This is a genomic window from Actinoplanes sp. NPDC051513, from assembly GCF_044454685.1.
In the GTDB taxonomy this organism is placed as follows: domain Bacteria; phylum Actinomycetota; class Actinomycetes; order Mycobacteriales; family Micromonosporaceae; genus Actinoplanes.
Genome location: NZ_JBITDW010000003.1, coordinates 692,136 through 803,912, shown reverse-complemented (window position 1 = coordinate 803,912; position 111,777 = coordinate 692,136). Strand labels below are relative to the sequence as shown.

Sequence of the window (111,777 nt, the reverse complement as noted above, 5' to 3'; positions counted from 1 at the left end):
CAGACAAAGTAACTTTCGGTGATGCTTCCATCTCGATCAGTACGGGGCAGTGTCCGGCTTGGGCCGGTTTTTTAGACTTGTCGGTATGTGCCCCATCTCGCGCATCATCTCACCATCATCGATGTCCAGCGCAACAGGCACGTGGGGCTGGCCTCGGCGGTTGGCTCCCCGTCGGCCTCCGGTACGCCGGTCTCTCGATCGATCCTGAACGTTGTAACACTCTGTGACAGCTGATTGGCTACGTAGAGGTGATCCCCGAGCAGGGTCATGTGCCGCGGCCAGTCACCGCCGGTAGGCACCTCGGCGACCGGGGTAGCCCGCTCGCCGTCCCACGCGAACGCCGAGACGGTGTTCGGCCCGCGGTTCGCCACGTAGATGAAGCGCCCGTCCCGGCCGCAGGTGATCTCGGAGGGGAAGTTCGGGCCGTCCTCGACGCTGGCCGCCACCTCGCCGGCCAGCTCGAGCGAGCCGTCGGCGGCCGGGCGGTACCAGGTCAGGTTCGCCGCCAGCTCGCCGACCAGCAGCAGCGTGCCGTCCGGGGCGAGGCGCAGGTGGCGCGGCCCGGTGCCGGGCTTGGCGGTGATGGCGGGCGGCAGCATGGTCAGCCGGCCGCTCACCGGGTCGAGCCGGCACCGCCACACCCGGTCGGCGCCCAGGTCGGCGACGAGCACGCTGCCCCGGTCGGCGATCACCATGTGCGCGTGCGGCCCTCGCTGACGCTCGGCGTCGGGCCCGCCGCCCTCGAGGTCGAGCAGGTCGGACCGCTCCCCCGGAGCGCCTTCCGGGTCGAGCGGGTGCACGGCCACCGACCCGCTCGAGTAGTTGGCGGCCAGCAGGAACCGCCCGTCCGGGGTGACCGAGAGGTGCGCCGGCTCGGAGCCGCCGGTTGGCTGGACCGCGAGCGGGGTGAGCTCGCCGTCGTCGGCGACGGTGAACGCGCTGACCGTGCCGTCGGACTCGAGCTCGTTGACCGCGTAGAGAATCGGCAGCGTCGGGTGCTGCGCGAGGAAGGAGGGCGAGGGGGTGCGCGCCGCCACACCGAGGCGGGTCAGCACGCCCGAGGCCGGATCGCGCCGCAGCAGGGCGATGCCCTCGCCCTCACCGCCTTTGTCACCCGTGTAGCCACCGACATAGACCAGCTCACCGTTCGCACCCATGCCCAAATCCCATCACATCCGGGGCGCGCGGTGGTGGCCGCTTTGCTACCAGGGGGTTCGCATCAGGTGACCGGCGGCGCGGCGGCAGGCCGGCGGCAGCGGGAGCGGGTGGCGGGCCGTCACGACGTCGGCCGCGTCGGGGCTTTCGCCTCGCAGGTCACGGGTCACCGTGCCGGACAGCCGCGGATAGCGATCGCTCAGATCAAGAGCGGTGATGACGTACGCGAGGGGCACGTCCACGCCGTCCGCGTCGGTGCCCATGGCCCTCAGCAGGGTCGCGGCGTGCGCGGTGCCGACCTCGGCGAGGTCGGTGGTCAGGCGCACCGGGCCGGCGGTAAGGACCGCGTACGGGAAGGAGATCAGCCGGCCATCGGACCGCCACAGATGAAACTGCCGCGCGGAGCGGCTGCTGTGCAGGCGCCAATGGACGCCGGCGTCCACCCCGGCCAGCCAGAGCGGCCAGCGCTTGCAGTGGTACGCCTCGACGGCGCTCGCCCAGGCGCTCGCGCATTCCAGGTCGGCGAGGCAGCGGACGTGGCACGGCCCGGGAAGCGCTCCCGAGCCGGGGGCCACCATCCAGGGCAGAACGGTCCAGTCGTGTCCGGCCAGACCCAACACCAGCCGGTCGCACAGTGTGCACCGGCTCGCCGTGTCGTGGATCAAGGTGGTTCCCGTCTTCGGACATGCTGGGGCGGCCGCGCAGACCCCCGTAGACCTGCGCGACCGCCGGTTGATCAGCCAGCCAGCATCTCGTAGATGACGCTCGTGGCCTTCTGCTGCTCACCCGCGGCCGGCGCGGCCGGGGTGGCGGTCGTGCCGAAGCCGTCGTACTTGACCGAGTACGTCTTCGCCTTGGTCTTGCCGGCCGCCGGGATCTTGGCGACCAGGCTGGTCAGGTTGCCGTCGGCGTCGACGGCCGCCTCGAACGGCACCTTCTTGGCCTTCTCGCCCATCGCCTTGAGGGTCTTCTCGTCGACGATCTCGGCCTCGGTCGCCTGGGTCAGGTCGGTCGTGCCGGCGAAGTGGCCGGGGCTGGTCTCCTTGATCCCGGACGCCTTCTGCACGAGCAGCTTCGTGTAGCCGGGATCGAGCGACCCGTCGTACCCGATGATGTCCTTGTCCTTGACCTTCGACCCGTCGAGGAGTTGCCAGTTCTTCGGAATCTTGGGGAGGCCGGGAATGATCGCCGGCTTGAAGGCCATCTTCACCCAGGTCTGCTCCCCGATCATGCGGGTCGTCATGGTGAGCGTGAAGCCGGCGTCCGGCTCGGTCTGGACCGCCTTGATCTCGGCGGCCTTCTTCGGCGCGTCCAGCACACCGGAGGTCGGCACCTCGGCGCCCTTCACGTCGAAGTGGTAGGCGCCGTCCTCGTCATCGGGGACGGCGTCGACGAGCACGATCTGCGGGTCGAGGGGCTTGGTCGACGTCGGCGCCGCGCCGGGGGCGTCGGCCGTGTCCGACAGGGCCCCGCAGCCGGCGGTGGAGAGGGCCAGGATGGCAGCGAGTCCAGCAAGCTGTGCCTTACGTGCGGTCATCGTCATCGTCTTTCTCAGGTGGGGTTCGGATCGTGCCTGAAGTGGCTGTCGCCACCGACGGATCGAAGACTGCGGACCTCCGCCGCCGTCGCGCTGCGGTTATGCTGCTGCCCGCTGCCGTTTCGCTGCGGTTCCAGATAAGTGCTGCTCAGGGGGTGTCTGGTGGCGGTCGACGACCGCTTGCGGTTCGAGGTCCTCGGGGAGGTCCGAGCATTCCGCGGAGGTCTTCCGGTCGATCTCGGCCCGGCGAAGCAACGTGCGGTCCTCGCCGTCCTGCTGTTGCAGGCCGGTCGCCCGGTGCCGACCCACCAGATCGTCGACGCGGTGTGGGGCGACGACCCTCCGGAGAACGGCGCCAACGTCGTGCAGAAGTACGTGGCCGGTCTGCGCCGCGCCCTCGACCCCGACCGGGCGCCACGCACGCCGGGGGAGTTGCTCGCGCTCACCGGCAGCGGGTACGTGCTGCGCACCACCGACGCCGTGGTCGACGCCGACCAGTTCCAGGCGGCGGTCAAGCGGGCCGCGGCCGAGCGCGCCGCGAACCGCCCGCTCGAGGCGGCGAGCACGTTGCGCGGCGCGATGGGGCTCTGGCGCGGCGACGCGCTGGCCGGGCTCGGCGGCTCGGTCTTCGAGGCGGCGCGCATCCGGCTGGCCGACGCGCGGGCCTCGGCGTGGGAGACGTGGGCCGAGATCGGGCTGGCGCAGGGACGCGCGGCAATGATCATCCCGGAGCTGACCCGGCTCGCCGCCGAGTTCCCGCTGCGCGAGGGGCTCCGGGCGCAGCTGATGCTCGCGCTGCACCAGGCCGGGCGGCAGGCCGAGGCGCTGGCGGTGTTCCGCGACGCCCGGGAGTACTTCCTCGACGAGTTCGGCGCCGAGCCGGGCGAGCGGATGCAGGAGGCCCACCGCAAGATCCTGCGGAGCGAGCCGGCGCCGCCGCCCGACCCGGTGATTCCCGCGCAGCCAGGTCCCGCTCAGATCTCACCCGCGGCGCCGCCGCCGGTCCTTGCGCCGGTCCTGGCGCCGGGTACGGCGCCGGGCCTGCCGCCCGCCTATTGGCGGCCGTCGAACCAGCGTGCCTCGGTGGCGGAGGTGCTGTTCGCGGCGGTCGTGCCGCTGGCGACCTGCACGATGGGCAGCTGGATCTACTTCCTCTACACGGCCGTCCGCCGCCGCGACCGGGCCCAGTTCATCACCGCGGCCGTCTACTTCCTGCTGCTCGTGTTCGGCGTCGTCATGTTCCTGATCGACCCGAGCGGCCTGGACGAGGAGGCGACGGGCGCCGAGACGCTCGGGGTCTTCATCGTGCTCCCGCTCGCCATCGGCGCGGCCATCCACGGCGCGGTGGTGGCCGTGCGCACCGGCGACTACGAGCGGGCCAGGACGCTGCGCGAGCAGGCCCGGCAGTTCGCGGTGTTCGACCCGGGCCGGGCCATCGAGGTCGGCATCGGGCGGCCCGACATCCTGAGCCGGCCCTTCGACGACGGCGGGCTGGTCGACCTCAACCACCTGGGCGCGTACGAACTGGCCCAGGCCCTCAAGATGCCGTTGGCCCAGGCGCAGCAGATCGCGGCCGACCGGGCCCTCCGCGGGCCGTTCGCCCAGCCCGGCGAGCTGATCAGCCGCGGGCTGGTGAGCGAGCGGGTGGTGCGGCGCAACGCCTACCGGCTGATCTGCATCCCGCCCGCCGCGCAGCGGGAACCGGCGCTCGGTTCCGCGAATGGCCCGGTCGGCTCCGCCGACGGCTCAGCGGGAGCCGGCGGCCAGTAGCTGACGCCGGGCGACGTACTCCACCAGTTCGATCAGGACGTTGCGGGCGCCCAGCGGCTCGCGCGCGTCGAACAGCACCACCGGGACGCCGGGGTCGAGGTCGAGCGCCCGGCCCACCGCGTCGGCGGCGAAGCGCTGCTCGGTCTCGAAGCAGTTGACCGCCACCACGAACGGGGTGCCGCGCTGCTCGAAATAGTCGATCGACGGGAAGCAGTCGGCGAGCCGGCGGGTGTCGGCGAGCACCACGGCGCCGAGCGCGCCCTGGGAGAGCTCGTCCCAGAGGAACCAGAAGCGGTCCTGGCCGGGCGTGCCGAACAGGTAGAGCTGAAGGTCCTCGGTGATCGTGATGCGGCCGAAGTCCATCGTCACGGTCGTGGTGGTCTTGCCCTCCACACCGTCCACCTCGTCGGCGCCCTCGACGCCGGTGAGGATCTCCTCGGTCTGCAGCGGGCGGATCTCGCTGACCGCGCCGACCATCGTGGTCTTGCCGGCGCCGAAGCCGCCCGCTATCAGGATCTTGAGCGCGACCGGGATGCGCGACGACGCGCCGTTGCGGTCAGAGCGCACGGAGTCCATTGACAACCGCCTTGAGTACGTCGACGTCGTGCGACCTGGAAGCCGCCGGGGGTTCGTACATCGAGATGAGACCTGCCGAGCGTAGATCACCGAGCAAAACCCGGACCACACCGATGGACAGGTCGAGGCTGGAGGCGAGCTCCACCACGGGGATCGGCTCCCGCGCGGTCGCGACGATCGCGTGGTGCTCCGGCTGGAGGCGGCCAGCCGGTTGCGCCTCGGCGGTGGTCGCCACGACGAACGCCATCATGTCGAACTCACCGCCCGTCGGGGCCACTCGGCCCTGCGTCATCGTGTAGGGACGGACGACCGGACCGGCGTCGTGGTCGAGCCAGTCGTGCGCGACGCCCATCGGGTCAGCCGGCATCGGAAGGAGTCACCGCGGGGCGTTCCGGGGCGCTCATGGTCTGGCCCACCCGGGTGACAAGCATTGCCATCTCGTACGCGATCAGGCCCAGGTCGGCGTCGCTGGCGGCGAGGACCGCCAGGCAGGCGCCCGCGCCGGCGGCGGTGACGAAGAGGAAGGCCGATTCCATCTCGACCACCGTCTGCCGCACCGGGCCGGCTTTGAAGTGCCGGCTCGCCCCCTTGGCCAGACTCTGGAAGCCGGCCGCCATGGCCGACAGGTGTTCCGCGTCCTCCCGCTTGAGCCCGGCCGAGGCGCCCATCATCAGCCCGTCGGCCGAGAGCACCACGGCCTGGCGCGCGGTGGGCACCCGCTCGACGAGATCGTCGAGCAGCCACGTGAGGTTCGCGCTCTGCTTGGTCGTCTGGGTCACTATGCGTCCTTTTCCGGCCTGGTGTTCTTCGTGCCCGTGGGCTCGGCCCCGTTGTCGGCGACCGCGTTCTCTCCCGTCGTGTTGTCGGCGACCGCCACGATCGCCGGAAAGCTGACGGTAGCCGCATCGGCGAAGGATGCGCCCCCGGGTGATCCCCCGTTGCCGTTTTTCTCCGGCTTCGGGTGATCTTCAGATGGAGAGCCGTTGCGCTGCTTCGGGATGCCGAGCCGGGCCGCGTCGATGCGGCCGCGGGTGGTGCCGGACTGAAGCGCGCTCATGATGCTGCGCACCTGCTCGGGCGAGCGTAGCGGGATCGTCGGCTCGTCGGGCAACGTGCCCGCGGGGCGGCGCAGCTGGGGCGCCAGGTTGGCCTGACGGACCCGCTTGGGAAGACCGTCCTCGGTGGTCTGCTCCGCGGCGGGCACCGGGGCCGACGCGGCGAAGGTGGTCTCCACCGTCGGGAGCTCTTCTGGCGGGAGCTCTGCCGGCGGGAGCTCTACCGGCGGGAGCTCTGCCGGCGCGGGCTCTGCCGGCGCGGGCTGGGCCGGCGCGGGCTGGGCCGGCGCGGGCTGGGCCGGCGGGAGCTCTACCGGCACGGGCTCCGCCGGGGCGACGGACAGGGCCCGCGTGATCTCCGCCGTGGGAAGGGCCCGCGTGGGCTCCGCGGTCGCGAGGTCGATCGGGCGGCGTACGCGCCGGCGCTGCACCAGGCCGTCCGCGTTGAGTCCGCCCGCAACCGAGGACGGCGCCGGGCCGCGGAGGGCCGGCAACTCCTCTTCTTCGGCCCCGGCCTTGCCTGCCCCGGCCTTGCCTGCCCCGGCCTTGCCTGCCCCGGCCTTGCCTGCCCCGGCCTTGCCTGCCCCGGCCTTGCCTGCCCCGGCCTTGCCTGCCTCAGTTTCGGCTTCCTCCGCTTCGGCCGACGTCGTGATCTCGATCTCGGGATGAATGAGGGTGACCGGGCGGCCGGTGACCGTGATCTCGCGCAGCTTCTCGGCGCCCTGCCATTGCAGCGACCCGAGCGAGCGCCGGTCCTCGGTACCGGAGCCGACCAGCGGGCGCTCCCAGACCCCGTCCGGCGAGGACCCGCCGGGCAACGCGGCCTGATCGGGCCCGGCGACCACCAGCTCGCCCGGGATCAGCACGATCGCGGTGACGCCGGCGTACGCGGACTGGCGCAGCGAGACCCGGATGCCGTGCCGGTTGGCGAGCTGGGCGACCACGAACAGGCCGAGGCGGGCGCTGTCGGCCGGGTCGAAGTCGGGCGGCTCGACCAGGCGGCGGTTGGCCAGGTCGATCGCCTCGTGGGTCATACCGAGGCCGCGGTCCTCGATCTCGATCGCGTACCCGTTGGGCAGCACCTGGCCGGCGACCTGCACCCGGGTGTGCGGCGGGGAGAACGAGGTCGCGTTCTCGAGGAGCTCGGCGAGCAGGTGGATCACGTCGCCGACCGCGCGGCCGAGGATCGCCGAGGACTCGATCGCCCGGATGTCGATGCGCTTGTAGTCCTCGACCTCGCTGATCGCGCCGCGGATCACGTCGATCACCGGGACCGGGTTGCGCCAGCCGCGGCCGGGCGCGGCGCCGGCGAGGATCACCAGGTCTTCCGCGTGGCGGCGCATACGGGTGGCGAGGTGGTCGACGCGGTAGAGGTCTTCGAGCTCCTGCGGCTCGGTCTCGCGGCGCTCCATGCGGTCGAGCAGGGCGAGCTGGCGGTGCAGCAACGTCTGGCTGCGCCGGGCGATGTTGAGGAACACCTCGTTGAGGCCGCGCCGGACGTTGGCCTCCTCGACCGCCGACTGCACGGCCGTGCGCTGCACGTCGTTGAACGCGTGACCGAGCTGCCCGATCTCGTCCCGGCCGTACCGCAGCGGCGGCGTCTCGACCTCGACGTCCACCTTCTCGCCGCGCTGCAGGCGGCGGACCACGTTGGGCAGTCGCTCGGTGGCCATCTCGAGGGCCTCGGCGCGCAGGCGGCGCAGCCGGCCGACCATCGAGCGGCCCACCTTGACCGAGATGGCGACCGAGACGGCGAACGCGATCAGGCCGAGGATCGCGGCGAGGGCCAGGCGCAGCAGGATCGTGACGGCCAGCGACTGGCCGCGGTCGGCGAGGCCGTCGATCGCGACGTTCTCGAAGTCGCGCAGCTGCTGGGCGGACTGGGTGTAGGGCGCGTGCCAGCTGTCGGCGCCGACCGGGGAGATCTGCCCGGACCGGCTCTGCGAGATCAGCCGGTTCATCATGCCGTCGATCTGTACGAACGCCGGAGCGGCGATGAGCTGCTGGTACGCCGCGCGGTTCTCGGCGGGCATCTCGTCGACGCCGGTGGCGAGCAGGAAGCGAGCCGTGCCGATGTCCTGCACCATCGCCGAGCGCATGTCGTCGGTGAACTTGCCGGCGACCGTGACGCCGGCCAGCAGCGAGTCGACGCGGCTCAGGTATTCCTGGCCGCGGCCCAGCGTGGCCAGCGCACGGACCTGCCGGTCGATCTCGTCGTCGGGGAAGGTGGCGGTGGCCGCGAACATGTCGAAGCCGGACGAGACCATGCTGTTGTAGATGTTCTGCGCGCCGATCGGGTCGAGCTCGCGCTGGTCGATGTGCGCGCGCTGCGACGGCAGCACGTTGAGCTCGGTGAAGAACTGGTTGATCCGGCTGCGGAGGTTGTCGCTGGCCGAGCGCCATGCGTCCCCGCCGCGGGCCGCCTTGCGGAAGTCGTCAATGGCGCGGTCGGTGGCCGCGCGCTGCTCGGTGAGCAGGCCAAGGGTCGCGCTCGTGTCCGACAGGTACTGCACCGAGAGGCGGCGCTCGCGCTGGAGCTCGCCGACCACGACCTCGCCCGGGTTGCCCACGTTGTCGGCGAGCGTGCGCGCCGAAAGCAGGCTGAGCGCCGGGCCGGCGGTCAGCGCGGTCGCGAACAGCCACACCGCGAGCAGGGCCGCGAGCGGCACCGTGACCATGGTGATGATCTTCGAACGGATCGACCAGTTGCGGGTTCTCATCAGGCTCCCCCCGGAGACGGCCGCCGCCTTGCCGGCGCGGGCCGTCACCGTCCGCGTACGCCTCACGGAGAATACGTAAAACCTTCAACCGGAGCCACCATCCGACCGTACGATATATGCCCGGTCTGTCCTGATTGACCCTGGGGATTGGCATGTGGGAGAGCGCGCTCCCGCAGTCGACCTTGCGACAGACCCCAGGCGGGTGGCTTTTGGACCGTTGACGGCGAAGGGGATTGACGACCGGCACTGAGTGGGAATACGGGGGGTGAAGAAGGAGGAGGCCGATGTCCCCCGTTATCACCATCGTCCTGATCATCGTCGTCCTGGTGGTCATCGCCGCGATCGTGTACGGCGTGCAGGCTGGGCGGCGCAAGAAGCTGCAGAGCACTTTCGGGCCCGAGTACGACCGCGCGGTGGCCGACACCGGGAACCGTACCGAGGCCGAGAAGGAACTGCGCGAGCGCGAGAAGCGGCACGCGGACCTGGAGCTCAAGGAGCTGCCGCCCGAATCCCAGCAGCGGTACCGCGCCGCCTGGGAAGAGGTGCAGATCCAGTTCGTGGACAATCCGTCCGAGGCCGTCGGCACCGCCGACGAGCTGGTCACCAGCCTGATCGCCGAGCGCGGTTACCCCACCGGCGAGTACGACGAGCGGCTCGCCGATCTCTCCGTCGAGCACGCCAGCACGCTCCAGCACTACCGCGACGCGCACGAGATCAGCGAGCGCAATACGGCCGGGTCGGCCACCACTGAGGACCTGCGCCAGGCGCTCGTGCACTACCGGGCCCTCTTCACGGATCTGCTGGGCATCGACGCGGTGCCGACGCCCCCGTCGACGACTCCTGGTACTACTACTTCCAGTCCCGACGATGAGCCGGCGCCCGCTCCCCGCCGGGACGCCGACACCGACGCCGCCACCGACAACCGCCGCTGAGGGAGCCATCGACCATGAAGTTCTTCTCCAACGATGCCAAAGAAAACGCCGACGAACCCGAGTACGGCCGTGAGCAGCACGGCGATGTGGTGACCTCCGATCCGGTCGCGGTGCCGCAGCAGCGGGCCGGGTCGCCGTGGAGCGACGCCCCGGGCAGCTCCGAGGCGAGCTCCGACTCCACCGACACTCCCCGGTTCGCGGACGCCGATTCCCGGTCCACGGACACCGACTCCCCGTCCACCGACACCGACTCGCAGACCGCCAACGCCGACTCGCAGACCATCGACGCCGAAGCCGGCAGCCCGGACGACGAGCTTGCCGAGCAGGAGCGGCGGGACGGCACCGAGGAGGAACCGGCGGCGCGGCGCGACGAGAACGGCACCGTGACGACGTACGGGCCGGACGGAACGGTGACCGAGCACGACGCGGACGACGACGTCGATCTGGACCTCGAGTCCGGCTCGGCCCGCGCGGACGAGGACTCCGACGACGCGGCCATCAAGGACGAGGGCACCTTCGACAGCCCGCAGGCCGTCGAGCCGGCGACCGGGGAGACCCTGTCCGACGAGTCGGACAAGTCGGATGACGACGAGCCGGTGGCGGTGACCGAGGCCGAGGAAGAGACCGCCCGGGACCGGGCCGAGGCCGAGGCGGAAGCCGAGGAGACCGTCGAGGAGGAACGGGCCGACGAGCGGAAGGCCGAGATCGACGGCGAGCCCGTGGCCATCGTGCCCGAGCCGGTCCCCGTCGGCGCCGCCGCCTCGACCCCCGGCAGCTCCCCCGCCTCGGCTCTCGACCGGCTCTTCACCGACGGCGACTCGTTCGCCGAGCGGTTCCGCGACATCCAGCTGCGCTTCGTGGACAGCCCCAAGGAGGCGACCGCGGACGCCGCCACCCTGGTCGGCGAGGCGGTCGACAGGCTGACGGACGCGCTGAAGGCGCAGAAGGAAGCCCTGGGCGGCGACTCGGACGACACCGAGCAGTTGCGGGTCCAGCTGCGCAGCTACCGCGACCTGCTCAACCGCCTGTCGGCACTCTGATCTCTCGCGTCTTCGAGGGGGAGCCGGTCCTCGGCTCCCCCTTCGTCGTGTCCGGCGGTTGGCAGCTGGTCGAATCGTGAAGCAGGGCCTAACGTGCGGGCATGCGTGCCGGCCGTCTCGTATCCCTCCTTCTGCTGCTGCAGACGCGGGGGCGGATGACGGCACGCGAGCTGGCCGACGAGCTCGAGGTATCGATCCGCACCGTGTACCGCGACGTGGAGTCGCTCGGCTCGGCCGGGGTGCCGATCTACGCCGACCGCGGGCCGGCCGGCGGGTACCAGCTGCTCGACGGCTATCGCACCCGGCTCACCGGGATGACCGGCGACGAGGCGGGCACGCTGTTCCTCGCCGGGATGCCGGGGCCGGCGGCCGAGCTGGGGCTCGGGTCGGTGCTGGCGGCGGCCGAGCTCAAGCTGCGCGCGTCACTGCCGGGCGAGCTGGCAGATCGCGCCGATCGGGTACGGGAACGCTTCCACCTCGACGCTCCCGGCTGGTTCCGCGGAGACGAGCCGACGCCGCACCTGTCCACGGTGGCCGAGGCGGTGTGGAGCTCCCGGCTGCTGGAGATCCGCTACCGGCGGTGGAAGGCGCCCCGCGAGGTGACCCGCACGCTGAGCCCGCTGGGCGTGGTGCTCAAGGCCGGGCGGTGGTACCTGGTGGCCAAAGGGCGGGAGCGCACGACGGGCTACCGGGTGTCGAACATCCTCGAGGCCGAGGTGCTGGACGCGCCGGCGGAGCGGCCCGGGGGCTTCGACCTGGCGGCGTTCTGGCGGGAGTGGGCCGAGCGGTACGAGAGCAGCGTCTACCGGATGACGGCGACCGTACGGATGACCGAGGCGGCGCTGCGGATGATGGCATTCGTCTTCCCGCCGGAGATGTCGCGGACGGCCCGCGAGCTGGCCGGCGAGCCCGGCGAGGACGGCTGGCTGATCACCACGGTCCCCATCGAGTCGATCAAGCAGGGCCACATCGAGCTGCTGAAACTCGGCGCCGAGGCCGAGGTCCTGGAGCCGCCCGAGCTGCGCGAGCGCCTGGCCGAGACAGCCCGGGCCATGGCGCGGACATATCTGTCCACCGACGCCCTGACCGGCCCGGCCTGAGCGCCGGCTGCGCCCGGCCCGGCCTGAGCACCGCCAGGTGAAGGCTGCACCCCGCCCGGCCTGAGCACCGCCAGGTGAAGGCTGCACCCCCGGCCTGAGCACCGCCAGGTGAAGGCCGCGCCCCACCCGGCCTGAGCACCGCCAGGTGAAGGCCGCACCCCGCCCGGCCTGAGCACCGCCCAGGTGAGGGCAGCGCCCGGCCCGGCGCCGGGTATGGGCGCCGACCCCTCAGTTGCCCGCGTGGTTGCCGACCGGGCCACCGGCGGCGATCCCGCCGGTGCCGGACTGACGGTTGCCGGCGCCGGCCGGGGCGCCCGTGCTGGTCTCGGTGGGCGGGTCGGGCGGCAGGGTCGGCTCGGTGGTCTCACCGGTCGGCGGGGTGGTGGCGGGCCCGGTGGTCGACTCGGTGGGCGGAGTGGACGGCTCGCCGGTGTCGCTCGACGTGGGGGACGCGCTGGGCGACTCGGTCGTGGCGGTGGGCGAGGTCGTCGTGGTGGCGGACGGCGTGGGCGACGCCGAGGCGGTCAGCCGCAGGACCTTGGCGCGCGGCGTGGCCCGGACGGTCGGATCGCCGCCGAGCGGGCTGTCGCCGGCCCCCGCGCCGCCGACCAACTGCTCCGGCCCGGCCGTGCGCTCGCCGACGACCGCCGGCGGAGCCGCCGGCGTGACCTCGACCGCTCCGATCCGTACCCCCAGCCACATGGCCGGACCCAGTCCGACCGCGACGATCGCCCCGAAGAGCGCCGCAGGCCCCCGATCCATGAGTGACCTCCCCCGTATAAGGCGATCATCCGACCACGCCCCCGCACTTCACTACCCATTTCGGGAAACGCCAAGCGAACAACCACTGAGGCTATTGTGACCCAAGGTGATCAGCCGGTTGCTCATTCGTCGTGGATGAGACGCACTGCTTCCGGTCACGGATTCGCAGGTCACGAAGTTCACCGCCGGTCGTGCCGGTTTCCGCGGAGTCTGCATGGATGTCGGGTTTGGGCCCGCTTCGGCCACGCCGCGCGGACCCGTGGGACGGGCGGGTCAGCGGGTGCTGGTGAGGAACGACACCGCGTCGTCGAGAGCCGTCCAGCCGCCGGGAAGCTCGTCCGAGTCGAGGGCCGTGCGGACGCTCAGCGTGCCGCCCCCGCGCAGGCTCATCTCCCACGATCGCCGGCCGTTGCGGCTCGCCGACGCCCCCGCCACATCGGCGAACGGAACGAACCGGCTGCCATCGAGCCAGGCGGCCATCTCGCCACCCGAGGCCTGACCACCCGCGCCACCCGTGCCCAGACCACCCGCGCCACCAGCGCCCAGACCACCTTCGCCACCCGTGGCCTGACCACCTTCGCCACCCGTGGCCTGACCACCCGCGCCACCCGTGGCTTGATCACCCGCGTTGCCCGACGCCAGACCACCCGCGTTGCCCGAGACCTGATCGCCCGCGTCGGCCGACGCCCGGTCTTCGAGCGGTTGCCGGGCCGATGGCACGCCGCCCGAGAAACCCGCGCCCGAGGCATCCGCGCCCGAGGCCGCGGCGCCGGGCAGGCCGCCGCCACGCAGAGCTGCGGGGGTGCCGCCGCGTTCGGCCGCCGGGGTGCCGCCGTGCTGGGCCGCCCGGGTGCCGCCGCGCTGGGCCACCGGGGAGCCGCCGCGCTCGGCCGCCGGGATGCCGCCGCGCTCGGCCGCCGGGATGCCGCCGCGCTCGGCCGTTGAGGTGGCGCCCCTCAGGGACGCTGGGGTGCCGTCGGCCAGGACGCCGTCGGCGGCGAGACGGGTCAGGCGGCGTTTCGCCTCGGCGGTGCGCGAGCGGGGCAGGCCGGGCACCAGGAACAGGCCGGTCTCGACCACCAGCAGGTCGGTGCGCACGCCGTCGACCAGCACATTCACCACCCCACCGATCACCGGCACCCGGGCCGGCGCGCGGCCCGCGGCGGCGGGGCCGGCCGCGGTGAGGTCGATGCCCGCGGCGGCGAGGCGCTCGCAGGCCTCGCCGACCGTGGCCGGGTCGGAGGCGAGCCCGGCCGGACCGACCAGGTCGAGGTGGGCGCCGTCGATGGCGACGAGCTCGGCCGTGCCCGCCCAGCTGTGCCGCCAGCGGGCCGCCCCGCCGTGCAGCGCGGCCAGCGCCAGCAGCAGGGCGATCAGGTCGGTGATGCGGCCCGCCACCTCGTGGGCGGGCAGGTCGTCGAAGACCGTCTCGGCGGCCTTGCGGAGGCGGCCGTCGGCGGCGAGGTCGAGCACGTCGGCCGCGCCGGTGACCGGCGAGCCGGCGACACGGGAGATCGCCCGCAGCGACGCGTCGGCCTCGCGTTCCATCTCGCCGGCCCGGGCCGCGTCGAAGAACTCGTCCCAGGTCAGCACCGTGCGCCCGGCCGGCGGGAACGCCACCGCCTGCAGCGCGCGGCCGAGGGCCGGCAGGTCGGGCACCAGATCGGCGGCGGCCGGCCGGAACCCGGTCTCGGGCCCCTCGTCGGTCAGCGCCACCAGGGCAGCGGCCCGCTCGGCGAACGGCGGGTGGGGATCACACTCCCCCGGCGGCTCGGGCTCGCGGGCGCGCAGCAGGGCCATGTCGTCGGGCCGGGCGGCCAGCACCCGCAGGAAGCCGCCGAACACGTCGTCGGGCACGTGGCCGGCCTGCCAGCCGGGGCTGAGGTATTCGGCGTGGAACAGCTGCTGCATGCCCTCGAGCGCGGGGGCGTCGCGCAGCACCTCGGCGGCGGGCCGCCCGCCGGCGAACCCGGCCGCGACCCGATCGGCGGCCAGTTCCTGCTCGCGGGCGAAGGGGGCGTCGACCCGGCGATACCAGGCCGCGTAGGCGCGGAGCAGCGGGCCGGCCGGGCTGCGCCGCGGGATGCGCGGCACGATGCGGGACAGCGCGACCCGGCCGCGATGCGCCATCGGGGCGAAGCGGCCGAGCTGGGGCGTGCCGTGGGCGAGCTCGTGCGCCACCGCGGCACGGAGGCGCGGCTCGTCCCAGGCCAGCAGCAGCGGCAGGCCGAGGAACAGCTCGCGCCGGCCGCCGCGCAGGCCGGTCAGGCGTACCCGCTCGGCGAGCGTGACGAGCGCGCCGGCGACCACGGTCACCGCGTCGGGCGGGCGCACGCCGGCCGCGGCCGCGGCGGCGTCGATCATCTGCCAGAGCGCGGGGGCATCTTGCCTGGTCACGGGCACACCGGCCGGGGAAGGGCGGGGCAGCCGGAGGGCACGGATCGTCGCCCACCAGAGCAGGCCGGCGGTGGCGATCACGAGCGGGACGGCGATGCGGACGGCGGCCGAGCCGGGCAGCACCGACAGCACCAGCGCCACGACGAGCAGCGCCGCGACCACCTGGAACCAGGCGACCAGCAGGAAGCCGGCGAAGCTGGCGGCAGAGAGCGCAGCGCGGTTGCCGTGGCGCACCCGAACCTCCGGACCCGAGGGGAACAGGACGGGCACAGCCTAGAGCGGGCCACCGACAGAAAACCCAGACGCCGAGTCCGGCGGCGGCAAGAATTAAGGAAGTCTTGTTCCGGCGGCGCCGGGCAGTCACGGGAGGGAATACGGATGGCCATGGATCGGCTCGACCAGACCCTCGCCATCCCGATCAAGGGTTACGCCTGGTTGCCCGACCTGCGACGGCGCAGCTACGGGCAGCCGGTGGCGATGCGCGCGTTCGGACGGCGCGCGGTCGCGATCGGCGGCCCGACCGCGGCGAGGTTCTTCTACGACGACGGCAACCTCGAGCGGCAGACGGCGATCCCCCAGCCGGTGATCGACACGCTGTTCGGGCGGGGCGCGGTGCACACGCTCGACGGCCACGAGCACGAGCTGCGCAAGGCGCTGTTCGTGGCGCTGCTGATGGGCGACGGCGTCGAGACGCTGGCCAAGCTCGTCGGCATGGCGTTCGACGAGGCGGCCGATCGGTGGCGGGGCGCCGGGGAGATCTCGCTCTTCCACGAGACGGCCCTGGTCATCACCGACGCGGTGGCCCGCTGGTGCGGCGTACCGGACAACGGCGTACGGGAAAATGAGCGCGACCCACACGGCCTGGCCTTGGACCTCGTCGCCATGGTCGATGGATTCGCGACGGCCGGCCCACGCCATGCGTGGGCCAGGCTGGCGCGACGGCGGCAGGAGCATCGGCTGTCCCGGCTGATCGACGAGGTACGGCGGGAGGAGCCGTCCCCGACCGCGGTGTCCGCGATCGCCCACCACACGGCCGACAGCCACCCGATGGACGCCCGCACCGCCGCCGTCGAGCTCATCAACGTCATCCGCCCGGCGACGGCCGTGACCTGGCTGGTGGCCTTCGCCGCGCACGCCATGGAGCGCCGGCCCGGCATCCGGCCCAAGATCGCCGACTCCGACGAGTACGCGACCGCGTTCACCCACGAGGTGCGCCGGTTCTATCCGTTCACCCCGTTCCTCGGCGGACGGGCCGTACGTGACCTGTTCTTCCAGCGGGTCGACATCCCGCGTGGCACGCTGGTCCTGCTCGACGTGTACGGGCAGCACCACGACCCGCGGGTGTGGCCGGAGCCCTACGAGTTCCGGCCGGAGCGGTTCCTGCGGCGGCCGATCGGCGAGTTCGAGCTGATCCCACAGGGCGGCGGCGACCCGCGCACCGGGCACCGCTGCCCGGGCGAGCAGATCACCATCGCGGTGCTCGGCACGCTCGCGCAGCGGCTGGCCCGGCTCGAGTACTACCTGCCGCCGCAGGACCTGACGATCGACCTCGCACGGATTCCGGCGCGGGTGCGCGGCGGGCCGCGGATCGTCGTCCCCTAACTCCAATCGATCTCCGGGGAGCGGTGGTAGTTGATGCCCTGGGCGGTCCAGCGCGGGCCGAACGCGCCGATCCGGCGGCGGAACGAGCGCCAGTCGCGGTCGGCGCGCGGGGTCCAGCCGATCTCGGCGATCGCCGCGAGTCGCGGGAACGCGAGGAACTGCACGTCCGCGAGCGAGCGCAGGGTCTCGGACCAGAGCGGCGCCTCCACGCCGAGCAGCGACTCCTCGCCGACGCCGGGCAGCCGGTCGGCCGGATCCCAGTCGTACGAGCGCTCGACGCCGACCACGCCGGCCCAGTCGAGGCCGAGCGGCGTGTCCTTGTCGTACTTCATGTCGAGGTAGCTGCGGTCGGCCGGCGACATGATCACCTGATGGCCGGCGAGGGCCGCGCGGGCCACGCCGTCGTCGGCCGGCTCGATCCGCCAGTACTGCGGGATCGCGGTCGGCGGCAGCTCGACGGCGGCGATCTCGTGCCAGCCGATCGCGCGCTTGCCGTACTTGCCGGCCAGCGGCAGCACCCGCCGCAGGAACGTGCGGTAGTCCTCGGGCGGCGTCGAGAACGCCTCGTCGCCGCCGATGTGCAAGTACGGGCCGGGAGTGAGCGCGGCGACCTCGCGGATGACGTCCTCGACAAACGCGTACGTCTCCTCCTTGCCGGCCACCAGCGAGCTGTAGCCGACCTCGGCATCGGTGCGCGGCCCGACCGGCTGCCCGTCGGCGGTGAGCTCGGGATAGGCGACCTGCACGGCGTTCACGTGCCCGGGCATGTCTATCTCGGGAACGATCGTGACGTAGCGCGCGGCCGCATAGGCGACCAGGTCGGCGTACTCGGCAGCGGTGAGAAAGCCCGGTCCCGCGCCGTCCACGCCGGTGCCGGGACCGGCGCCGATCTCGGTGAGGAGCGGCCAGCCGGGGATCTCGAGGCGCCAGCCCTGGTCGTCCGTGAGGTGCAGATGCAGATGGTTGATCTTGAACTGGGCGATCGCGTCGATGTAGGACTTGATGTCGGCCGAGCCGAAGAAGTGCCGGGCGACGTCGAGCATCGTGCCGCGGTAGGCGAAGCGGGGCTCGTCCTCGATCCGGCCGCCGGGCAGGATGATCTCGTCTTCCGGCCCCTCCGGCAGCAGCTGCCGCAGCGTTTGCAACGCCGCGAAGAGACCTTGGTCACTGGGGGCGCGGAGGGTCACGCTTTCCGGCGTGATGTCCAATCCGTACGCCTCGGGAGGCTTGCCGTTCTTGTCGTACCCCTCGAGGAGGATCCGGAACGAGCCGCCGCTCTTGATGGAGACCGAGCGACCCGTGGTGCGCCGCAGCAGTTCGGCCAACTGCTCGGCGATGTCCGCGGCCTCCGGGGCGGCGCTCACGGACAGATCGGACGAGATGCGGAAATTGGCGGCCGGATCGGGCCGCACCGAGACCGGAAGGGGGATCACATCGCCGAGTTGCCTGGTGAGTGCCTGCACGCGAGAAACCTTAAACTGTCTTTCCATGTCGATCACGACCCGTCGCGCCGATCTTTCCGATGCCGACCTGCTGCATGAGCTGGCGGCTCGTACGTTCGGGCTTGCGTGCCCGCCCGGAACACTGCAGCCCGACATCGACGCGTTCATCGCGCGGCACCTTTCCCGGGAGAGCTTCCGGCAGTACCTGGCCGATCCGCGGCGGATCCTGCTGATCGCCGAGGACGACGGGGTGGCGCTGGGCTACACGATGCTGATCGAGGGCCCGATCGCCGACCCGGACGTGGCGGCTGTGGTCGACTCGGGGACGAGCATCGAGCTGAGCAAGTTCTACGTGTTGTCCGACCGGCACGGGTCGGGCGTGGCGGCCAGGCTGATGGCGGACACGCTGGCCGAGGCGGCGGAGACCGGGGCGAAGTTCTGCTGGCTGGGGGTCAACCAGCACAACGTGCGGGCCGCGAAGTTCTACGCGAAGCACGGGTTCGAGGTGGTCGGGGTCAAGCGCTTCCTGGTCGGCGACGTCTGGCACGACGACCACGTACGGGTGCGGGCCCTTCTCCAGGTCGCCGGCACTTCGGTTCTCTAGGTCGCCGGCACCTCGGTGGCGGAGATCGGCACCCAGGTGAGGTACTTGCCGGTGCGGGCGTCGCCGGAAGATTGGCCGCGCAGGCGGCGGGTGACCCACGGCATGACGTGTTCGCGGTAGTAGCGGGCCTCGGCCAGGACCCGGCGCGGCTCGTCGGGGCCGGGGTCGACGACGTGCGCCTCGATGGGGTGGCCGAGCGCGGTGAGCACCAGGCCGCCGACCCGGCGGTGGCCGGCCGCGTTGAGGTGCAGGCGGTCGGCCGACCAGTACCCGGCGCGGCGGATCTCGCGGTCGTGGAAGACGTCGACGAACGTGAGGTCGAAGCGGTCGGCGAACGGCCGGATGGCCTCGGTGAGGACCTCGCCGCGGCGGCGCATCATGCTGCCGAACGGCAGCCGCTCGGACGGGTCGGCGCCGCTGAGCAGCAGCACGCGCACGCCCGCCTCGGCGCACCGGCGCAGCGCCCGCTCGGTGAGCCCGACCAGGCGCGACATGTCGCTGCCCGGCCGCATCATGTCGTTGCCGCCGCCGTTCAACGACAGCAGGGTCGGCAGCGGGTCCAGCGCCAGGGCCGCGTCCAGTTGCTCGGTCACGATCGGCTCGAGCAGGCGACCGCGGATGGCGAGGTTCGCGTACTGGATGGTCTGCTTCTCGGCCGCCGCCAAGCCGGCGGCGACGAGATCGGCCCAGCCACGCTGCGACCCGTCCGGCAACGTGTCGCCGAGGCCTTCCGTGAAGCTGTCCCCGATCGCCACGTACCGCGTCACTGAGGTTCCTTCCTCGCTCCGGCCTGCCCTGGGGTTCGGCCTGTCCCGCGCGAGATTACCGAACGGCGCCGTTCGGGAAGGCCGGGTCGTGACCGATGTCGCCCGGTGGCGCGAACCACGCGGCGTCGCCGGGCCGGAGGGCCAGCTCGATGCGGTGGCGGGTCGTCTCCGAGATCGGCGGCAGGGCGTCCAGCCCGAACCAGCCCACACTCAGCGACTCGTCGTCGTTGACCCGCGCCTCACCGCCGACCGCCCGGCAGCGGAACGAGATGTCCACGAACTCGCACTCGTCCCCGTTCGGATACGTATACGGCACCTGGGTGAAAACGCTGGTCAGCCGCTCGGCGACGGCGTGTACGGCGGTCTCCTCGTACACCTCACGGACCGCCGTCTCGGCCGGCTGCTCGCCCGGGTCCATCACCCCGGAGATCAGCGACCACTCGTGGTTGTCGGAGCGCTGGGCCAGTAGCAGACGGCTCCGATCGTCGAAGACGACCGCACTGACCCCGGGCAGCAGCAGGCACCGCCGGCCGAGGTCCGCGCGAAGGCTCTTGAGGTACGGGGATATCGGCATATCGGACAAGATAGCCCGATCAGTCGATCAGCGGACGGATCTCCTCGGCGATCGAGCGGACGAACGCCACCGGGTCGGAGTCGTCGGGGGTCGGCTGGAGGATCAGGCTGGTGGCGCCGGCCTCGACGAACTCGCGCAGGCCGGCCGCCATCTCCTCGGGGGTGCCGGAGACGCCGGGGTGGTCAGTGCCCCACTGCTGTTGCTGCGCCAGCAGGCGGTCGGCGGCGCCGGGGCCGAACGCGGCGGGGACGAAGACGACCATCTCGTGCCCGTGCCCGTGCCCGTGCCCGTGCCCCGGCTCGTGCTCGCGCTCGGGCGAGATGTCGGCGTGGATGTGGCCGAGGGCCGCGACCACGCCGGACGGGGAGGTGCCGCCGGTGAGGATCGTGCCGTCGCCGACCTCGCCACCGAGCGCCAGAGTCTTGGGACCGGTCGAGCCGACGTACAGGGGCGGAACCGTGGTCGGCGGCCAGTCCAGCTTGACGGCGTCGAGATTCACGTAGCGGCCCTTGGTGGTGACCTCCTCGCCGCTGAGCAGGGCGCGCAGCGCGGTCGCGTACTCACGGAGAAGGGTGAGCGGCGACGCCGCGCGATTGCCGACCTGGCCCATCCACTCCTGCACGCCGTGGCCGATGCCCGGCAGTGCGCGGCCGCCGGAGAGGCGGCTCAGGGTCGCGATCTCCATGGCGGCAAGCGCGACGTTGCGGAACGGCACCGGCATGATGCCGATGCCGACCTTCAGGTTTTCGGTCCAGGCCAGCGCGGCCGCGGCCGCGGAGACGCCGCCGTTCAGGAAACAGTCCTCCCATAGCCAAAGCTCCTCGAGACCGGCCTCGTCGGCGGCGCGGGCGATGGCGCGCAGGTTCTCGGGCGGATTCTGCGGCAGCGAGATGGCACCGATGATCGTCATGACTGCCCACTCTGCCATTCACGGCGGGCATCGCGGGGGCAGTGTTCGCCGCGGGGCGCTACTCGCCGCGGACGCGCTAGTTGCCGCGGGCGCGCTAGTTGCCGCCGACGCGCCATTCGTTGCGGGCTCGCATCAGGGCGAAGCCGAGCAGGTTGAGGCCGCGCCACCGCGCGGGGTCGGTGGCGCGCTCGTCGGTGGCGGCCAGGCCGATGCCCCAGACCCGGTCGGTCGGGCTCGCCTCGACCAGCACCCGGTCGCCCGTGCCGACGAGCCAGGCGCGCAGGTCGTCGTGCCGGCCGAACTTGTGGCGACTCGCGTCGGTGACGATCTCGAAGCGGTGCTCGGACCAGGTCTGGTCGTCGAAGTTGGCCATGCTGCCGTCTCGCTGGGGGCGGTGGCCCCAGAAGAGCAGGAACTTGGGGGTTGCCGGGAGGGCAAGAAGGTCCGCCACCGAAGCGGGAGGCGTGGTCACGGCGTCGATTCTGCCGAGGGCACCGGGCGGCCGCACTCCGGTTTTTCAGGCCGTCATGATATCCAGTAATTCTTATATAAGTGGCGGCTTCTACGCTGCCGGAAAATGTCAGAGGGCGCCGATAGCTTTCTCCTCACGGATCGGCGCCACGGGGGCGCCGATCCGCCCAAAGACCGGTTCGGGAGACGCCGGCCAGGGACGTCGCGGACTGGGGAGATGTGGTCAGGCGGCGCCGCGCAGCAGGGTCTCGCCGGTGGCGCGGACGCGGTCGCGCAGCTCGGGCGGGGATTCGATCGTGAAGGGGACGCCCATCACGCCGAGGACCATGATCGGCCAGGAGAGGTCGTCCACATTCATCCGGAGGCGACAGGCGGGCGCAGCCGCCTCGGCGGTGGCGGCCTCGGGAGGCGCGGAGGCCGGCTCCGGCGCGGGAGGCTCGGAGGCCGGTGCAGCGCCCGCGGGAAGTGCCGGCGCGGTGGCCGGTGCGGGGGCGGTGGCCGGTGCGGGGGCGGTGGCCGGTGCGGGGGCGGTGGCCGGTGCGGGGGCGGTGGCCGGTGCGGGGGCGGTGGCCGGTGCGGGGGTGAGCGCGGCGGTGGCGTCGGCGTGGAGGGGCTCGACCGTGCCCCAGTGGCCTACGACGGCCTGGACCTGGGCGGGTGGCGCCTGGAGCACGACCGAGACGTCGTGGCGGGTGGGGATGGCGGCTATTCGGGAGCGGAGCCAGCCGACCGGGTCGCCGCCGGGGATGTCGCGTGGGCGGAAGCGGGCGCCGGTGGCCGTGGGGGCGGAGAGGCGGTCCAGGCGGAAGCTGCGCCAGTCGGCGCGGTCCAGGTCCCAGGCGATCAGGTACCAGCGGCGGCCCAGCGAGACCAGGCGGTGGGGCTCTACGTGGCGGTCGGAGGCGTCGCGCTCGCGGGGGGCGTAGGTGAAACGCAGGCGCTCCTCGCTCCGGCAGGCGAGGGCGACGGTGGTCAGCGCGGTGGCGTCCAGCGCCGGGCCGCCGCCGAAGACGCCGGGGGTGGTGACGGCGCGCAGGGCGTCGATGCGCTTACGCAGTCGGGGCGGGAGGAGCTGGATGACCTTGGCGAGGGCGCGCACCGAGGTCTCCTCGAAGCCGGTGACCGCGCCGGCCGCGGCCGTGCGCAGGCCCACGGCGATAGCCACGGCCTCGTCATCGTCGAGCAGCAGCGGGGGCACGGCGGCGCCTGCTTGTAACTGGTAGCCGCCGGCGGCGCCGCGGTTGGCGTCCACCGGGTAGCCGAGGTCGCGCAGGCGGTCGACGTCGCGGCGGAGGGTGCGCGGGCTCACCTCCAGGCGATCCGCCAGCTCCGCGCCGGGCCAGTAGCGATGTGTCTGGAGGAGGGAGAGCAGCCGCAGCATCCGAGCACTCGTGTTCGCCATGAATCCAGACTCCGCCGTATTGAGGTCAGAAACTGTCCGCAACGAACCCTAGCGTCGTAGACATGATTGAGACACGAGGACTGACCAAGCACTTCAAGGACGTGCGGGCCGTCGACGGCATCGATCTCAAGGTGGCGCGGGGCGAGCTCGTGGCGCTGCTCGGCCCGAACGGGGCCGGCAAGTCGACCACGCTGCGGATGCTGACCACGCTGATCCCGCCCACCTCCGGCACCGCGAGCGTGGCCGGCTTCGACGTGGTCCGCCAGCAGCGGCAAGTGCGGCAGCGGATCGGCTACATCGGGCAGGGCAACGGCGCCGGGCACAGCCAGCGCGGACGCGACGAACTGATCAGCCAGGGCCGCGCGTACGGCATGAGCGTGCGCGCCGCCCGGCAGCGGGCCGCCGAGCTGATCGACTCGCTCGGGCTGGCCGAGGTCGCCGACCGGACCGTGGCGACCCTCTCCGGCGGGCAGCGGCGGCGGCTCGACATCGCGATGGGCCTGATCCACGCGCCCGACCTGCTCTTCCTCGACGAGCCGTCCACCGGTCTGGACCCGCAGAACCGGGCCAACCTGCAGGAGCACATCCTCCGGCTGCGCGCCGAGCACGGCACGACGATCGTGCTGACCACCCACTATCTCGACGAGGCCGACTCGATGGCCGAGCGGGTGATCGTCGTCGACCACGGGCGGATCATCGCGGACGACTCGCCGGCGCGACTCAAGGCCGAGCACGTCGGGGACACCATCCTGCTCGGGTTCGACTCCGCCGGCGCGGCGTCGCGGGCGGCTGCCGTGCTGCGTGGTCGCGATCTGGTCGCGTACGGGAAAGAAGTGAAGATCCGCACGCAGAGTGGGCCGCGGCAGGTGCCCGGGATGCTCGAGGATCTGCGCTCCGCCGGTGTGCCGGCGGACTCGATCGAGGTCATCCGACCGACGCTCGACGACGTGTTTTTGCAGCTCACCGGCCGTAGCCTGCGCGAGGGCGGCGCGGGCGAGCCGATCAAGGAACTCGTGGAGGTCTGAAATGTTCACCGATACCGTGACCGTGTTCAGCCGCGAGCTGCGGCCGACTCTGCGCAACCCGTTCACGATCATCATCTCTATGGTGCAGCCACTGGTGTTCCTGGCGCTGTTCGCGCCGCTGCTGCCCGGCACCGACTCGCTGCGCTGGTTCGTGCCCGGCATCGTCGTCATGTCGTGCCTGTTCGCGGCGTCGATGACCGGGTCCAACCTGCTCTTCGAGATCCAGACCGGCTCGCACGAGCGGATGCTGGTCACCCCGCTGTCGCGCCCGGCCCTGCTGATCGGCCGCGCGCTCAAGGAGATCGTCCCGATGATCGCGCAGGCCGCCGTGATCGTGGTCGTCTGCCTGCCGTTCGGTTACCGGCTCGACGTCGGCGGCGCGCTGATCGGGCTGTTCATCCTGGCCGGGTTCTGCGTCGGCATCGGCGCGCTCTCCTACACGCTCGCGCTCGCCTCGAAGCATCAGGAATGGTTGTTCTGGACCGTGCAGCAAACGCTGCTCTTCCCGATTCTGCTGCTCGCGGGCGTGCTGCTGCCGCTCGACGGCGGCCCCGGCTGGCTGCGCGCGCTCGCCGCGTGGAACCCGCTGCGCTACGTGGTGGACGCCGAGCGGGCGCTGTTCACCGGAGACATCTGGGCCTCGACCGCGCTGGCCGGGCTCGCCGCGGCCGCGATCGTGGCGGCGCTCGGCCTGTTCATCGGCGTGCATGCGATGCGACGTTCCGCCTGACCGATACCGTCGGTCCGGCAACGTTCACGTGCGGACAGGGGTCGACGGATGTTCGGGTTGCGTAAGCGCGGGGCGGCGCCGGTCTCGGAGCGTCTTCCGCGGGCGATCGGGCGGATCATCGAGGGCCTCGCGCCGCGCCCCGACCGACAAGCCCCGCAGCAACGCCGGCACAACCCCGACGCCGTCGTCGACTGCGCGATCTACGCGGCCGGCGTGCGACGGCCCGGCGCCGTCCACTACACGGAGGCGGCCCGGGTCGCCCGGCGCCGCCGCGGCACGTACGTCTGGCTGGGCCTGCACGAGCCCGACCGGGCGACGATGCGCTCGATCGCCGAGGCCTTCGACCTGCACGAGCTGCTCGTCGAGCAAAGCGTCGAGGGCGGCCACCGCCCGGCGCTGGAGAGCATCGGCGACGTGACCCGCCTCGTGCTGCGCACCGCCCGCTACGTCGAGCACGAGGAGCTCACCGCCACCTCGGAGGTCGTCGACACCGGCGACGTCACGGTGCTGATCGGCCAGTGGTTCGTGATCAGCATCCGGCACGGCGCGGCCGGCGCCCTCTGGCAGGTGCGCCGCGACCTCGAGCAACGCCAGCCGGTGCTGCGGCAGGGCCCGTGGGCGGTGGCCTACGCGATCGGCAGCCGCTTGGTCGACGACTATCTGAACGTCGCCGCGGCCGTGGAGCGCGACCTGGAGCGCCTCGAGGAGGAGACGTTCTTGGCGCAGATCTCCCCCGAGATCGCCCACTTCTACCAGCTGAAACGCGAGATGGTGGAGTTCAAGCGGGCCGTGCTGCCGCTGCAGGAGCCGCTCGACACACTCCTCGAGCAGGCCGGGCCGCCCGCCGGCTTACGCCCCTACTTCGTCGACGTGCGCGGCCGCCTGGCCAGGGCAGTCGACCGGGTGGCCGGCTTCGACGACCTGCTCAACTCGATCCTGCAGGCGCGGCTGGCCCAGGTCTCGGTCGGCCAGAACAACGACATGCGCATGATCGCCGCCTGGGCCGCGATCGCCGCTGTCCCCACGGTCATCGCCGGGGTCTACGGCATGAACTTCACCTGGATGCCGTTCCTGGACGCGCACTACGGCTTCTACGGAGTGGTCGGCCTGATAGTCGTGATCTGCGCCGGCCTTTACTGGCGGTTCAAGCGCGCGGGCTGGCTGTGACCGGATCAACTTCCCCCACAGCAACAAAGATCACCCGAACGGCCACGCCCGGCCGCCACCCGCTGCCACGTCCACTCCGGACAGCAGCCCCCGGGTCGCCCGCTCTCCCGTAGCCCGCCATATCACCAGATCATTAGCTTTGTTTACATCGACGCCCGCACGTCGACACGAGGACCTGCGCCCGGCCGGTACTGCCCCCCAGCCGGCCGGGCGCATCCCTTTATATGTTCGGCGAACAGGGTTCGCCGTGTACGAACAGCAGCGGCACACGTTGTCCGCTCGCGTCGCGCGGCCCGTTGTCGCCGGGACCCCCCGAAGACACTAGAAGCCGCTCCGAGCGAATGCGCCAATTCCGCCAATTCCGCGAGGTTTTCCGGCCGGCGCCACGGGCCAACGGGCGGGCGGACCAGCACCGCCCGTTGGCCCCTTCACCTCTCCCGTGGAGCTCGCCCCCGCAACAAGGACGACGCCCTCCGGGACCGCGATCAGTGGTTGCTGTGGGAGTTGCCCCCGCCGTTTCCCTGACCATTGCCGTTCCCCTGGCCGCTGCCCTGCCCGTTGCCGCTGCCCTGGCCATTGCCGTTGCCCTGACCGCTGCCCTGGCCCTGCCCGTTGCCGCTGCCCTGGTCCTGCCCGTTGCCGCTGCCCTGGCCCTGCCCGTTGCCGCTGCCCTGGCCCTGCCCGTTGCCGCTGCCCTGGCCCTGCCCGTTGCCGCTGCCCTGGCCCTGCCCGTTGCCGCTGCCGCTGCCGCTGCCGCTGCCCTGACCGTTACCGCTGCCCTGGCCCTGACCATTGCCGTTGCCGCTGCCCTGGCCTTGCCCGTTGTCGCTGCCCTGGCCATTGCCGTTGCCCTGGCCCTGGCCGTTGCCCTGGCCCTGCCCGTTGCCGCTGCCCTGGCCCTGGCCGTTGCCGCTGCCCTGGCCCTGCCCGTTACCGTTGCCGCTGCCCTGGCCATTGCCGCTGCCCTGGCCCTGCCCGTTGCCATTGCCGCTGCCCTGACCGTTCCCGTTGCCCTGGCCGTGACCGTTCCCAGGGCCGTGGCCGTTGCCGTGACCGCCCGGCCCACCCAGGCCGCCCGGGCCGCCGGGGATGCCGTGGCCCGGCCAGGTCGGGTTGCGGAGGATGGGGAGGGCCAGCGTGAACGCCCGGTGCTCGGTGCGGGCCTTGAAGCCGCAGCTGTCGTAGGAGATGACCGCGCGGAGCTTGGCGATGCCGCCACGCGCGAAGTCGGCCCGCACCTCGATGGGGGTGGCGTCCGCGCGGCCCGGGCGGAGGGTGTCGTTGCGGAAGAACGTCGCGTAGTTGCGACGGCCGAGGTAGTCGACGTCGACGTCGCGGCCACCGAGGACACGAACCTCGACGTCGCAGATCCGGCGGTCGGTACGCCAGCTGATGTTGACCCAGCTGTCGGTGTATGCGCGCACCGGACGCAACACACTGGAGACCGGCTGCGGGCCACGAGCGGCGGCCGCGGCGGGCGCGGCCGTGGTCAACGCGGCCATTCCGACGGTCGCGGTGGCCATGGCGACCATCGCGCCGATACGCCGACTGTTGTTCATCGATTCCTCCGGAGGCTGTTCTGGCACTCGCCGCATGGACGTCGCGACGGGCAAACCGGACACTATGGGCAATCAGCCGCCGGGGGTGGCTTTTACGCCGTGTTTCGGACTTATCTACTCTTTCCTGTACAAAATGCTTAGTGGTGGCTCGGCCGAAAAGATGATGTTGGAAGACTCGCAGGCAGGACGGCCGGCACGCCAACGAAACAGCAATCGCGGCGCGCGCCGATCGGCCACGATGGAAGGCGTACGCCAGAAGGGAGAAGGCATGTCGCTCAGCGGTGCCCACAAGGCGGCGTTCCGCCGGGAGGTGACGTTGGAGGGCCAGGTCTTCGCGATCCGCGACACGGACGGATTCCCGGCGCCCGCCGACGACGAAGGCCGGCGCGCGGTGCCCTTCTGGTCGAAGCCCACCCGCGCCCAGTTGGTCGTCAAACACGTCACCGCGTACAGCGGATTCGAGGTCGTGCCGATCTCGATCGAGGACTGGCTCTCGCACTGGATGGTGGGTTTGGAGCACGACAACCTGCTCGTCGGGGTCAACTGGTCGGGGGCACGCGCCACCGGTTACGACCTCACGCCGGGCCAGGTGCTGCGCTGGTTCGCCGAGCTCGAATCGAAGGCCACGACCGACGAGCGAATTCATACGGCCCAGCGGTAGTTGGAATCGAGACCTGCCCCTATGCTTGCGGCACTGCAAATAAAGGGGGACGTCGTGCGGAGCCTGCAGATCCTCGTCGTCGACGACGACGATGCGGACGCCCTCATGATCGAGGAGGCGCTCGCGACGGCCGAGACGCAGGCCACGGTCGATCGGGTGACCGACGGCCGCGAGGCACTCGACTACCTGCGGCGCGAGGGGCCGTACGCCGAAGCGCGGCGCCCCGACCTGATTCTGCTGGACCTCAACATGCCGCGGATGGATGGGCGCGAGACCCTCGCCGCCATCAAGACGGACGACCGGCTCAAGGCGATTCCGGTGGTCATCCTGACCACCTCGGGCGCGGCGCCGGACATCGTGGCGAGTTACCAGCAGCGGGCCAACGCGTACGTCACGAAGCCCTTCGGCCTCGACGACTTCGAGTCGACCGTGCGCCAGATCGACCGCTTCTACCGCGAAGTGGCGAGCCTGCCCGACGTACGGTCCTGACGATGAGGGTTATTCAGGGCGGTGGAGACCAAGCCGCTGACGTGCGGCGAGGTGGGGCTCAAGGTGGGCCCTGAATAACCCTCAATTCCGTGTACCGGCTTTGCCCGCGGGGTAACCCCCGGGCATGACCGACAAGGAACCTCCCGAGGACCTCGGCGCGCCGGTGTCTTACCTCGTGCTCGCGGACGGCACGCTCGTCTATGACCGCTCGGGCAACCGGGTCGGCGAAGTCGAGCACGTGCTCGCCGACGAAGGCGCCGACGTCTTCCACGGGCTGCTGGTCAAGACGGCCGCGGGCCACCGTTTCGCCCGCGCGAGCCTGGTCGATGGCCTCTACGAGCACGGCGTGATCATCGCGGCGCCGGCCGCCGACCTTCCCGAGCCGAGCGCGGACCCCTCGGCCCGCCTCGCGGAGGAGGACGAGAGCCTGGGCCACAGCCTCAAGAAGGCGTGGGACTGGCTGGTGCAGCCGCGCTGATTCCCGCATCGGGGCCTCCTCGTGACGGTGTGGCCGGCACGAGGAAGCTTGGTGTCTTCCCCATGGGGAGAGTCAAGCGGTCAGCGGGAGCGGTCAGCGGGAGCGGTCCCGGTAGGTCCACGAGCCGCCACCGAGGGCGGAGGCGCCGCGCGACGGCTGCTGCTGCTCGGCCATCGGAGCGGCCGCCTGGCGCGGGATGGTTCCGGTGTGGCCGCTCTCGCGGCGAGCGGCCAGGTAGGCCGCCGCGGCGCGGTCCTCCTCGGTGGGCGCGGCCATCAGGGCGTACGCGAGGCCGAGGATGCCGAAGACCACGGACGCGCCGATCGGAACGATCAGGCTGGTCGCGGTGGCGCCGGAGAGCGTGCCCGGCGCGTCGGTGCGCACCGACATGGCCGACATGCCCGTGAAGTGCATGGCGTTGACGGCGATGCCCATGACCAGGGCCGAGACGAAGATGGCGAGCGGCTTGTGCACCGTGACCGCCAGCCAGAGCGCGACCGAGGCGGCCACCACGGCGATGCCGATGGACATGCCGACCCGGGTGGCCGAGTAGGAGATCTCGCCGTTGAGGTGCATCGCGGCCATGCCGGTGTAGTGCATCGCGGCGACGCCGAGCCCGGCGAAGACGCCTCCGGCCACGATCCGGAAGTTCTGCGCCTTGCTGCCGAACAACGCGATCACAAGGCCGAGCGCGACGGCGACGACGGCCAGGATGGCGCTGGCCGCGGTGATGCCCACGTCGTACCGGATCGGCGTGCCGGTGACGCTGAAGCCCATCATCGCGACGAAGTGCATGCTCCAGATCGCGGTGCCGCCGATCGCGACCGCCGCGAGGATCAGCCACCAGACGCGCTCACCGTTCGAGCGGGCCGACCGGAACCGGGCCGCCAGCGTGAGACCGAGCAGCGACCCCAACACGGACAGTGTGTAACTGATCGTGGGAGTGATCCACCCATGATCGAAGTGATGGATCTGCGCCATTGCCGGTCCCTTCCTCAAGCCCGAGTCCGCGCTGCATATTGCCTGCTTGATCGCCACCTTGTGAAGGATTGTGACGCAGGTTGCGTCACGTTCCGGCTACAGATGTCGAAACAACGCACGAAGCTCTCCTAGGCGGCAAACCCGCAGCTCACGTTGGGCATTGATCTTTTCGCTCGAGATCAACCCACAGTTCGAAGGCCGCTGGCCGCGCACACGCCGGACATGTCGGAAGCGGCGGCACCAACCGCCGCAATCCTGTCCGGTTCCTCCGCTTTACCCTTCGCCGCGATCGCCGCCCGATACGCGTCCCCGAGCCGGGACGCCGCATCGGTGAGCGGAGCATCGGCGGTGATGCTCGCCGCGACGATCTCGTCGACCACCCCGGGCGTCATGAACGAACCCGCGTCGACGGCGGCGGCCAGACGGGCGCAGGCGAGCGATCGCGGCGGGTCGCCGACCACCGCGGAGGTCGTCGAGGGGACCACGCTCGGTGACGCTATGGCCGACCCCACGGAGGCCGGCGCGGGCCCCACGGAAGCCGACACGGGCCGCCCGGCCCGCTCCCCACCGCCACCGCACCCGGCGAGCAGACAGCAGGCGAGGACAAGCGCGAGTCGCATATGTCCAGATTAGGCATGCTCACGACGTACGATATGAAAAAAGCGCGGCCGTCACCGACCGCGCCCTTTCCGCCAAGCGTTACCCGTTACTTGAGATAGCTGAGCTTCTTCCACTGGGCGTAGCTGACGTTGAAGTCGGTCCAGCCGTTGCCCTGCTTCAACTTCTCTTCGGTGCCGCTGACCGTGATGGGGTCGCCCATCATCGTGCGGCCGAACAACCAGGCGCCCATCGCCTCGGAGACGTTGACACAGCCGTGCGAGACGTTGACGCGGCCCTGCTTGCCCTCTGACCAGGGCGCGGCGTGGATGAACTGGCCGCTCCAGGTGATGCGCTGGGCGAAGTCGATCGGGGTCTTGTAGCCATTGACCGGGTCGGTGTCGGTGGTGTCGAAGACGGTGTGCCTGGCCTTCTCCATCACGATCATCGTGCCGCTCGACGACGGCGTGCTCGCCTTGCCGAGGCTCACCGGGAGCGTCTTGATGACCTTGCCGTTCTGCTTGACCGTCATCTGCTTGGTCTTGTTGGAGACCGTCATGACGAACGAACGGCCGATCTTGACGTCGACCGTGAGGTCGGTTTTGCCGTAGTAGCCGCTGCCCAGCGGGAGGCCGCCCAGCCGCACGTTGGCGAAGACCTTGGAGTTGGCCTTCCAGAACACCTTGGGCCGGTAGTGCACCTCGGTCGGGCTGATCCAGCCCCAGGAGCCTTCCTGCGCCGGCGTCGCGGTCACGGTCATGCGGCGCTCGACGTCGTCGCGGTAGCTCGCCGGGATCGCGCGGCTGAACTTGATGATCAGCGGCATGCCGACGCCGACGGTCTGACCGTCGGCCAGGAAGCTGGTCACCCGGACGATCTTCGACGGCTTGGCCATCGTGGTGAACGCGCTGGTGGTCGAGCCGCCCTTGCCCTCGGAGGCGGTGCCGTTGACGGTCACCGTGTACTTCGTGCCGTAGGCGAGGGCCTTCTCGGGGCGCCAGACCTTGTCGTCCTTGTCGAGGGTGCCCTCGACCTCTTCGCCCTTGGCGTCGGTCACGGTGACCGTGGTGTTCTCGGGGTCTTCGCTCGTGTACTTGACCTCGGTCACGGCGGTCACGTTCGTCGCCTCGGCCGCGGGCGAGACGACCGCGACGGTGCTCAGCGTCGGCGTCGGGGACGGCGTGGCGGCGTCAGCACCGGTGCCGCCGTCGGCGGCCTGGCTCTCGCCGCCGCCCTGCCAGGTCGGCGACTTGTCGCCGTGACCGCAGCCCGAGCTGAGCAGGACGGTGCCTGCGATCAGCGCGACCGCGGCTATCCGCCACGGCCGGCGAACTCGACTGATGTTCATGGTCCCCTCACGGCGTCGTTCGTCCCCGGCGCCCAATATTGCTCTATGAAAGCCGGGAGACCAATCCCGGATTCGTGCCGCGGACGAACCGTCGCACAGGCCATAGCGGCAAAGTCGCCCGATTCGGGCGGTCTAGCAGCTGGTCGTCCACTTTCGCGTCGCAAGAGCCGGGGGGCTTCGCGTTTCCCTACCCATCAGACGCACCCGGCCCACTCCCTCGTTGCTTTTTCACTTCAAAGACTCGGGTACGGGTAGAGCACTGCCCTTCACGAACTCGTCCCAACTCACGTTCCAGGGCGTCCAGCCGTCCCCGTAGTCAGCCTTGACCCCCGTGCCCTTCACCGTCACCGGGTCACCGATCAGCGTCTTGTCGAACAGCCAGCGCGCGTTCGACGGGGAGACGTTGATACAGCCGTGCGAGACGTTGGTGTGCCCCTGCGAACCCACCGACCAGGGCGCCGAGTGGATGTACTGACCGCTCCAGGTGATGCGCTGCGCGAACTCGATCTCGGTGCGGTAGCCCCTGGCGCCATCGGTGTCGGTGGTGTCGAAGACGGTCTGCGGCAACTTGTCCATCACCACGAGCGTGCCGCTCACCGAGGGCTTGCTCGGCCGGCCCAGGCTCACCGGCGCCGTCCTGACCACCTTGCCGCCCTGGGTGACCGTCATCTTCTTGGTCTTGTTGTCGACGGTCATCTCGAGATCGCGGCCGATCTTGGCAGTCGCTGCGCGGTCCCGGTCGCCGTAGCGGCCCCCGCCGGTCGGCACGCCGCCCACCGCGATCCGCACGGTCAGCGTGGTGCCCGGCTGCCAGTACTCCTTGGCGCGGTAATACGCCTGGTTGCCGGACGACGTCCACGACCAGACGCCCGGCTGCGCCGGGGAGGTCTGCACGAACATGCGCTTCTCGACGGCGGCACGGTCGGCCTTCTTGATACCCGGGTTGAACTCGGCCACGACCGGCATGGCGACGCCGTACGTGTGGTCGTCGAACAGGTAGAGGCCGGTGCCGGTCTTGCGGGCTGGCGCGCCTATCGTGGTGAAGTTGGTCGTGACGGTCTTGGTGAGGCCGCTGTCGGAAGTGGCCACGACGCTCGCCGCGTACGTCTGCTTGGTCTTGAGGGTCTTGCCCGGCACCCAGCTGGAACCGTCATCGCGCAGCGTGCCCGCGACGGCCTTGCCGGCACTGTCGGTCAGCGTGACCGACGTGACCTTGGCGCCCGAGACCTTGAAACCGATCTCGGCGCTGACCGGCACGTCTTTCTTGCCGGCGGCGGGGGTGATGGAGAGCTCGATCGGGACGGCGGCGGCCTCTGTCGTGGGAGCGCCGCTGGGCGCCGCGCTCGCGCTCGCGCTGATGCCCTCCTTGAAGGAGGCGGCAGCCGGCTTCTTGTCACCACAACCGGACAGCGCGAGAGGCGCGATCACCACCGCCACCACTGCCGTCACCAGCGAGCGCCGCATGCCGACCATCCCTTGGATCACGTTCTGAAGTTTGCGGGCACATCCTGCCCCATGAATGCAAGGGTCCGGGACCACCCTGAGGTTGATTCACGCTGTGAAGGTCATGTGAGGTGGGCCGATTTCAAGGATCATGGGGGTGCGTGCTAACGTTTCCGTCGTTGCCGGTGAGCGCCGCTAGCTCAACTGGCAGAGCAGCGGACTCTTAATCCGCGGGTTGTAGGTTCGAGTCCTACGCGGCGCACCATGCTTGACCTGGGCATCCTTTGATAATTTGAAGGGTGTCCATGATCATTTTGGGGCTTTGGGAGCACGTTGGGAGCAGTTCCAGTCCCGCACTGCCGTCAGCCGGCCCTTCGAGGCACCATCTTTGCGGCCTTCTCGGCGGCTTCTTTTGCCAGCCGCGGAGACACGCTGGTGTAGGTGTCGCGCGTGAGGACGCTGGTGGAGTGACCCAGCAGTTCTTGGACGACTTTGATGTCGACCTCCGCCTCGAGAGCGCGGGTGGCGGCGCCGTGCCGCAGATCATGAAGCCGGATCGGGGGGCAGGCCGAGAGCAGCGACGAGCTGGTTGAAGTACCGCGCCACACTTCGAGCACGTTGTTGGTGACGTCGTCCAGGCCGATGGTGCGATCGCCGGCCTCGCTCTTGGGTTTGCCTGCTTCGACCTTCCATCCGAGCTGGACGAGTTGCTCGCTGACCTTGAGGGAGGAGGCGACCTTGTTGAGGTCGACCCAGCGTGCACCGCACGTCTCACCACGCCGGGTTCCCCGGTAGGCGATCAGGTGGTACAGCGGATAGAGGCGGTCGTTCTCGATGCCGTCGAGGAATTGCCCGGTCCGCTCTGGCGTCCAGACCATTACAGGAGACGGACGTTCCGCGCCGTCGAGCCTGTCGAGCTGCGCCTCCAGCCGTGCGATCAGAGAGTGATCACGACGTTCCCGTGCCGCGTCAAGGTCGAGGGCGACAACGTCACGCTCTCGCCGGTTCTCTTTCCAAGCCGCCACGTGCTCGTCGGTCCACCTCACCGCCCTCGGCCCGGCGGCGCCGGCCAGCGATGAGTGAGGTCGCGCGAACGAGCGGGTTGGGCGCCGCGACGAGCGATGCGTACCGGCGGTGCCGGCCGTCGTGCGCTGCGCTGCTGGGGCGGCGGCCCGGCCCACTCGAACGAAAACGCGATCGTGATGTCACGCGGGCCGTTGAGCGGCTTCCCGGACGTCACGCGGGTTGCCGGGCCGGCTGTGCGCTGGTTGCATCTCACGGATCGCAATGGCGCCGAAGGCCACGACCAGCGCCACGTTGACCAGGACGGCGAGCCAGGCGATGTTGGCGATGTGGGCGACCGGCCAGGCGACCGCGGCGACGGCGAGTGTCACGGTCCGCCACGGCGGCGCGATCCGGCGCAGGGCCCACGCGGCCAGCAGAATCGACAGCGGGAAGAGCAGGCCCAGCGGCTTGATCAGCACGGCCGCACCGGACGCGTCGACCAGGTCGGTGTCGCCGAGCGAGACATGGATGGTGTTGAAGCCGTATCCGACGTTGCCGGCTGTACCGAGCACGGCGACAACCAGCAGGACCGCGGCCATGACCCGGTCGCTCCAGGTCACGAGGCGGAGGAAGACGAAGGCGTACGCGGTGGCGCCCAGGACGTGAGTGAAACCGGCCGCCCCATCGTCCCACCCGCGGGCCGCGTAAAGGCAGTCGACGAGCAGGTAGACCAGTGGGGCGAAGATCAGCGATGCGGTGAGCAAGCGGTCGACGGGTGATCCCGGTTGCGTTGTCATGGTGCTGACGAAATCGCATCGCGCCCGGGACAGCATCGGGGCGGACCCGGCGGTTTCGCAGGGTTAACCCTGGTCACACCGGCGGCCGGTGCTGGCACGATACGTGCATGAGGCGAAGCGCGGCGATCGGCGCTCTGGTCGCCGTGCTCGTTGCGGGCGGCTTCGCCCTCGGACTGCACGTCGCCAACCTCCACAACGGGCTGATCGCGGCGTCGTTCACCGCGGTCGGGCTGTTCGTCGTCCGCCGCAGGCCCGGCAATCGCGAAGGATGGTTGTTCGTCGCGACCGGCGCCGGGCACGCGGTCATGTTCGCCGGGCGCCAGTACGCCCTGCACCCCGGGCTGCTGCCCGGCGCGACGTGGATCGGCTGGCTGGGCGTGTGGCCGTTGCCGATCATGCTGGTTGTCATCGGCGTCACCGTGATGTGTTTCCCGACCGGCCGGCTGCCGTCGCCCGGCTGGCGTCCGGTGGTCGCCGCCCTCGCCGCGGTCGCCGTCGTGCTAGCCGGAGTTTCGGCGCTGTGGCCGGTCGAGGCCGCCCGGACGGGACTCTCGCCCCCGTTCGACCTGCCCGGTGCCGGGCCGGCCGCAGCCGCCTACCGGGTCGCGCGGCCGATCGCCTACCTGCTGTTCCAGCTGATCCCCGCAGCCTGCGTCGTGGTTCGGCTGGGGCGGGCGCGCGGCGACGAGGCGCGGCAGCTGCGATGGTTCGTGTACGCGGTAGCCGTGTCCGCCGCGGTCATGGTGCTCGGGCTGACGGTGCTCCGGACGCCGGTGCCCGGCACGCTGACCGTGCCACTGGTTGCCGTGGCCGCCGGGGCGGCGATCCTCAAGTACCGGCTCTACGACATCGACCCGGTCATCAACAAGTCGCTGGTGTGGACGGCGATGGCGGCGCTCGTGGCGGTCGGGTACGTCGCTGTCGTGACGGGCGCGGGCTCGCTGGTACGCGGGCACGGAACCCTGCTGCCGTTACTGGCCACGGCGATCGTGGCGGTCGTGTTCGAGCCGCTGCGCAGCCGGGTGCAACGGCTGGCAGACCGGCTCGTCTACGGACACCGGGCCAGCCCGTACGAGGCGTTGTCGCGGCTGTCGGACCATCTGGCCGGCCCGGCGGGTGGACTGCTCGCCGGCATCTGCGCCACGGCGGCCGACGGGGTCGGCGCTCGCGAGGTCGTGCTCTACTCGGGACCAGCCGATGAGCTCCGCACCGAGGCGATATGGCCGGCCTCGGCGGTGCCCCCGTCACGCGACGACCTGGACGCCGTACCGATCATGCATGACGGACGGGTGCGCGGTGCGCTCGCCGTACGGAAAGCGCCTGGTGAAAGCCTGACCACCGCGGAGCGGAAGCTGATCGCCGACCTGGCCGCGCAGGCCGGTCTGGTCCTCGAACTCCGGGCGACCGCGAAGCGCCTGATCGCCGCCGGTGATGCCGCACGCCGGCGCCTGGAACGCGACCTGCACGACGGGGCACAGCAGCGGCTGGTAACGGTGGCGATGGAGCTCGGGGCCGTGGTGCAGCTGGCGTCCGCCGCCGGATCCACCGGTGTGGCCGCGCGGGCGGACATAGTCCGGATGCAACTGCTCGAAGCCACGGCTGAGCTGCGTGAGATGGCCCGCGGCCTGCATCCGGCTGTGCTGACTCAGGACGGCCTGGAAGCCGCGCTGGAGTTCTTGGCTGATCGCTCGGCGGTGCCCGTCCGGCTCAGCGTGGCCGTCGACCGCCGGCTCGCTGCGGAGATCGAGGCTACGGCCTATTTCCTGGTGAGTGAGGGGCTGACGAACGCCGCCAAGCACGCCGGCGCCCGGCATGCCGCTGTCCGGGCTGAGCTCACCGCCACGGGACTGGCCGTCGAGGTGGCCGACGACGGGACCGGTGGAGCGGTGGTGCAGCCCGGCGCCGGCCTCGAGGGGCTTGCCGACCGGTTGGCCGCATTGGACGCACGGCTGACCGTGACGAGCGGCCCGTCCGGTACGCGCCTGGCGACGGTGATCCCGTGCGGGTGATGCTGGCCGACGACGCGGTGCTGTTCCGCGAGGGCATGGCCCGGATCCTGACCGACGCCGGTTTCACGGTCACCGGCCGGACCGGCGATGGCCCGTCCCTGCTCGCGCTGGTGCGGGCCGACCCGCCGGATGTCGCGGTGCTCGATCTGCGTATGCCGCCCGGGTACGCGGCTGAGGGCCTCGAGACGGCCGCGGCGGTCCGCGCCCTAGTCCCGGGCGTCGGCCTCATGATCCTTTCCCAATACGTCGAGGTCCACCACGCGCTACGGCTGATGACCGAGTTCGAGGGCGGGGTCGGCTACCTGCTCAAGGACCGGGTGTCGGACCTGACCTTGTTCGGATCACAGATCCGGTCGGTGGCGCGCGGGGATACCGTCATCGACCCCGAGCTCGTCACCCGGCTGGTCGCCAGGCGCCGTGAGCGGGATCCGTTGCGGGAATTGACCGGCCGGGAGCGAGCCGTGCTGCGGCTGATGGCGCAAGGCCGGTCCAACGTCGCGGTGGCCGGCGAGCTGCATCTCGCGGTGAAGACGGTCGAGGCGCACGTGACGTCGATCTTCACGAAGCTCGGCTTGGTCGCGGACGAGCGCGAGCACCGGCGGGTTCTCGCCGTGCTGACCTTTCTTCGCGGTGGGACTCTAGGGTGAGGGACAGACCGCAGCGACGCGTCCGTCCGCTGAGCCTCCAACCGATCGCCTACCCGCCGCAGGGCAACGTGGTCGGCGCGTACGAGACACCGGACGGAGGCTGGCGGGTCGAGGCGTGCAGCGTGGTCGCGACCAGTTCTTCCGGCTTCTGCACGGCGACAACGTGGTGGACGGGTTGTTCATCGCCACGGTGCGACGTGCTCCTCAGAGCCGAAGGCGCGTTGGTCGAGGAGTACGATCGGCTCGTTTCACGCTATGGAAGAGCAGCGCAGGGCTTCTATCGCCCGCACCTCAACATCGTCTACATTGCGGCTTAACGGTGTCAGCGAGGGTGTCGCAGTTCGTCAGCGGCATCATTCGACCTGGATCGGCATCCTCGCTCATTTGCAGAGCCAATCAGCGATGACAACGATTTCCTGACCCAGGACAATGGATACGCAGCGCCGGAAGCGGATTATCAGCGACTGTCTATCCAGCTGGTGAACTGGGCGCGCAGAATGAACAGCCGCCAATATACCTTCTGGGATTTCGGGCAGCGGCTCCGGGTACTTCACGAAGGGCACCGACCTATCCGGATGGACCGCCGAGGAGATCAACGCCGTCGCCCACACACTCAACAGCCGACCCCGGAAAACTCTCGGCTGGAGGACACCCGCCGAAGCCCTCGACGAACATCTACGATCTCTTCAACAGGCTGATGTTGTGACGACCGATTGAATCCAGGCAGTTCGCGTCCTAGGCCTTCACCGAACGCGCCCGCGCGTCCGGGCTGGTGCCGTCGATGGGCACGATCGGGGACTGTTTCGACAACGGGATGATGGAATCGTTCTGGGGTCGAATGCAGACCGAGCTACTCGATCGCAAGAAGTGGAAAGACCCGCATCGAACTGGCCAACGCGATCTTCGACTACCTCGAGATCTTCCGCGACCGGCAACGCCGCCACAGCTCCCTCGGCGTGCTCACGCCCAACGAATATGAAGGGCTCCACACCACCCTGTCAGTCGCATAGAACCAGCTGAAGGACACCGCCAAGCGGGCCGGGATCAGCTACACCGGGCTGCTGCGCCACTTCCCCCGCAAGGAGGAGCTGCTGGTCGCGCTGCTGGAGGCACGGGCGCTGCAGAGCACCGCGCTGCTGGAGTCGGCGGGCGCGCTCGACCCGCGCGGGCGGCCGCCGTGACCGCAGTCGCGCCGAAGCCGCGGGAGGTAACTGGCTGGATCATCCGGCCCACGGCCGAACGCACCGACCGCGTACACGCCGATCCAGCCCGCATCCTCGAGCGGTGTGACAGCCTGCGCACCGTCGACCGTCAAACTGATCACGTGGTTCCGGCCCCATCGGGACCACTTCCTGAAATATCGGTAGGTGCTGAGCGTGGAGGACTGGGCGGAGATCAGGCGGCTGCGGCGGTCGGAAGGGATGGGGATCCAGGCCATAGCCCGGCGGTTGCGGATGTCGCGGAACACGGTGAACAACGCCCTCGCGAGAACCCTGTTACGGGCGGCGCCTCGCCTCGCCAAGACCACCCCGATCCGCACGGAGGTCGAGCACCGCGACCTGGCGACATGCTGGTGGCTGCACAGCGTTCACGATGACCACCATCGGCCGTAGGCGTGAAGGCCGGCCGGACGACTGCCTTCGAGAGGGCGGCGGCCCAGGCGGCGCGTCGGAACGACAGGAATGCGGTTTCCTGTCGTCAGACCTTCCTGTCGCCGGTGGCGAGTTGCCAGCGGCGTCGATCGGGCTACGCCCGGTCAGCAGTCACGAGATGGTCACCACACGAAGCACGGCAGATTCTGCGGGCGCACAGGCCCGCGGGCCGAGCTATTGGACACGAAGTCCGGCCATGGTGACCTGGACGAGGCGCCGGACGGCGTCAGGAGAGGGCAGGGTGGCGGCGGCGTTGAGCGCGTGCAGGCAGAAGCCAGCCAGTTCGTCGGGGGTGACGTCGCCGCGCAGGTGGCCTCCTTCTGCACCGTCGGCGATCAGCTCACGGACCAGATCGTGGAGTTGCCGCTGCGCGTGGGCCAGGTGCTCGTCTTGGTGCAGGAACGTAACGAAGCCCAGGTCCTGATGTCCGCGGGTCTGGTGGGAGATGAGGGCGTACGCCTGCAAGACGGCCGCCAGCCGCTGGTATGGATCGCTTACCTGGTCGCGGAGCTCAGCCAGATGTTGCAGGTGGCCGGTGATCTGCAGGGCATGCCAGGCGTGCAGGATCGCCTCGATATCCGGGAAGTACTTGTACAGCGTCGCCCGGCCGATTCCGGCCTGTTCGGCGATCTGCGACATCGTCACCGACCGTAGGCCGTGCTGCGAAACCAGTGCCGCGGTCGTGTCCAGGATCGCCTGGCGCACGTGGTGGCGGTGCCCCTCGATCGTTTCGTCCCACAACTTCGGCACCCACCAAACTCTACACGGTGACCACCCATGACACAGTTGCCCTTGACCGTAGACAGATGTCTCGATAAATTGCAGTCGCTGGCGACCACGTAGAGGGGACGAAGTGGTGGAAGACCTGGCAGGCCACACCGGCCCGGCGACGCCCGACGGGCTGTACGCAAGCCCGCCGCCGTGGGACATCGGTCGACCTCAGCCGGCTTTTCTCACTCTGGCCGAGGCCGGACGCCTTCGGGGACGGGTACTGGATGTCGGCTGCGGTACCGGCGAACACGCCCTGCTGGCCGCCCAACTCGGCCTGCAGGCCACCGGTGTCGACCTGGCGGGCAACGCCCTGCGGACCGCCGAGCACAAAGCCGGCGACCGGGGGCTGCACGCGCGATTCCTGCAATTCGACGCGCTGAAGCTGGCCGAACTGGGCGAATCGTTCGACACGATCCTGGACTGCGGGCTGTTCCACATTCTTGCTGGTGAACAGCGGGCGGCGTATGTCACGAGCCTGCACTCGGCGCTGTCACCAGGCGGGCAGTACTACCTACTCGGGTTCAGCGATCAACATCATGGCCCCTTCGGGCGGCACCGGCTGACCCGCCAGGACATCACCGCCGCCTTCGCGGACCGATGGCGGCTGGACACGATCGAACCGGCGAGCATCGACATCACCGCCGCGCCGTACGCCGTCGCGGCCTGGTTCGCCGCTGCCACCCGAATCTGACCTCGACACCAAGGACTGCCATGTTGACCTGCGAAACCACGATCGATATCGACCGTCCCAGCCGCTACCTGACGCAACTGTGCCGCCACGCCACCGCGATGGGCGCCACCGGCGGCGGGCACCGGCCCCGGAACCACGCCACCGGCGCCGCGCTTGCCCGCGGCGAGTTGCAGATCCGGGCGGACTGCTCCGACACCGACGGCACCATCACCATCAGCCCGCTGGGAAAGGCCACCCTGCACGCGGCCGGAAACAGCCTAACCGTGCGCGTGAACGCAACCGACCTGGAAGCGTTACAGCAGATCCAGGCCATCCTCGCCCAAGACCTGCAACGGTTCGGGCGGCGCGACCAACTGACGGTGACCTGGCCACCACCCCAAACCACCGACACCGACGTAGCCGGCGCCATCACGCAAGGCCCCGCGAGCACCTCACCCGATCCCGGCACCGAGACGCGGACCCGCCGCCGCACCACCATCCTGGCCGCTGTCCTGATCGCAGCGGCTGTTGCCGTCCATCTCGGCCTGGGCGCGGCGCTACTGCCCAACTCGCGGTGGACCAACCTATCCATCGACATCGTCCTGGCCATCGTCGTCGGGAAGATCCTGCTGTTAACGGTGGGCCGCCGGGCACTGCGCCACACGCACTTCCGACAACTGCACGGGCACCTTCAGGCAAGGGGCAGCCAGCATCGCGGACCCGCCACCACCCCCGACGACCCCAGCCTCCCGCCGCACGACCCACACACCGACGGGCCGGCCACCCAGACCAGCCCTCAATGACGAGCGTCGAGGTTCCCGGCGCCCGACTGCACTACGACATCCGCGGCAGCGGTCCACTGATCGTCCTGATCCCCGGCGCCGGCGGTGACGGCCGCGTGTTCAATGCCCCTCACCGACCACCTCACCGCCCGCTACACCACCTACGACCGGCGCGGCTTCTCCCGCAAGCCCCCTGCACGGCCCGCAGGACGACCAGCACCGCCTGGACACCGACGCCGACGACGCCATGCGCCTGATCGAACACACCGGACACCCCACCGCGAACGTCCTGGGCAGCAGCTCGAGAGCCATGGTCATCCTGCACCCTGTCATCCGGCACGCACGGAAGGTGGCCAGTGTCGTGGCCCACGAACCAACCGCGAATGATCGAGATGACCCGCCGGCTCGTCCGCGAGGAAGGCATCCTCGTCGGCGCCTCCACCGGCACCGCCGTGGTCGCAGCCCGGCCCTGCCGACGGTCGGCGTACACGAGGCGGCCGCGGACGCCCTGGCCAGCACACCGGCAGACGCCACCTGGCTCGCTGGCCTCACCGAGGGCCGGATCACCGGCGTGCTCCGCCGCGCCGCCCTGACCTGATCGTCCTCAGCCTGCCGTCAGGCCCTCCATCGTGTACGACAACAAGCGGCCGATCAGATCGGGCGAACCGCCGGACCGCTCACCGGCCCACGCCACACCGGCCGCCAACGCGAGCAGCTCGCCGGCGGTGACGTCGTCGCGCACCTCGCCCGCCTCCTGGGCGCGGCTGAGCAACCGGCCGCCCGCCTCGTGCATCGCCACGCAGGAGGTGTGCAGCTGCGAGCCTTCGTCGTGCAGCGCGGCCATCACCGATTCCGGCAGGCCCCGGTAGGCGGTCGAGCCGATGGCGAGCCGGGTGAGCCATGTCAGGAGCGCTTCCCGCGCGCCGTCGGCGGCCAGCAGTGCCTCGGCTTGCTCGCGCAACTCGTCGAAGTTGCTGCTCAGCAACGCGGCCAGCAACGCGTCGCGGTTCGGGAAGTGCCGGTAGAGGGTGCCGATCCCGACACCGGCCCGGCGCGCGACATCCCGCAACGACGCCTCGGTGCCGTACTCCGCGAACGCGGACCGGGCTTCGTCCAGCAGCAGGGCGTAGTTGCGACGGGCATCCGCCCGGGATTCGGCAGGCACACCAAGAGCCTCTCATTGACAATCGGAGCACCGCTCCGCCACTATCGGAGCAGTGCTCCGCCGTCAAGCGTAGCCCTCTCCGAGGAGATCCCCATGAGTCGAACCATTGTCGTCACCGGCGCCACCGGCAACCAGGGCGGCGCCACGGCCCGCAGCCTTCTGCGCGACGGCTGGCACGTCCGCGCCCTGGTACGGGACCTGGCGGCGCCGGCCGCACGCGCTCTGCACGAGGCCGGCGCCGAGCTCGTCCAGCGCGACATGACCGACCGCGACGGCATGACCTCCGCCATGCGGGACGCGTACGGCGTGTTCAGCATCCAGCCGGCCAACGGCGCCCCGCATTTCGACGGCGGCGAGGTGCGCATGGGTATCAACGTCGCCGAGGCAGCACGGACCGCCGGCGTCGGCCACCTCGTCTACGCCTCGGTGGGCGGCGCCGACCGCGACAGCGGCATCTCGCATTGGAACACGAAGTGGGAGATCGAGCAGCACATCGCGAAGCTGGACCTACCGGTCACCGTTCTGCGACCGGTGATGTTCATGGAGAACCACGCGGACGCCCATTACGGCGTCACCGGCGAGTTCTCGGTGCTCAGGATGGTGGCGCCGGGCACGCGCGTCCAGATGATTGCCGCCGCCGACATCGGCGAGTTCGCCGCTCTGGCCTTCGCCGATCCCGACCGCTACCTCGGCCGCGCCCTGGAACTCGCCGGCGACGAACTCACCCGCGAGGAAGCGGTGACCGCCATCGAACGGGCCACCGGCCACGAAATCCAGCTACCGCCGATCCCCCGCGAGGCTCTGGAGAAAATGGGTGCCAACCTCGACGATCTGGACCGGGCGAAGAACTTCGGTGGCTGGCACGCCGACATCCCGGCCCTCCGCGCCCTGCATCCCGGCCTGCTCACCTTTCCCGCCTGGCTGGAGCGTGACGGCAGGATCCGATTCGAGCGGTTGTTCGCCGCTCAGAGCTAGTGAGGGCGGCCCTCGCGCAGCTCCCGCCCGAGCGACGACACCACCGCCTTGAGGCTGCCATCGTGGGCGGCGGCAACCCGTAGCTGGCGCCGAAAGCTCGCGCTGCCGACAAAGCTATCCCGCAGGTTCTCCAGCTCCAGCGCGCAGCCGAGCGACTCGGCGGTCGGCTCGAGAACGGCAGCAGCGCCTCAAGATCCGGCGGGGCAACGCGGCGATTCACGGCGGGTCGTGCTGCCCGGCGGCGGGACGCCACCGGGCAGCATCTCATTTCCGCAGTGTCGCGAGGGCATCCGACCAGGCGACCACCTGATCGAGTGTGTCGGTCAGCGCCGCGACCTGGCGGGCTTCCGGTACCAGGGTCTGGAAGTTCTCGAAGTCCGTGTAGAACGACAACGCGACCTGCGAGCGTACGGTCGCCAGCTGCAACTCGGCCGCGATCAGCCGGAGATGTTCGACCGCGCGGGCCCCGCCGACGACGCCGTAGCTGACGAACCCGGCCGCCTTGTTGTTCCACTCGGCGTAGAGATAGTCGATCGCGTTCTTCAGCACGCCCGAGGTCGAGTGGTTGTACTCCGGGGTGACGAACACGAACCCGTCGAACCCGTCGATGGCCTGCGACCAGGCCTTGGTGTGCTCGTTGGCGTATTGGCCGCCCGACGCCGGGATCGGCTCGTCGAGGTGCGGAAGCGGGTAGTCGGCGAGGTCGACGATCTCGAAATCGGCGTCCCCGCGCGGTACGGCCTGGGCCAGCACCCAGTCCGCGACCCTTCGGCCGTACCGGCCCGGCCGGACACTGCCGACGATGACAGCGATTTTGGTCATGGTCATACTCCTTCAGGATCGGGACGGCGTCCCTCGCCTCCGAGAGCGACCCGTCCGATCCCTTGATTCCCTATCGGCAATGCGCACTATGGAATGCGGTACGCACCAAAACGTGCGTGTGGCGAAGGAGCCCGGAATGACCAACACGTGCGCCGACGACGCCCTGCGAGCGGTGTTGCGCGGCCTGCTCACCACCATCGGCGACAAATGGACCCTGGTGGTCATCGCCGCCCTCGTCGAGAAGGAGCAGCGGTTCACCACGATCCAGCGGCGCATCGACGGCATCTCGCACCGCCTGCTCACCAAGACCCTGCGCGACCTGGAACGCGACGGCCTGGTCTCGCGCAACGTCTACGCCGAGGTGCCGCCCCGGGTCGAGTACGCGCTCACCCCGCTCGGCCGCAGCCTGCTCGGGCCGATCGACGGGCTCATCCGCTGGGTCGACGACAACGGCCGCGCCGTTCTGACGAACCGCGGCGAGTAGGTCAGCGGATCGACGGTTTGCCGGTGACCAGGAAAACGACGTGGTGGCCGACGTCCACGGCGTGGTCCGCGTACCGGTAATAGCAGCGGCCGAGCAGGGCACCGTCGACGGTGCCCTCAACCCCCAGCGGCCGCTCCGGGCTGAGCATGACCGTGAACAGCTGGCGGTGCAGCTGGTCCGTCGCTCGTCGTCGCGTTCCAGCCGGGCCGCCACATCGATCTCGGCGTCGCGCTCGGTCACCTGCCGGGCCAGCGTATGGTCGGCGGCGATCAGCGCGAGGCTGGCCTGCCGCATGGCCTCACGCACGGAGCCAATCGGTGACAAGCCCGGCGAGCGGGTCCAGGCTCTCGTAGAAGGCGTGGACGGCGCGCCGCTGGTCTTCGCCGACCTCGACACCCTGCCCGATAACGGGTTCCCCGAACTGGCCGGCGTTGTCGACGGCGTCCGGCTGCGGGCCTCGGTCGCCGACCTCCCCCGCATCGCCGCCTCGGCCGGGCCGCTGCCACCGGTAGGCCCGACGCTGCGCGAGACGCTCGGGCTGCCCCGGCCCGCCAACCGGTTCGCTACCACCCGATAGGAGAGCCATGCTGCACCTGGGAGTTTTCTTCACCGGCGTCGGGCCGCAGCTCATCTGGACCGCCGACGACTTCGCCTCGCACACCGGCACACCGATCTGGTCGACCTGACCGCCGCGCCGACCGCCCAGCCCAGCCCGCAGGGCCGTCCGGTGATCTTCCAGGCCGGCGACTCCCCCGGCGGACGCGACCTGGCCGCCCGCCACGCCGACGTGGTCTTCTCGGCCAACACCGATTACGACAAGGCCGTCGCGTACGCCGCCGACCTGCGCGAGCGGCTCGCCGCGTACGGCCGCTCCCCCGATTCGCTGCGCATCCTGCCGGAAGCTTCGGTGGTGCTCGGCGACACCCCGGCCGAGGCGGCCGAGAAGGCCGCGTGGATCCAGCGCGAACAGACCACCGGGCCGCGCGCCATCGCCTACCTCGAGCAGTTCTGGGGCAAGGATCTCTCCGGGTACGACCCGGACCGTCCGCTGCCGGACATCGAGCCCGCAGAGGGCGCGCTCGACCCGTCCCGCGGCACGATCCCGATCGAGTTCCGCACCGGCAAGCTGGAACGCATCGCCAGCTGGAGGCGGCTGGCCGCCGAGCGTGGCTGGTCGATCCGCGAGCTGGTGACCGAAGTCAACCCGCGGCACAACTCGTTCGTCGGCACGCCCGGCCAGGTCGCCGACGAGTGGGCTCGCTACGACCAGAACCGGGTGGTGGACGGCTTCAACATCCTGCCGCAGCGGCTGCCCGGCACGATCGAGGACATCGTCGACAAGCTGGTGCCAGAACTGCAGGAACGCGGCCTCTAACCGAGTACACCGGCCGCACCCTGCGCGAACACCTGGATCTGCGATAGGTTCGCTCAGTCGTCGCCACCGTGCAGCCGGCGGTAGCGGCTGCCGTCGAAGACCAGCGGCGCGACCTGCCTTACAGGTCCGCCGCCGAAGACATCGCTTGGACCAGCCGAAACGCCTCACCACCGAGACGGTCTACGCGATCACCAACCTGCGTGTGCACGAGGCCAAACCGGCGCGGCTCGCGGCCGCCGCGCGTTCACCGACGAGCGGGAGGCACGGCTGGCCTCGTTCCGGTGGCTGCACCGCTACAACACCGTCCGGCGCCATTCCCGGCTCGGACAGCAATCCCCGAACGCCTACGAGAACAGCATCCGAACGGCACCAGCTACGCTGGCCCAAGCCGCATAAACCCCGTGTCCAAGATCCGGGGGTAAGCCCCGATACCTTCCGGTTCGGAATTCACGGGAGTTGGGCCACCATTTCGTGTCCACCGGACAGTTCCATCCGCACCGCGCTGATCTGATCGACGGGAATGGTGATGGTGTTACCGGTGCCGCAGTATCGTTTGGCGACCACGCACTGCCCCATGTCCCATTGCCGGCCGTCTTTTGCAGTCAGCCGAGCTTGGTAGGTCCCTGGTGCCGGCGCATTCGTGATGGTGACGTAGATCCATGACGGGCGGCCTTGATACGCATACAGGTGCCCGACGACTTCGGTTCCATTCGTGACCGGTGCGGCGCGAAGGTAGCTGCCGTCACCGATCGCCAGTGTCCGGCGGTACTCGTCGGCCAGGTGCCGGTTGGGCGAGGTGCGCCACCATGTCAGGCCCGCCGCAACCACGGCGGCAAGCAAGACCGCGGCGACCTGTATCGCGGCCCGGCGCCACACCGGCCTGCGGCGGTGAACGGTTGCCGCCGGCGCGGGCGGAGCCAGCCGAGCCAGCACAGCTGCCTCGAAGCTGGCCGGCGGCTCGCGCTCGGGAATCAACGGCAGTAATTCGTCCGCGGTGCGGGCCAGCTCGGACAGCTCGCCCCGGCATCGCGTGCAGCCGGCCAGGTGGCGCAACACCCGGGCACGGTCGGTGCCGGAAACCGCGCCGGTGGCCACCTCCGGCAACAGGTCGGCCACCTCCGCGCAGGCATCCCGGTCAACCATGGTCCACCCCCAACTGATCGCGTAGCCTCGCCAACCCGGCGCGGATGCGGGTCTTTGCGGTACCGAGCGGGATTTGATCGTGAGCCGCGATCTCCGCGGCGGTCAGCCCGTAGAAGACCGACATCACCACCGCGGTCGCCTGGTCGCGAGGCAGCTGCCGCAGCGCGCGCCGGACCCGAATCGCGTCCGCCACCCGGTCGTCCTCGGCATCCCCATCCGCGTCGCCGGCCGTGGACAACACCGCGACCAGCGCATCCGGTTCCACCGGCACGTCACGGCGCAGCCGTAACACATCCACCGCTGCGTTGCGGGCGATGGTGAGCAGCCAGGTGGCCACCCGCGCGCGCCGCGGATCGTACGTGCCGCCATGGCGCCAGGCACGGACGAACGTTTCCTGAGCGATCTCCTCCGCCTGCGCGGGCACGCCGACGACGACCAACGCCATCCCGTAGACACGCGCCTGGAACCGGCGCACGAACGCGGCAGCGGCCTCCGGGTCGCCCGCCACCAAACCGGCGAGCAACGCATCGTCGGACAGGCTCATACCAAGTACTACGGTGCCGAGCGCCCACGGGATTGCGGCGGCCGCAATCTCATCGCCGCCACGATCCCGTAGAACCGGTATGCGTAACAAATTGATCGCGGTTGTGTCCGCAATCCTCTTCATGGCTGCCGGCTGCAGCGCAGGCAGCGCGTCAGGCACAGGCGGAGGTGATAGCGGCCCAAGCCTGAAGATCGTCGAACCGGCCGACGGCGCCTCCGTCGGCGCCTCGTTCACGGTACGGGTGGAGGCCAGCGAGTCCCTCGGTACCCAAGCTTCCGGCAAACACCACATCCACGTGTGGTTCGACGACAACGCCAACGACTACCAGGTGGTGGAGGCCGACCACGTGCAGGTCGAGTCCGGCCGGCTCCCCCCAGGCCAGCACGTGATCCACGCCTCCCTCCGCAACGCCAACCACTCCGCGGCCGGCGCCGAGGCGCAGGAGACGATCGCGGTGACCAGCCCCGGCGCACCGGCGCCGGCGGCCTCGTCGAACCCGCCCGACGACGGAGGCGGCTATGGCTACTGACCCCGAGACCGACACCGGCACCGGGCGCTATGTCGAGCGCAACAACCGCCGGACCCGGTGGTTCCACGCAGGGACCTACCTACTCGTGCTGCTGCTCCTCGCAACCGGCTGGTGGCTGCTCGCCGGCCGCGAGGGACAGCCCAGCCCGCTCGCGAGAATCACCGGCCAGGCCGACACAAGCCTGCACCAGTACGCCGGCTGGGCATTGCTGGGCCTGGCCGCCCTCGGCGCTGCCCTCGGCCGTCGGGCGGTGCGCACCCTGCTCACCGACTCAGTCCGGCTCGGCCGCCGCGACATGCGCTGGTTCGCCCGCTGGCCAGTCGCCGTGTTCACCGGCCGCTTCCCGCGTCACGACGGGCACTTCGACCCGGGACAACGCATCATGAACCTCGCCGTGCTGGTCCTGCTGCTGATCCTGGCCGGCACCGGCGTGTGGCTGACCCAGATCGACGGCGGAGCCACCTTCGTCTGGCTCGACCAGGTGCACAAGTGGGCCACGTACGCGATCACCCCGATTCTGCTCGGCCACATCCTCGTCGCCTCCGGCGTGCTGCCCGGCTACCGCGGTGCATGGCGTGCAATGCACCTCGGCGGCCGGCTCCCCGCCCACGTCGCCCGCCGGCTGTGGCCCGGCTGGCTGGACCGTAACGAGGGACCCCGCAAATGATCACACCGCCGCCTTGCCCGTACGAAATCTCCGTCCCGGCCTACCTGCTCGCGGCCCTCGAGCCATCGGAATGGCGCGAGGTGCACCGCCACGTGCAAATCTGTCCCACATGCCAGTCAGAAATCGCCGACCTGGCCAAACTGCTAGGGCTCCTGACCCGGCTACGGTTCGACGTCCGGAACATACTCGAAACCCCACCATTGGGTATCCGCCAGCGACCGGCTCCACCAAATTGAGTAGCGGACGGGTCCGCGGCCCCTGACAACCGCCGCCGATTCGCAGGCACTAGCGGTGGTGATCGCCTCGGCGATCATGCCCGCCGCGCCGGGCGAAGCCAGCGTTACCCCGCGCGCAAGCCTCGTGGCGGGATCACTGGCCCCGACAGCAGTGTGTGGACAGCACCGCGACTAGCGGGTTGTAGCCACGCAGCCAGACGTTGTAGCCGCCGAGCTTGATTTGACCGAACGATCAACAGCATGGCGGCGACCTGGGCTGGACGCTGTGGCCACGCGCACATGCCGGCATCCACCAGTTACGTCGGCGGCCGGCGAGGACCGGTGATCGCAGAGCTGGACGCCCCTTTCCGCACGCGCGCCATTTCCGGCTACGCGGCGAGCTCGTCTGTCGAGGCAGCTGCGGCTGCGGGAGCTGAAGATCCCGCACCCCCTACGTGTTGGCCTCGATTCCCCGTAACAGATTTGGGTTGAGGTTTGATCTTCGTTGAGGGGATCAGCGTGGTGGGAACGTGAAGCGGAGTTTGCGGTCGTCCCACCACGGGATCGGGATTTCCAGTTCGTCGAAGCCGGCGTCGATGAGGACTCGGTGGTAGCTGCGCAGATTCAGGGCGCAGGTGACGGTGCCGGTGGTGATGTGCAAGGTGCCCATCGCGTCGAGGAAGTGCCGCCAGATCTTGTCCGGGGTGGCCGTGTCGTAGCGAGGCAGGCGTCTGGCCAGGAGCCGGTAGAGGTTGCCGGCGATGACGGTCAGGGTGGTGTCCAGGTCGACGTTCAGGGGTAGGCCGCAGGACAGGGCGTCGAGGTGGGTGGCGGTAGCGGCCGGGGCGTTCGATGCGCACGGTGCGCCAGTCGCAGGCGGGCAGCGCGGCCAGCCGGGCGAGTTCGGCTTTGCCTCGCATGCGCAGGGTGAGCCAGGTGATGCCCTGACCGGTCAGTTCGTCGAGCACCGTATAGGTGGTCCGTTGGGAGTCGAAGACCAGCAGCCCGGGGTGGGCGCCGGTGGCCTGGTGCCAGTAATCGGCGAAGGCGAGGATCTCGCGGGACTGTTGGGCTTTGGTGATGTCGGCGTTGGCGTAGACCATCTCGGCCGAGGCGTGGTCCTGGGCGAAGAAGGTCAGCACGGCCCGGGTGCGCTGTGAGCGTTTGCGCACGTAGTGGCTTTCCAGGATCGCGTTGGTGCCGTGGTGGCGGATGGCGTGGAAGTCCACGTTGAACCCGGCGGTCCGCTGGCCAGGCCGAAGGGGCCGCAGCGCGGCGATGAATCCGGACATCAGGCGCTGATTCGAGGCACAGTGCACCCAGTAGGAGTAGGTGCCAGGTGGGTGGCCTTCGGCAGCGTGGTCAGGCCGAGGGTGAACGCCAGGCCCTGGTCGTCGGTCAGCGCGTCGATGTGGTGGGCCCGGGGCGGCGGGCGCATTTGGCCAGCAGCAGTGTTCCGATCGAGTGCCAGGCCGACAGGCTGCTCGTGGCCGGGTAGCCGCAGGAGTCGATCAGGTGGTGGAGGTTGAGGTCGACGATGCCGGGGTCAGCAGGAGCAGACCTGCGTGGTCGCAGGGAAGATCAGTGCCCTGCTCGGGCCAGCTCGCCAGCGGTGCGGCCTGGATGGTTTCCAGGCGGTGGGACTGCCTCGGCTGGTGTCGTCACGGTGCGGCAGGCGGGGCAGGCCCTCGGCCTCGAGGATCCGCCAGACGCTCTGCGCGGAGATCGGGGTGCCCGCGGCGGCCAGCGCTGCGGGTGTTCGGTTGGCTGCTGGCCGGATCATGTCTCGAGCAGGTCCGGGGCGAAGATTTTCTCGATCGTCCAGCGGCGGGTGGACAGGCCCTGCTCGTGGTGGTAGCGCAGGTAGGTGTCCAGAGCCTTGTGGTTGGCGGATACCCCGTAGGGCCACCAGTCGTGCGGCAGCAGCCGGTCGTTGCGGTCGAAAAGTGCGTTTGTCCACGGCAGCATGTGGTGCACCTGGTAGAGCCGGCGGCTGTCACAGTATTGCTGGGCGGCGGCGTCCTTGGCCTGGAGAAACGCGCGGTACACGGCGCGATCGAGCCCGGGGTTGGCCGCGAGCACGTCACGTGGCGCGGCGATGACGTGCATCATGGGGAAGATCCCGGTGCGCCGGTAGTAGTCGCGCTCGATTGGTTCGTGGTCGGGGAACAGCCGGCGGATGGCCGGCGAGCCGTCGAGGACAGGCTGCGGGACGTTGGCGGTGAACAACGCGTCGATCTCGCCCGTTTCCAGCATGCCGCTGAGTGTCTTGCCGGCCGGTACGGCGGTCACCTCGACGTTGTCCGGGTGCGGATGCGTGGTGAACTCGAATGGTGGCATGGGGTGGTCGAGACCGCCGATCACCCAGCGGTCCTGCTCGGGCCGGAACCCGTACTCGTCCATCAGGATGCCCTTGGCCCACACGCCGGAGTCTTGCCCGTAGATGCCGAACTCACCGATGCTCCGGCCGGTCAGGTCGCTCGGCTGGGTGATGCCGCTGTCGGCGTGGACGAAGACACACGAGTGTCGGAATACCCGGTTCGGGAACGCCGGAATCGCGACGAACGACGCGTCGATGTCCAAGGTGCGTAGGTAAAACGTCAGCCCGAACTCGCACACGTCCACGTCACCTCGAAGCAGAGCCTGGAAGATCTCCGGCAGCGTCGCTGCCGTCGATACGTGTACCGAACGGACTCCGTTGACGGTGACCGAGCCGTCGAACAAGGCCCGAGTGGTGTCGTACTCGCCGGCGGCGATACGCAGATCGAGGTCGTTCACGTCGCCAGCGTCACCCGATCCGACCATGGCCGCAACCCGGGCCGCAGCCGACGCCATCACCACCAGCGAGAGGTGTCTACGGCCTACAGCCCGGCCCCGGCCGTTACCCGCCCGCCCAGGCGGGTAACCCCACCAACGATCCCCATCTCCGTCGCGAAGGAAGATGTGATGACCACGACCACCTCTGCGGACGTCGACCTGGCAACCATCGCGCAGCTCGCCGCCCAGCTACGGGTCGACTCCATTCGCTCGTCCACCAGCGTCGGCTCCGGGCACCCCACCTCCAGCATGTCCGCCGCTGACCTGCTCGCCGTGCTCGTTACCCGGCACCTGCGCTACGACTGGGACAACCCGCACGACGCCCGCAACGACCACTTGATCTACTCCAAAGGGCACGCATCCCCGCTGGTGTACTCGGTGTTCAGGGCCGTCGGCGTGATCTCCGACGAGGAGCTGATGACCGGCTACCGCCGCTTCGGCCAGCGGCTGCAAGGCCACCCCACCCCGGTGCTGCCGTGGGTCGACGTGGCCACCGGTTCCCTCGGCCAGGGACTGCCCGACGGTGTCGGCGTGGCCCTGGCCGGCAAATACCTCGACAAGAAGCCCTACCACGTCTGGGTGCTCTGCGGTGACAGCGAGTTCGCGGAGGGCTCGATCTGGGAAGCCCTGGACAAGGCGTCCTACTATCAGCTGTCCAACCTGGTCGCGATCGTCGACGTCAACCGGCTCGGACAGCGCGGCGAGACCGAACTCGGCTGGAACCTCGACGCATACAAGGCCCGCGCCGAAGCCTTCGGCGCCCGTGTGCTGACCGTCGACGGCCACGACCTCACGGCGATCGACCACGCCTTCACCGCCGCCGCGCAAAGCGACGACAAGCCCACCGTGATCCTGGCCAAGACCGTCAAGGGCAAGGGCTTCTCGGAGGTTGAGGACAGCCCCGACTGGCACGGCAAGCCCCTCCCGCCCGACATGGCCGAACGCGCGATCGCCGGGCTCGGCGGCGAACGCCATCTCACCCTGCGCGGACTACTCCCGCACGACGGCGGCGACGGCCACCGCGCCGCACCGGCCGACGACCGGGCGGCACAGCCGCACACCACCCAGACTGTTGCGCCGGCGACTCCAGCCACCTACGAGGTAGGTGCGAAGGTCGCCACCCGCAAAGCCTACGGCGACGCCTTGGTCGTCCTCGGCGCCCGCGACCCGAAAGTGGTTGCCCTCGACGGCGAGGTCAGCAACTCCACCTACGCGTCCGAATTCGCCAAGGCGTACCCCGACCGCTACTTCGAAATGTTCATCGCCGAACAGCAGATGGTCGCCGCCGCCACCGGCCTGGCCGTACGCGGCTACCGCCCGTACGCCTCCACCTTCGCTGCGTTCCTCACCCGCGCCTACGATTTCATCCGCATGGGCGCCATCAGCGGCGTCGGCCTACGCCTAGTCGGCTCCCACGCCGGCATCGAGATCGGCGCTGACGGCCCCTCACAGATGGCCCTTGAAGATCTCGCTATGATCCGAGCCGTGCACGGCTCCACCGTGCTCTACCCCGCCGATGCCACCTGCACCGTCGCCCTCACCAGCGCCATGGCCACCACGCCCGGCATCAGCTATCTCCGCACCACCCGCGGCAGCTACCCCGTCCTCTACCCCGACGGCGAAACCTTCGCCATCGGCAGCTCCAAAACCCTCCGCGAAACCGACCACGACCAGGTCACGCTCATCGGCGCCGGTGTCACCCTGCACGCCGCACTAGCCGCCGCCGACACCCTCGCCCACCAAGGCATCACCGCCCGCGTCATCGACGCCTACTCCATCAAACCCATCGACAGCACCACACTCGCCGCCGCGGCCGACGCCACCGCAGGACGGATCGTCATCGCCGAAGACCACCACCCTGAAGGCGGCCTCGGCTCCGCCGTCATCGACAGCCTCACCACCGACGGCATCACCGGGCTGCACATCACCCACCTCGCCGTCCGCGACATGCCCGGCTCCGGAACCGGCGACGAACTCCTCGCCTGGGCCGGCATCGACGCCAACCACATCACCACAGCCGCAAAGAACCTACTCACCAACCGGTAACAATCTTTCGAGCAACGGATCAGAGAACAAGGCGACAGCACGTGCCGACCGAGCCCGGCACACGGCTTTATCAGGACCCGACGCGCCGAGGGCATTTGGTACGTCGACGAGTACGCGGACTGCTTCAACGCCTTGCTGAACGGGCGAAATCCCACCTTCGACAACTCTTCTGACGCGATCCATCGAATCTGGCAGGCGTATCAGGCTTCATGTTGCCGATGATGGCTGGTTCAGGGTCCATCGTGTGATGTTGGCTGGTCAGCCAACCGCCGCCGTTCGCCGCGACGTGCCACCGCGTGGCCGCGCAATACGGCACGCACTGTGGAAGCGCGATGAGGCCATCGGACCACTACTGCATCCGGGCTCGGCTGAGCTCGCCGCAGCGTGCCGGCTCAGGACGTCGGGCACCGAGCGGCCATCGGTCTCAGTTGTGCGGTATTGGGCGAGGACGGTAAGCATGGCTCACGCTCCCGGGAAGCCAGGCCCGGCGTGGCCTGCTCGCCGCCGCACGATCCGCCGCAAGCGGAAGCGGCCACGACATCTTCCGGCGCTGCGGGATCGCCGTGACGACGATCCACCTCGGCGCGTTCGCCGACGTGGCCGCGGACTTCATCCTGATCAAGCTCCTGGCTGGTCGCTACCGCCGCAAGCCGGCCACGCTGTGGAACGGCACACGGGCCGGCGAGGTACCGTCGCTGCCGATCGAGGCGGCGAAAGCCCACGCCCGATGAGACGGCGGCTACGCCAGGCCAGAACGCGTGGCCGGCACGGAATTCAGCGCAGCGGCATCGGCGGTCCCTTGATGGGCCCGCTCGACGAGGTATGCAATCCGGGCCGAAGCGAATCCCGCGAGGTCGTCGAGGTGCACACGCTCCCCGGCGAGTCGCCGGGCGACTGCCCCAAGGCTCTCCGCAATCCTGGGCGCTGACCCGGATCTGCCGGCGGCGTGCGAGCCTGGGATTCCGCTGAGCCCGCTCCATGTGCTCGTCGCCAAGATCACACGCATTGTCATCGGCAGATCAGTTCCCGCAGCCAGCGTCGGGCTCTTGTGCGCCTGCGGGATCGATCTTCCGGGGGTAGCCGTCCAGCTCTAATATGCATTGATGCAGGCCGACATCATCGCGGTACCGAAGTTCGCCATGGACAGGACGGTTGTCGACCGGCCGCTGGCCGCGACGCTCGGCGTGGCGTGGCAGGCGCGTCTGACCGGGTTCAACACGCCGGACATCCGCTTGGACACGGTGGGCGGCGGCGCGCTGGTCACGGCGCCGGCACACGGCGTGCTGAGCGTCGGCGCGGACGCACCGCGGCTGGAGCCCGGCGCGGACCTGTGGCCGGTACCGGTCCGCGTCTGCGGCGGATCGGTGCCCGGCGGCCTGCTGGCCGTCGACACGGCCGGCACGGTGTACCGCCTGGTCCCTGGCGCCGAGCCCACGCCGGTCTGGCCCAGCCAGCGATCACAGCGCGACGTCAGCGTGGTGTCGCTGCCCGGCGGCCAGCTGGTGTCGTCGGAGGACGACGGCGAGGCCTGGGGCCGAACCGAGCTGATCGACAAGAGCACCGGCGCGGTCGTGTGGACCAGCGGGCGCACCCTGAGCGTGCCGATGCCCGTCGGCGACCAGTTGATCAGCGAGGGCTCGTACGAGGGCCTGACCGGCCTGAAGGGCGAGCTGGCGTCGCTGGACGTGAAGACGGGCGAGGATCGCTGGAGCCGCCCGCACGCCCTGCCGCGCGGCTCGCACATGCTCGCGGTGGTGAATGGCGTGCTGTGGGTACAGGCCGGATGGATGGACAACCGCCTCCTCGGCTTCGCCACCGAGGACGGGCGCTCGGTGGGCGCCGTGGCATTGCCGCGCGAGTCCCGCGACGCGTTCGCCTTGGACGCGAGCGGGACGCTGCACATCGGCGATGAGCACGGCTGGTCCACGGTTGATCTCACGCAGGGCCGAGTAACCACGGACGTCCGTTTCGCCGCGCCCGGCTGCGGTACGGTCTACGCGAACCGCACCCTGCGCAGCGCCGACGGCCGCCTGCTGTTCGCCGACGACCGCGGCCAGATCTTCGTCGTGCACCCGGACCGCCCGGAGCGCCCCGAACTCGCGACGACGCTGCCCACCATAAGGACCTTCGGCATCGCCGCCGGCCACCTGATCGTGCTGTCATTCGACGGCACCCTGACCGCCCTCGGTGCGCCCGCCTGAGCGGGGCCGCGGACCTTTCGTCCACGAAGCCCGCGCTCCACCGTCAGGGTTACCCGTTGGATTACGCGACGAACCCGTTGAGGACCCGCTCGCGAGCCGCGACCGTTCGGCGCTCCAGCCGCCGCACGCCAGCGCTGCTTCGCGCAGCCCGACAGAATCGAACGCAGCACCGCGTTCTCCAGATGCAGCAGCCGTACTCTGGCCATCAACTCCAGCCTTGGCCGCTCCGTGCGGACGTTCGTGTCCTGTCTCGTCGATCACGAGGCATCAGCAGGTCCGTGGCCTGCGGTGCCTCAAGTTGGTGAGACGGCTTGATCTTCGACTCGTCGCATCGACCACCTCTTAATCCGCGGGTTGCAGGTTCGAGTCCTATACGGCGGACAAATCGACTGCGTACGAACCCTCAACTCGCGGCCGAGGGTTCCTGGTGTGCCGTTGGCCCCGGGTGTCCGCCTCGTCGGCCGACGTCGTTTCAGCCGACCGTGGCGGCGAACGCAACCAGGGCGAACGTGGCGACCTGCAGTACGGTGCGCACTGCGGAGGCGTACGTGAACCGGGACAACAGTGGCGCGAGGTCAGCTTCGGTGTCCGGGCTTTCCCCGACCCGAAACATCGCCGGCGCCGCGACCGCAGTCGCGGCGCTGTGCAGGACCGACAGGGCGGCTGCGCTGATCAGCAGGAACCGCACGGTCGTGGATGCGTCATTGGCGGATGCGGCCACGCCCGTCACAATGGTCAACAGGGCGGCGCCGACGCCGGTCACCGAGTACAGCGCTGTGCCGTTGCCGAGGTCGGCCGCCCGCGCGTAGTGCGCATAGGCGACCACGCCCATACGGCGCCGGGCGGGCAACTGCACCACCACCTTGTCTACCGACAGCCCCGCCAGTATCCCGTTGAATACAACTACCGCGAGCAGCAGCCACTCCATCTCGACCTCCAATGCCACAGCAGTTCGCCGAGTGGCCGGCCGCCACGCTACAGAGAACCTTGACGGCTGCGCCGAGGTCCAATGTGGACCGCCTTAGCCCTCGGAAATGACCTCGTAGATTCCAGGATGTGCGGTGATCTCGTTCAGCGCCGGATGGGACAAGAGCTCGCGGAATCGCTCGTCGTGCGCCGCGGCGATGTGCTCGGCCGATTCCCATAGCGTGACGTTGACGAAGCGGAAGCGCGCATCGGGCGAGGTCGCCTGATGCATCCGGTAGCTCACAAAGCCTGGCTTCGCGCTGAAGTGTGGGGCGAAGACGTCACGCCAGATGGCGGAGAACTCCTCCGCTCGGTCCGCGGGGACCTCGAAGATGTTGATCCATGTCACTGGCTGCACCACTCGTGGCCTCCTCTGTGTGGTGGGGCGGGCGCTCCGGCCGCCGCTTGTCCTTCAAGCACTCCCCCCTGCGGCAAGCGGGCGGTCGCAGGCAAGTGGGCGGCGGATCAATACCAGGCCGTAGACAGGCCGACAAGACCAAGTGCCAGGAACGTTCCGTTGAGCGTGAACAGCGCATCGTGCGTTGCCCAGAGCCCGGCCGCGAGCCCGCGGACCCGGGTGAACCTCCCGTCTGCTTCCGCTTTCCGGAGTCTATATTTAATATAGGCTCCGGAAAACAGAAAGGGCAAGGCATGAGCGCAGAGGCAGGCCGACGCCGCTACGACTCGCTACGCCGCACCGCGCAGGCGCAGGAGACGCGGGCCGAGATCGCCCGCACCGCCCGCCGGCTCTTCATCTCCCATGGCTGGGCGGCGACGAGCATCCGGGACGTGGCGCGCGAGGCCGGCGTCTCCGTGCCCACCGTCTACGCGGCGTACCAGAACAAGACCGGGCTCGCGCTGGCGCTGGCCGACGCGGCCGACCTGTCCGCCGACGTGCCCCAACTGATCGCCGATCTGGAGGCGTTGGCCGGTCCGGCGCGGCAGTTGGCGGCGCTGACGGCTTTCGACCGCCGACTGTTCGAACGCGCCAGCGACGTCATCATGCTGATGCGTGAGGCCGGCCGCACCGAACCCCAACTGTCCGCGGCCTATCACGGTGCGCGCCGACGAGCCGACGAAACCCGCCTCCAGGTATTCTCCTCCTGGTCGGCCGGCATCCTCCGGCGCGGCGTGGACATACAGTGCGCTGCCGACATCTATGCGGGCCTGTGCAACATCGACGTCTACACCACCCTCACGACCGAGCGTGGCTGGTCACCCAACCGCGTCGAGCAATGGTGGACCGAGGCCCTTACCCGCGAACTGCTTGCCGAGCAGACCGAGCACCCGGCCTCCCGGTAGCCCCACCGCGTCGCGGCAAGTGTTTGCGGTGACGGGGACGGCCACTTCGGCGACGGGCGGGCGGTGCAGGCCGTGGCGCTGGACCGGCTGGACGTCTCGCCGCTGCAGGTGGCTGTTGCCGACGAGATGTTGCGGGCGGATCCGCTGGGTAGCGGGCTGTTGTCCGCCACCGTCGATCCGGCGGCGGCGTGTTGCCGCCGCGCATTGGCTGACAGCCGCGGCGGTCGTGGCGGCGCAGGTCGCGGGCTGCACGCCGGCCAGGGTGTTCGCGGAGGCCGACGACATCCAGGCCGTGTCCGTGGCGGTACCAGCGTTGATGGTGGAAAAGATCGAAGACCCTGGTGTTCCTGCGCGGCGGGCGGTGATGGACCTGCTGCGGGTAGCGGTCGCGGCCAGCACTGGCGAGATCGCCAATCTACCGGCGGTGGTGGCCGAGCGCGCCCGTTTCGAGGAGTTGGTACAGCGGCTTCCTGCCGATCAGCGGGCGGCGATGCTGGTGGCCGTGCCGGTGCGCGCCACGGTGCTTGATCCGCGCCGCCCGGCCCGTGACTTGCTGCAGCATCTGCTCGCCGGAATCGCGTCCTGCCATCTGCTGTACTCCGAGTACGCCAACGAAGAACTCGCCCGTGCGGGCCAAGATCCGGCGTTCGACGCCGACACCGCCGAGGAAGCTGAGCGGTGCAGGGAAATCACCACCGAGGAGTTCACCGACCTGGTACGCGAACAGCTACGCGCTGGCAGCCTCACCCGCGTTCGGCGCTGATCTGAAAGGCCTGATCCGTCATCGCCCGCGCCGCAGCCTTGCTCGAATGATCAGGCTGCACCTGGTTGCGGTGGCTAACGCTGATGACGATCAGGAGGTGCTCGTCAATCCAGGTGACCTCGGGGCTGGGCAGGCGGGCCAGGAACGTCGCGATGGACGCGCGCAACTCGTCCGGCGGGTAGAGGGAGAACGTCGAGTAGTGCCGCCCCTCGGCCTGGGCCCTAAGCCGCTCGACGGTGCTCGAGCGGGGATGCTTGAAGGTCTGTGTTGCGACCACCGTGAGCCCGGCGGTCCGCCGGACGGCGTCCCGGAACACGGCCCCGCTGTGCAGGCGCTGCTCGTGCTCGGTGAAGCCCGGGAAGTAGCGGCCCCACACCGTGCGCGCGTTCTGCTGCGGGGTGCGGGTATAGATGAACAGCTGGCCGTCGGGCTGCAGCACCCGGGCGACGGCGGTCAGGAAGCGACGGAGGTCGAAGTGGTGAACGCAGTTGAACGCGGTGACCAGGTCAAGGCTGGCGGCCCGCACCGGCAGCTCCTCGGCGGTTGACCGCAGCGGCACCATCCGAACGGCGTGGCCGTGGTCGCCGGCCTTGAGCTCTGCCAGCATCGCCGCCGAAACGTCGCCCGCGACGAGCAGCGAGCCGTCCGGCAGCAGCCCGCGCAGCAGCCGCGAGTACCGTCCCGTCCCACAGCCGATGTCGAGGCCGGTGACGGGGCGGTCCGCCAGGAACTGGCGGATCGCGCGCACCGGCGCCTCGTCGGTGGTGCGCAGCGAATCGTAATCGGCGGCTACCCGCTCGAAATGGTCGCGCACGGTCACGGCCGGCACCTCCCCACGCTGGTCTGTTGCCGATCATCATGCGCTCACCTTGCTCAAACCACCCCGTGTTCACCTGCACGATAGACCTATAGCGCGGCACGACCTGCGTTTCGGAGCGCACCGCCGCCCACCGCGAAGATGCAGCTGACTCTGCGTCTCGCAATCGTGTTCGACGAACTCGGCCGGGCAGTCTGAGACGCATGATCGATACGACTGACGGGCTCACCTGGCTACTCCCGCCGGAGGCACACAGCTGGCCGCGCTCCTGGAGGTTGGTCATCGCGAAGGCGGTCACCCCTCCGGTAGCCCAGAGCTGACCGCATTACCCGGCACGGGCCGTAGGCCGTTACTCGGCGCCAGCCGCATCCCACACAAAACCCGCCCCGGGAACGACTCCCTACCCCGTCGACGACCGGCACACCAGGACCGTTCTCGCGACAACCAAGGAGACGAGATACTGGCTGCAAGGCACCCACTTGCTGCGGTGCCCGGCGCACTAACATGCCGCGATGCGCTCGCGGCGGCTCACTGGTCGTTTGCCGCCGGTTGGGTGATGCCCTCGGCAGCCGGCAGAAGTTCCAGCGCGAGTCTTGCGCGGGCGTTCAGAACCCACCTTAGATCCTCTGCCTGCGCGGGAAACGAGTCCGGCCACGGACGGACGGATCTCACGGCCGGCACCTGGAGAGTGTTCGTCTCCGGGCTCCTCTGAGCGGTGTGGGGAGGAGCCCTCGGCGCGGTCGCCCTCGCCTATCGCCTGCGCCGCCGAGGGCGTTGCCCCTGCTGCGGCCTGGCGGTGTTCCGGTCACAGCGCGGCTCCAAGATCGGGTTTGGCAATGTAACTGACTTAGTTACAGTTGTTGCCGTGAGTGCCAACAGCAAGTTGACGATCGCCACCCACGCCCTCGCGTGGATGGCCCTCAACGAGCGCCTGGGCGGCAAGTTCGCAACATCGGACCAGATCGCGAACAGCGTGGCGACCAACCCGGTAGTGATCCGGCGGCTGATGAGCGAGATGGCCAAGGCCGGCCTGATCGAGACGCAGCGCGGCCCGAGCGCCGGATGGCGTCTGGCAAGGACCCCGGAGGACATCAGCCTGTGGGACATCAACGAGGCGCTCGGTCCGGAGGCGGCGTTCGCGCTGCACCGCAACGAACCCAGCGCCTCCTGCCCCATCGCCCGCGGCATCCGCCCAGCGCTCACACCCATCTATGCCCGAGTGGACGACGCGATCCGTCGCGAGCTGGCCGGCACTCGCCTCGCCGACGTCCTCCGGGACACGCTCACCGTCAGCGGCGCCTGACTCGGCGACACGACAAGGAGATATCGATGACCAACAACAGCAATTTCACATACGCCGTGCGCACCGCAACCCGGCAGGGCCTCACCAGGGATCTGCCCCACGGGCCGGAGGACCTGCAATGGGTGGTCAACAGCGCCACGCTGATCTACGGCGAACACGACGCGGCCCTGGTCGACACCTACACATCAATAGACCAGAACGCCGAACTGGTGGACTGGGTGAAGTCGTTCGACCGCAATTTGACGTACATCTTCATCACCCACGGCCACGGTGACCACTTCTTCGGGATCGGTCAACTCTTGGCGGCGTTCCCGGCCGCGAAGGCGATCGCCGCAGCGGGATCCGCGGCGAGAGCGCTCACCCAGGGTGAGCCCAAGTGGCGCGACGGGTTCTGGGGAAAGCTGTTCCCCGGCCAGATCCCGGAAATCGTCTACCCGGAGGCACTCGACGGCCACCAGTTCGAGCTCGAGGGCCACCAGCTGCAGGTGATCGAGACCGGGTTCACCGACACCGCCGACTCCACGTCGCTGTGGGTTCCCGACCTCCGCCTGGTCGTCGCCGGCGATGTCGCCTACAACGACACCCACCAGTACACGGCCGAAACGACGCGGGAGACTCGCGAACAGTGGGCGCAGACCGCCGAGCGGCTCGCCGGCCTCGACCCGGTCGCGGTCGTCGCGGGGCACAAGAAGCCCGACGCGGCCGACGACCCGAAGATCTTGGCTGAGACAGCCGCCTATCTGCGCAGCTTCACCGCGGTCGCGGACGACTCCCGGACCGCGCAGGACCTATACGACCGGATGCTCGCGCTTTACCCGCGCCGCGCCAACCCGGGCGCCCTGTGGGGCGGCGCCAAAGCCGCCAAACCGGCGTAGCGGCTCACGTCAGCGCCGAGGTCAGCCCAACCAAGCCCGCGTGCTCGGCGGCGACCTGCTCATCGGGCCGCAGCTCGGCTTACTCTCATGGCCGCGCTGAGGGTCACTATCGGGCGCGGTTCCAAAGCGGTGATACTGCCAGGGCGTCGAGAACGGCTCGTTCAAGGGCCACGGCCGCTGGGAGGTCTGCGGTAACGGCCCACCGGATGTGCAAGTCGGCCCGTCTCAGGGCGTCTTGAGCCCAAACCACTGTACGGCTCGGTTGGCGGCCAGGATCGCGTCGAGGTGGTCTTGGACGAATGTCGGATCGGCCAGCGCCCGATCCTTCAGTTCGGTGCGCAGCCGTCCAGCGCGCAGGACGTTCCCGGCGTACCAGATCAGGGTGGCAAGCCAAACGCACGCCGAGATGATCCACGGCGTGTCCGCCGGCCATCGGGGTATCCCGGTCGTCGCGTGCGCGGTGGACCAGCATTGCGCGAGGCCACAGAGGCCGAAGGGCATCCCGAACGCGTTCGGGGTGACCCGGTACGGAGGCTTGCCGGTTGCGGTCACGGCTTGGAGGGATGCCGGGGTGGCAGGGAGGCCCAGAGCAGCGCTGTGGCGTACGACCGCCGCGGTGACCATCTGGCCCCGAACTGGCGCGCCTGCTCCTCCGCCGGCACCCTGGGTTGCGGCCACCCCTGTTGTATCGCGTGGCGAATGCCGAGGTCGCCGGCCGGGAGGATGTCGGGCCGGCGCAGTTGGTGCAGCAGGAACATCTCGGCGGTCCACCGTCCCACGCCGCGTGCCGCCGTCAGCGCGGCGACGACCGCCTCGTCGTCGAGGGCGTCGAGGTTCTCGATGTCGAAGTGCCCCGAGACCTGGCGGCGGGCGACGTCGACCATGGCCGCCGACTTGGCGCCGGAAAGGCCCAGCGAGTGCAGCCGGTCCGGGCCGAGGCCGACGATGTCGGCGGCGGTCGGTTCGCCTCCCGCGGCGGCCACGAGCCGGTCGAACAGCACCACGGCGACCGCCTCGCCCGGGAAGATCGGGCGACGCCGCGCATCCGGATCTGCCGCCGAGCGTTCGCGACGGCGAGTGGCCGGGGGCGTCGGAGGCGCTTGGCCATCGGCCCGTTCGACTCGGGATGATCCAATGGTGTTCGTGACTCCGCATCGCTCGGTTGCCGTCGTCCTGCTTCTGGTCGCCTTCCTCGCGCTGGCCGGTTCCCGTGCCTTCCCCTTCATGGACGACATCCCCGGCGTCATGGAGACAGCCATCGTCCTCCTCGGAGCGGTAAGCGCCCTGGCCGGCGTCTACCTTTGGCTGCGCAAGTCGCCCGACTCCAAGGCGTAGGTCGGTCGGCGCTCGCACGGCGTTGCCTGCACCTTGCGGCGCACCGATCTGCCGCCGTTCGTGCGCTGTCGCACTCGCTTGGGTGATCGCTTCCGGGAGGGCTTTCATGGATGAGTCGGTGCATCTGCGCCCAACGGGGACGGACCACTCGCCGTTCGGATCTGAATCTCCCAACCGCTAATGCAGAACCGCGTCTCGAACCCCATGCCGAACAGAAAAGCGTGGCATGGTCAACCCGCCCGGATTCGCGTCCGGATGGATGTTCCTGGCCGGAAACCTCGCCGCTCGACCAGTTCGGGGCGGCCGAACCGCGGCCTTGTCGGTGTCGCTCACGAACGACCAAGTCGGTTGGCTCGAATACGGCGCGTAGGGTGACTCCCCCGATCAGTCGACCGGCAGGCGCAGGCCGCGGACCGGGGAGGCGAGCAGGGCCACGAGACCGATCGCGGCCGGGACGGCCAGCAGCAGGTAGGCGACTCGGACCCCGTACGCGCCGGCCGCCATGCCGCCGAGCAGCGCGCCGAAAGGCGTCCCGCCCCACGCCACCATCCGGCCGGTGGTGTTGACCCGGCCCTGGAGCTCGTCCGGGATCAGGAGCTGCCGCACGGTGATGCCGTTCGCGTTGACCGCCAGCCGCGCCACCGACCAGACCGTCCAGGCCGCCAGCGCCCCGATGAACGTGGCGGTCCCGGCTAGCCAGGCGATGGCCAGCACGAAGACCGCGAAGCTGCCGATCGACACGGCGCCCTGGCCGAAGCGGCGGGCGGCCCGGGGCAGGGCCAGCGCTGCGATCAGCGAGCCCACCGCGCCGGCGGCGTAGAGCAGACCGGTCCGCCGGTCTGCCGGGTCTATCCCGAGCGCCCGGTCGGCGTGCACCACGAGCAGGCCGAGTACACCGCCGACGGCCAGGTTGAGGCCGAACCCGGCGAGCACCAGCGTCCGCACGACCGGCATGCCCCACAGGAACCGCCACCCCTCGGCGATCTCGGCCCACAGCCGCCGGCGGTTGCCCGGTGCCGCGGTGGCCAGGTCGGTCCGCAAGCCGGCCAGCAACGCCGCCGAGACCAGGTAGGTGGAGGCGTCAACGGCTAGGACGGTAGTCGGGCCGGCCGCCGCGGCGAGCAGGCCGGCGGCGGCCGGTGCGGCGATGCCCAGAATCACCTCGGTCGTCCAGACGATGCTGTTGGCCCGGGTCACCCCGGACTTGCCGACGATCCGGAAGAACGCGCCCCAGGCCGCCGAGTCGAACCAGCAGAAGCCGCAGCCGACTCCGGCGGCGACTGCCAGCACGTGCCACACGGTGAGCACGCCGAGCAGGTCGGCGACCGGCACGCTGGCCAGCATCAGCGCGCAGGCCAGGTCGGCGCCGACCATCATGCGCCGGCGGTTGAGCCGGTCCGCCGCCGCTCCGGCGAACAGGCCGAACAGCAGGTAGGGCAGCGCCTCGAGGCCGACCACCGCGGCGGTGAGGGTCGGCGACGCGCTGGTCCGGTAGACGAGCAGGGGAAGGGCGACCGCGCTCGCGGCGGTGCCGGCCACCGAGATCGACCGGCTGGCGTACCAGCGGGTGAAGTCGGCGCCGAACAGCTGGCGCCGTTCGACGCCGACCGTGATCATCGGACCGAGAGAGCGGCCAGGTGCTGCTCCTCGAGGCCGGTCAGCCTGAGGTCGAGGCCGTCGTGACCGGGGTGGAAGCAGGAGTTGACGTCGCCGTCGTCCGGGTGGAAGCACGAGTTGACGTTGGGGTCGCGGTGGCGCAGCTCCTGCGTGTCGTCGTCCGGGTGGAAGCAGGCGTTGACGTTGGGGTCACGGTGGCGCATCTCGTCCGGGGCGTCCACCGGGCGGAAGCACGGCGAGACGCTGCTTGCCCCCGAGGCCTTCACTGCGAGGTTTCGCATGTCTTTTCCTCTCCTGTGTTCTGGTCAAGCCCTCGCCACCGGCGACGGCCACAGGTGCCAGCCGCGCCCGGTCGGCAGAACCGGGTCGCCGTGCCGCACCGTGCTGAAGCGCTCCAGGCCGGGAGCGATGGTGGTGGTCACGGCGATCAAGACCCGGCCGGCGCGATCTCGCCGACGTGGTGCGCCAGACCGTGTGCGGCGAGTGCGCCGCTCACCTGCGCGAGGCCGTGTGCAACCGAGTCGGTGCCGGGGTCGGCTCGCAGCGACACCGAACGGATCCGCAGCTCATCGAGCGGCAGCCGCACGCACCGCGCCAGCGCCGGCCACCCGGCCAGCCTGGCGGCGGCGCCCGCCACGCGCTCCGGCGACTGCGCGCAGGATTGGATCACCTCGTCCAGCGCCCGCGCGGCGGCATCGCTCGCCCAGGCCGACGAGCCCGCGCCCACCCGGGGCACGTCGCCGGCGGCGACCGCGAGGTAGACGGGCACGTCGAGGTCGGTCGTGACGTCCAGCAGGCGGACCGGCCCGCCGGTCGCCCGCTCGGCCGCGGCATGCCGTTCGGCCAGGCCTTCCGGCAGCGCGGACGGCGGCACCTCGGCGGCGTCGGGCCGGACCGCGACATACCAGCGCAGCAGTGCATGGCTGACACCGTCGTGCTCGAACAGCTCGCAGAGCCCGTGATAGGTGGCCTCGGCGACGGTGGCGCCCGCCGCGGTGCCCAGGCTGGAGGAGTAGCGCAGCAGGCCGCGGTAGGGGCGAACGTCGTCGCCGGCGACCGGCGACCGGAAGTAGCGCGGGTCCAGGAGGAACACCGGGTAGCACACGCCGCCCGTCAACGTCGCGCACGCGGCTACCGCGGACGGGAACTCCGCAGCCCAGCGCTGCACGACCTGGTCGGCGGAAAGTGCGGGCTGCGCGGCAACCTCGCACGCCGGCCGCAGGATCGGGCCGTCGGGCTGCCAGCGGCGGTTCTCGGCGGCCGACATCAGGTAGCGCTCGAGGGCCTCGAACCAGGCGCTCGCCACGGCCTGGTCGCCGGAACCCTTGCCCCAGCCGACCGACACGTGCCGGCCCCGCCGGGCGAGCTCGACCTCGGTGGTGGACGCGTGCCGCGGCCCGACCGACCGCACCCGGGCGGTCAGACCCAGGCGGGCAACTTCCGCGATCGCGGTGTCGACGGCGCGCAGCGGCGACACGGAGCGGAACGGCAAGCGGTCCTCCCGTTCGGGACGGCAGCAAGGCCGGGGAACTCTCCCAGCGCCGGGTCCACAGTGTCAAGGTCCGATCAGCCGCCGTTGGCGGAGAAGTGCATGTAGTCCTCCAGGGAGTGGTAGTCGCCGCACCATTTCCAGCCGATGCCGGCGAACGCCTTCACCACGGGCCGCTCGGGAAGATCATGCTGGGCTGGACGTTGCCGCGATCGAGGTAGGACGTGGCCAGTTCCGGGAGCACGACCCTCCCCTTGTGTTACGGGTTCCGGAATGGGTTGACGTCCACCGCCAGCCCGCAGGCGTGCTGCGACCAGGCCTTCTGACCCCGTACCGGGCAGCAGGCGAAGTCGGCGGTGGTGTTGCCGTCCCCGGTCGGTGGCGCGTTGAGCGAAGCGGTCCCCGCCAACGCCGCCGGAGTCGAGGCCCGCCCGAAGAATTTGGTGTGCCGATCCGATGTGCCATCGGCATCCGCCGCGAATTCAGCTGGGCGTTTGGCGGCCGACCAGCAGCAGTGACTTTCCGACCGTAGAGCGAGCGGCCAATGCGCGGTGGGCGGCAGCGGCCCGTTCCAGTGGGTAGGTAGCGCCGATCGTCGGGTGCAGGCGTCCCTCCGCGGCCCGTTTCAGTGCCAGGTCCAACAGTTCGCGTACGGTCTCCTGGTCCGGTGGGCCGTCCAGGAGCGGTGCGAACACCCGTATGCCGCGGCGGGTGGCCAACTCGGAGTCCGGGGCAGCGAAGCCATCGGAAGTGCCGTAGGTGACGAACCGGCCGTCCTTGGCCACCGCGTCCAAGGTAAGCGTGCCGAGTGGACCACCCGCCCCGTCGTAGACCAACGCGGCCCCGCCACCGGTCGCCTCGCGCACTCGGCCGACCCAGTCCGGCTGCGTGTAGTCGATGGCGACCTCCGCGCCCAACCGGCGGGCCAGTGACAGTTTGACGTTGCTGGACGCGGCGGCCGCTACCCGCGCTCCGGCATCGACAGCTAGCTGCACCAGCAGTGATCCGGCTCCCCCGGCAGCCGCCGAAACCAGCACCCATTCCCCCTTCTCCGGCTTGCCCAGCCGGTCCAGGCTGAGCGCGGTCACGCCGTCATGCACCAGCGCCGCGGCCGCCTCGATAGCTAGGCCATCGGGCACCGGCGTGATCTCCTCGACGTCAGCGAGGACGCGTTCGGCGTAACCGGTGCTGGTCCGTACGACCACCTGCTGACCGATCCATGTCGGGTCCACCCCGTCGCCGGTCTCCACCACCGCGCCCGCTCCGCCACCACCGGGCACGTAGGGCAACGTCCGTGGGAAGAAGTCCTGCCCCCAGCCGCTGCGCAGCAGGGTGTCGAGGAAAATAACGTCCGCTGCGGCCATGCCTACGACAACCTGGCCGGGTCCGGGCACCGGGTCGGGCAGTTCTGCGGGCGACAGCACCTCCGGACCGCCGAACGCAGCCACCTGGATTGCGCGCATGGGTAGCACCCCTCACGTGAGACAGCATCCCGGCCAGTGTTCAAGCTGAACCTTGGTTGAGGTCAAGATGCGAACTCGGGTAAACCCAACGTCACCACCGCCGATAGCCGGTCTTCCCCTTTTGACCGCCCGTACGTGCATGCTGTCGATGCTGGCGCGCGACCAGTCGATCTGCCCGGCCGCCCCGAGGACCTCGAATACGCCCCCCGTGCACAGCGGTCATCACCCCGGCCTCAACCCACTGAGCGAACCGGCGGTGCGTGGTACGCCAGTGCACCGGGAACGAGGCGGGTAGCTTGCGCCACGAGCAGCCGGACTCCAGCACGGGCGGTGAAGCGGTGAGTTAGCCAGCCTGGCCGGATCGGTCGCCCGTCGGGCCAGGCGAACACGAAGCCGGTGTCCCCGGCGGCTGTTCCGTGATCGTCGTACATGCGCTGTTGCCGCCGCCGGTGATCGGCGAGGACCGTGACGGTCGCGGGGTCGAGGGTGATCGTTCGGTTGCCGGCGGCGGTTTTGGGTTCGGATTCGGCGACGACGCCGGGCAACTCGACCAGGGCTCGGGTCACGGTGAGGGTGGCGTTGGCCAGGTCGACGTCGACCCAGCGCAGTCCGACGAGCTCCCCGCGGCGTAGCCCGCGCAGGCCGGCCAGCCACCACAGGCCGTACAACTCGTCGTCGGCGACCGCGGTCAGGAATGTGGCCAGTTGCTGGGGTGTCCAGACCGCGATCTTCGGTCGGGTGCCGTCACGGCGCCTGGCCGCAACCCGCGGCTGGCACGATTCCTCGCGCTCGAACTACTACACGATCGTCGTTCACGTTCGCCGCCCGCTGCACCTGGCGAGCATTTGAAGCGCCGGCCCGATCGCCGAACTGCCGGCGCCGACAGGCACGACGCCGAGCGACTCGAGCATTCACGGTTCCTCGCTGCGGGTACGTCAGTCTTCCTCTTCGTCTGACCGGGTATTCGGCCGGTATTCGGGCGCAACACCTCGCGCTCCAGACATGCCCTGATCGAGCCGTGATCACAATCCCCGGCTGGAGTGCTAGGAGCCCGGGGCCGTTCGGCATTCGAGCTGGTCAACACATCGGCGGCGGCGAAGGGCCGAATGACGGCTCGGAATGTTCGGCCGTCGTATTGATCATGATCGGGCCCGTAGCTACTTTCGCGATGGAGGCGGTCCCTGACGCCGTCGAGGGGGTGACCAGGTGCGTGCGGTCCGCTGTCTCCCCGCGGCCGGCCGGATGCCGAGCCGACGGCGGAACAGGCAGGCCCGTTCAGGAAGGTGCGCTTCTCGTGAGCCGTACACCGCAGGCAGACCGGAGCTCGTTGAGGCGAGTGGCGATTGCCGGATTCATCGGCACGACGATCGAGTACTACGACTTCTTCATCTACGGCACGGCCGCCGCGCTGGTCTTCTCCCACATCTTCTTTCCGGCTCTCGGGGAAGTCACGGGCACCGTGGCATCCTTCGCCACGTCCGCCGTCGCCTTTGTCGCCCGGCCGCTGGGTGCGGTTGTCTTCGGGCATTACGGCGATCGATGGGGACGCAAGGGCACCCTCGTCACCACGCTGCTGATGATGGGCCTGTCCACAGTCGCGATCGGGTTGCTTCCGTCCGCGGCCGCGATCGGCGCCGCTGCCCCGGTCGCCCTGGTGGTCCTGCGCTTTCTGCAGGGCCTCGCCCTCGGCGGTGAGTGGGCAGGTGCCAACCTGCTGACAGCGGAGTACGCCCCGAACGGCCGCCGGGGGCGCTACGCCGTCTTCCCGCAGTGGGGCGGCGCGATCGGCTTCGGCCTGTCCAGCGCGACATTCCTGGCCACCGACGCCGTCATCCACAACAGCGACGAGGCCTTCCTCTCGTACGGCTGGCGCATTCCCTTCATCGCGAGCGCGCTCCTCGTGCTGCTAGGCCTATGGGCGCGGGGCACCATCGCGGAGACTCCGGTCTTCCGCGCGGCGGACACCACCCCTCGTACGTCGCCGTTCGCCGGTGTCGTTCGCGAGCAGTGGCGTGAGGTGCTGCTCTGCGGTGGGCTGACCGGTGTCGTGTTCGCGCTTTTCTACATCGGCTCCACCTACTTGACGGCCTACGGCACCGCGACCCTGGGGATCGAACGGCGGACCGTTCTCGCACTCGGGATCGTCGCCGCTGCCGTGGTGGCAATCTTCGTCCTCCTGGGCGCCAGGCTCTCCGACCGGTACGGCCGGCGCACGATCATCATCGCGACCGGTGGTCTCGCGTTCGTCTGGTCGCTGACTCTCTTCCCCTTGCTCACCACCGGAAGTCCGCTCGCGTTCGGGCTGGGGCTCGCCGGCGCGTTCGCCCTCAACGGCCTGGCATTCGGGCCGGTCGGCGCCTTCCTTCCCGAGCTGTTCGCCACGCGCTATCGCTACACGGGAGCGGGAGTCGGGTTCAATCTCGGTGGCATCATCGGCGGCGCCGTGCCCCTCTGCTCGCCCCGGTGCTGACGGACTCGTTCGGTGCCATGGCCGTCGGCGCCATGATGGCGGTGTTGGCGATCCTCAGCGTCTCGTGTGCCTGGGCGCTCACCGAGACATCACATCGGCGCAGCCTGCACGACCAGCATTCTCCTCGCCCGCGGCGGGCAAGCGAGCAGCCCGTACCGTAACCCCCTGCCGCCCCGCCGATGCCGATGCGGCGGGACGGCCGAGATCGATGACTCAGACGGTGACGTCGGTGGCCGCGCCGATCGTGAGCCACCGGACGCTGCCTCTGATGTCGTCGGCAGCGCCGGCGAACTCGCGTTCGATCTCCTCCCGGGGTTGCTGGAAGTGTCTCCACCCTTCGTAGTGGACGGGAATGGTGGTGTGTGGCCGGATCGCTTGGCAGATCCGGACCGCATGGCGGCCGGTCATCGTGTAGCGGATGGGTCCGGTGATCGGGAATCGGACGCCGCCGAGATGGAGCATGGCGGTGCCGATGCGGAGCCGCTCGGCAATGGTGCGGATGCCGTGGTACAGGACCGTGTCGCCGGAGATCCACAGCTGGCCGTGGTGCTGGCCGTCCCACCGCAGCGCGAAGCCGATGACGTCGCCGACGATCGGCTGGCTCAGGGGCGGGCCGTGCCGGGCCGGCGTCGCGGTGACCTCGATCGTGGGCCGGCCCTTGTGGCTGAGGACGGTGGTGGCCCACGGTTCGAGTCCTCGTGCGGCGCCGCCGAGCCGCCGGGCGCCGGCCGTGGTGGTGAGCACCCTCCGGGCGCTGGGCAGCAGCGTACGGCCGAGGTCGTCGAGGTTGTCACCGTGGTGGTCGTGGGTGAGCAGCACGGCGTCGATCGGGCCGAGCGCCGCCGGCGGCACCGCCGGGCCGGTCACCTTCTTCGACGAGGTGCCCCAGCCGAAGTCGTACCGGCGGCCGGGCGGGTCGAACGTCGGGTCGGTCAGCAGCCGCCATCCGCCGATCTCGAGCAGTGTGGTGGGTCCGCCGATGTGCGTGATGCGGACCTGCGGCGCCGGGCTCATCGGGCGTGGCGCAGGGCCCAGTCGAGGGCGTGGTCGGCGATCTCCTCCCAGCCCTTCTGGGCGGGGAGCAGGTGTGCGTAGCCCTCGTACTCGATGTGCTCGGTGATGGTGTTCGATTTGTAGTGGCCGGCGTTGGAGCGCTGTACCGACGGGGGCATGATGTGGTCCTCGCTGCCGGAGATGAACAGCAGCGGCGCCCGGTTGTCGTTGTGGTAGTCGACCCAGGTGTCCTGGTGGCCGGGCTGGAAGTTGGCGAGCACGCTGCCCCACAGGATCCCGCCGTTGGCGGGGATGTGGTAACGCTCGTACAGCGCCTTTGATTCCTCGTCGCTGAAGGTGTTGGTGAAGGCGTACTTCCACTCGTCCAGGCTCAGGCCGACCGCCTTGTGCCGGTTGGCCGGTGACTTGAGGACCGGGAGCGTCGACTTGACCTGGGAAAGCGGCACGACGCGGACGCCTTCGGTGGGTGCCGAGTTCATGGCCACGCCGGCGGCGCCGTAGCCGTGGTCGAGCAGAACCTGGGTGAACGCGCCGCCGGCCGAGTGCCCGATGATGATCGGCGGTTCCGGTAGCGCCGCGATCTGAGCCTCGAACTTGGCGATGATGCCGGGAACGGTGACGGCGGTGATGATGTCCGGGTTGGCGTTGAGCGCCTCGACTTCGACCTCGAAGCCCGGATAGCCGGGGGCGAGGACGCGGAAGCCTTTCTTCTCGTAGTGGGTGATCCAGTGTTCCCAGCTGCGCGGGGTCACCCAGAAGCCGTGGACGAGGACGATGGTGTCGGGAGTTCCGGTCACGATCAGGCTCCGTACGTGTTGAGGAAGGCCAGCAGGTCGTCGCCGAGCCGCTGCTTGTGGGTGTCGGTGATGCCGTGCGGCGCTCCGGGGTAGACGATCAGCTCGGCGCCCTTGACCAGTGCGGCCGAGGCCTTGCCGCCGACCTCGAACGGCACGACCTGGTCGTCGTCGCCGTGGATCACCAGGGTCGGCACGTCGAACTTCGCGAGGTCGTCGCGGAAGTCGGTGGCCGAGAACGCCGCGATGCTCTCGTACGCGTTGCGGTGCCCGGCCGCCATGGACTGCAGCCAGAACGCGTCCCGGATGCCTTGCGAGACGTTCGCGCCGGGCCGGTTGTTGCCGAAGAACGGACCGTCCGCGAGGTCCTTGTAAAGCTGGGAGCGATCCGCTGCGGATCCGGCGCGGATGCCGTCGAACACCTCGACGGGTACGCCGTGCGGGTTGTCGTCGCGGCGCACCATCAGCGGCGGCACCGCCGAGACCAGCACCGCCTGGGCGACGCGGGCGGTGCCGTGCCGGCCGATGTAGCGGGTGATCTCGCCGCCGCCGGTGGAGAACCCGACCAGAGTGACCTCGAGCAGGTCCAGGTGCTCGATCAGGGCGGCCAGATCGTCGGCGTACGTGTCCATCTCGTTGCCGTGCCAGGTCTGCGTGGACCGGCCGTGCCCGCGCCGGTCGTGGGCGATCACCCGGTAGCCGTTGTTCGCCAGGAACAGCTGCTGGGCCTCCCAGCTGTCGGAGTTGAGGGGCCAGCCGTGGCTGAGGACAACCGGGCGGCCGGCGCCCCAGTCCTTGTAGAAGATCTGGGTGCCGTCGGTGGTGGTGACGAAGGACATGGTGGTTCCTTTCAGCTGGTGGTGCGGGCGGCGAGGGTGATGAGCTCGGCGGTGATCCGCGGCTGGGAGATCATCGCGACGTGCGAGGCATGGACCTCGACGCTGTGAGCGCCCGCCCGTTTCGCCATGAACCGCTGAGCCGCGGCCGGGATCAGGTTGTCGTCGCGTGCCACCAGATACCAGGACGGGATCTGCTTCCACGCGGGCGCGCCGGACTCCTGCTCGAGGGTGTGCGTGTCGCCAGGCCGCTGAGCGGCGGCCATGATGGCGGTCGTCGAGCGGGGCAGGTCGCCGGCGAAGATGTCTCGGAAGTACTCGGTCTTGACGTATCCGTCGAAGCTCGTTCCGCCGCCTGGCAGCGGGAAGGGCCGGACGTCCAGCTGCTCCAAGCCAAGCTTGGTGCCCGGGAATTTCGTCTGCAGACCAAGCACGGTGTCGCCCGCGTCCGGGGCGAACGCGGCGACGTACACCAGGGCCTTCACGTTCGGGTTGCCGGTCGCGGCATTCGTGATCACCACACCGCCGTACGAATGGCCGACGAGAACGATCGCGCCGGTGATGGTGCGCAGGACACTGTCCAGGTAGGCCGAGTCGGAAGCGACTCCGCGCAGTGGGTTGGCCGGAGCGAGCACCGGATAGCCGTCACCCGACAGCCGGTGGATCACCTCGTTCCAGCCGGACGCGTCGGCGAAGGCGCCGTGCACCAGGACGATCGTGGGTTTCGGACGACGCGGCGGCCCGGCCGTCGCGGGCGAAGCCGTCGTCGCGGCGAGTGCGCCTGCGGAGAGGGCTGCCGCTGATGCGGCCAGGATGGTACGTCGTGAGGCTGAAGGCATGAGGTGCTCGTTCCTTTCGCGGAAGCCGGATGGCGGGCAGGGGGTATCGGCCCACGTGCCGGTGGGCTCGATGGCGGGCTTTCGGTGGTAGCGCTTGCTTGCGGCGGCGAGTCGCTGAGCCGACGCTACGGCGTCGGGGCCGGCCCGGTCGTGAGTACGATGACTGCGGATCTGGTTCCGGCCGGCGCCTCAGAGGTGGTGCTCGGCGGCCATCCGCTGCAGTTCCCCGCGCGAGGTGATGCCGAGCTTGGGGAACATACGGTACAAATGGCTGCCGACGGTCCGGTGCGAGATGAACAGGCCCTTGGCTATGTCCCGGTTGGACAGCCCCTGCGCGACCATCGACGCGATTTGAATCTCCTGGGGCGAGAGCACGTCCCAGATGTCCTCGATGCGCGAGTCGCTGCGCTCCCCGGCCGCCCGCAGCTCCTCCCTGGCGCGTTCCGCGAGCGGCCGTGCGCCCAGGCCGTCGAATCCGTCCCGGGCCTCGCGCAAATAGTCGCGCGACTCACGGACCCGGCGCCCGCGGCGCAACCATTTTCCGTACGTGAAGAGCAGACGGTTGCGCTCGTACGGCCAGATCGTCATGTCGATCCTCAGGGCCTCGGCGAACATCGCCTCCGACTCGTCGTGATCGGCGAGCACCGCGCCGGCGATGCCGAGGTTCATGCGCCCCGTGGGCGACGTCGTTCCCCGTACTTCCGGAGGTAACCCGACGAGGAGCGCGCGAGCGGCAGCGACCTCGCCACAGGCCGTGGCGGCTTCGGCCATGCTGGCCAGCGACCACAGGGCGTGTGCCGGGTGATAGGCGCCGCCGGCCGGGTCGTGCAGCCGAGCAAGGAAAGCGAAGGCCCGCTCGTAGTTGCCCTGCCCCGACGCGATGGCCGCCCGCGCGACCAGCGTCGCCGCCTCGATGGTGGCGAGCCTGCGGGAGTCCAGGCGGTCGGCGCGGGCGAGGAGATCCTGGGCGGACCCGAAGTCGCCGCGGAACCCCGCCACCGCGGCGTGCGCCACGAGCGAGCTCGCCTCCCAGAACGGCTGACGGGTCTCGGCGCACAACCGGGTGCTCTCCTCGGCGGCGGCCACCGCGTGCGACCAGTGCCCACGACGCATGGCGGACCATGCGAGCAGCGACAACGCCCGGCCGAGGGTGTACAGCTGGCCCTTGGTCCGCAGGCGTTCGGCCGCCTCGATGAGCAGGCCCTCGGAGACGTCGACGGCTCCGGCGCACGCCGCAGCATGGGCGAGCCGATAGGTCGTGGTCGCGTCCCGATTGGCGGCCGGAACCTGGGCTATCAATGCGCGCACCAGCTCGGCGCTGTCGAAGGGCGAACCGTAGGCCAGCAGCTCGGCGCGCGTCGGGACGTCCGCGACCGCCAGCTGGTCCGCAGCGGCGATCACCTGCCGCCCCACCGGGCGGCCGGGCCGGAGGTTCCAGCAACGCAACGCCGACGCACGCAGGAAATCGGTCGCGAGCTCGTCGTCGCCGGCCACCTTGGCCCGGGCGGCGAGGTCGAGCAGCGCGGTGATGCGCTGGTCGCCGCCCCGATCCGCGCCGGCCAGCTCATTGAGCCACTCGCTGCGAAGGCCGTCGTGTTCGCCGTCCACGAGATCCCGGTAGCTGCGGCGGAGCCGCTCGCCGTCCTCGGGCCGTCCGACCGCGTACGCGAGGACCGCGCTCCGGTAGGTGCGTTCGCGCCGGTCGCGGCCGTTCTCGGAGAGCTGGGCCGCACGTTCCAGGGCTCGGACGGCGTTCGCCGGCGCACCGCGCTCGATCGCTCGCTCGGCGTGCCGCTCGAGCTCGACCGCCAATGTGGCGTCCGGTCTCAGCGCCGCGGCTGCCCGGTGCCACACGGCCCGGTCGGGCCGGCCGGCGATAACGCTGGCCAGTGCGGCATGGCAGGCCCGCCGCTGGTCGGGTCCGAGGCGCTGGAGGATCGCCGACCGGATGAGCGGATGCCGGAAGCGGACGGCGGTGCCGTCCACGGCGATCAACCCGGCCGACACGGCCGGGTCGAGAGCCGGGGCGATGTCGCCGCCGGACAGCAGATCGACGGCCGCGGCGATCTCGGCGACGTCGTCGGAGTCGTTGAGCGCCGCCACCTCCAGCAGCGTCCGGGTGACGGCGCCGAACTCGCCGATGCGGGCCAGGAACGAGTCCTCCAGGCGCGCGGTCAGCGGCAGCTGGCCCGGGCGCGCGTTCGCGTACACGTGGACCGCGCGGGGCAGCTCCAGGAGGGCGAGGGGGTTGCCGCACGCGGCGTCGAGCAGTAGCGACCGGATGTCAGGGTCGAGCCGGCCGGCGACGACGTCGAGCAGCCTGGCCGCGGACTCCGGGTCGAGCGGGGCGATGCCCATCGACGGAATTGTCGCGTCAAGAAGAAACCCCGGCTCGCTCTCCCGGTTCGTCGCGAGCAGGACGATGCGGTCGGACGCCACCCGGCGCGCGACGAAGGCCAGCACCTGCTGGCTGGCCGGGTCCATCCACTGGGCGTCGTCCGCCAGTAGCAATACCGGCCGCTCGACCGCGGCCTCGGCCAGCAGCTCGAGAGCCGCCGTCGCCACGGTGTAGAGGTCCGGCGACGCGCCCGACGTGCCGCCGAACGCGACATCCAGGGCGAGCCGGTGATGGGCGGTCAGCCCGTTCGTGTGGCGCAGGATCGACCGCACGACCTGGTGCAGCGCGGCGTACGGCAGGCCGAACTCGGTGACCGTGCCGGCGGTCCGCAACACGCGGAACCGGTCGCCGACCGTCGCGGCGGCCCACTCCAGCAGCGCCGACTTTCCTACGCCGGGCGTACCGACGATGACCAGGGCAGCGCCCCCCGCACCGGCTCCGTCGAGCAGCGCGCCGATAGCCGCCTGTTCCGTTGCCCGCCCGACCAGTGAAAGTTGTGCGCTCACGCTCAGCCCCGTCGTACGCTCCAGTGTCATGATCATGCGGTCTGAGACCAAGCGCAAGGGGCGCTTGGTGGCGACGCGAAGGAGACGCCAGAGAGGGCCTGGCGCAATGCCCATATGGGACTACATGTCGTCCAATCGCGGCTTCAGCACACGATACGGAACAACTCTGTCGAGCGTCTGATGGGTTTGCAGTCGATATGGACACCGAGTAGTGGACCCACGGATGCGGCGCTGATCACGCCACCGAGCCGCCGATGGCGCATAGCGTGCGGCGTAGATGGGGATCAAGTAATTGACCGATCGGCGGCGACTACGAGGCCCGAATCCCAGGGATCGAATTAGTGTCGAACAGTCGCGGCGGATTTGAATTAGCCTTAACCGGCAGGGCAGGCCTCGAACCTCGAGCCGACAATGAGGCGGTCGAGATCGCGCGCCGCGAATCGGGTGGTTCTTGACGAACGCAACGACGCCCGATCGGCCTCAACCGTGCAATAGTCGATTGTTGTCGAAGGAGCTCACGACGTAGACGCACTATCATCGGCAAATCCGGGTGCCGCTTCGCTCGGCAAACCTCACCTTGTGTAGTCAATATCTGCCGTAGGCAGGCGGAGGGCTCGACAACCAGCCTGCCGACGAATTTGCGGGGTTTCGACCGCTGTTGCGTAGCCGGTGGCGTACGCGGCTCTGCACTACAACAACGCGTAAGCCGGCATGTGGCGCCGACAAGCTGGCCCACCGGTCACCCCCTGCGCGGGACGAGTCGGACTCGATGAGGCCCATGTCGACGTACGTCGACCCGGTGTTCCGGCATGTCCTTGGGTTCGGGGTGCCGTATTGCCGCGAGTATGGTCTCGGCCGTGGTTCTCGCTTCGGCTCGGGCAAGTGCGTCGGGGACGGTGCCGTAGACGTCGGCGGTGAAGGCGTGGCTGGAATGGCCCAGCAGGTGCTGCACGGTATGCAGGCTGGCCGAGCCGTGCAGCGCGTTCATCGCGGTTGCGTGCCGCAGGTCGTGCAGCCGGACCGGTGGCAGCCCGTGCTCGGCGACCAGGGCGGTGAACCGATGGGTGAGCCAGCCGGGCCGGATCGGTCGCCCGTCCGGCCAGGCGAACACGAAGCCGGTTTCGTCGGCGGTCGTTCTGTGCTCGTCGTACATGCGTTGTTGCCGCCGCCGGTGGTCGGCGAGGACTTTGACGGTGGCGGGGTCGAGAGTGATGGTCCGGTTGTAGGTTCGAGTCCTACGCGGCGCACAATTTGATCATGGCTCTGAGCTGGCGTTTAGCGTCAGTTCGAAGCCTTATTCATGTCCTATGGGGACGTTCGTGTGATCCATGTGTGCTCCAAAGATGGCGACAGAGCCCGACAGCAGTCGGCCGCTCGCTCTCGTCGAGGCCCGCCGACCGCGACGCCGGCGATCGCCCGTCCCGCCGGCGCCAGCTGCGCCCGCCGCGCCAGCTTGACGTCGTGAACCGTGCCGACCATGACAAGATCGTGAACTATCCCGCGTCACACACAGCGGCGACTTTCACACTGGAGCAATGGAGGCTGACATGACCGGCGGGTGGCCACGGCTGCGGGTCGCCGACTGGACCGGCACAAGGGACACGCTGCACATGTGGATCCAGATCGTCGGCAAGATCCGGATGGCGCACACCCCCGCCGCCAACCACTGGTGGCACGTCGTGCTCTACCCGACCGCCCGCGGACTGGGCACCTCTGCCATCCCGTACGGGAATGGCGTCTTTGATCTGGAATTTGACTTTCTCCACCATCGGCTGCGCGTGCGCACCTCGGATGGGCGGCAGCGGGAGGTGGCGCTCGAGGCCAAGCCCGTCGCTGCGTTCTACGCCGAGACCATGACGGCGCTCGCCGGGCTGGGCATCGAGACGCGGATCCACGCCGTGCCCAACGAGGTCGAAGAGGCCATCCCGTTCGCCGAGGATCAACAGCATCACGCGTACGACGGGGAGGCGGCGCGCCGCTTCTGGGGGCAGCTGCTGCAGGCTTCCCGCGTCCTCGACCAGTTCCGATCGGGTTTCGTCGGCAAGGCGAGCCCGGTGCACTTCTTCTGGGGCGCGATGGACCTGGCGTATACCCGGTTCTCCGGCCGGACCGCCCCGCGCCACCCGGGTGGCGCGCCGAACTGCCCGCCGTCGGTGATGCACGAGGGTTACTCGCACGAGCTCACCAGCTTCGGTTTCTGGCCGGGCGGCGGCGAGGAGGGCGCCTTCTACGCATACGCATACCCGGAACCACCCGGCTACGCCGATCGGCCCGTCCTGCCGAGCGCTGCCTTCTACGACCGCGCCATCCGCGAGTTCCTGCTGCCGTACGAGGCGGTGGCCGAGTCGCCGGACCCGGACCGCGCCCTCCGCGACTTCCTGCGGACGACCTACGAGGCCGCCGCCGACCTCGGCGGGTGGGATCGGAAGGCCCTCGAGCCCGGCGGCTGAGCACGATCACCGCCCGTCGCAGTGCGGCTCGGCCGCGCAGCGCCCTGAATCTCGGGTGAGGGCGTCGAGGCGCGGGCGAGGATGCCGGCGGCCGCAACCAGGCACAGCCCGCCGACGACGACGAGGACCGGCAGGTAGCCGCCGCTCGCGGCATAAAGGGCGGCGGCGCCCAACGGCGCGACGGCTTTCGCGAGGGTGACGGGCGTGGCGAGCGTGCCGGCGATGCTTCCGTACGCGGCGGTGCCGTATCGGTCGGCCAGCAGGGCGGGGCCGGCAAGGCTGGCGACACCGAACCCGAGCCCGAAACAGGTGACGGCGACGATGGCGCCGACCCGGGTTCCGGCAACGACGGCAAGGCTGAGCGCGGCTGCGGCCTGGACGGTGAAGATCGCGGCGACGGCGGTGGTCAGCCGGATCCGGCGGGCGGTGGCGGTGAGCAGGAGCCGGCCGGTGACCGAGAGCGCGCCGAGCAGCCCGGCCACGGTGGCGGCGAGCGTGGCGGGGTGGCCGCGGCTGGCCAGATAGCCGACCAGGTGGATCGCCATGGTGCTCATCGCGGCGGCGTGCGCGACGAACGCGACGGCCAAGCACCAGAAACGGCTGTCGCCCACCGCGGCCCGCAACAGCTCGCGCCTTTGCTCGGCGCCGGCCCGCGAATGGGACGGGCCGCCGACGGTCGGACGGCGCAGTACAAGCACGTGCAGCGGCACCGCGACCGCGCCGTAGATGCCGGCGAGGACCAGGAGCGTGACCCGCCAGCCATGCCGGTGCTCGAGCCAGCCGGTGAGCGGCATGAAGATGGTGCTCGCGAACCCGGCGACCACGATCATCGTCAGCACGGCACGGGCGCGCTGTTCGGGCCCGAACCACGAGACGACCACCGCCGTGGCCGCGTCGTAGAGCGCCATCGCCATGGCCGCGCCGAGACCGAGGAAGACCAGGTAGAGCTGCCAGACCGCGTGGACCTGCGACCAGGCGACCAGCAGAGCAGTCCCGGCGAGCGATCCGCCGGTCATGAGCGCGCGGCCGCCGTGCCGGTCGAGCCACCGGCCGACCGGCATCGCGCACGCGGCCCAGGTGAGCACCGCGACGGTGAAGGCGCCGGTGATCGTGGCCGGCGAGGCGTGCAGGCCGGCCGCCATCGGGTGGAGCAGGACGGCGAAGGCGTAGTACAGGCAGCCGTACCCGATGGTCTGGGTGATCGCGAGGACGATCACGATTCGCCATCCGGCGGGGACCCCTCGGTGGCCGCCCGTGCGGGCGGCCACCGTGCTGGTGGTCGGCATGGTCAGTTGCAGCAGCCGCCGGCCTGCTCGCTCGAAGTGGTCGAGACGTCGATCACGGTCAGCGGCGAGCGCAGCAGTCCGCCCGAGACCCCGGTGGCCAGACCACGCCCGGCCGGCACCACCTCGACCGCGGCGGGCGTGCCGCAGCAACTGGTGGCGGCGCTGTCGATCCGGTCGGCGTCCAGGGACACATCGCTGCTGCACACGCCGGTCTCCGGCAGATCCAGTTGCACGTCGCGGGCCGCTTCCCAGTCGCCGGCGAGGGCGGCGACGACCGAACGGGCCTGCTCGTACCCGGTCGCCATCAGGAAGGTCGGCGCCCGCCCGTAGGACTTGACGCCGATGGCGTAGTAGCCCGGCTCCGGGTGGGTGAGCTCGTCGACGCCGTGCGGCGGCACGGTTCCGCAGGAGTGCTGGTTGGGGTCGATCAGCGGGGCGAGGGCGCGGGTGGAACTGAGGATCGTGTCGAGGTCGAGCCGCAGCTCCGACACGATGCCGTGGTCGGGCCGGAAGCCGGTGGCCGACACGATCCGATCGACGGTGATGTCGCGAGTCCCGTCGGAGACCGTTACGCCTTCCGGGCCCGGGGTGAGCCGCTGGACGCTGAACCCGGTGAGCAGGGTGATCGCGCCGGACTCGACATGCTCACGCAGCCGACTGCCGATCGCGCCGCGGGCGGGCAGGGCGTCGGCGCTCTCCCCGCCGTAGGTGCGTGCCGGCGAGGCGGCCCGGATCGCCCAGGTCGCAGTCGTGCCGGGTGCCTGCTTGGCGAGTTCGGCGAGCGCGAGCAGGGTATTGGCGGCCGAATGCCCGGCGCCGACCACCAGGGTGCGCTGTCCGGCGAACCGGTCACGGTCGCGACCCAAGACGTCCGGCAGAGCGCTTTCCCTGTACGCCGCGGCGGCGGCCTCGCCGTGTGCGGGGATCCCGGAGGCGCCGAGCACGTTCGGCGCTCCCCAGGTGCCGGAGGCGTCGATCACCGCGCGGGCCAGGATGTCCTCGCCGTCGTCGAGGCGGATCAGGAAGGGGGCGTCCTCGCGGCCGACCGTGCGGACCCGGTCGAGACCGAGCCGGGTCACCGCCACTACCCGCGCGCCGTAGCGGACGTGCGGCTTCAACGCGGGCAGGTCGGCCAGAGGCTGCAGGTAGTCGGCGGCGAGCTGTCCGCCGGTGGGCAGGATGTCATCGTCGGGCCGGACCCAGCCGGCCTCGGCCAGGAGCGCGCCCGCGGTGGCGTCGATGTTGTACCGCCAGGGCGAGAAGAGCCGTACGTGGCCCCACTCGCGGACGGCGGCGGCCGGCGAGTCGCCGGCTTCCAGGACGGCGAACGGCAGGCCCCGGTCGGCGAGGTGCGCGGCGGCGGCGAGGCCGACCGGCCCGGCGCCGATGACGACGACCGGCAAGTTGCTCTGCATGTTGGTCTCCTACTCGATGACGAGGCTGCGGCGTTCGATGAAGACGACGTCGCGCCACCGGTTGCCGTGGCTGACGTGCCGGCCGATCCGCTCGCGGACGCCGACGGTGCGGAATCCGGCGGCGTGGTGCAGGGCGAGGCTGGCGGCGTTCTCGGGGAAGACGCCGGACTGGATCGTCCAGATCCCGGCGGTCTCGGTGGAAGCGATGAGAGCGTCGAGCAGGGCCCGGCCGGCACCCCGGCCCTGCACGGCCGGGTCGACGTAGACCGAGTGCTCGACAACGCCCGCATAGACCGACCGGCCGGAGACCGCCGAGACCGCCACCCAGCCGAGCACCGTGTCGTGGGTGTCGACGGCAACGAAGCGATGATCGGTCATCTTGCTGACGTCGAACGCTTCCCAGGAGGGCGCGGTGTGTTCGAAGCTGGCGTTTCCGCCGTCCATGCCGGCCTGGTAGATCGCCAGGACGGCGGGCGCGTCGGCACGGTTCATCGGCCGGATCCTCACGCGCAGCCTCCGATCGCGCTCGGGGCCGGCCGGCCCATCACGACGTCGGCGGCGGACGGGAAGCACTCGATGCAGTTGGTGTTGATCCGGTAGTGCCGGGCGTTGCCCACGGCCTCCACCAGCACGAACCGCACCTCGGTGAGGATCTTCAGGTGCTGCGAGACGGTCGACTGCGCCAGCCCCACGGCGGCGACGATCTCGCCCACCGGCATCGGCCGCCCCTGCCGCGCGAGGTACTCCACGATCTGCACCCGCGAGGGATCCGCAAGGGCACGGAACCAGGAGGCGTACGTCTCCGCCGTGGCCCGGTCGAGCAGGTCGGTCATCTTCCTGTCCCATCATCGTCAATCGCCGATCAACGATGAAATTCTAGGCGAGACGGTGGCCGCGAGCCAGGCCGACGCCACGACGAAGCGGCAGACCGTGGCGAGAGTGGCTGGGTCAACGCGGTCGGGCATGTCGGCCGGACTGTGATAGCCATCCATGCCGGCGCCGATACCGGCCGCGGCGAATCCGGCGGCGGCATAACGTCGGTTGTCCGAGGCCACGGGTCCGGGCGCCAGCGGCAGGCCGGTATGCCGTCCGGCCTGATCGAGGACGGCGAGCAGCCCGTGCGCGGGGCCGCCGGCCTCGACGGCGGCGGCGCGGCCGAGCCGTCCGGCGCCGTCGATGTTGATCACCGCCGGCGCGGCTCCGGCGCGCCTCAGCTGGGCGGCGTGGTGCGCCGAACCGAGGGCACCGACCTCCTCGGCATCCAGCAACGCCACCGACAGCCCGCCCGGTAGCGCCGGCCCGAGGATCCGCGCGGCCTCGAGCACGACGGCCACGCCGGAAGCGTTGTCCGCGGCGGCGGGTTGCCGCAGGCCGGGAAGGTCGCCCACCCCGTCGTAGTGCGCCGTCAGCAACAGATCGGCGGCGGCGTCCCACCGCCCGTACACGTTTGCGGCAGTCACGTCGGCACGCCGGATCGGCGCGTCGGCTTCGAGCCACCCGCGCCGGTCGAGCATCGCGGCATGCGTCGCAAGGTCGACCGTGAGCACGGGCAGTGGTCCGGGCTCGGGCCCGGCGAGCATCGTGTAATGCCATCCGTCGGCGTCCACGGCCCGCCCGATCACCAGACCCGCCGCGCCGTCCGCATGCCCGTACGCGTCGAAGAACGACATCCCCGCCGGAACCAGCAGCCACCGGCCCGCCGGATCCTCGGCGCCCGCGACCGCCAGGTCGCCGCGCACCGCGACCGGCAGACCCGCCGACGCGAGGTGCACCGTCACGTCGCGCCCGAACACCAGCGGTCGCGCCACGGCCCCGTCGTGCCAGGTAGCCCGCGCGGCGGCGTAGACCTCCGGCACCGAGCGCACCGGAAACTCCCCCATCTGGACGAGGGCGCCGAAGTCGCGAAGCCGGCCGGCGAGCCAGTCCCGCGCCGCCGAACTCCCGGGCGTGCCGACCCGCCGGCCGGTGAAACGATCGCCGGCAAGCGCAGCGACCGTGGTCGCCATCCGGCTCTCGTCGACCGCCGCGATCAGATCGTCGAGGCCGGTGGTCATCCGCAGCAACCCTGAGCGGAAGCGACCGCGCCGGCCTTCGCCGCGCTACCACAGCACGAACCCTCCGCGGTCGCTTCGGTCTGCGTGCCACAACACGGGCCGGAACCGGCCGGGTCCGGCAACACCACCGCGGACGCGGCCGGGCTGCCACAACAGCCGCTCCCGGGGGCCGGGCTCAACGCCTCGGACGGGTCACCGGCGAAGCCGCCGCGGATCTCGACGTCACTCATCATGATCTCCCTCACTGACATGGGGCGGGTTTGGTGGTTCTGCGGGGATCGAGCAGCGACTGCGCCTGCCAGATCCGCGGTTTCGATAACTGTCGAGTTCGACGTTTGTCGAAACCGAGGGTTGCACGCGGTTTCGACGTATGTCAACCTCGATGCATGTCGAAATCAGCGGTGTCGGTCACCGTGCTCGAGCAGACGGAGGCGCCGTGCTGCCCGCCGATGGCGCAGCAGCGGGTCGACGCGGAGACGGCCGGGTTTCTGGCGCCGGCGTTCAAGGCTCTCGGTGATCCGGTGCGGTTGCAGCTGATGTCCATGATCGCGTCGGCGCCGGGCGGCGAGATCTGCGTGTGTGACCTGACGCCGGCGTTCGAGCTGTCCGGGTCGACGATCTCCCACCATTTGAAGGCGCTGAAGGATGCCGGCCTGGTTGACGCGGAGCGTCGCGCGAGCTGGGTGTACTACCGTGCCCGCCCTGGTCTGATGCGGCAGCTCGCCGGCTTGCTCACACCCTGACGCGTAACCCCGTCGCGTCCGGCGCAACGGCGTCGGTTATTGCCGGGTGCTCAACCGGCGGCGGAGGGCGCCGGCCTCGACCAAGACGTGCAGGCTGACACCGATCCGGGCCAGGCCGGCAGCAACGGCGATCACGGCCAGCAGCCGGGTGAGCCCACCGGAGTGTGCGGCGGAGCCGATAACTGCAAGGTCTCCGGTCAGGGTCAGGCCGGCGACGGTGGCTGTGGCCGCCAAGGCCCGGCCGGGCCCGGTCTCGGGTAGCCAGCGCATCAGCCGGCCGGTGGTCGCGAGGGTGCCGGCGGCGGTCGCGAGCCCGGCGACGATCAGGGGGACGACCGGGATCGCGGCAATCAGGGCCGCCACGCCGGTACGCCAAGGATCCGGACGTAACAGCAGGAACCACCAGATGCCGACCAGCGGCCCGGTGACGACGAACATGGTGAGCGCCCGGCGGGAGTAGGCGGTGGCAAGCTCACCGGAGAACGCGGCGGCGACCATCCCCGGGCCGCCGAACTCGGCAATCGCCGTGGCCGCCGCCTGGCCGGTCGGCTCGCCGCGAGCGGTGCGGTCGGCGACAGCCTGATCGAGGCCGTCACGCAGTTCCGCGAGAATCCGCGACCGCGCGCGGCGAGGCCCGCGCAGGCCGGCAGCGACCTGGTCCAGGTAGATCCGGACCGAGGTCTCGGCGACGGAGCCGACCGGCGGGTTCATGCTGGTGCCCGTCGTATTCCGCTGCCGAGCAGCGCCGTTACTGCCGCGGAGAACTCGTCCCACAGCGCGCGGTGCTCCCCGAGCGCTGCCTGGCCGGCGCCGGTCAGACGATACGTACGGCGGCGCCGGCCACCGACGGTCTCCCAGTCGCTGCCGATCAGACCCGCGCGTTCCAGGCGGTGCAGCGCTGGATAGACCGTTCCGGTGGGCAGGTCAAGCGTCCCGTCGCTGCCGGCTCGCAGCGACTCGATCACCGCGTACCCGTGCTGCGGGCCTGGCTCCAGCACCGCCAGCAGTAGCGCGTCCAAGTGGCCTTTGAGCAGCTCCGGCCGCATCGCCACCACCGCACCTCCATTCCCGGTCCGGGCTTGCGGGACTCTCGATGACCCGCCTACCGTAGCATCACAATACTTTGCGAGGCTACAGATGGAGGCGCCGTGAACACCGGTGCGGTGGTGAGGCTGACCGAGGCGACCGGCGTCGGCCGGGCGGTCGTGGGCGGCAAGGCCGCGGTCCTGGCCGAGCTCTCGGTGGCGGGTTTCGCGGTGCCGGCGGGCTTCGTTGTCACCGGCGCCGCGCCGGACGATCCAGAGCTGGGTGGCTGGATGGCGGAGGAAGCGGCCAGGTTGGGTGGGCCGCGGTTCGCGGTGCGCTCCTCGGCGGCGGCCGAGGACCTGCCGGACGCCTCGTACGCCGGCCTGTATGAAACGCGGCTCGACGTGCCCGCCGACCGGCTCGCCGCCGCGGTGCGGGAGTGCTTCGCCGCGGCCGATTCGCCGAGGGTCGCCGACTACCGGCGCAACCGGGGCGGCGATGCGGCGGCGATGGCGGTGCTCGTACAGGTCATGGTGGACGCGGTCGCCGCCGGCGTCGCGTTCACCGCCCACCCGCTCACCGGCGATCGCCGCCAGACGGTGGTCACCGCGACGCAAGGGTTCGGCGAGGCGCTGGTGTCCGGCCAGGCGATCGGCGAGGAGTGGCTCAGCACCGGCCACCGAGCCACGCTCTCCCGGCGCGGTCCGGCCCGGGTGTTGACCGCGCGGCAGGCCGAGGAGGTCGCTGACCTGGCTCGCCTCGTGGCTGAGCGGTACGACGGGCCGCAGGATGTGGAGTGGGCGATCGACCGTGACGGCCGGTTGTGGCTGTTGCAGGCCCGGCCGATGACCGCCCTGCCGCCGCCGGTGTCGTGGGCCGTGCCCGGTCCCGGGCTGTGGATGCGCAACTTCCGGCTCGGCGAGTGGCTGCCCGAGCCGGGCACCCCGCTGTTCGCGACCTGGTTGCTACCGCTGCTCGAAGCCGGCTACCTCGACGGCATGCAAGCCACCGTCGGCGTCCGCGTGCCGTTCCGATGGACGCTGGTCAACGGCTGGTACTACAACGCCCCGCCGGTGCCCTCAGCCGCGTTGCTCGTACGAGTGCTGCGTGATGGCCGTCGCCGGGCGGTGACAATCCTGTTCCACGCGCTGGTCCAGGTCGGCCGAGATCCGGCCGCCGCCGACCGCGCCGTGCTGTCCGCTCTGGATCGGCAGTGGCGGGAACAGGAGTTACCCCGCTACCGGCGCCTCGTCACGGTCGCCGCGGCCGAGGACCCGGCGGCTGATCCTCGTCGCCTTGCCGAGATCGTCGACCAGCTCGGCCGGCACGCCGGCATCGCGTTGTGGTACTTGGCGATAGTCGGCGGGTCGGCGTGGAAGATGGAGGCTTGCCTGACCCGCTTCGCCCGCCGGCATCTGGCCGAGGTTCTGCCCGACGCCGACGGCGGCGCCCAGATACTGCTGCGCGGCCTATCCGGCGCCGCACCGGCCTTCGACGCGCATGCGGTCCTCAGTGCCGACTGGTATCACCCCGTCGCCGCCGAACTCCCCACGATCACGGCGGTGACGCAATCCGGTGATGACCGGCAGTCCGCGCTCGCCGTCGCGCGAACGGCCGCCGAACAGCGGTGTGCCGCCGCCCTGGCCGACCGGCCGCGCCGGCTCGCCCAGTTCGAAACGCTGCTCCGGGTGACCCAGCGATACACGGTCATCCGGGAACAGCAGGCCCGCACTTTCACCCTTGCCTGGCCGGTCCTGCGCCGCTGCGCCCGCCGCCTCGGCCAGCACCTCGCCGAAATCGGCGCGATCTCGGCGATCGACGATGTGTTCTTCTGCACCCGCCCCGAACTCGACACCACCGCGACCACCGACCATGCCGCGCTGACCAGCGCCGTCGCCGAACGGCGCGAGCAATGGGAACGGCAGCGGCGGATCGCCGCGCCGCTCACCCTCGGCCACCCACCCCGCCTCATCGGCGACGTCATCGAGCGAACCGTTCAGCGAGCCCGCCCCGCCGGCACCACTGCCGAGCACGGTAGCGAGGTGATCGTGGGGCATCCCGCCTCCGCCGGGCAGGCGACCGGCCCCGTACGCATCATTACCGACCCCCGCGACTTTCCCACCTTCGCCGGCGGCGACGTGCTGGTCGCCCGCGCGACCGCACCCGCCTGGACCCCGCTGTTCGCCCGCGCCGCCGCCGTCGTCACCGACGGCGGCACCCTCGCCGCGCACGCCTCGCTGGTCGCCCGCGAATACGGCATCCCCGCCGTCGTCGGCACCGGCAACGCCACCAGCCGACTGCATTCCGGCCAGCGCGTCACGGTCAACGGCACCGACGGCACTGTCACGGTGCACCCGTAGCCCGCTGGATTCGAGCCACTTTCCCGTGGGCACCAGCGTGCAGCCCGCATACCAGCACGAACGATGTGACACGCCCCGGCTTGACCACGCTCCACAGCATCAGCCACCATTGACTCAATGAAAATCGAGCCTTCTTTGCAGGCCCGGGCGCGAGTGCACGCCGCACTGGGCGACCCGGCCCGGCTGGCGATCGTCGACGCCCTGACCCTGGGCGACGCCTCCCCCGGCGAGATCGGCCACGACCTAGGCATGCCGACCAACCTCGTCGCGCACCACGTCAATGCCCTTCAGGAAGCGGGATTGATCGTGCGAACCCGGTCCGAGGGCGACCGGCGCCGCACCTACCTGCGGCTGCAGCCCGACGTTCTCGCCTCGCTCACCCCGCCCGCCCTGGAAGGAGCCGAGCGGGTGGTGTTCGTCTGCACGCACAACTCAGCCCGGTCCCAACTGGCTGCCGCGCTGTGGCGAGACCGGGTCGGCGGCCCGGTCGCCTCGGCCGGCACCAAGCCGGCACCCCGGGTACATCCCCGCGCCGTCAAGGTCGCCCATCGGCATGGGCTCCGGCTCGACGCCACCGGCACCACGCACGTCGCAGACGTCGTCCACGACGGCGACCTGGTCATCACGGTCTGCGACAACGCCCACGAAGACATGACCGGCCCGGCCCGGCCTCGGCTGCACTGGTCGGTTCCCGACCCGGTGCGAGTCGACACCGACGAGGCGTTCGAGGCCGCATACACCGACCTCGCCGGCCGCATCGACCGAATCGCACCCGCCGTCAGCCCTCACTGAGCTCAACCCGTTTCCGTCCTCGCTCGCGACGCCCCGACCGGAGTCTGCCCGTTATGCCCAAGATCGCCCCATGGCGGCGCCTGCTCGCCGAGTTCCTCGGCACCGCGCTGCTGGTCACCGCCGTCGTCGGCTCCGGCATCATGGCCACCACCCTGTCCCCGAACGACGTCGGCCTTCAGCTCCTCGAAAACTCGGTCGCCACCGCGTTCGCACTCGGGGCGCTGATTCTCACCTTCGGCCCGGTCTCCGGCGCCCACCTCAACCCTGTCGTCTCGGCCGCCGACTGGTTTCTCGGCCGCCGCGCGGGCACCGGTCTCACCGCGACCGACCTCGCCGGTTACGCCGTCGCGCAAGTTGCCGGCGCGATCATCGGCTCCGTCCTGGCGAACCTGATGTTCGACCTGAGCGCCGTGACCTTCTCGACCAAGGACCGTGCCGCCGGGCATCTGTGGCTCGGTGAGATCGTCGCGACCGCCGGGCTGCTTCTGCTGATCTTCGCCCTCGCCCGGTCCGGCCGCGCGGCGGTCGCGCCCGCCGCGGTCGGCGCCTACATCGGCGCCGCCTACTGGTTCACCTCGTCGACCAGCTTCGCCAACCCCGCCGTCACGATCGGCCGCGCCTTCACCGACACCTTCGCCGGAATCGCCCCGGCCTCGATTCCCGGCTTCGTCATCGCCCAAGCGATGGGCCTGATCATCGGCGTCGGCCTTCTTCTCGCCCTGTATCCCCGCGTCGTGATCGAGCACCCGGCCATCCACACCGCCCCGTTGAGGAGACACCCCATGAGCGACAAGCCCAGCGTCCTGTTCGTCTGCGTGCACAACGCCGGCCGCTCCCAGATGGCTGCCGGCTGGCTGCGCCACCTCGCCGGCGATCGGGTAGAGGTTCGTTCGGCCGGCTCCGTACCGGCCGAGACCATCAACCCCGCCGCCGTCGAGGCCATGGCCGAGGTCGGCATCGACATCACCGGCCAGACCCCCAAGCTCCTCGAATACGAGACCGCGCAGGACTCCGACGTCATCATCACCATGGGCTGCGGCGACGCCTGCCCGATCTTCCCTGGCAAGCGCTACGAGGACTGGAAGCTCGACGACCCCGCCGGCCAGACTGTCGAGGCCGTCCGCCCGATCCGCGACGAGATCAAGACCCGGATCGAGGCGCTGCTGGCCGACCTGCTCCCGGCAGGCAAGCCGTGAACTCCGTCCGCACGATGACCCCGCGCGGCGAATAGGAAGGTGACACCGGGACACTTCGGCAACCGCACCGCCGCATGGAGCCCCTCCCTGGCGGTGATCTGTACGCCCGAGCCCATGCCCGAGCGCGCCCCGTGTTGCGACGGATGGCGCGCGGATACCGCTGGCAAGGGACACGTGAACGGCCGTTGCGCCCGACAATACCTACCAGTACTATGCATCGTACTTCTAGGGATGGTGGCGGGATGAGGCCTCGTGAAGGTTGCTAAGGATTTGGTGGCCGCCTCGGCGACACCGTTGGTGCTCGGCATCCTGGCCGAGGGTGAGAGCTATGGGTACGCCATCCTCCGGCGGATCAACGAGCTGTCCGGGGGCGAGCTGGACTGGACCGAGGGGCTGCTGTACCCGCTGTTGCACCGGCTCGAGCGCCTCGGTCATGCGGAGTCGAGCTGGCAGTCGGTCACCGGCGAGCGAAAACGCAAGTACTACCGCATCACGGAAAAGGGCCTGGCTGAGCTGGCCGAGCAGCGTCGGCAGTGGGACACCGTCGTCGACGCGCTCAAGGAGATCTGGCATGACCGTGTGCCGCTGACGGTGAACCCGCTGGAGGGTCTCGCATGACGGCGCCGGACGGACAGAAGGAGTTGGAAGCGCAGTTCGCGCAGTGGCGTCAGTACGTGCTCCGCCGCAAGGAGCTGCAACCGCTCGACGCCGACGAACTCGAAGACCACCTCCGCGGGTCCGTCGACGAGCTCGTCGCGGCCGGCCTGAGCACGGATGAAGCGTTCCTGGTCGCGGTCAAACGGATGGGCAGCCTCGACGAGCTCTCCCGCGAGTTCGCCCGGGAGCATTCGGAACGACTGTGGAAGCAGCTGGTGCTGACCGCCGACACCGGCAGCCCGGTCACCGAGACGCGCTCCCGGCGGGACCTCTGGGCCATGGCCATCTGCGCGGCGGGCGCGGTGGCGTCCGTCAAGGTGCCGGCATTGTTCGGGCTGAGCTTCGAGGACGACAGCTCGTTCTACGCGCGGAACTTCACCCTGTTCGCGTTGCCCTGGCTGGCGGCGTTCCTGGCCTGGCGCCGACAGGCCCGACGGTCGGTGATCGCGATACTGGTGGCGCTGTTCGCTCTCGGCGCCGTGGCGGCCAACGCCTACCCCCTGGCGGACGATTCGCAGTCCGTGGTCGTCACCAGCATCCACCTTCCGATCGCGCTCTGGCTCGTGGTCGGTCTGGCCTATGTCGCCGACGACTGGCTCTCGTCCCGCCTGCGCATGGACTTCATCCGCTTCACCGGCGAGTGGTTCATCTACTTCGTACTCATGGCCCTCGGCGGCGGCGTACTCTCCGCGTTCCTGTTCAACACCTTCAAGGCCATCGGGATCGTCCCGGAGGAGTTCATCTCGCAATGGCTCCTTCCCTGCGGCGCCGCGGCCGCAGTCGTCGTTGCCGGGTGGCTCGTCGAGGCCAAGCAGAGTGTCGTCGAGAACATCGCGCCGGTCCTCACACGGCTGTTCACCCCGCTCTTCACGGCCGCCCTCCTCGCCTTCCTGGTCGCCGTCGTCTGGACCAGCCACGGCATCGACGTCGAGCGCGAAGCGCTGATCCTGTTCAACCTCCTGCTGGTCGTGGTGCTGGGGCTGCTCCTCTACTCGCTCTCGGCCCGCGATCCGCTGGCCGCGCCCGGCCCGTTCGACAAGCTCCAACTCGCGCTCGTGGTCAGCGCGTTGGCCATCGACGTGCTGGTGCTGCTGGAGATCACCGGGCGCATCACCGACGAATACGGAGGCACGCCCAACCGGGCGGCCGCGCTCGGCGAGAACGTCATCCTGCTGGTCAACCTCGCGTGGTCGGCGTGGCTCCTGCTGACCTTCATCCGCCGGCGCACGCCATTCGCCGCGCTCGAACGCTGGCAGACCGGCTACCTGCCGGTGTACGCGGCGTGGGCCTGGATCGTGGTCCTCGTCTTTCCTCCGTTGTTCAGCTACGTCTAAGTCCGACGTCTACCAAACGAGCACTCCATTTTGAGCGTTTGCGCTGGTGAGAAAGCCGCGCGATAGTACGCGGCATGTCGACCGCTCGTCGCATCACGGTCATCGCCACCACCGCGGCCGTCGTCCTCGGTCTGTCCGTCACCGGGGCGCAGGCAGCTCGTCACACGACACTGTATGTGTCACCCCAGGGATCCGATGCCGCCGCCGGAACCGCCGGAGCTCCGCTGCGCACACCGCAGGCCGCCGTAGACCGCCTCGGACGCTCCGGCGGGACAGTGCTGCTCGCCGGCGGCACGTACGCGCGCCAGCGAATCGTCATCAACGGCCGCGCCCACATCGCGGTGCGGGCCGCGGCCGGAGCGGCTCCGGTCCTCGACGGGGCGGGCCTGAACCCCCGCGCGGGGCAGAGCGGCATGGTGGAGATCCGCGACAGTTCGGATGTCACCGTCTCGGGCCTCGCCGTCACCGGCTATCGCACGAGCTCGTTGTCGGCGGTGCCGATCGGCATCCTCGTGACCGGCTCGGGCCACTCGATCCGGCTCAGCGGCAACCACGTCCACCATCTCGGCAACGACAACGGCACCCTGGGCAGCTTCGACATGAACGCGCACGGCATCGCCGTGTACGGGACGAAGCCGGACCGGCCCATCTCAGCGGTCAGCATCACCGGCAACGAGCTCGACCATCTCGTGCTCGGCGCCAGCGAGACCCTGGTGCTCAACGGCAACGTCGACGGCTGGTCGGTGACCCACAACGTCATTCACGACGACAACAACATCGGCATCGACGCCATCGGATTCGAGCCGACCATCTCCGGAGCGGCCCGGTTCACCGACGTCAACCGGGCACGCAACGGGCTCATCGCGTACAACCGGGTGTCCCGCATCATCAGCGAGGGCAACCCGGCGTACTGGGAGGACGGCTCCTGGTGCAACTGCGCCGACGGCATCTACGTCGACGGCGGCGCGGCCATCACCATCGCCGGCAACCGGGTGGACGCCTCCGACATCGGCATCGAGGTCGCCTCGGAATGGCGCCAGGGCCGCACGAACGACATCACGGTCAGGGCAAACACCGTGACCCGGAGCCGCTACACCGGCCTGGCCATCGGCGGATACGACCAGGACCGGGGCGAGGCGTACGACGTCACCGTCACCGGCAACGTCCTGCGCGGCAACAACACGCTGGACGACGGTTCCCCCGAGATGCTCCTTCAGTACTACGTCCACGACACCACGATCACGCACAACACCGTCATCTCGACGAACCCTGGCCAAGCCGTGCTGCTCTACCGGAACGCCCCGGCCGGCGGCGCCGCCAAGAACGCCCGGCTCGTCCTGAACCACAACACGTATGTGGGCAAGGTGCCCGCCGGGCGGGAGCTCTACTACTGGAACGACGCCGAACAGCGCGGGCTTGCGGCCTACCGGGCCGCGAGCGGCCAGGACCGATCGAGCACCTACACGGTCCGTCGCTGATCCGCCCGGTGCGCACCCGGCCGACCGGCATCGGCCGGATGCCGCGCTTTGTGGGACGGGGCCGTCCGGCTGCGTCTGGCAGAGTGGACCGGCAACCGTGGCTGCGGCCGGTGGCCTGACCGCTGCGGTGGCCGGCAGCGGCGACGGGCGGCCGTTCCCGCTGACCCGTCCGGAACCGATCAGCCGCGGGCCACCGAGAGGAACTCCTGGCGCGAGCGGGGATCGCTGCGCAGCCGGCCGAGCATGGTCGAGGTGACCGTGGTGGCGCCGATGGCCTGGACGCCGCGCAGGGTCATGCAGGTGTGCTCGGCCTCGATGAGCACGCCGACCCCCAGAGGGTGCAGCTGGGTGTTCAGCCAGTCCGCGATCTGTTTGGTCAGGCGCTCCTGAACCTGGGGGCGCAGCGCGAACATCTCCACGACGCGCGCGAGCTTCGACAGGCCGAGGATGCGGGCGTCCGGCAGGTAGCCCACCGCGGCGCGGCCGTGGAACGGGAGCAGGTGGTGCTCGCACACGGAGTGGAACGGGATGTCGCGGGCCACCACGAGCTCGTCGTAGCCGTCGTCGTTGGGGAAGGTGGTCAGGTCGAAGGGGCGCGGGGTGAAGAACTCCGCGTACGCCTTGGCCATCCGGCGCGGGGTGTCGATCATCGTCTCGTCGTCGGTCGGGACGTCGAGCGCGGTCAGGAAGTCGCGGGCGGCCTTTTCGGCGGCGACCAGGTCCATGGTCATGACATGTTCTCCGAGAGGGTGGGCTGCGATACGCGGCCGAGGATCGCGGACTTGGCGAGCACCTCGGCCCATTCGCCGGCCGGCGACGAGTCCCAGGTGATGCCGCCGCCCGCGCCGTAGGTCGCCGTTGCCGAGGCCCGGCACACCACCGCCGTGCGGATGGCCACGCTGAAGCGGGCCCGGATCGGCGACGAGGGCGGCGCCACCCAGCCGATCGCTCCGCAGTAGACATCGCGCGGGCCGTCCTCGACGTCGCGGATGATCTGCATGCTGCGGGCCTTGGGCGCGCCGGTGACCGAGCCGCACGGGAACATCGCGCGGAAGATGTCGGCGAGCCCCACGCCGGGCCGCAGCCGGGCGGTCACCTCGGAGGTCATCGTCCAGACCGTCGGATACCGTTCCAGCGTCAGCAGCCGCGGCACGTCGACGGTGCCCATCGCGGCCACGCGCGCGATGTCGTTGCGGATCAGGTCGACGATCATCAGGTTCTCGGCGCGTTCCTTGGGGCTCGTCCGTAACGCCCGCGCGTTCAGCGCGTCGGCCACGGGGTCGGCCGAGCGCCGGGCCGTGCCCTTCATCGGCCTGGTGCGCAGGCGGTCGCCCGACCACTCCAGGAACAGCTCCGGGCTCGCGCTCGCGACGGCGAAACGCCCGGTGTCCAGGTAGGCGTTGTGCGCGGCGCGCTGGGCGCGCGCCAGGGCGCCGTACAGAAGGAGCGGATCGTACGGGTACGGGGTTCGCAGCCTCGTGGTCAGGTTGCACTGGTATGTGTCGCCGGCCGCGATGTGCTCGTGGATGCGGGACACGGCATGGGCGTGCGCCTCCGCGGTCCAGTCCAGTTCCCAGTGCGCTGCCGGCCCCGTACGCGAAGGAAGGGTCTGGGGCGTGAAAGGGCCCTCGTCGCAGAGCCCGAACCAGATCAGGGGTGGGCCGCCGCCGGCCGGCGGCTGCACCGCCAGGGCCGGATCGAAGGCGGGGGCAGATTCGTAGGAGACAAAGCCGTAGGCCCACGCGCCCTGGGCGGTCGCCCGATCAACCTCATCGAGTACGGCGGCGACGTCCGCGAGATCGTCGGTGGCGAGCACCCGGCCGGGCGCCGGAAAGGCGAGCGCCCGGCCGGTGGTCAGGTCGTCGAAGCGGGCCGTCACCTGCTGCCCGGCCGCTCAGTGACCTTGCGGGAACGGCCGGGACATGACGGTCCCCTTGACCCGGGTCTGGGTGTGGCGCTCGACGGCCGGGTTCGGCGTGCCGCCGTCGGGCTCGCCCCAGACGATCTCGACCTGGTCGCCGACCGCGGCGGACGTGCCGAGCGTGCCGAGCGAGATCCACCCGCGGACGTTGGACGAGTAGATGGTGAGCATCGCGGCGCCGGCCAGCTCGCCGTCCTTCTCCACCCGGTCGAACTGGCAGGCGGTGTAGAAGGCCGCCGGCATCTCCAGGTACTTGAAGCGCTCGTCGCCCGGCTCGTACATGCTGGCGAAGATCTTGGCGACGTCGTCGCGGTCCCAGAGCACCCATGCCTTGCGACGGTGCGGCTCGTCCTTGCGGGCCTCGAGACCCTCGCGGCCGATGTAGTCGTGGTCGAACTTGATGATGTGGCCGTACCCGAGGTCCCACGGCGTCGTGTAGTAGTCCTCGATGTCGTCGGCCACCCAGCTGCCGCCCAGCGCCAGATTGCCCTCGAACGACCGGGCCGGCATCCACTGCCGGAAGGCCTTCATGTCGTCGCCGGTGTACGTGGCGGGCAGCGTGTTCGCGATCCAGCCGGACTCGGTGGCCACCGACGCGTACGCGCGAGAGCCCACCTGACGGACGCCGTACTCCGCCCCGGCCGCGAGGATGGTGTCGCGAACGGCCTCGAACTCGGCGTACCGACCGGTGAACTCGTACCCGGGAAAGCCGGACATGCGGTGGTTGAGCGCCCGCACCTCGTGCGTGCCGATCTTGAACCGTCCCATGTGGAAGAACGGGATGTCGGGCATCGGGCCGCCGTTGACCTTCTCGAAGATCGCCGCCGCATGCGGTCCCTGCAGCTGCAGGCGGAACAGCTCGCGGCCCTTCGGGTTCTGCACCGTACGCAGATCCTTGCGCACCTCGACGTCCCAGTCACCGGTGACGGCGTTGAACTCGATCCAGTTCAGCGCCGGGGGCCGGCCGACGATGCGTACGTGGTCGCCGGCGATGCCGAACAGGATGCAGTCGCCGATCATGTAGCCGTCCGGACGGACCGCGATCAGCTGCTTGGCGCTGTCGGTGCCGAAGCCCTGGAAGCTGTTGGCGCCGATGCGCTCCAGGAGCCGGTAGGTGTCCGGGCCCCGCAGGATCAGGTCGGTCATGTGGTGGGACAGGTCCATGAGCGCGGCCGAGTTCCGCCACGCCTCCTGCTCGTCGCGCCAGTTGGTGAACTCCGCCTTGATGGGGAACGGGTAGGCGCCGGAGCGACCCTGGCGCAGAAGTTGCAGCGCGCCGCCCGCTTGGGTGATCTCTTCTTCGAGGCTGACCATGTGGTGAAGTTATCAGCCGTCTGAAAACTTTTAAAGTCCCTGGAATAATTTAAGATGGCTGCTGACACTCATGACCTCGGCGATCGGAGACCGCGGATGACGGGCTGGCAGGACGGGCTGCCCTACGTGCTCTACCGCGCCCAGCAGGCGGTGCACCGGCAGGCACAGGACGCCCTCGAGGGGCTCGGCGTCACGCTGACCCAGCTCGGGCTCGCGGTCCACCTCGACGAGCTCGGCCTCATGTCGGCCTCCGACCTGGCCCGCCGCTTCCACCTCACGCCGCAGAGCGTGACCACCGCGCTGGGCCAGCTGGAACGGGCCGGCTGGGTCCGGCGGTTGCCGCATCCGGTGCACCGGCGCGTGGTGCTGCACGAGCTCACCGAGACCGGCCTCGCCGGCGTCGCCGATGGGCGCGCCCGGATGGCCGAACTCGACAGCCTGCTCGCCGGCGTCCTGCCCGGCGGCGGTCGTGACGAGCTCGTCGGCCGGCTCCGGGGGCTGACGGTCGCGCTGGAGGGCGAGGACCCTGACTACGCGACCGCTTGGCCGGTCGCACGGCCGGCCGCCGGCTAGCGTCCCGGCCGTGGGTCAGGCACGCAAGGCCGCCAGCAGCCGCAACCGGTCCGCGTCGGCGCTGCCCGGCTCGGCGGTGAAGACCAGCATGACCGGGCCGGGGTTGCCGGGCAGCGGATAGGTGTCCCAGTCCAGGACGATGTCGCCGACCTCGGGAACCCGGAAGGTCTTGGTGCCGCTGACCGACTCGCGCACGTCGTGGCGCGCCCACAACCGCCGAAACTCCGCGCTGCGGATGCTCAGCTCGCCGACTATCGCGGTGGCGCGGGGATGGGTGGGGTCGGTGGCGACGGCGGCGCGCATCATGCCGATGTAGTCCAGGGCCTGCCGCTCCCAGTCCGGGCAGCTCCGCTCGCCGGTGAACGTGTCGTCGAACATCAGCAGGAGCATGTTGAGCCGGTCGGGCGGGTAGCCGGTCGGGTCGCCGAGCAGCGCCTCCGCCATCGGGTTCCAGTCGAGCAGGTCGAGGTGCCGGCCGAGCACGACCGCCGGGGTGTCCATCACCCGCAGCAGCCGGCGCGTGCTGTCCGGCACCCGTTCCGCATCGCGGCTCACCCGGGCGGGCATCGGGCGGCGAGCGGCGTGGGCCAGGGCGAACAGGTGACGGCGCTCCTCGTCGTCGAGGCCGAGCGCGCCGGCGAGCGCGTCCAGGACGTCGTCGGACGGGCGTACCTCCCGGCCCTGCTCCATCCGCTGGTAGTAATCGGTGCTCAGCCCGGCCAGCAGGGCCAGCTCCTCGCGGCGCAGCCCGGTGACCTTGCGCCGGCCGCCCGGCTCCAGGCCCACGTCGTGCGGGCGAAGCCGGCCGCGCCGGGCGCGCAGGAAGTCGCCGAGCCTGGCCGCCCGCCACCCGGTGATCGACCTGCTGGTCAACAACGCCGGCGTGGTGCTGCTCGGCCCGCGCCGCACCTCCGCCGACGGCTTCGAGCTGCAGCTCGCCACCAACATGCTGGGCCACTTCGCGCTGACCGGCTTGCTGCTGGGCAATCTGTCCGCGGCGCGGGAGGCCAGGGTCGTCAGTCTCAGCTCGATCACCCACAAGAACGCGCACCTCGACTTCGGCGACCTGATGTCCGAGCGCGGCTACCGGGCCGCTCCCGCCTACGGCCGGTCCAAGCTCGCCACCACGATCTTCGGCGTCGAGCTGGACCGCCGCCTGCGCGCCGCCGGATCGCCGATCGTCAGCGTGCTGGCCCACCCCGGCCTCACCCGCACCAACCTGACGCCGCGCGCCTGGGAGCACCGTGGCCGGCTCGGGCGGGTGATCGCGCGGGCCGGCCTGCTGGTCACCCAGCCGGTGGAGCAGGGCGCGCTGCCGCAGTTGCGCGCCGCCACCGGCACCGGGGTGCGCGGCGGCCAGTTCTTCGGGCCGGCCGGGCTCGGGGAGACCCGCGGCCGGGTCACCGAGGCGCGGCTCAGCCGGGAGGCCGCCGATCCGGCCGCCGGCAAGCGGCTCTGGGCGGCAGCGGAGGAGCTCACCGGCGTCCGCTTTGATCTTCCCGGGGCCGAATAGACAGGCATACCGCGTTCAGTACTGTATCTGATACAGTAGCTGTCGTGATTGAGGAGACGCCGGAAGACGTCCTCGCGGCCGACCTGCTGCGCGGCCATACCGACACGATCGTGCTGGCGGTGCTGCGCGACGACGACCGCTACGGGTTCGAGATCTTCAAGCGGATCCGCGATGCCACGGGTGGGCGGCACGAGATCAAAGAAGCAACCCTGTACGCCACCTACCGGCGGCTGGTGAAGGACGGGCTCATCGAGGCCTACTGGGGCGACGAGAGCCAGGGCGGCCGGCGCAAGTACTACCGGATCACCGACGCCGGCCGCGCCGTCTACCGCCGCAACGTCGCGGCATGGGCGCTCACCCGCGACCTGATCGATACCTTGCTCGACCTGAACCCGGCCCCCGGAGGGCGATCGTGACCAACTCCAACGACACCGCCGACGTCCATCGGCTGCTCGACGAGGCGTTCGCGGGCATCGAGATGACCCCCGAGCGGCAAGACCTGAAGGAAGAGGTGCGCGCCAACCTGGTCGCGCGGACCACCGAGCTCCAGGCCGAGGGACTGTCCGGTGGCGCCGCCGCGCGCCGCGCGATGGAAGAGCTGGGCGATATTCGCACGCTCATCGACGAGACAAATTCCTCCGCGTACGCCATGAGCACCGTGCTCCGGGTCCGGCCCCGCCCGGCCTTCGTCCTGCGCACCGTGATCCTGTCGGCGGTCGGCGTCACCGGGCTCGCCGTGCTGGCGCTCGCCGCCACGGCCGGCGGTGTTCCGCTGGCCGGCGAGGCCGTCGCGGCGCTCGTCGTCGCGGTCGCATTCGGCGCCGTCACCGCCGACGCCCTGAGCCAGGAGACCACCAGCAATCACCCGATGCCCACCGGCCGCGCGGTGGGATACGGCGCCGGGGCGCTGCTGGTCCTGGCCGGGCTCGGCTGCGGCTGGCTCTACGTGCGCGGCGCCGATCTCGCCTGGGTCTTCGCCGGCGCGACGCTGGCGGTGGCCGGCGCCGCGATCCTGAGCTTCCTCGGCGCCACCCAGACGAACCGGCACAAGCAGTGGGTGATGCGCATGGCCGAGTCGCAGGCCGAGGTCGGCAACCGCTTCACCGAGGACCCCTCGGCCGCGGCCCGGTTCGGCATCTACACGCTGGTCATCTGGGTGATCGCGATCGCCGTGTTCGTGTTGCTGACCCTGACGGTGGGCTGGCTGTGGTCGTGGCTCGCCATCGTCGGAGGCGTCGTGGTCATGATGATCACGGTCGCCCGCATGCTGTTCGTGACCGACAAATAGACCGTGGCCGTGGTGCGCCAACACCACGACCACGTAAGACACCCCGGAGTCATCGACCGAGGCCGACCTGCCGTCAGTGCCCGCAGCCAACACGGTAGCTCACCGGCCGTTTCGGAAGGAGAGCACCATGTCCACGCCAGCACCCGCCATCGAGGCGGTGGAGTTGGGCAAGTCGTACGGCACGGGCGCGAAAGCGGTCCATGCCCTGACCGACCTGAGCTTCACCGTCGAGCCCGGCACCGTCTTCGGCCTGCTCGGCCCCAACGGCGCCGGCAAGTCGACCACGGTCCGGATCCTCACCACGCTGAGCCGGCCGGACGCCGGCCACGCCCGGGTACACGGCATCGACGTGGTGCAGCAGCCCGCGAACGTCCGGCAATTGATCGGGTACGTGTCGCAGAAGCCGGGCTTCGATCCCGTCGCCACCGGCCTCGAGAACCTGATTCTGCAGGGACGAATTCACGGCGCGCCGGCCCGGGACGCCCGGTCCCGCGCGGCCGGCCTGCTCGAGCGGTTCGACCTGACCGGGCCGGGCCGCCGGCTGGCCGGCACCTGGTCCGGCGGCATGCAACGCAAGCTCGACGTGGCGATGGGCCTCATGCACCGGCCGCGCGTGCTGTTCCTGGACGAGCCCACCACCGGCCTCGACCCGCAGGCGCGCCTGGAGCTGTGGGCCGAGATCGCCCGGCTGGCCCGGGAGGACGGGCTGACCGTGCTGCTCACCACCCACTACCTGGAGGAGGCCGACCACCTGGCCGCGCGACTGGCCATCGTGGACGCCGGCCGGGTGGTCGCGGCCGGGACCCCCGACCAGCTCAAGAGCGCGCTGGGCGGCGACACGATCCGGGCGGGTCTGGTGCGCCAGTCCGACGCCGGCCGGGCGCGCGACGTGATCGGCGCGATCCCCGGGGCCGGCGCCGTCTTCGCCGAGGGCGGGGCCCTGCACGCCCGCGTCGCCGACGGCGCGGCGGTGCTGCCCGCGGTGCTGGCCGCGTTGGAGGCGGCCGGGATCGAGCTGGCCTCGGTCGGCGTCGCCCGGCCATCGCTGGACGACGTGTACCTGCACCACGCCGGACGCAGTTTCCGCGAGGCCGACCGCCTCGACGACCGTGAGGCGGCGCTGCTGTGACGCTCGCCCTGACCCACGCCCGGCTGCTGACCGGCCGCTCGCTGCGCACCCTGTCCCGTCAGCCCGCGTATCTGCTGTTCACCCTGGTGCAGCCGCTGCTCTGGCTGCTGCTGTTCGGTCAACTCTTCCGCCGCGTCGCGGAGCTGCCCGGCTTCGGCGGCAACTACCTCGACTACCTCACCCCCGGCGTCGTCGTCATGACCGCCATGATGTCGGCCGGGTGGAGCGGCACGTCGATCGTGCAGGACATGGAGCGCGGGGTGATGGACCGCACCCTCACCTCCCCGATCCGCCGCTCCGCCCTGGTCACCGCGGGTCTGACGCACCAGGCGCTGGTCACCGTCGTCCAGTCCCTGATCATGTTCGCCACCGGCCTGCTGGCCGGCGCCCGATATCCCGGTGGCGCCCCCGGGCTGCTGGTCCTGCTCGCCTGCGCGGTCCTGATCGCCGCGGTGTTCGCGGCGCTGTCCAACGCGATCGCGCTGCTGGTCCACCAGCAGGAGGCGCTCATCGCCGTCGCGCAGTTCCTGGTGCTGCCCCTGGCCTTCCTGTCCTCCATCATGATCGCTCCCGCGCTCATGCCGGACTGGGTGGCGAAGGTGGCCCGGTTCAACCCGGTCGACTGGGCCGCGGTGGCCAGTCGCGAGGCGCTGAGCGTCGCGCCGGACTGGGGGCTGGTGCTCAACCGGGTGGCCTTGCTGGGGGCGCTGGCCGTCCTGATGGCGTGGCTGGCGGCCCGCGCCTACCGCGTCCACCAGCGGTCCCTCTAGTAACGGCGGGGACGGCCGGGCCCATCCGCGGGCCCGGCCTCACTCAGCGCAGGAACGACGTCAGCAGGGCGAGCAGCTCATCGGGCGACTCCTCGGCGAGGAAGTGGCCGGTGCCGGGGATGACCTCGCTGCGCACGTCGTCGGCGACCAGGCGGACGGCGTCGCCGACGTGGTCGCCGAAGCTTGCCGCGCCGCCAACGGCCAGGACCGGCATCGTCAGGCGCTGGGTCTTGCGCTTCTCGTCCTGGGCGATGGTCGTGTCGATGGCCCGGTACCACCCGAAGCTGGACCGCAGCGAGTCCGGGTTGGAAAGGGCGCGGACGTAGTACGCGACCACCTCGACGGGCAGTTTCTTGGCGGCGGCCTCGAACTCCCAGCCGAAGAAGAGGTCCTCCCGGCCGGTGACCAGCTGCTCGTTCAGCTTCTCGATGCGGTTGAAGGGCAGGTGCCAGAGCCGGTCGTTGACCGGCCCGGGGACGAACAGCGGCGGCGCCGGCGCCGTGCCGGGCGAGCCGGGGATCTCCAGGAGGGCGAGCTTCTCGACGCGGCCGGGGTGGTCGGTGGCGATGGCGTACGCGATCGTGAAGCCGGTGTCGTGGCCGACGACGGAGAACTCCCGATGACCGAGGGCGTCCATCAGCGCGACCAGGTCGGCGGCCTGCGTGCCGGTGTCGTAGCCGTTCGTCGGCTTGTCCGACAGGCCCATGCCGCGCTGGTCGACCGCGACGACCCGGAAGTCGCGGGCCAGCGCCGGCATCAGCAGGCGCCAGGCGTACCAGAACTCGGGCCAGCCGTGCACGAGCAGCAGGGGCGGACCTTCGCCGCCGGTGACAGCGTGCAGGCGTACGCCGGGGGTGTCGACGAATTGGCTGGTGAACGTGTCGGCGAAGCCGGGCGGAAGGTGCGGAGCACCCGGTACGGCAAGTGGGTTCGTGTCCATGACAGCCACCCTCGCGCCGCCGGCCCGGGGCTCGTACCCGGGTAACCCCCGGGGTTCTCAGATCGGCAGCGTGCGCAGCTGGCGGCGAGAGCTGATGTCGAGCTTCGCGAAGACGTTGCCGAGATGCCATTCGACGGTGCGCGGGCTGATGAACAGGCGGGTGCTGATCTCCGGGTTGGACAGCCCGGCCCGGGCCAGCCGGGCGATCTGCGCCTCCTGCGCGGTCAACTCGAGGACCACGGTGTCGGCGGCGCGCTTGCGGACGCTCTCGCCGGTGGCGGCCAGCTCGCGGCGGGCACGCTCGGCGAAGCCGTCGGCGCGCATGGCGGAGAGCTTCGCGTACGCGATCCGCAGATGCTTGCGGCTGTCCGCGCGCCGGCGTTCCCGCCGCAGCCACTCCCCGTAGAGCAGGTGCACGCGGGCCAGCTGCGCCCGGCGACGGGTACGGCCGAGCCGCTCGATCGACTCCCGGAACGCCTCGTCGCCGCCGCCGTCCAGGGCGCGTACACAGGCCTCGGTGCCCAGCGCCCACTCGGTCGGCGTCGCCCGGCACCGGCGTGCCATCCGCTCACGCACCGCGGTCACCAGGTCCGGGTCGCCGGTCCGGGAGGCGGCCTCGGCCAGCTCGGCGGCGACGAACGCGTCGTACCCGAGCTCGTCCCGCTCGAACGCCCGCCGCGCGGCGTCCCGGGCCGCGGCATGCCGGCCGAGCCCGTTGTGGAGCACCGCGCTCGCGTGATCGGCGAGCGTGCGGTACCGGCCGGTGCCCTGCGCGGCGGCCAGCCGGTTGGTCATCTCGATCAGCTCGGTGGCCACGCCCTCGTCGCCGCGCCAGGCGGCGAGGGCCGGCGCGCAGTAGCCGATCGGCCGCGCGCCGATCGCCTCCCCGATCAGCCGATCCTCGTCGAGCAGCTCGCCCGCCGCGGCGAGGTCGCCGCCCTCGATGTTCGCCCAGGCGAGGAAGTTGAGGGCGTACTGAAGCTGCACGAGCGCCCCCGCGCCGCGCGCCACCTCGACCTGCCGGGTCGCGAGAGTGTGCCAGGCCTCGTCGTCCCACAGCTCACCGGCGACGATCCCGCCGGCACGGTACCCGGCCAGCCACAGGAACCGGCCGACGTCACGGCCGGCGCCGGGCTCGAGGGCGAGGATCAGCCGCAGCGCGTTCGCGAGGCTCGGCGCGGCCGCGGCGTGACCGTCGGTGAGCCGGATCGCGAACGCGTCGAGCAGCATGTCGACGGCGCGCGGCTCCGGTGGGCCGGGTGGCGCTTGCCGGGCCGCCGTAGCGATCTCCCTCAGCACGCCGGGCTGCTCCGACTCGCCGGTCCAGATCGCGGCGCCGAGCGCCTGCATGTAGGCCTCGCGCGCCAGCCCCGCATCGAACGGCGCCAGCTGCCGCGCCGCGCCGGACAGCAGCCCGGCGGCCTCCCGGCTGCGACGCTGCTCGAGCGTGATCTGCCCGCGCAGATGCCGCGCCTCGGCGGCGCGCCGGTCGTCGGGTGGCCCGGCATCGGCCGCGGCCAGCAGGTCGAGCGCCGCCTGAAGGTCGCCCGCGTCCCGCTTGGTCCGCGCGGCGTCGAGAAGCCGGCGGGCGCGCCGCGCCGGGTCGGGCGTCAGCGTCGCGGCCTGGTCGAGGAACGCGGCCGCCGCGGACAGCCCGCCCCGGGCCTGCGCCCGTCCCGCCGACCGGGCGAGCGCGGCGGCGATGTCCTCGTCCGGTCCGGGCGCGGCCCGGGCCTGGTGCCAGGCGTGCCGGTCGGGGTCCGCGTCGGGATCGGTGGCCCCGGCCAGGGCGCCGTGCGCCTCCTGCCGCTCGGCGAGCGACGCCGCGCGGTAGGCCGCCGAACGCACCAGCGGATGCCGGAACCGTACCCAGGTGGAGAACTCGATCAGATCGGCCGCCACCGCCGCGGTGGCGGCCTCGGCCGGAACGCCGAGCAGCCGGCCCGCCCGCCACACCCGGGCCGGGTCGCCCACCGGGTCAGCGGCGGCGATGCGCAACAGAAGGCGGGTCCCGGACGGCAAGGCGTCGATCTGCCGGCGGAAGGCCCTCTCGACGCGGCCCGCCGGGGACGGCTCGGCCGACAGCCAGAGACCGTCCGCGGTGTCCCGCGGCAGCTCCAGCAGGGCGAGCGGATTTCCCCGCGCCTCGCCCAGCACCCGCTCCCGGACCCGCTCGTCCAGCGGCGACCGCACCACCGAGGCGAGGAGGTCCCGGGCGTGCTCGTCCGGAAGCCCGTCCACCTTCAGAACCGGCAGGCCTCGAAGATCGTCGCCCGGCTCGCGGGCGGCGATCACCAGCGCGACCGGCTCGGCCACCAGCCGGCGGGCGACGAACGCCAGCACCCGGCTCGACGTGCGGTCCAGCCAGTGCCCGTCGTCGACCAGGCACACCAGCGGCCGGTCCCCGGACGCCTCGGACAGCAGGGTGAGCACGGCCAGGCCGACGAGGAACCCGTCGGGGGCGGGGCCGGAGCGCAGGCCGAAGGCGGTGTCGAGCGCGTCTCGCTGCGGCGCGGGCAGGCGCGGGAGCCGGTGGAGCAGCGGGGCGCACAGCTGATGGAGGGCGGCGAACGCGAGCTCCAGTTCGGACTCGATGCCCGCCACCCGTACGAGATGAAGGTCGGCGGCCGCCTCGGCCACGTGATCCAACAGCGCGGTCTTGCCGATTCCGGCGTCACCGTGAACGACGAGGACGCCGCCGCGACCGGCGCGCGCCTCGTCGAGAAGCCGGTCGAGCACGGCGCATTCCTGCTGCCGGTCGACGAGCAGGGGCCGCCTCCCACCAGGGCGGTCGGCGGCCCCCATGACTCAGCCGACCTGCTTCCAGGGGCCCCACGGGTCGCCGGGCTTCTGGTTGCGGGTCCACCACAGGGCCTTGTACTTCTTGCCCTGGTAGGACACCACGTCACCGGCCACGAAGACGCGCGACGCCGTCCAGACCGCCGTGCCGTCCTGGGTGGTGAGGATCTCCTCCCACGGGCCGTACGGGTCGCCGGGCTTCTGGTTCAGGGTCCACCACAGGGCACGCCAGGTGGAGCCGTTGTAGTAGACCAGGTCGCCGCTGTTGTAGATCTTCGACTTGTTCCAGGCGGGCGCCGAAGGGAGGGTCAGGCCGGCGATCACCGGGTCGTGGTCGGAGGCGGCGAACGGGTCGCTGCCGTTGAAGAGCAGCGTCGCGTTGTAGTTGTAGCGGCTGTACGCGTACGCGATGGCTTCTTGGGCGTTGATCTGCCAGACGTCGGCCCCGGTGACCATGGCGCGGGCGCCGGTGTTCGCCAGGATGTGGTCGAGCGAGCCCTCGAGACCGTTGAACGAGTAGGTCTGCTCCGCCGGGTCGTAGACGCTGCCCAGGTCGGAGTAGCCCGCCGCGTAGAGCGTCTCCATCGGGTCCTCGTGGGTGTACGAGTTGAAGTCGCCCACGAGGAAGGTGCGGTTCACGCCGAGCGAGGAAGCGACCGACGAGGCGAACGCGATGGTGTCCTGCGCCTCGTGCACCCGGGTGGCGTTGAACGCGCCCTGGTCGACGGCGGGAGACGACGTGTCCTCCTCGTCGCCGGGGTACAGCGGGGTGCCGGCGCCCTTCGACTTCCAGTGGTTGGCGACCACCACGAACGCGTCGGCGTCGGTGGCGCCCACCTTCTTGAAGCCCTGCGCCAGCGGCTCACGGGCGATCGAGAACGACTGCCCGGGACCCGACGCGGTGGTGAGCACCTGCGACGGGCCGACCAGGGCGACCTCGGCCGGCTTGTAGATGAACGCCGTACGGATCACGTCCTGGTCGGCGAGCGGCGGCAGCTTGTCGGCGGACGGCGAGGGGACGTACGCCCAGACGGTCGAGCCCGCCGCGGCGTTGAGCGCGTCGACCAGCCCGGCCAGCGCGGTGTCGCGCGGCTGGCCGAACCAGGCCGAGTTCTCGACCTCCTCGAGCGACACGACGCTCGCGTCGAGACGGTTGATCCCGGTGACGATCTTCGCCTGCTGGCGGGCGAAGCTGACGTCGTTCGCGGCGCCGCGCGGCCCGCTGCCGGTGCAGGTGTTGACCCCGATGTGGTTGCCGTCGCGGTCGTTGTAGTACGTGCAGGTGCCCAGGCCCGCCGCCTCGTACCTCTCCCCGGTCATCGGGAAGTAGTTCTCGACGTTGAACGTCGCCAGGCTGGCGCCGCCGAACGAGCGCGGGTGCTGGTTGCCGGCGCGGGTGTCGCTGAACGTCGCGACCGCCGTGCCGTCGTCGGTGACCTGCTGACGCGGCTGGAAGTTCCAGAGCGAGAAGCGGTACTCGAGGACCACCGGCTGGCGGAAGGTCACCTTCGAGCCGACGCTGGCCGTGTTGGTGGAGGTCAGCCACGGCAACGGCTTGCCGGTGTTGGCGGCGCTCGAGTAGTTCAGGCTCGAGCCGTCGTCCAGGGTGACCGTGCGGGCCGCGTTGTCGGCGGCCACGGCTTGCGCCTGGGCGCTGCCGGCCCGGCCCGCGTCGGTCGGCTGCCGCAGCGGGCTGTCACCGGCGGCGAGCGTGAACGAGCCGTACCAGTTGGTGTCGTAGTTGTCGGTGACGGTGAAGGTGCCCTGCGGCGCGAGCAGCTCGCCCTCGTGGGCCTCCTTCTCGGCGTTGGTGTCCAGCTCCGACCAGGGCAGCGTGCGCGGCTGGACGGCCGGCAGCGCGGTGTCCAGCTTGGTCACGGACGGGCCGGTGATCTCGGTTTCGCCCTGGAACTCGGCGACCTTGCCGGCGACCCGGACGCTGTCGCCGATCGCGACCTGCGCGGCCGAGATCGAGCCGAAGACGAAGACGCCGTCGGAGGCGCCGGGCGTGGTGTCGGCGCCGCCGGTCTCGAGGAAGAAGCCGCTGAAGCCACCGGTCGGGTAGGCGGCGGTGACGACACCCTCGGTGATGACGTTCTGGTTCACGTACGGGGAGGTGTCGGTGTCGGCGCCCTGGATCTCGGCGATCGGCAGCACCACCGCGGCCGCCGTGACCACGAAGCTGAAGGTCGCGTCGCCGGTCGCGCCGGCGGCATCGGTCGCCGTGACGGTCACCGACGACGTGCCCGCGGTCGTCGGAGTGCCCGAAATGACCCCTGAATCGGAAATATCCAGCCCATTCGGCAATCCGGTCGCGGTCCAGGCATAGGGCGCCGTGCCACCGCCGGCGCTGAGCCTCACCGGCGTGATCGGGGTGCCGGCGGTCGCGTTCTGCGCGCCGGGATTCACCACCTCGACGCCGGCCGGCGCGGAGGCCGTCGGCGTGGGGGCGGCGACCTGGAAGTCGGCCGCGTTGTTGTCGGTGTCCGCGCCATCCGCAGACCGCTGGTAGCTCAGGACCACCGAGTTCCCGCTGGGCGCGGTCCCCTCCGGCGAGTTGCTGGTCCCCCACCCGATCTTGTCGACGACCGCGGCGTCGGTCGGCAGCACACCCGTGGCGCTCGCGGCGATGTAGAGCGTCCCGCCGCCCGCGCCCGGGTTGACGCTTCCCCCGGTGCTGAGGTCGGCTGCGGGCAGCGCCGCGCCGTTCGCCCCGTTGCTCGGCAGCTGGATGAGGAAGTGGTCGTGCGCCGCGACCGACCCGGTCAGCGCGAAGACCTGCGACCCGCTGGGCACGACCGTGCTGGCCGGCGCCCGGTACTGCAACGTGTCCCCCGACAGCGAGATCGCCGCGCCGGTGGGGTTGTGGAGCTCGATGAACTTGTTGGTGTAGCTCGCGCCGGCCGAGCCACCGTTGACGTAGGCCTCACTGATCACCAGGCCGGTTCCGGCCGGGTTGGCGAGGGCGGGTGTGCCGTTGATCGAACAGGCAACACCCACTATGGACAGCGACAGCGCCGAAATGGCGCAGCGCCGGGCAAGGGCACGGGACACTCCCGACCTCCAAGGCTTTCGTGGATCAACAACAGGACGCTAGGCGTCCCCATCCGACCGCGGGCGGACAAGATCTGAACGGTATGCGACCTTGAGAAGCAGCTTTGCCGATGGCCGGGCAAAATTAAAAGACCCTTCAGTACGGTCATCGATGCAACCTTCCGCCATTCCCGCCGCGACATGGTGGTGGACACTGACGCAGGGGGAGCGGGATGCGGACCGAGCTGGAACGGGAGTACGTCGACTACGTGTCGGTGCGGCTGCCTCACTTGCACCGCCTCGCCTACCTGCTCTGCTCGGACGCGCACCAGGCCGACGACATCGTGCAAGCGGCGCTGACCTCGCTCTACGTGGGATGGAAACGCGCCTCCGGCGCGGACAACCTCGACGCGTACGTCAATCGCATCGTCGTCCGCCGCTACCTGGACGAGCGCCGTCGTCGATGGGCGAGGGTGCTGCTCGGCGACGCGGTCCCGGAGCAGGCCACCACCGGCGAGCACGGCTTCGAGGAGCGGGACGAGCTGGTCGCCGCGCTGCGGGAGCTGCCGAAGGGGCAGCGGGCGGTGCTGGTGCTGCGCTTCCTGGGCGACATGTCCGTCGAGGACACGGCCGAGGTGCTCGGCTGCTCGGTGGGCAACGTCAAGAGCCAGTCGTCGCGCGGGCTGGCAACCCTGCGCAGTGTCCTCGAAGCGGGCCGGGTCGGAAGCGTGGAAGGGGATTCGCGGTGGACGAGCGAGAGCTGAGCGAGCGGTTCGAGGCGGTCGGTGTGCCGCCGAGCCGGCTCGAGGTGGGTGCGCTCGTCGCGGCGGGCCGGCGGCGGGTGACGCGACGTCGCTCCTGGCAGGCGGCGGGCGGCGCCGCGCTGGCCATCGCGGTGCTGGTCGCGGTCCCGTCGATCCTGTTCCATCCGCGGAATGCCGCGGTCGTCGCCGTCGGCTCACCATCATCCGAGCAGCCGGCCGAGGAGCCGACCGGGCAGCCGACCGAGGCGCCGCCGATCGGGACGACGGCGGTGGCGCCGTCGTCGGCGCCCGCCGCGGCCTGCGCGATGTCCGTCCTGGCAACGCCGAAGGGCATGACGAGAGCTTCCGTGACCGCGGTCGATCCGACCGGCCGCTACATCATCGGCCACGACATCGTCGGGCAGAACTTCCATCCGATCCTGTGGACCGACGGGAAGCCCCAGGCCCTGCCGATGCGCGGCGAGTCGGTCGAGCTCTCCGCGGTCAACGCCAACGGCGTCGTGGTGGGCCTGGTCAGCGAGGGTGCGTCGGAATACGCCTTCCGCTATCAAAACGGCAAATACACAAGGTTGCGTACGCCGTCCGGCAACTGGCACATCTACCCGGTCCCCGCGATCAACACGGCCGGCGATGTCGTCATCAACGCGGAGCCCTCGGGCAACAGCGGCGGCAAGGACAGCTTCGCCCTGCTCTGGAACGCCGGCTCGACGACCGCCAAGCGACTCCCGCTGCCCGACGGCGCGAACGTCATGGCCATCCTCGACGATGGCACCCTGGTCGGGGCCCTCTACAAGAACGGCGAGGCGATTGCCGGGTACGCCTGGGACCAGCAGGGCCACGGCCGCAAGCTGACGACGCCGTCGGGTCAGACCGCCGCCGCCTACGCGGGCCGGGGCGACTGGGCCACCGGCGGCTTCTGGCCCCGCCAGTCGGTGGCCCGCTGGAACCTGCGCACCGGCGAGATGAAGGAGTTCGAGACCCCGGCCGCCGCCGACGTCCCGTCCGGGCTCGACGGCATCGGCCCCGGCGAGCGCGTCAACGCCGCCGGTTGGGTGGTCGCGAGCGGTTTCGTCCTGCGCGACGACGGCCCGGCCGAGCTCACCGTCCCCACCGGCCAGAAGGCCCAACCGATCGCCGTCTCCGACTACGGCCTGGTCGTGGGCGGGACGCAGATCGCGCAGTCGCTCGACAACGGCAACCTGGGCCCCCGCACCTGGAAGTGCTGACCGGCTTCGCCCGCGGGCGGGTGTGGCACCGCGGGCGGGTTTGCACCGCAGGCGGGTGTGGCACCGCAGGCGGTGTGTGGCGCCGCGCGCGGGTGTGGCACCGCGGGCGGGTCAGCGCGGGCGGGTCACCGCGGGCGGGTGTGTGGCGCCGCGGGCGGGTGTGTGGCGCCGCGGGCGGGTGTGTGGCGCCGCGGGCGGGTGTGTGGCGCCGCGGGCGGGTCACCGCGGGCGGGTCACCGCGGGCGGGTCACCGCGGGCGGGTCACCGCGGGCGGGTCACCGCGGGCGGGTCACCGCGGGCGGGTCACCGCGGGCGGGTC

Annotated in this window: 111 protein-coding genes, 1 tRNA gene and 3 pseudogenes; 52 read left to right on the top strand and 63 right to left on the bottom strand. The window is 70.6% G+C overall.

The genetic code is table 11. The annotated features are described in order from the left end of the window. Positions 1-104: 104 nt before the first annotated feature. From ACIA5D_RS13840 to ACIA5D_RS13830, 3 genes are all read right to left on the bottom strand, one after another. Complete coding sequence (locus ACIA5D_RS13840) at positions 105-1,157, bottom strand: lactonase family protein (protein ID WP_396030225.1); 1,053 nt, start codon at positions 1,155-1,157, stop codon at positions 105-107. 45 nt (positions 1,158-1,202) lie between these two features. Next, positions 1,203-1,820, bottom strand: coding sequence for a hypothetical protein (locus ACIA5D_RS13835; protein WP_396030224.1), 618 nt, complete (start codon positions 1,818-1,820; stop codon positions 1,203-1,205). Between the two features lie 71 nt (positions 1,821-1,891). Beyond that, positions 1,892-2,692, bottom strand: coding sequence for a hypothetical protein (locus ACIA5D_RS13830; protein ID WP_396030223.1), 801 nt, complete (start codon positions 2,690-2,692; stop codon positions 1,892-1,894). A gap of 162 nt (positions 2,693-2,854) precedes the next feature. On the opposite strand from ACIA5D_RS13830, the gene ACIA5D_RS13825 reads away from it, so the two are divergent. After that, on the top strand, positions 2,855-4,462 hold the full coding sequence (locus ACIA5D_RS13825; protein ID WP_396030222.1) for a BTAD domain-containing putative transcriptional regulator: 1,608 nt from the start codon (positions 2,855-2,857) through the stop codon (positions 4,460-4,462). On the opposite strand, the gene ACIA5D_RS13820 is transcribed toward ACIA5D_RS13825, so the two are convergent. The 4 genes from ACIA5D_RS13820 to ACIA5D_RS13805 are packed head-to-tail and all read right to left on the bottom strand — an operon-like array spanning position 4,439 to position 8,879. Then, the gene (locus tag ACIA5D_RS13820; protein ID WP_396030221.1) at positions 4,439-5,038 is read right to left on the bottom strand and encodes a GTP-binding protein; all 600 of its coding nucleotides are present in this window, start codon (positions 5,036-5,038) and stop codon (positions 4,439-4,441) included. The genes ACIA5D_RS13825 and ACIA5D_RS13820 overlap by 24 nt on opposite strands. Then, positions 5,019-5,405, bottom strand: coding sequence for a DUF742 domain-containing protein (locus ACIA5D_RS13815; RefSeq protein ID WP_396030220.1), 387 nt, complete (start codon positions 5,403-5,405; stop codon positions 5,019-5,021). Before ACIA5D_RS13815 ends, ACIA5D_RS13820 begins: the two co-directional genes overlap by 20 nt. Further along, positions 5,395-5,817, bottom strand: coding sequence for a roadblock/LC7 domain-containing protein (locus ACIA5D_RS13810; RefSeq protein ID WP_396030219.1), 423 nt, complete (start codon positions 5,815-5,817; stop codon positions 5,395-5,397). Before ACIA5D_RS13810 ends, ACIA5D_RS13815 begins: the two co-directional genes overlap by 11 nt. Beyond that, positions 5,817-8,879 (bottom strand): nitrate- and nitrite sensing domain-containing protein, encoded by a 3,063-nt coding sequence (locus tag ACIA5D_RS13805; protein WP_396030218.1) that lies wholly within the window; start codon positions 8,877-8,879, stop codon positions 5,817-5,819. Before ACIA5D_RS13805 ends, ACIA5D_RS13810 begins: the two co-directional genes overlap by 1 nt. A 218-nt stretch (positions 8,880-9,097) precedes the next feature. On the opposite strand from ACIA5D_RS13805, the gene ACIA5D_RS13800 reads away from it, so the two are divergent. From ACIA5D_RS13800 to ACIA5D_RS13790, 3 genes are all read left to right on the top strand, one after another. Then, complete coding sequence (locus tag ACIA5D_RS13800) at positions 9,098-9,745, top strand: hypothetical protein (RefSeq protein ID WP_396030217.1); 648 nt, start codon at positions 9,098-9,100, stop codon at positions 9,743-9,745. Positions 9,746-9,759: 14 nt separating this feature from the next. Next, the gene (locus ACIA5D_RS13795) at positions 9,760-10,785 is read left to right on the top strand and encodes a hypothetical protein (RefSeq protein ID WP_396030216.1); all 1,026 of its coding nucleotides are present in this window, start codon (positions 9,760-9,762) and stop codon (positions 10,783-10,785) included. 101 nt (positions 10,786-10,886) lie between these two features. Further along, positions 10,887-11,885 (top strand): helix-turn-helix transcriptional regulator, encoded by a 999-nt coding sequence (locus ACIA5D_RS13790; RefSeq protein ID WP_396030215.1) that lies wholly within the window; start codon positions 10,887-10,889, stop codon positions 11,883-11,885. A gap of 228 nt (positions 11,886-12,113) precedes the next feature. Here ACIA5D_RS13790 and ACIA5D_RS13785 read toward each other — a convergent pair whose 3' ends face one another. Together ACIA5D_RS13785 and ACIA5D_RS13780 are read right to left on the bottom strand one after the other, a co-directional pair. After that, positions 12,114-12,647, bottom strand: coding sequence for a hypothetical protein (locus ACIA5D_RS13785; protein WP_396030214.1), 534 nt, complete (start codon positions 12,645-12,647; stop codon positions 12,114-12,116). A gap of 273 nt (positions 12,648-12,920) precedes the next feature. After that, positions 12,921-15,278, bottom strand: a complete 2,358-nt coding sequence (locus ACIA5D_RS13780; RefSeq protein ID WP_396030213.1) for a peptidase — start codon at positions 15,276-15,278, stop codon at positions 12,921-12,923. A gap of 144 nt (positions 15,279-15,422) precedes the next feature. On the opposite strand from ACIA5D_RS13780, the gene ACIA5D_RS13775 reads away from it, so the two are divergent. Then, a complete protein-coding gene (locus ACIA5D_RS13775) occupies positions 15,423-16,646 on the top strand; it encodes a cytochrome P450 (RefSeq protein ID WP_396030212.1) in 1,224 nt (407 codons plus the stop codon). Here the strand turns inward: ACIA5D_RS13775 and ACIA5D_RS13770 are convergent. Next, entirely contained in the window at positions 16,643-18,109 is a 1,467-nt protein-coding gene (locus ACIA5D_RS13770; RefSeq protein WP_396030211.1) for a beta-N-acetylhexosaminidase, read from the bottom strand. The genes ACIA5D_RS13775 and ACIA5D_RS13770 overlap by 4 nt on opposite strands. A gap of 25 nt (positions 18,110-18,134) precedes the next feature. On the opposite strand from ACIA5D_RS13770, the gene ACIA5D_RS13765 reads away from it, so the two are divergent. After that, positions 18,135-18,692 (top strand): GNAT family N-acetyltransferase, encoded by a 558-nt coding sequence (locus tag ACIA5D_RS13765; protein WP_396030210.1) that lies wholly within the window; start codon positions 18,135-18,137, stop codon positions 18,690-18,692. On the opposite strand, the gene ACIA5D_RS13760 is transcribed toward ACIA5D_RS13765, so the two are convergent. From ACIA5D_RS13760 to ACIA5D_RS13740, 5 genes are all read right to left on the bottom strand, one after another. Further along, on the bottom strand, positions 18,689-19,459 hold the full coding sequence (locus ACIA5D_RS13760; RefSeq protein WP_396030209.1) for an SGNH/GDSL hydrolase family protein: 771 nt from the start codon (positions 19,457-19,459) through the stop codon (positions 18,689-18,691). The genes ACIA5D_RS13765 and ACIA5D_RS13760 overlap by 4 nt on opposite strands. Positions 19,460-19,514: 55 nt before the next feature. Then, positions 19,515-20,033 carry an NUDIX hydrolase gene (locus tag ACIA5D_RS13755; protein WP_396030208.1) on the bottom strand — a complete coding sequence of 173 codons (519 nt, stop codon included), beginning with the start codon at positions 20,031-20,033 and terminating at the stop codon, positions 19,515-19,517. Between the two features lie 19 nt (positions 20,034-20,052). After that, positions 20,053-20,943, bottom strand: coding sequence for an LLM class flavin-dependent oxidoreductase (locus ACIA5D_RS13750; protein ID WP_396030207.1), 891 nt, complete (start codon positions 20,941-20,943; stop codon positions 20,053-20,055). A gap of 94 nt (positions 20,944-21,037) precedes the next feature. Then, positions 21,038-21,424, bottom strand: a complete 387-nt coding sequence (locus ACIA5D_RS13745) for an NADAR family protein (protein WP_396030356.1) — start codon at positions 21,422-21,424, stop codon at positions 21,038-21,040. A 213-nt stretch (positions 21,425-21,637) separates the two neighbouring features. Next, positions 21,638-22,816 carry a helix-turn-helix transcriptional regulator gene (locus ACIA5D_RS13740; protein WP_396030206.1) on the bottom strand — a complete coding sequence of 393 codons (1,179 nt, stop codon included), beginning with the start codon at positions 22,814-22,816 and terminating at the stop codon, positions 21,638-21,640. Between the two features lie 62 nt (positions 22,817-22,878). On the opposite strand from ACIA5D_RS13740, the gene ACIA5D_RS13735 reads away from it, so the two are divergent. From ACIA5D_RS13735 to ACIA5D_RS13725, 3 genes are read left to right on the top strand one after another with little or no spacing between them, the layout of a single operon-like run. Next, positions 22,879-23,841: an ABC transporter ATP-binding protein gene (locus ACIA5D_RS13735; RefSeq protein WP_396030205.1), complete on the top strand. Its 963-nt coding sequence runs from the start codon at positions 22,879-22,881 to the stop codon at positions 23,839-23,841. Position 23,842: 1 nt separating this feature from the next. Continuing rightward, entirely contained in the window at positions 23,843-24,571 is a 729-nt protein-coding gene (locus ACIA5D_RS13730; RefSeq protein ID WP_396030204.1) for an ABC transporter permease, read from the top strand. A gap of 48 nt (positions 24,572-24,619) precedes the next feature. Continuing rightward, positions 24,620-25,738, top strand: a complete 1,119-nt coding sequence (locus tag ACIA5D_RS13725; RefSeq protein ID WP_396030203.1) for a magnesium and cobalt transport protein CorA — start codon at positions 24,620-24,622, stop codon at positions 25,736-25,738. A gap of 485 nt (positions 25,739-26,223) precedes the next feature. Here ACIA5D_RS13725 and ACIA5D_RS13720 read toward each other — a convergent pair whose 3' ends face one another. Further along, positions 26,224-27,162, bottom strand: a complete 939-nt coding sequence (locus ACIA5D_RS13720) for a hypothetical protein (protein WP_396030202.1) — start codon at positions 27,160-27,162, stop codon at positions 26,224-26,226. Between ACIA5D_RS13720 and ACIA5D_RS13715 the strand changes: the two genes are divergently transcribed. From ACIA5D_RS13715 to ACIA5D_RS13705, 3 genes are all read left to right on the top strand, one after another. Continuing rightward, entirely contained in the window at positions 27,131-27,958 is an 828-nt protein-coding gene (locus ACIA5D_RS13715) for a DUF2750 domain-containing protein (RefSeq protein ID WP_396030201.1), read from the top strand. The genes ACIA5D_RS13720 and ACIA5D_RS13715 overlap by 32 nt on opposite strands. 54 nt (positions 27,959-28,012) lie before the next feature. Next, positions 28,013-28,447, top strand: coding sequence for a response regulator (locus ACIA5D_RS13710; RefSeq protein ID WP_396030200.1), 435 nt, complete (start codon positions 28,013-28,015; stop codon positions 28,445-28,447). A gap of 124 nt (positions 28,448-28,571) precedes the next feature. Next, positions 28,572-28,925 carry a PRC-barrel domain-containing protein gene (locus ACIA5D_RS13705; RefSeq protein WP_396030199.1) on the top strand — a complete coding sequence of 118 codons (354 nt, stop codon included), beginning with the start codon at positions 28,572-28,574 and terminating at the stop codon, positions 28,923-28,925. A gap of 93 nt (positions 28,926-29,018) precedes the next feature. Here the strand turns inward: ACIA5D_RS13705 and ACIA5D_RS13700 are convergent, their stop codons facing one another. The 4 genes from ACIA5D_RS13700 to ACIA5D_RS13685 form a co-directional block, all read right to left on the bottom strand. Next, complete coding sequence (locus tag ACIA5D_RS13700) at positions 29,019-29,906, bottom strand: MHYT domain-containing protein (RefSeq protein ID WP_396030198.1); 888 nt, start codon at positions 29,904-29,906, stop codon at positions 29,019-29,021. A gap of 179 nt (positions 29,907-30,085) precedes the next feature. Next, positions 30,086-30,367 (bottom strand): hypothetical protein, encoded by a 282-nt coding sequence (locus tag ACIA5D_RS13695; RefSeq protein WP_396030197.1) that lies wholly within the window; start codon positions 30,365-30,367, stop codon positions 30,086-30,088. A 245-nt stretch (positions 30,368-30,612) separates the two neighbouring features. Then, entirely contained in the window at positions 30,613-31,851 is a 1,239-nt protein-coding gene (locus ACIA5D_RS13690; protein ID WP_396030196.1) for an Ig-like domain-containing protein, read from the bottom strand. A 228-nt stretch (positions 31,852-32,079) separates the two neighbouring features. Beyond that, positions 32,080-33,324, bottom strand: coding sequence for an Ig-like domain-containing protein (locus ACIA5D_RS13685; protein ID WP_396030355.1), 1,245 nt, complete (start codon positions 33,322-33,324; stop codon positions 32,080-32,082). Positions 33,325-33,483: 159 nt separating this feature from the next. On the opposite strand from ACIA5D_RS13685, the gene ACIA5D_RS13680 reads away from it, so the two are divergent. Further along, a tRNA-Lys gene (locus ACIA5D_RS13680) sits at positions 33,484-33,559 on the top strand. 97 nt (positions 33,560-33,656) lie between these two features. On the opposite strand, the gene ACIA5D_RS13675 is transcribed toward ACIA5D_RS13680, so the two are convergent. Together ACIA5D_RS13675 and ACIA5D_RS13670 are read right to left on the bottom strand one after the other, a co-directional pair. Further along, on the bottom strand, positions 33,657-34,340 hold the full coding sequence (locus ACIA5D_RS13675; protein WP_396030195.1) for a site-specific integrase: 684 nt from the start codon (positions 34,338-34,340) through the stop codon (positions 33,657-33,659). Positions 34,341-34,499: 159 nt separating this feature from the next. Beyond that, positions 34,500-35,096, bottom strand: a complete 597-nt coding sequence (locus ACIA5D_RS13670) for a hypothetical protein (protein WP_396030194.1) — start codon at positions 35,094-35,096, stop codon at positions 34,500-34,502. A gap of 107 nt (positions 35,097-35,203) precedes the next feature. Here ACIA5D_RS13670 and ACIA5D_RS13665 point away from each other — a divergent pair, with 107 nt between their 5' ends. The 6 genes and pseudogenes from ACIA5D_RS13665 to ACIA5D_RS13640 form a co-directional block, all read left to right on the top strand. After that, positions 35,204-37,105: a GAF domain-containing sensor histidine kinase gene (locus ACIA5D_RS13665; RefSeq protein ID WP_396030193.1), complete on the top strand. Its 1,902-nt coding sequence runs from the start codon at positions 35,204-35,206 to the stop codon at positions 37,103-37,105. After that, positions 37,096-37,752 (top strand): LuxR C-terminal-related transcriptional regulator, encoded by a 657-nt coding sequence (locus ACIA5D_RS13660; protein WP_396030192.1) that lies wholly within the window; start codon positions 37,096-37,098, stop codon positions 37,750-37,752. Before ACIA5D_RS13665 ends, ACIA5D_RS13660 begins: the two co-directional genes overlap by 10 nt. A gap of 546 nt (positions 37,753-38,298) precedes the next feature. Next, a pseudogene (locus ACIA5D_RS13655) lies at positions 38,299-38,469 on the top strand (IS30 family transposase); the annotation flags it as partial. Positions 38,470-38,494: 25 nt separating this feature from the next. Next, positions 38,495-38,762, top strand: a pseudogene (locus ACIA5D_RS13650) (IS3 family transposase); the annotation flags it as partial. Positions 38,763-38,768: 6 nt separating this feature from the next. Continuing rightward, positions 38,769-38,933, top strand: a complete 165-nt coding sequence (locus tag ACIA5D_RS13645; protein ID WP_396030354.1) for a TetR family transcriptional regulator — start codon at positions 38,769-38,771, stop codon at positions 38,931-38,933. 186 nt (positions 38,934-39,119) lie between these two features. Further along, a pseudogene (locus ACIA5D_RS13640) lies at positions 39,120-39,239 on the top strand (helix-turn-helix domain-containing protein); the annotation flags it as partial. 339 nt (positions 39,240-39,578) lie between these two features. Here ACIA5D_RS13640 and ACIA5D_RS13635 read toward each other — a convergent pair. Then, complete coding sequence (locus ACIA5D_RS13635) at positions 39,579-40,109, bottom strand: TetR/AcrR family transcriptional regulator (protein ID WP_396030191.1); 531 nt, start codon at positions 40,107-40,109, stop codon at positions 39,579-39,581. A 148-nt stretch (positions 40,110-40,257) separates the two neighbouring features. Between ACIA5D_RS13635 and ACIA5D_RS13630 the strand changes: the two genes are divergently transcribed. Together ACIA5D_RS13630 and ACIA5D_RS13625 are read left to right on the top strand one after the other, a co-directional pair. Then, on the top strand, positions 40,258-40,866 hold the full coding sequence (locus tag ACIA5D_RS13630; RefSeq protein ID WP_396030190.1) for a class I SAM-dependent methyltransferase: 609 nt from the start codon (positions 40,258-40,260) through the stop codon (positions 40,864-40,866). A 20-nt stretch (positions 40,867-40,886) separates the two neighbouring features. After that, positions 40,887-41,648, top strand: a complete 762-nt coding sequence (locus ACIA5D_RS13625) for a DUF2218 domain-containing protein (RefSeq protein ID WP_396030189.1) — start codon at positions 40,887-40,889, stop codon at positions 41,646-41,648. Positions 41,649-42,231: 583 nt separating this feature from the next. Here ACIA5D_RS13625 and ACIA5D_RS13620 read toward each other — a convergent pair. Beyond that, the gene (locus ACIA5D_RS13620) at positions 42,232-42,792 is read right to left on the bottom strand and encodes a TetR/AcrR family transcriptional regulator (protein WP_396030188.1); all 561 of its coding nucleotides are present in this window, start codon (positions 42,790-42,792) and stop codon (positions 42,232-42,234) included. 93 nt (positions 42,793-42,885) lie between these two features. Between ACIA5D_RS13620 and ACIA5D_RS13615 the strand changes: the two genes are divergently transcribed. After that, a complete protein-coding gene (locus ACIA5D_RS13615) occupies positions 42,886-43,767 on the top strand; it encodes an NmrA/HSCARG family protein (RefSeq protein ID WP_396030187.1) in 882 nt (293 codons plus the stop codon). Between the two features lie 264 nt (positions 43,768-44,031). On the opposite strand, the gene ACIA5D_RS13610 is transcribed toward ACIA5D_RS13615, so the two are convergent. Next, positions 44,032-44,589, bottom strand: coding sequence for an NADPH-dependent FMN reductase (locus ACIA5D_RS13610; RefSeq protein WP_396030186.1), 558 nt, complete (start codon positions 44,587-44,589; stop codon positions 44,032-44,034). 136 nt (positions 44,590-44,725) lie between these two features. On the opposite strand from ACIA5D_RS13610, the gene ACIA5D_RS13605 reads away from it, so the two are divergent. Next, the gene (locus ACIA5D_RS13605; protein WP_396030185.1) at positions 44,726-45,073 is read left to right on the top strand and encodes a winged helix-turn-helix transcriptional regulator; all 348 of its coding nucleotides are present in this window, start codon (positions 44,726-44,728) and stop codon (positions 45,071-45,073) included. A gap of 1 nt (position 45,074) precedes the next feature. On the opposite strand, the gene ACIA5D_RS13600 is transcribed toward ACIA5D_RS13605, so the two are convergent. Continuing rightward, the gene (locus ACIA5D_RS13600; RefSeq protein WP_396030184.1) at positions 45,075-45,221 is read right to left on the bottom strand and encodes a hypothetical protein; all 147 of its coding nucleotides are present in this window, start codon (positions 45,219-45,221) and stop codon (positions 45,075-45,077) included. 144 nt (positions 45,222-45,365) lie between these two features. Here ACIA5D_RS13600 and ACIA5D_RS13595 point away from each other — a divergent pair, with 144 nt between their 5' ends. Together ACIA5D_RS13595 and ACIA5D_RS13590 are read left to right on the top strand one after the other, a co-directional pair. Beyond that, entirely contained in the window at positions 45,366-45,650 is a 285-nt protein-coding gene (locus ACIA5D_RS13595) for a hypothetical protein (protein WP_396030183.1), read from the top strand. 150 nt (positions 45,651-45,800) lie between these two features. Next, complete coding sequence (locus tag ACIA5D_RS13590; RefSeq protein WP_396030182.1) at positions 45,801-46,448, top strand: LLM class flavin-dependent oxidoreductase; 648 nt, start codon at positions 45,801-45,803, stop codon at positions 46,446-46,448. 447 nt (positions 46,449-46,895) lie between these two features. On the opposite strand, the gene ACIA5D_RS13585 is transcribed toward ACIA5D_RS13590, so the two are convergent. Together ACIA5D_RS13585 and ACIA5D_RS13580 are read right to left on the bottom strand one after the other, a co-directional pair. After that, positions 46,896-47,591, bottom strand: a complete 696-nt coding sequence (locus tag ACIA5D_RS13585; protein ID WP_396030181.1) for an anti-sigma factor family protein — start codon at positions 47,589-47,591, stop codon at positions 46,896-46,898. Beyond that, positions 47,584-48,294, bottom strand: coding sequence for an RNA polymerase sigma factor (locus ACIA5D_RS13580; RefSeq protein ID WP_396030180.1), 711 nt, complete (start codon positions 48,292-48,294; stop codon positions 47,584-47,586). Before ACIA5D_RS13580 ends, ACIA5D_RS13585 begins: the two co-directional genes overlap by 8 nt. Before the next feature lie 82 nt (positions 48,295-48,376). Here ACIA5D_RS13580 and ACIA5D_RS13575 point away from each other — a divergent pair, with 82 nt between their 5' ends. Together ACIA5D_RS13575 and ACIA5D_RS13570 are read left to right on the top strand one after the other, a co-directional pair. Further along, complete coding sequence (locus ACIA5D_RS13575; RefSeq protein ID WP_396030179.1) at positions 48,377-48,664, top strand: hypothetical protein; 288 nt, start codon at positions 48,377-48,379, stop codon at positions 48,662-48,664. After that, on the top strand, positions 48,654-49,331 hold the full coding sequence (locus tag ACIA5D_RS13570; RefSeq protein WP_396030178.1) for a cytochrome b/b6 domain-containing protein: 678 nt from the start codon (positions 48,654-48,656) through the stop codon (positions 49,329-49,331). Before ACIA5D_RS13575 ends, ACIA5D_RS13570 begins: the two co-directional genes overlap by 11 nt. A 604-nt stretch (positions 49,332-49,935) precedes the next feature. Here the strand turns inward: ACIA5D_RS13570 and ACIA5D_RS13565 are convergent. The 3 genes from ACIA5D_RS13565 to ACIA5D_RS13555 all read right to left on the bottom strand — a co-directional run bounded on the left by ACIA5D_RS13565 (position 49,936) and on the right by ACIA5D_RS13555 (position 52,324). Continuing rightward, positions 49,936-50,838 carry a hypothetical protein gene (locus ACIA5D_RS13565; RefSeq protein WP_396030177.1) on the bottom strand — a complete coding sequence of 301 codons (903 nt, stop codon included), beginning with the start codon at positions 50,836-50,838 and terminating at the stop codon, positions 49,936-49,938. After that, positions 50,838-50,984 (bottom strand): hypothetical protein, encoded by a 147-nt coding sequence (locus ACIA5D_RS13560; protein WP_396030176.1) that lies wholly within the window; start codon positions 50,982-50,984, stop codon positions 50,838-50,840. The genes ACIA5D_RS13565 and ACIA5D_RS13560 overlap by 1 nt, the downstream gene beginning before the upstream one ends. Positions 50,985-51,325: 341 nt before the next feature. Beyond that, positions 51,326-52,324 carry a hypothetical protein gene (locus ACIA5D_RS13555; protein ID WP_396030175.1) on the bottom strand — a complete coding sequence of 333 codons (999 nt, stop codon included), beginning with the start codon at positions 52,322-52,324 and terminating at the stop codon, positions 51,326-51,328. Positions 52,325-52,492: 168 nt separating this feature from the next. On the opposite strand from ACIA5D_RS13555, the gene ACIA5D_RS13550 reads away from it, so the two are divergent. The 3 genes from ACIA5D_RS13550 (at position 52,493) to ACIA5D_RS13540 (ending at position 56,610) form a co-directional block, all read left to right on the top strand. After that, on the top strand, positions 52,493-54,409 hold the full coding sequence (locus ACIA5D_RS13550; RefSeq protein WP_396030174.1) for a transketolase: 1,917 nt from the start codon (positions 52,493-52,495) through the stop codon (positions 54,407-54,409). Positions 54,410-54,972: 563 nt separating this feature from the next. Next, positions 54,973-55,140, top strand: a complete 168-nt coding sequence (locus ACIA5D_RS13545) for a hypothetical protein (protein WP_396030173.1) — start codon at positions 54,973-54,975, stop codon at positions 55,138-55,140. Between the two features lie 372 nt (positions 55,141-55,512). Next, entirely contained in the window at positions 55,513-56,610 is a 1,098-nt protein-coding gene (locus ACIA5D_RS13540; protein WP_396030172.1) for a PQQ-binding-like beta-propeller repeat protein, read from the top strand. A gap of 472 nt (positions 56,611-57,082) precedes the next feature. On the opposite strand, the gene ACIA5D_RS13535 is transcribed toward ACIA5D_RS13540, so the two are convergent. Then, the gene (locus ACIA5D_RS13535) at positions 57,083-57,538 is read right to left on the bottom strand and encodes a hypothetical protein (protein WP_396030171.1); all 456 of its coding nucleotides are present in this window, start codon (positions 57,536-57,538) and stop codon (positions 57,083-57,085) included. Positions 57,539-57,631: 93 nt separating this feature from the next. Beyond that, positions 57,632-57,937 carry an antibiotic biosynthesis monooxygenase family protein gene (locus ACIA5D_RS13530; protein ID WP_396030170.1) on the bottom strand — a complete coding sequence of 102 codons (306 nt, stop codon included), beginning with the start codon at positions 57,935-57,937 and terminating at the stop codon, positions 57,632-57,634. 290 nt (positions 57,938-58,227) lie between these two features. Here ACIA5D_RS13530 and ACIA5D_RS13525 point away from each other — a divergent pair, with 290 nt between their 5' ends. Both ACIA5D_RS13525 and ACIA5D_RS13520 read left to right on the top strand, forming a co-directional pair. Beyond that, on the top strand, positions 58,228-58,878 hold the full coding sequence (locus ACIA5D_RS13525; RefSeq protein ID WP_396030169.1) for a TetR/AcrR family transcriptional regulator: 651 nt from the start codon (positions 58,228-58,230) through the stop codon (positions 58,876-58,878). A 226-nt stretch (positions 58,879-59,104) separates the two neighbouring features. Then, positions 59,105-59,641, top strand: coding sequence for a hypothetical protein (locus ACIA5D_RS13520; protein ID WP_396030168.1), 537 nt, complete (start codon positions 59,105-59,107; stop codon positions 59,639-59,641). Here ACIA5D_RS13520 and ACIA5D_RS13515 read toward each other — a convergent pair. Next, on the bottom strand, positions 59,622-60,461 hold the full coding sequence (locus ACIA5D_RS13515) for a class I SAM-dependent methyltransferase (protein WP_396030167.1): 840 nt from the start codon (positions 60,459-60,461) through the stop codon (positions 59,622-59,624). The two genes, ACIA5D_RS13520 and ACIA5D_RS13515, sit on opposite strands and share 20 nt — an antisense overlap. Positions 60,462-61,323: 862 nt before the next feature. On the opposite strand from ACIA5D_RS13515, the gene ACIA5D_RS13510 reads away from it, so the two are divergent. Together ACIA5D_RS13510 and ACIA5D_RS13505 are read left to right on the top strand one after the other, a co-directional pair. After that, positions 61,324-61,761, top strand: coding sequence for an Rrf2 family transcriptional regulator (locus tag ACIA5D_RS13510; protein WP_396030166.1), 438 nt, complete (start codon positions 61,324-61,326; stop codon positions 61,759-61,761). 26 nt (positions 61,762-61,787) lie between these two features. Continuing rightward, positions 61,788-62,636 carry an MBL fold metallo-hydrolase gene (locus ACIA5D_RS13505; protein ID WP_396030165.1) on the top strand — a complete coding sequence of 283 codons (849 nt, stop codon included), beginning with the start codon at positions 61,788-61,790 and terminating at the stop codon, positions 62,634-62,636. Positions 62,637-62,861: 225 nt separating this feature from the next. On the opposite strand, the gene ACIA5D_RS13500 is transcribed toward ACIA5D_RS13505, so the two are convergent. Together ACIA5D_RS13500 and ACIA5D_RS13495 are read right to left on the bottom strand one after the other, a co-directional pair. Further along, positions 62,862-63,188: a hypothetical protein gene (locus tag ACIA5D_RS13500; protein ID WP_396030164.1), complete on the bottom strand. Its 327-nt coding sequence runs from the start codon at positions 63,186-63,188 to the stop codon at positions 62,862-62,864. Beyond that, a complete protein-coding gene (locus tag ACIA5D_RS13495; RefSeq protein WP_396030163.1) occupies positions 63,185-63,640 on the bottom strand; it encodes a DNA-3-methyladenine glycosylase family protein in 456 nt (151 codons plus the stop codon). The genes ACIA5D_RS13500 and ACIA5D_RS13495 overlap by 4 nt, the downstream gene beginning before the upstream one ends. 130 nt (positions 63,641-63,770) lie before the next feature. On the opposite strand from ACIA5D_RS13495, the gene ACIA5D_RS13490 reads away from it, so the two are divergent. Then, entirely contained in the window at positions 63,771-63,971 is a 201-nt protein-coding gene (locus ACIA5D_RS13490; RefSeq protein WP_396030162.1) for a hypothetical protein, read from the top strand. Between the two features lie 384 nt (positions 63,972-64,355). Here ACIA5D_RS13490 and ACIA5D_RS13485 read toward each other — a convergent pair whose 3' ends face one another. From ACIA5D_RS13485 to ACIA5D_RS13455, 7 genes are all read right to left on the bottom strand, one after another. Continuing rightward, positions 64,356-65,588, bottom strand: a complete 1,233-nt coding sequence (locus ACIA5D_RS13485; protein ID WP_396030161.1) for an MFS transporter — start codon at positions 65,586-65,588, stop codon at positions 64,356-64,358. Beyond that, complete coding sequence (locus ACIA5D_RS13480) at positions 65,585-65,869, bottom strand: hypothetical protein (RefSeq protein WP_396030160.1); 285 nt, start codon at positions 65,867-65,869, stop codon at positions 65,585-65,587. The genes ACIA5D_RS13485 and ACIA5D_RS13480 overlap by 4 nt, the downstream gene beginning before the upstream one ends. A 146-nt stretch (positions 65,870-66,015) precedes the next feature. Beyond that, entirely contained in the window at positions 66,016-67,080 is a 1,065-nt protein-coding gene (locus tag ACIA5D_RS13475) for a YcaO-like family protein (RefSeq protein ID WP_396030159.1), read from the bottom strand. A gap of 74 nt (positions 67,081-67,154) precedes the next feature. Further along, complete coding sequence (locus tag ACIA5D_RS13470; protein WP_396030158.1) at positions 67,155-67,247, bottom strand: M15 family metallopeptidase; 93 nt, start codon at positions 67,245-67,247, stop codon at positions 67,155-67,157. Positions 67,248-67,559: 312 nt separating this feature from the next. After that, complete coding sequence (locus ACIA5D_RS13465; RefSeq protein ID WP_396030157.1) at positions 67,560-68,540, bottom strand: zinc-binding dehydrogenase; 981 nt, start codon at positions 68,538-68,540, stop codon at positions 67,560-67,562. A 91-nt stretch (positions 68,541-68,631) separates the two neighbouring features. Continuing rightward, positions 68,632-68,817: a hypothetical protein gene (locus ACIA5D_RS13460; protein WP_396030156.1), complete on the bottom strand. Its 186-nt coding sequence runs from the start codon at positions 68,815-68,817 to the stop codon at positions 68,632-68,634. After that, positions 68,774-69,208, bottom strand: a complete 435-nt coding sequence (locus ACIA5D_RS13455; protein ID WP_396030155.1) for a hypothetical protein — start codon at positions 69,206-69,208, stop codon at positions 68,774-68,776. Before ACIA5D_RS13455 ends, ACIA5D_RS13460 begins: the two co-directional genes overlap by 44 nt. Before the next feature lie 668 nt (positions 69,209-69,876). Here ACIA5D_RS13455 and ACIA5D_RS13450 point away from each other — a divergent pair. Next, positions 69,877-71,010 (top strand): MFS transporter, encoded by a 1,134-nt coding sequence (locus tag ACIA5D_RS13450; protein ID WP_396030154.1) that lies wholly within the window; start codon positions 69,877-69,879, stop codon positions 71,008-71,010. A gap of 213 nt (positions 71,011-71,223) precedes the next feature. On the opposite strand, the gene ACIA5D_RS13445 is transcribed toward ACIA5D_RS13450, so the two are convergent. The 6 genes from ACIA5D_RS13445 to ACIA5D_RS13420 all read right to left on the bottom strand — a co-directional run bounded on the left by ACIA5D_RS13445 (position 71,224) and on the right by ACIA5D_RS13420 (position 78,550). Continuing rightward, complete coding sequence (locus ACIA5D_RS13445; RefSeq protein WP_396030153.1) at positions 71,224-72,024, bottom strand: MBL fold metallo-hydrolase; 801 nt, start codon at positions 72,022-72,024, stop codon at positions 71,224-71,226. After that, positions 72,021-72,821: an alpha/beta hydrolase gene (locus tag ACIA5D_RS13440; protein ID WP_396030152.1), complete on the bottom strand. Its 801-nt coding sequence runs from the start codon at positions 72,819-72,821 to the stop codon at positions 72,021-72,023. The genes ACIA5D_RS13445 and ACIA5D_RS13440 overlap by 4 nt, the downstream gene beginning before the upstream one ends. A 2-nt stretch (positions 72,822-72,823) precedes the next feature. Continuing rightward, complete coding sequence (locus ACIA5D_RS13435; protein ID WP_396030151.1) at positions 72,824-73,657, bottom strand: alpha/beta fold hydrolase; 834 nt, start codon at positions 73,655-73,657, stop codon at positions 72,824-72,826. A gap of 11 nt (positions 73,658-73,668) precedes the next feature. Next, positions 73,669-74,361 (bottom strand): alpha/beta fold hydrolase, encoded by a 693-nt coding sequence (locus ACIA5D_RS13430; RefSeq protein WP_396030150.1) that lies wholly within the window; start codon positions 74,359-74,361, stop codon positions 73,669-73,671. A gap of 321 nt (positions 74,362-74,682) precedes the next feature. Next, entirely contained in the window at positions 74,683-77,427 is a 2,745-nt protein-coding gene (locus tag ACIA5D_RS13425; RefSeq protein ID WP_396030149.1) for an AAA family ATPase, read from the bottom strand. 709 nt (positions 77,428-78,136) lie between these two features. Further along, a complete protein-coding gene (locus ACIA5D_RS13420) occupies positions 78,137-78,550 on the bottom strand; it encodes a tyrosine-type recombinase/integrase (RefSeq protein ID WP_396030148.1) in 414 nt (137 codons plus the stop codon). Positions 78,551-78,932: 382 nt separating this feature from the next. Between ACIA5D_RS13420 and ACIA5D_RS13415 the strand changes: the two genes are divergently transcribed. After that, positions 78,933-79,847 (top strand): DUF5996 family protein, encoded by a 915-nt coding sequence (locus ACIA5D_RS13415; RefSeq protein WP_396030147.1) that lies wholly within the window; start codon positions 78,933-78,935, stop codon positions 79,845-79,847. Here ACIA5D_RS13415 and ACIA5D_RS13410 read toward each other — a convergent pair. From ACIA5D_RS13410 to ACIA5D_RS13390, 5 genes are read right to left on the bottom strand one after another with little or no spacing between them, the layout of a single operon-like run. Next, positions 79,787-81,133, bottom strand: a complete 1,347-nt coding sequence (locus tag ACIA5D_RS13410) for an MFS transporter (RefSeq protein ID WP_396030146.1) — start codon at positions 81,131-81,133, stop codon at positions 79,787-79,789. The two genes, ACIA5D_RS13415 and ACIA5D_RS13410, sit on opposite strands and share 61 nt — an antisense overlap. 2 nt (positions 81,134-81,135) lie before the next feature. After that, on the bottom strand, positions 81,136-82,548 hold the full coding sequence (locus ACIA5D_RS13405) for an FAD-dependent oxidoreductase (RefSeq protein WP_396030145.1): 1,413 nt from the start codon (positions 82,546-82,548) through the stop codon (positions 81,136-81,138). 9 nt (positions 82,549-82,557) lie between these two features. Beyond that, a complete protein-coding gene (locus ACIA5D_RS13400) occupies positions 82,558-83,040 on the bottom strand; it encodes a GNAT family N-acetyltransferase (protein ID WP_396030144.1) in 483 nt (160 codons plus the stop codon). A gap of 11 nt (positions 83,041-83,051) precedes the next feature. Next, positions 83,052-83,381, bottom strand: coding sequence for an ArsR/SmtB family transcription factor (locus ACIA5D_RS13395; RefSeq protein ID WP_396030143.1), 330 nt, complete (start codon positions 83,379-83,381; stop codon positions 83,052-83,054). 18 nt (positions 83,382-83,399) lie between these two features. Then, positions 83,400-84,602 carry a M28 family metallopeptidase gene (locus ACIA5D_RS13390; protein WP_396030142.1) on the bottom strand — a complete coding sequence of 401 codons (1,203 nt, stop codon included), beginning with the start codon at positions 84,600-84,602 and terminating at the stop codon, positions 83,400-83,402. A gap of 386 nt (positions 84,603-84,988) precedes the next feature. On the opposite strand from ACIA5D_RS13390, the gene ACIA5D_RS13385 reads away from it, so the two are divergent. Continuing rightward, complete coding sequence (locus tag ACIA5D_RS13385) at positions 84,989-85,345, top strand: ArsR/SmtB family transcription factor (protein WP_396030141.1); 357 nt, start codon at positions 84,989-84,991, stop codon at positions 85,343-85,345. Positions 85,346-85,381: 36 nt separating this feature from the next. Here ACIA5D_RS13385 and ACIA5D_RS13380 read toward each other — a convergent pair whose 3' ends face one another. Together ACIA5D_RS13380 and ACIA5D_RS13375 are read right to left on the bottom strand one after the other, a co-directional pair. Continuing rightward, positions 85,382-86,056, bottom strand: coding sequence for a permease prefix domain 1-containing protein (locus ACIA5D_RS13380; RefSeq protein ID WP_396030140.1), 675 nt, complete (start codon positions 86,054-86,056; stop codon positions 85,382-85,384). Continuing rightward, the gene (locus tag ACIA5D_RS13375; RefSeq protein ID WP_396030353.1) at positions 86,053-86,391 is read right to left on the bottom strand and encodes a PadR family transcriptional regulator; all 339 of its coding nucleotides are present in this window, start codon (positions 86,389-86,391) and stop codon (positions 86,053-86,055) included. The genes ACIA5D_RS13380 and ACIA5D_RS13375 overlap by 4 nt, the downstream gene beginning before the upstream one ends. 102 nt (positions 86,392-86,493) lie before the next feature. Here ACIA5D_RS13375 and ACIA5D_RS13370 point away from each other — a divergent pair, with 102 nt between their 5' ends. The 6 genes from ACIA5D_RS13370 (at position 86,494) to ACIA5D_RS13345 (ending at position 94,188) form a co-directional block, all read left to right on the top strand. After that, positions 86,494-88,731 carry a PEP/pyruvate-binding domain-containing protein gene (locus ACIA5D_RS13370; protein ID WP_396030139.1) on the top strand — a complete coding sequence of 746 codons (2,238 nt, stop codon included), beginning with the start codon at positions 86,494-86,496 and terminating at the stop codon, positions 88,729-88,731. A 117-nt stretch (positions 88,732-88,848) separates the two neighbouring features. Then, positions 88,849-89,523 (top strand): helix-turn-helix domain-containing protein, encoded by a 675-nt coding sequence (locus tag ACIA5D_RS13365; RefSeq protein ID WP_396030138.1) that lies wholly within the window; start codon positions 88,849-88,851, stop codon positions 89,521-89,523. A 53-nt stretch (positions 89,524-89,576) separates the two neighbouring features. Continuing rightward, positions 89,577-90,719, top strand: a complete 1,143-nt coding sequence (locus ACIA5D_RS13360; RefSeq protein WP_396030137.1) for an aquaporin — start codon at positions 89,577-89,579, stop codon at positions 90,717-90,719. A 252-nt stretch (positions 90,720-90,971) separates the two neighbouring features. Continuing rightward, on the top strand, positions 90,972-91,337 hold the full coding sequence (locus ACIA5D_RS13355; protein WP_396030136.1) for a PadR family transcriptional regulator: 366 nt from the start codon (positions 90,972-90,974) through the stop codon (positions 91,335-91,337). Beyond that, positions 91,334-92,710, top strand: coding sequence for a permease prefix domain 1-containing protein (locus tag ACIA5D_RS13350; RefSeq protein ID WP_396030135.1), 1,377 nt, complete (start codon positions 91,334-91,336; stop codon positions 92,708-92,710). Before ACIA5D_RS13355 ends, ACIA5D_RS13350 begins: the two co-directional genes overlap by 4 nt. 74 nt (positions 92,711-92,784) lie before the next feature. Then, positions 92,785-94,188, top strand: a complete 1,404-nt coding sequence (locus ACIA5D_RS13345) for a right-handed parallel beta-helix repeat-containing protein (protein ID WP_396030134.1) — start codon at positions 92,785-92,787, stop codon at positions 94,186-94,188. 179 nt (positions 94,189-94,367) lie between these two features. Here ACIA5D_RS13345 and folE read toward each other — a convergent pair whose 3' ends face one another. Genes folE through ACIA5D_RS13330 form a run of 3 tightly spaced genes read right to left on the bottom strand, consistent with a single transcriptional unit; the run spans position 94,368 to position 97,423 of the window. Beyond that, positions 94,368-94,919 carry a GTP cyclohydrolase I FolE gene (folE, locus tag ACIA5D_RS13340; RefSeq protein WP_396030133.1) on the bottom strand — a complete coding sequence of 184 codons (552 nt, stop codon included), beginning with the start codon at positions 94,917-94,919 and terminating at the stop codon, positions 94,368-94,370. Next, complete coding sequence (gene pabB, locus ACIA5D_RS13335; protein WP_396030132.1) at positions 94,916-96,067, bottom strand: aminodeoxychorismate synthase component I; 1,152 nt, start codon at positions 96,065-96,067, stop codon at positions 94,916-94,918. Before pabB ends, folE begins: the two co-directional genes overlap by 4 nt. Positions 96,068-96,082: 15 nt before the next feature. After that, positions 96,083-97,423 (bottom strand): aminomethyl transferase family protein, encoded by a 1,341-nt coding sequence (locus ACIA5D_RS13330; protein WP_396030131.1) that lies wholly within the window; start codon positions 97,421-97,423, stop codon positions 96,083-96,085. 96 nt (positions 97,424-97,519) lie between these two features. On the opposite strand from ACIA5D_RS13330, the gene ACIA5D_RS13325 reads away from it, so the two are divergent. Beyond that, positions 97,520-97,996: a MarR family winged helix-turn-helix transcriptional regulator gene (locus ACIA5D_RS13325; protein WP_396030130.1), complete on the top strand. Its 477-nt coding sequence runs from the start codon at positions 97,520-97,522 to the stop codon at positions 97,994-97,996. A gap of 15 nt (positions 97,997-98,011) precedes the next feature. Here ACIA5D_RS13325 and ACIA5D_RS13320 read toward each other — a convergent pair whose 3' ends face one another. After that, positions 98,012-98,869 carry a helix-turn-helix transcriptional regulator gene (locus tag ACIA5D_RS13320; RefSeq protein WP_396030129.1) on the bottom strand — a complete coding sequence of 286 codons (858 nt, stop codon included), beginning with the start codon at positions 98,867-98,869 and terminating at the stop codon, positions 98,012-98,014. On the opposite strand from ACIA5D_RS13320, the gene ACIA5D_RS13315 reads away from it, so the two are divergent. The 5 genes from ACIA5D_RS13315 (at position 98,850) to ACIA5D_RS13295 (ending at position 102,696) form a co-directional block, all read left to right on the top strand. Further along, positions 98,850-99,509: an SDR family NAD(P)-dependent oxidoreductase gene (locus ACIA5D_RS13315; RefSeq protein WP_396030128.1), complete on the top strand. Its 660-nt coding sequence runs from the start codon at positions 98,850-98,852 to the stop codon at positions 99,507-99,509. The two genes, ACIA5D_RS13320 and ACIA5D_RS13315, sit on opposite strands and share 20 nt — an antisense overlap. Before the next feature lie 44 nt (positions 99,510-99,553). Beyond that, on the top strand, positions 99,554-99,925 hold the full coding sequence (locus tag ACIA5D_RS13310; protein WP_396030127.1) for a PadR family transcriptional regulator: 372 nt from the start codon (positions 99,554-99,556) through the stop codon (positions 99,923-99,925). After that, positions 99,922-100,797: a permease prefix domain 1-containing protein gene (locus ACIA5D_RS13305; RefSeq protein WP_396030126.1), complete on the top strand. Its 876-nt coding sequence runs from the start codon at positions 99,922-99,924 to the stop codon at positions 100,795-100,797. The genes ACIA5D_RS13310 and ACIA5D_RS13305 overlap by 4 nt, the downstream gene beginning before the upstream one ends. Before the next feature lie 127 nt (positions 100,798-100,924). Next, positions 100,925-101,926: an ATP-binding cassette domain-containing protein gene (locus ACIA5D_RS13300; RefSeq protein WP_396030125.1), complete on the top strand. Its 1,002-nt coding sequence runs from the start codon at positions 100,925-100,927 to the stop codon at positions 101,924-101,926. Next, positions 101,923-102,696 carry an ABC transporter permease gene (locus tag ACIA5D_RS13295; protein ID WP_396030124.1) on the top strand — a complete coding sequence of 258 codons (774 nt, stop codon included), beginning with the start codon at positions 101,923-101,925 and terminating at the stop codon, positions 102,694-102,696. Before ACIA5D_RS13300 ends, ACIA5D_RS13295 begins: the two co-directional genes overlap by 4 nt. Positions 102,697-102,739: 43 nt before the next feature. Here ACIA5D_RS13295 and ACIA5D_RS13290 read toward each other — a convergent pair whose 3' ends face one another. From ACIA5D_RS13290 to ACIA5D_RS13280, 3 genes are read right to left on the bottom strand one after another with little or no spacing between them, the layout of a single operon-like run. After that, complete coding sequence (locus ACIA5D_RS13290; RefSeq protein WP_396030123.1) at positions 102,740-103,636, bottom strand: alpha/beta fold hydrolase; 897 nt, start codon at positions 103,634-103,636, stop codon at positions 102,740-102,742. Positions 103,637-103,693: 57 nt separating this feature from the next. After that, positions 103,694-106,441: an AAA family ATPase gene (locus ACIA5D_RS13285; protein WP_396030122.1), complete on the bottom strand. Its 2,748-nt coding sequence runs from the start codon at positions 106,439-106,441 to the stop codon at positions 103,694-103,696. A 3-nt stretch (positions 106,442-106,444) separates the two neighbouring features. Beyond that, on the bottom strand, positions 106,445-109,489 hold the full coding sequence (locus ACIA5D_RS13280; RefSeq protein ID WP_396030121.1) for an ExeM/NucH family extracellular endonuclease: 3,045 nt from the start codon (positions 109,487-109,489) through the stop codon (positions 106,445-106,447). 212 nt (positions 109,490-109,701) lie between these two features. Between ACIA5D_RS13280 and ACIA5D_RS13275 the strand changes: the two genes are divergently transcribed. After that, positions 109,702-110,232, top strand: a complete 531-nt coding sequence (locus tag ACIA5D_RS13275; RefSeq protein ID WP_396030120.1) for a SigE family RNA polymerase sigma factor — start codon at positions 109,702-109,704, stop codon at positions 110,230-110,232. Beyond that, a complete protein-coding gene (locus ACIA5D_RS13270; protein ID WP_396030119.1) occupies positions 110,214-111,458 on the top strand; it encodes a hypothetical protein in 1,245 nt (414 codons plus the stop codon). Before ACIA5D_RS13275 ends, ACIA5D_RS13270 begins: the two co-directional genes overlap by 19 nt. The last annotated feature ends 319 nt before the right edge of the window (positions 111,459-111,777 follow it).

Excerpts from the sequence above, each read along its gene's own strand:
- ACIA5D_RS13490 (WP_396030162.1), top strand. The coding sequence starts at position 63,771 with ATGGTGTTCGTGACTCCGCATCGCTCGGTTGCCGTCGTCCTGCTTCTG.
- ACIA5D_RS13615 (WP_396030187.1), top strand. The coding sequence starts at position 42,886 with ATGAGTCGAACCATTGTCGTCACCGGCGCCACCGGCAACCAGGGCGGC.
- ACIA5D_RS13795 (WP_396030216.1), top strand. The coding sequence starts at position 9,760 with ATGAAGTTCTTCTCCAACGATGCCAAAGAAAACGCCGACGAACCCGAG.
- ACIA5D_RS13565 (WP_396030177.1), bottom strand. The coding sequence starts at position 50,838 with ATGTCCGGATTCATCGCCGCGCTGCGGCCCCTTCGGCCTGGCCAGCGG.
- ACIA5D_RS13535 (WP_396030171.1), bottom strand. The coding sequence starts at position 57,538 with ATGGAGTGGCTGCTGCTCGCGGTAGTTGTATTCAACGGGATACTGGCG.
- ACIA5D_RS13380 (WP_396030140.1), bottom strand. The coding sequence starts at position 86,056 with ATGAACCCGCCGGTCGGCTCCGTCGCCGAGACCTCGGTCCGGATCTAC.
- ACIA5D_RS13550 (WP_396030174.1), top strand. The coding sequence starts at position 52,493 with ATGACCACGACCACCTCTGCGGACGTCGACCTGGCAACCATCGCGCAG.
- ACIA5D_RS13325 (WP_396030130.1), top strand. The coding sequence starts at position 97,520 with ATGACGGGCTGGCAGGACGGGCTGCCCTACGTGCTCTACCGCGCCCAG.
- ACIA5D_RS13410 (WP_396030146.1), bottom strand. The coding sequence starts at position 81,133 with ATGCCGACCACCAGCACGGTGGCCGCCCGCACGGGCGGCCACCGAGGG.
- ACIA5D_RS13755 (WP_396030208.1), bottom strand. The coding sequence starts at position 20,033 with ATGCCGATATCCCCGTACCTCAAGAGCCTTCGCGCGGACCTCGGCCGG.
- ACIA5D_RS13300 (WP_396030125.1), top strand. The coding sequence starts at position 100,925 with ATGTCCACGCCAGCACCCGCCATCGAGGCGGTGGAGTTGGGCAAGTCG.
- ACIA5D_RS13350 (WP_396030135.1), top strand. The coding sequence starts at position 91,334 with ATGACGGCGCCGGACGGACAGAAGGAGTTGGAAGCGCAGTTCGCGCAG.
- ACIA5D_RS13570 (WP_396030178.1), top strand. The coding sequence starts at position 48,654 with ATGGCTACTGACCCCGAGACCGACACCGGCACCGGGCGCTATGTCGAG.
- ACIA5D_RS13285 (WP_396030122.1), bottom strand. The coding sequence starts at position 106,441 with ATGGGGGCCGCCGACCGCCCTGGTGGGAGGCGGCCCCTGCTCGTCGAC.
- ACIA5D_RS13775 (WP_396030212.1), top strand. The coding sequence starts at position 15,423 with ATGGCCATGGATCGGCTCGACCAGACCCTCGCCATCCCGATCAAGGGT.
- ACIA5D_RS13595 (WP_396030183.1), top strand. The coding sequence starts at position 45,366 with ATGGCCTCACGCACGGAGCCAATCGGTGACAAGCCCGGCGAGCGGGTC.
- ACIA5D_RS13725 (WP_396030203.1), top strand. The coding sequence starts at position 24,620 with ATGTTCGGGTTGCGTAAGCGCGGGGCGGCGCCGGTCTCGGAGCGTCTT.
- ACIA5D_RS13560 (WP_396030176.1), bottom strand. The coding sequence starts at position 50,984 with ATGCGCCCGCCGCCCCGGGCCCACCACATCGACGCGCTGACCGACGAC.
- ACIA5D_RS13400 (WP_396030144.1), bottom strand. The coding sequence starts at position 83,040 with ATGAACCGTGCCGACGCGCCCGCCGTCCTGGCGATCTACCAGGCCGGC.
- ACIA5D_RS13765 (WP_396030210.1), top strand. The coding sequence starts at position 18,135 with ATGTCGATCACGACCCGTCGCGCCGATCTTTCCGATGCCGACCTGCTG.
- ACIA5D_RS13540 (WP_396030172.1), top strand. The coding sequence starts at position 55,513 with ATGCAGGCCGACATCATCGCGGTACCGAAGTTCGCCATGGACAGGACG.
- ACIA5D_RS13785 (WP_396030214.1), bottom strand. The coding sequence starts at position 12,647 with ATGGATCGGGGGCCTGCGGCGCTCTTCGGGGCGATCGTCGCGGTCGGA.
- ACIA5D_RS13585 (WP_396030181.1), bottom strand. The coding sequence starts at position 47,591 with ATGGTTGACCGGGATGCCTGCGCGGAGGTGGCCGACCTGTTGCCGGAG.
- ACIA5D_RS13375 (WP_396030353.1), bottom strand. The coding sequence starts at position 86,391 with ATGCGGCCGGAGCTGCTCAAAGGCCACTTGGACGCGCTACTGCTGGCG.
- ACIA5D_RS13485 (WP_396030161.1), bottom strand. The coding sequence starts at position 65,588 with ATGATCACGGTCGGCGTCGAACGGCGCCAGCTGTTCGGCGCCGACTTC.
- ACIA5D_RS13465 (WP_396030157.1), bottom strand. The coding sequence starts at position 68,540 with ATGCGCGCAATCCAGGTGGCTGCGTTCGGCGGTCCGGAGGTGCTGTCG.
- ACIA5D_RS13605 (WP_396030185.1), top strand. The coding sequence starts at position 44,726 with ATGACCAACACGTGCGCCGACGACGCCCTGCGAGCGGTGTTGCGCGGC.
- ACIA5D_RS13385 (WP_396030141.1), top strand. The coding sequence starts at position 84,989 with ATGTCGAAATCAGCGGTGTCGGTCACCGTGCTCGAGCAGACGGAGGCG.
- ACIA5D_RS13815 (WP_396030220.1), bottom strand. The coding sequence starts at position 5,405 with ATGCCGGCTGACCCGATGGGCGTCGCGCACGACTGGCTCGACCACGAC.
- ACIA5D_RS13480 (WP_396030160.1), bottom strand. The coding sequence starts at position 65,869 with ATGCGAAACCTCGCAGTGAAGGCCTCGGGGGCAAGCAGCGTCTCGCCG.
- ACIA5D_RS13290 (WP_396030123.1), bottom strand. The coding sequence starts at position 103,636 with ATGGACACGAACCCACTTGCCGTACCGGGTGCTCCGCACCTTCCGCCC.
- ACIA5D_RS13445 (WP_396030153.1), bottom strand. The coding sequence starts at position 72,024 with ATGAGCCCGGCGCCGCAGGTCCGCATCACGCACATCGGCGGACCCACC.
- ACIA5D_RS13425 (WP_396030149.1), bottom strand. The coding sequence starts at position 77,427 with ATGACACTGGAGCGTACGACGGGGCTGAGCGTGAGCGCACAACTTTCA.
- ACIA5D_RS13690 (WP_396030196.1), bottom strand. The coding sequence starts at position 31,851 with ATGAACATCAGTCGAGTTCGCCGGCCGTGGCGGATAGCCGCGGTCGCG.
- ACIA5D_RS13420 (WP_396030148.1), bottom strand. The coding sequence starts at position 78,550 with ATGTACGACGAGCACAGAACGACCGCCGACGAAACCGGCTTCGTGTTC.
- ACIA5D_RS13365 (WP_396030138.1), top strand. The coding sequence starts at position 88,849 with ATGAAAATCGAGCCTTCTTTGCAGGCCCGGGCGCGAGTGCACGCCGCA.
- ACIA5D_RS13665 (WP_396030193.1), top strand. The coding sequence starts at position 35,204 with ATGAGGCGAAGCGCGGCGATCGGCGCTCTGGTCGCCGTGCTCGTTGCG.
- folE (WP_396030133.1), bottom strand. The coding sequence starts at position 94,919 with ATGACCATGGACCTGGTCGCCGCCGAAAAGGCCGCCCGCGACTTCCTG.
- ACIA5D_RS13275 (WP_396030120.1), top strand. The coding sequence starts at position 109,702 with ATGCGGACCGAGCTGGAACGGGAGTACGTCGACTACGTGTCGGTGCGG.
- ACIA5D_RS13820 (WP_396030221.1), bottom strand. The coding sequence starts at position 5,038 with ATGGACTCCGTGCGCTCTGACCGCAACGGCGCGTCGTCGCGCATCCCG.
- ACIA5D_RS13395 (WP_396030143.1), bottom strand. The coding sequence starts at position 83,381 with ATGACCGACCTGCTCGACCGGGCCACGGCGGAGACGTACGCCTCCTGG.
- ACIA5D_RS13345 (WP_396030134.1), top strand. The coding sequence starts at position 92,785 with ATGTCGACCGCTCGTCGCATCACGGTCATCGCCACCACCGCGGCCGTC.
- ACIA5D_RS13330 (WP_396030131.1), bottom strand. The coding sequence starts at position 97,423 with ATGGTCAGCCTCGAAGAAGAGATCACCCAAGCGGGCGGCGCGCTGCAA.
- ACIA5D_RS13715 (WP_396030201.1), top strand. The coding sequence starts at position 27,131 with ATGTTGACCCAGCTGTCGGTGTATGCGCGCACCGGACGCAACACACTG.
- ACIA5D_RS13840 (WP_396030225.1), bottom strand. The coding sequence starts at position 1,157 with ATGGGTGCGAACGGTGAGCTGGTCTATGTCGGTGGCTACACGGGTGAC.
- ACIA5D_RS13700 (WP_396030198.1), bottom strand. The coding sequence starts at position 29,906 with ATGGCGCAGATCCATCACTTCGATCATGGGTGGATCACTCCCACGATC.
- ACIA5D_RS13435 (WP_396030151.1), bottom strand. The coding sequence starts at position 73,657 with ATGTCCTTCGTCACCACCACCGACGGCACCCAGATCTTCTACAAGGAC.
- ACIA5D_RS13610 (WP_396030186.1), bottom strand. The coding sequence starts at position 44,589 with ATGACCAAAATCGCTGTCATCGTCGGCAGTGTCCGGCCGGGCCGGTAC.
- ACIA5D_RS13685 (WP_396030355.1), bottom strand. The coding sequence starts at position 33,324 with ATGGTCGGCATGCGGCGCTCGCTGGTGACGGCAGTGGTGGCGGTGGTG.
- ACIA5D_RS13505 (WP_396030165.1), top strand. The coding sequence starts at position 61,788 with ATGACCAACAACAGCAATTTCACATACGCCGTGCGCACCGCAACCCGG.
- ACIA5D_RS13735 (WP_396030205.1), top strand. The coding sequence starts at position 22,879 with ATGATTGAGACACGAGGACTGACCAAGCACTTCAAGGACGTGCGGGCC.
- ACIA5D_RS13800 (WP_396030217.1), top strand. The coding sequence starts at position 9,098 with ATGTCCCCCGTTATCACCATCGTCCTGATCATCGTCGTCCTGGTGGTC.
- ACIA5D_RS13360 (WP_396030137.1), top strand. The coding sequence starts at position 89,577 with ATGCCCAAGATCGCCCCATGGCGGCGCCTGCTCGCCGAGTTCCTCGGC.
- ACIA5D_RS13740 (WP_396030206.1), bottom strand. The coding sequence starts at position 22,816 with ATGGCGAACACGAGTGCTCGGATGCTGCGGCTGCTCTCCCTCCTCCAG.
- ACIA5D_RS13415 (WP_396030147.1), top strand. The coding sequence starts at position 78,933 with ATGGAGGCTGACATGACCGGCGGGTGGCCACGGCTGCGGGTCGCCGAC.
- ACIA5D_RS13790 (WP_396030215.1), top strand. The coding sequence starts at position 10,887 with ATGCGTGCCGGCCGTCTCGTATCCCTCCTTCTGCTGCTGCAGACGCGG.
- ACIA5D_RS13390 (WP_396030142.1), bottom strand. The coding sequence starts at position 84,602 with ATGACCACCGGCCTCGACGATCTGATCGCGGCGGTCGACGAGAGCCGG.
- ACIA5D_RS13670 (WP_396030194.1), bottom strand. The coding sequence starts at position 35,096 with ATGACAACGCAACCGGGATCACCCGTCGACCGCTTGCTCACCGCATCG.
- ACIA5D_RS13830 (WP_396030223.1), bottom strand. The coding sequence starts at position 2,692 with ATGACCGCACGTAAGGCACAGCTTGCTGGACTCGCTGCCATCCTGGCC.
- ACIA5D_RS13705 (WP_396030199.1), top strand. The coding sequence starts at position 28,572 with ATGACCGACAAGGAACCTCCCGAGGACCTCGGCGCGCCGGTGTCTTAC.
- ACIA5D_RS13525 (WP_396030169.1), top strand. The coding sequence starts at position 58,228 with ATGAGCGCAGAGGCAGGCCGACGCCGCTACGACTCGCTACGCCGCACC.
- ACIA5D_RS13600 (WP_396030184.1), bottom strand. The coding sequence starts at position 45,221 with ATGCTCAGCCCGGAGCGGCCGCTGGGGGTTGAGGGCACCGTCGACGGT.
- ACIA5D_RS13730 (WP_396030204.1), top strand. The coding sequence starts at position 23,843 with ATGTTCACCGATACCGTGACCGTGTTCAGCCGCGAGCTGCGGCCGACT.
- ACIA5D_RS13625 (WP_396030189.1), top strand. The coding sequence starts at position 40,887 with ATGTTGACCTGCGAAACCACGATCGATATCGACCGTCCCAGCCGCTAC.
- ACIA5D_RS13405 (WP_396030145.1), bottom strand. The coding sequence starts at position 82,548 with ATGCAGAGCAACTTGCCGGTCGTCGTCATCGGCGCCGGGCCGGTCGGC.
- ACIA5D_RS13750 (WP_396030207.1), bottom strand. The coding sequence starts at position 20,943 with ATGACGATCATCGGTGCCATCTCGCTGCCGCAGAATCCGCCCGAGAAC.